Below are 113016 nucleotides of genomic sequence, written 5' to 3'. Positions count from 1 at the left end.
CCCTTCACCGTCACCGACCGAAAGCGACGCCTTCCCCCCGTTGAAGCGGGCGGACGGCTCGACCGTCCCGCCGAAGCAGACACCCAGCGACAGCGGACCCGATAGGACGGAGACGGGGACCGTCACCGCCGGCAGCTCGGTGTCCGTGCCCGCGACCGGCGAACACCCGGCTGGGACCGGAGTGCTGATCCAGTTCAAGGTGGTGCAGAGCGACAACACCACGACAGTCCGCAGCGCACTGCGCGTCGTACGGGAGAACAACCAGTGGCTGGTCGACCAGGCCGAGGACATCGACGAAGCGGACGACGCACACGGCAATCCGGTCCATGACGCGCTGATGCGCAACTGAGCGAGTCTGGACACTGCCCGAGCGACCAAGGGCCTGCCGGTTCAACAGTAATTGCATTGGCCGCCACCGCCCCCTAGCGATGGGCGGTGCCAGCCGGTGATCCGGCGTCCGTCGCCGAGGCACCAGGGCGAGGTGGCCGCGATAGTCAGGTGACGCCCCCGACGGGGCATGGCTGGAGTCTCCCCAGCGGCGACCCGCTCTCTCCCGTGCGCATTGCGCCAGAATGCAGGCCGGTTTCAGTGGGCGGGGTACGGAGGTGCTGCGCCCGGCACCCCGTGCCAAGGACGCGACGGGGGCGTTCCGCTGATCAGCCGCGCGGGATCACGGTCCCCGACCTGGCGAATCGGGCGAGCCATCCGTTCGGGGCGACAAAGGCTGAGTCCGTTCCCGCGTCGCCGGGGGCCATCTCGACCAGGTTCTGGCGCTCGAGTTCGACCGCGAACCGCTTGATTTCCGCAGGGCTGGAAAATCCGAAAAGGTTGTGGTCCTCGAAATCGCAGAGCCCTTCGTTGTCAATCATGTCGTCCAGGAGTCTCCAGCCGGTTGAAGAGACGCCCGGGTTGTTTGAATATTCGTCCGAGAGGAGCGTCAGCCAATATTCCAGCTTATTGACATTTTCCGTTTCGTCTCCCTCCAAGAGCCCTTCGTCATGCAGCCAGAAGCTGAAATCCTCGCACTTCTGGAGCGTGTTTCTGAGGTTGCATCTCAGAACCTCGTACAGGTACTGGAATCCTGTGACCCCGACCGGAGGCACGCCGCCGGTCGAGAACTCGTCGATTCGAGCCTCAAGCGCACTGATCGCATCGTCCATGGGCAGGGCTTCAACCGCTAGGGGATGACACAGGCGGCCTTGAAGTCGGGGCGATGCCGCCGCCGTGCGCACCACCCCTCTTGCCCCGCAGATCACCCACCGCAGGCCAGGTTCGGCGAGGACAGTGTCGCGGATTTCCTCGAGTGCCTGCCGGGCCGAGGCCGAGGTGACCAGAAGTTCCAGGTTGTCCAGAACGCAGACGAAATAGCCGCAGCCCGGAGGGTTGAAGCACTTACTTAGCCATGCCCGAACCGTGTTGGCGAGGCCAGATTCTGCGAACGCACTCGAAGCGTTCACGGAGCTGCTCCTGGCGGCCGACAGGCTAACTCCTGCGATGGAGGCTCCCGCGGACATCGACTTGATTATGGGGGAGTTCATCCACTTATTGATGTCTGCTACCTTCGGCGTGGTGTAGCCCCATCCTCGCAGGTCGTCCCGATATCGGATGAATGTTTCCGCGATGGCGCGATAAACCGATGCCTCAAGCAGCTTCACGTTTTCCTGAGTAGTGATCTGAAAAGTTTTGTCGACGGGGAGTAGCAAGGGCAGTCTGGCCTTGTCACTATTCCTCTTCATTCGGTAATTGGCGATGGTTATCAGACTGGTCTTGCCGACCCCGGCATCTCCTTCGATCGTCACGTGGCTCGATGTTGAGGAAAGTCGGTTGACCAGGCGCCGAATGTGTCTCTCCCGCCCGACCAGCAGCCTTTCCCCGATTGCCGTCGGTGGGAGAGATTTGGTGTCATAGGGGCTTTGAGTGAAGCCCAAGTCAGCCCACATGGTCATGACGCACCATCTTGCGAGTCGTTGAAACGTCGACAGCGTCCAGCTGAACTCAATTTCTCCACTGTCACGGTACGAGAGGCCGCCGAAAGCCTCAACCTGCGCTCACCCGCCGACGCGTCCTATGCGAGCGGGTCGACTTCACAACTGCGCCGAGACCCGAAGGTCCGCGCCCCGGCGACCGCCTGGCGCCTTCGGATGCCGGACCGAGCACGCCAGGGGGGCGCCCGCGCGCGGAGCAACGAGCGCCGGCCCCAAGCCCGCTGCTTGCCTGACTAGGGCATGTCCGACGGGTCACTTGGAGGTGCCATCGCGACTGAGCTGCCAGTGCGGACTCGCCCCGGGCTGCCTCGGGAGGGTTCAATGCCGGGGTGGTGGACTGGGCACAGATGCGTGACTGCTGGTTCGAGGTTGATCGTGTTCCGGATCTCTTGGAGCGGGTCGAGCGCGATGACGACGCAGACGCTTGGAAGGAACTGGGATGGCGGCTCGTCCTTGAGCATGACCTGGTATCCCCGGCTAGTTTCGCTGCCCTGCCGCGTTTGGTACACCTCGCGCCGCGCAGCGCGGAAGCGCGGGGCCTGGCGGGGGAGATCCTGGAACGTGCGGCAGGGCACCATGGCTGCGACGATCTGCTGGCGGACTGCGCTGGCGCCATCGCAGAGTTCCGCAAGGTGCTGGAACGGCACCTTCGGTCGTGGCCGGCGGACTATCTCGTGTCCTTTCGGGCCCTGCTCTCGGTCGAGGAGGAATACCACTGGGCGGCGGTCCTGGGCGACTTCAAGGATGACTTCTATCCGCTGGCCTGTCCTCATTGTGGCGTAGAGGTCACGATCGCCATTGGCGACTACGGGCGGTACTCCGCGATCCGGAACTGGGACCTGGGTGATGTGGAGCGACGGGACCTGCGGCCGGTGGCCGCCGAGGAACTCACCGGAACCGGGAGGTGGATGCATGGGACGGCTGCCCGCGATGGGCAGGAGGCGCTCGCTGACGGAATTGCGTACCTGTTCGGTAACGCGGAATGTCCGGGCTGCGCCAGCGTCTTCAACGTTGCAGACGAGTACACCTCCGCCAACCGTCCGGTCATGCAGTAAGCCACGACGTATCCGAGCGCTCTGGCTGCTCCCTACGGGCGAAGCCAGAGCCGGATCGCGGCGACGGTGACCGTGCCGTAGAAGACATACGCCATCTTGTCGCAGCGGGTTGCCACGACTCGAAAGCTCTTGAGACGTATTGCGCCTTACACCGCTTAGCCTGCCGTGCTCCATGGTCGGGCCAAATCCCAACCGGGGCACCCGACCACCGAGGCTCGCCCATCCCTCAGCGCAGGAGACGCTCGTGCTGTTCGCCAAACCCGCTCACCCCTACGACGACCCCACCCAACCCGCCCAGTGGGCCTGGCGCTACGGGTACTTCGAACTGCTCTACACCCCCGGCATCAGCACCCTGTCCTTGTCGCGCGGCCCCAAGTACTCGGTTCGCAGCGGCAGGTGCTGCCGCGGTGCCACGGCAGTGGGTACCTCCCGTGGTGGGAGCGCACCACCCCCGACGGCGCCGCCGCCCCCGCCGTCCGTTGCCCGACACGCCCCGCCTACCGCCCCCTGTTCGAGCACCTGCCCCTCTGGCCGCGCCGCTCCCTCGACCGACTGCGCCACCGGCTCAGCGCGGATCGCCGCGCCGCCGACCGGCCGCCCCTGACTTCTGACAAGCCGGACCCCGGATGGGTAGACGGCTACAGCGACGAACCGCCGTTCTGACGACCCTCGGAAGTTGCCAGCGCGGCCCGCGACAAGGGCACGCCGCCCCGGCCCCGCACGCGCGTGTGGGGCCGGTCAGGCACGTCTCGCGGCCATGCCCACTGCCGAGACAGCCCCCGCCGCTTCGGCGCCCGGTTCAGGCTGGTCCGACAAGCCTGTCCCGCACCCCGCCCAGCTCAAGTCCACGCACGAGCCTTCTGCTCCTTGACTGTGTGCCACGTGACAGTCGGTCCGCCCTGCTTTCCGGTCCGAGCTCCGCGCCACCGTGTCCCGTCCCTGCTCCCTGGTTCAGTACCTCGGCCGGACCCCGCCACATGCGGGCTCGTCGTGCCCGCAGCCGTCAGGAAGCCCGGATCGCCGAGCTCATCGAGGCAACCCGCCGCGGAACGCATACGGCCCCCGACGGATCGGTGCTGCAGACGGTGGCGGCCCACCGAGACGCCTCTGGCCACCTCCTCGATCCTCATACAGCAGCAGTCGAGGTTCTGAACGTCATCCGCCCGACCGTGGCGGTCACCTGGTTCCTGACCTTCGCCGCGCACGCCCTCCACCGGTGGCCCGAACACCGCAAACAGCTCGCCGACGGTGACGCCTCCTACGCTCGCGCCTTCGCCCACGAGGTCCGCCGGTTCTACCCGTTCGCGCCGTTCGTCGGCGGCCTCGCCGCAACTGATCTGCACTGGGACGGTCGGGACATCCCCGCGGGCAGCATGGTCCTGCTCGACCTGTACGGACAAAACCACGACCCGCGTCTATGGCCCGACCCGTACACCTTCGACCCCACCCGCTTCCTGGACCGCGAGCCCGACCGCGACACCCTGGTGCCGCAAGGAGGGGGCGACCCCGCGGCCCACCACCGCTGCCACGGCGAGGACGTCACCCTGACCGTCCTCGAAACCCTCGCCCCCCGCCTGGCCACACTGCGCTACGACGTCCCCGACCAGGACCTCAGCATCCCCCTGGCATCCCCACAGCACCGCGCAGTGGGTTCATCATGACCTCCGTGCAGTAGAGCGCGGTCGGCACGGCGGCCGCCGGCCGTTTGGGGTTACCTGGCCGGCGGGGGACAGGTGGTCGGTCGCGGGGGCATGCCAGCGAGACCGTGCCGCCGCGGGCGCGTGAGGGGCGCGGTTGCCGCTCTCCGGATCCGTGATCAGCTGTAGGGGTGTCCGTGCTTATGCCCAGGCACAGGGCTTCGACGATCGCTTCCTGATCGGTGCAGGTCGTGGCTGGTGGGTCTGCGCCCAGGTGATGACAGCTTCGGCGACCCTGTGCAGTTTGGTGTGGGAGAGCTGGGAGGCCGTGCGCAGCGCAGCACGGTGAATCCGGTGTCGGGTTGAGCTGGTGGAGGCGGATCAGGAAGCGCCGCGGGGGTTCTCAGGCGGTGGACCGGTTTTCGGCGGCTACTTCCTGCCCGCCCCTGGGGAGACGGAACACCCGCGCCACGCCCGTAGTTGCTGCAAGCGGCTCTGAGTCGGCTTTCGCTGACGCGGCACCGCGCCCGCCGGTTGTGTCAGGCGGTGAGGGCGTCGGTGAGGCTGGGGTAGCAAGGGATGACGCTGTCGACGCCGACGAGCTCCAGGGTGCGCATGACGGAGTTCTGCGCGCCGGCCAGGCGCAGCCAGCCTGCGGGAGTGAGGTCGCGGTGGGCGGTGAGCAGGACGTTGATGCCGCTGGAGTCCATGAAGGTCACGTCTCGCATGTCGATGACTACGCGGGGCGGCGAGCCGAGTTCGCCGAGGTCCAAGGCCTGGATCAGGGGGCCGGCGCTGTTGTGGTCGATCTCGCCGGACACGGCCACGACGGTGGTGCCGTCGGCCGTGGTGGAGGTGACCGTCAGCGGTTCCGGCTGGTACACGTTCTCGGTCTCCACGACAAAGTCCTCAGCATTCTCGACAACACTACGACCTGGCATTTTGCCCGAAGCGACGCCCGGCATAGTACGAGAGGATGCTGCTGTGTGGCATACGCAACAGTACGTTTCACGGCTGGATTGCCCGAGCCGATCACGGGTATCCGTGCGTGGATATACACGGCAGTAGAGGCGGCAACGGATGGAACGAGTCTTGTTGGGCGAGGAGAGCATGACGCCCCACTCACATGAGGCCCCTCTGGGCGCCGCGGCGGCTCTGGACGGGCAGGGCGCCTGCATCGCCGAGGCCCGCCACCTGGCCGCCGGCTTCCTGAACCGTATGCGCGCCGAGCACGAGATCGCCGTTTCCGAGCGCGCGGTGGAGGTGACGCAGCTGGTGGTGAGCGAGCTGGTCACCAACGCGCAGAAGTACGCCGCCGGCCCGATCCTGCTGGACCTGCGGATCACCGGGGACCTGGTGGAGGTCCAGGTCTGGGACTCCGACCCGGTCCTGCCGGTAGCGCGCGCCGCCGACGCGGGGCGGGTGGGTCAGCACGGCCTGGAGATCGTCATGGCTCTCTGCCAGGGTTTCGAAGCCATGCGGGAGCCGGTCGGCAAACGCCTCACCGCCCGCCTGGCCCTGACAGACGACCCGTTCCGCGACGGCATCCGGTAGGTGTCCGCGTCGCCCGCAAGGGCGTCGAGTCATCGCAACGGCTCGGGCGGCGCCGGTGGGTGATCGAGAGGCCGATGTCCTGGCTGACCCGCTACCGTTGCGGGCCGCCACGCAGTTGCCTTCCGGTCGAAGCGCCCGGACGGCCGTGGACGGTGTGCTCTCGTCCTATGCCTGGTGAGTCAACAGGACCGTGTCCCGAATGATGATGTGAGCGAGCGCCTTCCGGCGGGTGGGTCCGTTCAGCTCAATGGCCGGCGCTCTGGCCACCGTCGACGTGGAGGATCTCGCCGGTGACGAACGGGGCGTTCTCGAGGTAGATCACCGCGTCGACGACGTCTCTCACCTCGCCCATGCGGCCGACCGGGTGCAGGCTGGCGAGCGTCTCGTAGTAGCCCTCGGTCATCGGTGTCTTGACGGTGCCCAGAGCCAGGGCGTTGCTACGGATGCCGCGGGTCGCGTACTCGATGGCGAGCGCCTTGGTGGCGGACTGCAGGCCACCCTTGGTCAGGGAGGCGAGCACGGAGAGCGCGTTTGAGTTCGCATATTCGGCCAGGGTGCTGGTGATTTGCACGACGTGACCACCGCCCTGGGCCAGCATCTGTTGGATCGCGAGCTGGGTGATCCGGAAGAAGCCGGTCAGGTTCACGGCCACCATGGCGTTGTACTCGTCCTCGGTGTAGTCGGTGAACGCGTTCCCGATGTAGATCCCGGCGTTGTTGACCAGGGTGTCAATGCGGCCGAACCGCTCGGCGCCTGCGGTGATGACGCGCTCAGCTGTGGCACGATTGGCGATGTCACCCTGGACGGTGAGGACGTCCGCATCCTGCGACTCGGCGATGGTGCGCGAGGTGGCGACGACGGCGTAGCCGAGTTCGCGATACGCGGTGACGAGCCCCGCTCCGATGCCCTGCGAAGCACCGGTGATGACCGCGACCTTCTGACTCTGACTGCTCATGATGACCCACTCCGAAGGAGGCGGGATGGCTGACCGATCACTAGCCACCAGTCATCGGCGTTTCCCGGCGGGTAGTTGCGAATAGCTGGATCAGTGCCTGTCTGGGCATTCTCTCATTTCGTCGACGAGCGGGCATCTTGCCGAGGATGGTGCGGAAACGCGGGCTGAGTTCCGTCACCTTCTCGATGCCCGTGGGGCCTCAACTCGCGCTGTCCGCAGTTGACATGGGCCTGCGGCAGCCTGCCCCGACGGGCCGCCCCGCCGGATCCGGCGAGCTGGCCCATCATTCGTGCACGGTTCGCAGCCGGACTCGAGATCCCGTGGCAACCATCGCCTTTGAGGACCAAGCACCCATTGACACCTGACCGTCTGATGTGGTGTCAGCGGCCAGGGGCTCGCTGTCTGACCTCCTGAAGGACCCATACATTGCCGTCCGGGTCGCTGAAGGTGGCGTAGGAGCCGTAGTCGGCACGGTCGGGGTGGGGGCCTGCCAGCCGGCCGCTGCCCTCGATGTCGTGGACGACCCCCGTGGTGTCGTGACCGTGGAAGAACAGTCCTCCGGCGTCGTGGAACACCTCGCCCACTTCGATGCCGCGGCCGACGAGATCCGCACGGGACGCTTCGATGTCGGCGACGACGAGGTAGAGGCCCTGAAGCGAGCCCGGCGCTGCGGATGTCATGCCTTTGCCGAAAATGATCGAGCACTCGGAGTCCGGTGGCGTGAACTGTACGCCTCGGAAATCCTCACCTGCGGAAACATCGATGTCCAATCGGAACCCCACTTTCTCGTAGAATTGCTTTGCTCGATCCACGTCGGATACGGACAGTATGACGACTTCGAGTTTCAGACCCATGAGTGTTTCCTTCCTCTGTCACCGATTACGAATTTCTCGCATTGTGAAGTGTGGCGTCGCAAAATCGATGCTTTTCGCTAATCCGCAGTCTGCATACCCATTCGACTAGAAGCCCACCGACTTGCTGTCTGTTGGCTCCGACTCGCCGGTCGTTCTCTGCATGGGCGTCCATGTGGAACGACACGCACACAACTCGGGCCCAATGCACTGCCTCATGGGTGGACGCTGTTGATGGAAGACGCGGTGTGGCGAGGTCAGGGTGTTGCGCCTGCTGTGAGGAATCGCCGTGTTGGTCGACTCGGGAGGAGGCGGCGCGCGACGGACGCGCAGAGGCGTCACGGAGTGATGCGCCTATCGCTTGTCAACTTACCGGGTCATGCGTTTTGGCGCGCGGTGTGCCTCTCCTGTCCGCCACCGGCTGAGCGGCCCGAGAAGCTCCCTATTCTCATAGGACGGCGGCCTTGGCCTCTCTCGCAGTCTGGATCTCGGTGATGGCCGCAGCCTGGGAGTGGGCACCAGCCCTCGCACCGCGTGGTCGCACCGTAACTGTCCCTAGCAAAACCGTTGGACGTGGCGGTGAATGATCAGGCAGACGGCGAGTCCGAGGAAGGCTTCGCGGAGGCCGTCGCGTCGTTCCCTGCGGATGCGCAGGCGGCGGAAGCCGTGGAGCCAGGCGATCGTGCGCTAGACGACGTAGCGGAAGGTGCCCGGGCCGGTGTCGTGGGGCTCGCCCCGCTTCGCGATCACGCGGCGGATCCCGCGTTGCCAGAGCAGGCGACGGTATTTGTCGTGGTCGTAGCGGCGGTCGGCCGGCAGTGCGTCGGGTCGTCGGCGCGGTCTGCCGACCCGGCCCGCGATGGCCGGGATCTTGTCGAGCAGGGGCAGGAGCTGGGTGACGTCATTGCGGTTGCCGCCGGTCAGCGACACCGCGAGCGGGATGCCCTGTCCGTCGACGATGACGTGGTGCTTACTGCTCGGACGTGCTCGGTCGACCGGGCTGGGCCCGCTTTTTGGCCCTGGCAGGCCGTGCGGACGTGCGTCGATCACCGTCCGGGACCAGTCCAGCTGGTTCTTCGACCGCAGCTTCTCCAGTACCAGCACGTGCAGCTGGTCCCAGACGCCGACCTCGTTCCAGGCCGCCAGTCGCCGCCAGCAGGTCATCCCCGAAGCCCGGGTCAACGGATGGGGCAGCGGTGGTATGCAGCGCGTTCCGCAGGTGCGCAGTGAAGGCGGCCCCGCGTGCGATGGGGGGCGGGAAGAAGCCGGTCACAGAGGACGTCGGACCCAGGCTGCACTGTCAAGCCCCGACTTCCCGGGCCATGACCCCCGCCCCGGGCACAGGGCGTAATGGTGACACGGACGGCGGCACGAACGCGGACGCACCGACTGCCTCATCCGAACCCCACTCCCAGCCCTAAGGAACCCTTCTCATGGCCATCATCAACACCCGACGCCTCGCCCCCCTGCTGATCGTCACCACACTCGCAACTGGCGGCATCTCCCTCACCACTACCTCCGCCTTCGCCGCCACTACCGCCACCGCCACCGGCGTCACTACCGACACCGACGGCCCTGGCTCCAGCATCCTCAATGCCTACAGCAAGCACAGGGACCACCAAAAGATCGGCGAACCCCCTGCCTCCAGCGGCGGTGTCGTGGCACCGGGGATGGATGGTGAGCCCAACTCCGATGAGGTGAGCATGGGCCCCCTCGTGGTCGCCGAGAGTCGAACCGGACACGCGCGCCCTGGCCCCATCATCACCGACAAGACGGTCAATGGTGGCAACGGTAACTCTGATGAGGCCAGGGGCGGTGACACCCAGACCGGTGGCAACGGTAACTCTGATGAGGCCAGGGGCGGTGACACCCAGACCGGCGGCAACGGTAACTCTGATGAGGCCAGGGGCGGTGACACCCAGACCGGCGGCAACGGCAACTCCGATGAGGCCAGGGGCGGTGACACCCAGCCTCCCACCGGCCAGGCCGGTGACAGCAACGCTGCCAACAGCAACCTCGGGCCCGGCCAGGACATCGACTACGCCATCTGGACCAATCCCAACCCCGGCCCGGTCGTCAACTGACGCCCGGGCCCGAGGCCGGAAAACTAGGGATGTTTGTACATGCCTAGCCGGTCCGCAGCGGCACGTCGATGTAGGTGCGGCTCACCCAGCCCCAGTGGCCCTCGTGCGCGCCGTAGTAGGGCTTCATGTAGCCGCAGTTGCCCTTGTAGTTCGGCGTCGTCGAGGAGGGTTGCTGCCGTCAGCCGTCGGCTGCCTCCGCCAGTACGCCACCAACTGGACGCCTACACCTGGGCCGGCGGTTTCACGCTTGGAGCAGCTGGGCGCGCGGCCAAGGAGGCCGTGCGCCCAGCCGGTGGCAGCCAGTTGCCCCCGGCAAGGGCCAGGGCCCAGCTGGGGATGGCGCCGTGGTGGCGGTCGACCTGGCGGTGAGCGCCCTCGCGGTTGGGAAGGGGCGGTGAGCCATGGTCAAGGCATCCTGGGGTCATCACCGCGGAGGCGACCACCACCGCCCGGTGGCGTGTCCTGGCGGCCGACGTTCCCAGGCCCATGATTTCACGGCGGCCAGGACTGACAGACCGTCAACCCGGTCCATCAGCCGCCTAGATGGTCGTTGTATGCGAGTGTCACAAAGATCTGTTGACCATGGTGCACCTGGTGAGGGACGAACACGTCCCGGAAACCGACCAACGTATGCTCCATCCGGCGCATGAAAGTCGTGCTCAACCGTCACCTGGAAGCAGAACTCGCCCTGCTGCGCAGCCTGGAAGCCCGTAACCGTACGCATGGGCGCACGAAGGCGGCCCACAGGCCCGGCAGAGCGCTGGCATTCTTCGCGACGCGCTGGCCGCCGATGCGACCGACTGGCTCGATCACCGCCTGCGGAACACGTCAGCTGCCGGTACGGAACTGATCGCGGGTAGTTACGTCCCAGGCGAGGGAGCCCCTGACACGCTTGCAGCACCGCCCTCTGAGCCGGTACCGGCACACGCAGGGCGTCCGGACTGGGTGCCGGACAAGCGGTACGCGCGCCTGAACCATGCCTCGTTTGCCGCGGCCCGCCTAGGCCGTATATCGAGGCTGTTCGCGGTGCTCATCGGCGCCTGCGGGCGGCGCTGGATGCACGAGCCTCAAGCGCAGATTTGAACACGTTCAACAAACCTGACAAGGTGCCTCTCCATGGCCCGCTCCAATCAGCTGGCCGAGACGGGCTGAGGGTGGGAGGTCCTGGTGGCGGGCAGGCTGCGTGCGTGGGGGGCGGCTCTCGGTGGCCTGATGGTGTTTTTGGCTGCTCTGACTGCGTGCGCCGGCCCCTATCAGTACTACGAGGGAACAGGGGTTCACGACGCCACGACGACCGAAGTCGCCGGGGGTTGGGAGAACGTCGAGGGGACCCGCGTGGTGCTTCGCAAAGACGGAACGGCTCTCGTTGAAAAGCTCGACGGGCAGGACTTCGACTTTGAGGACGGCTGGCGCCTCTCCGGCACGGGAACGTGGCAACTGACCGACGGGGGCGGCGGACAGGTCGTCCGACTCGCGCTGAAGTCCCGGACCCGAGTGGAGAGCCGTTCCTCCGCGACGGCCACTGGCGCCTCGGTTCCTGAACCCCCACCGACATACGCATGGTCCTTCTATGTGGACCGCGATCAGCGCGACGAGTTGAGGCTGTTCTTCTTCTACGGCGATCCCGACATCGGGAACACATACGTGATGACGCGTGAAACAGGGTCATAGCCATTTGTTGCTCGCTGTGACCAGTACAGCCACCTCGTGGACCGAGAGCCTGTCGTAGCTCCCCGAGTTTGAGTCTCATCGGGTCCGCCGCCCGCCGCCCGCGCCGCGCATGCTCGCCCTGCCCCGGTCGCCGTGTCTGTGAGGGGGACCACGGGCGGGCTGGTGGCGTACGAGACGGGGGAGGGGCTATGGTCGAGGTAGAACGACCGGTCTTTCTGCTCGAGGTGGATGTGCCGGACGTGCTGTGTGCAGTCGAGAAATGAGGACCAGCGTGTGTCAGGTGACAACGCGCCCAGGAGACGGGTGGGCGCTGCGTTTAGGCGGGGGGTTTCAGCCGCCGGTGCGGATCAGTCGGACCGCGTCCAGCAAGGTTTGGTGGGCCGCGGTCGAGTCGTCCAGGTAGCCGGCTGCCATCGCGCCGTCGAACAGCATCAGCAGTGCGCCGGCTGCCGAGTCCGGATCGGCGTGCCCGAGCCGGGCGAGCAGGTCCCGGAAGAGCGTGCGGGCCCATGTGCGGTGGGACGCCACCAGGGCGCGCACCGGATGGTCCGCGTCCGGGTATTCGGCGGCCGCGTTCGTGAACGGCGATCCGCGGAAACCGCGCTCGCGGGCGTGTTCGGCGATCGCGTCGAAGATCAGGTCGATCGCCTCGGCGGGCGGGTGGGCGGCGGCCAGAGGTTCGGCCAGAGCCCGGTAGTAGGCGTCCTTCGTCTGCAGGTAGGCCACGACCAGGTCGTCCTTGGAGGCGAAGTGCCGGTAGAAGGTCGCCTTGGTCACGCCGGCCTCTGCGATCAGCCGCTCGACGCCGATCGCCCGGACTCCCTCGTAATAGAACAGCCGTGACGCGGCCCGGACCAGGCGCTCACGGGGCGGTAGCTGCCCGGCGGCCTTGGCCTGGCCAGGGGTGCCGTCGGTGGTCTTCTGCCCAGTGATGCTCATTCTCCCCATTGTGCCCGCGGCCGGGCCGGGAACGGCCGCCGCCCCCCATTGGCCCGCCTGAGCAGGGCGGACCACATCCACGCGGACCGCGATCGGCGGTCCCTCCACCGAAAGGCAGTACCCCTATGACTCGTCGTCTCGAAGGAACCGTCGCCCTGGTCACCGGAGCGTCCAGCGGCATCGGCCACGCCACCGCCCTGGAACTCGCCCGCGAAGGAGCCTCCGTGGCCCTGGTCGGCCGGCGAGAGGACCGCCTCACCGCGCTCGCCGCAGAGATCACCGGCGCCGGCGGAAAGGCCCTCGCCGTGCCCGTCGACATCACCGACGCCCAGGCCGCCTCGGAAGCGGTCGAGCGGACCGTCGAGGGCCTGGGACGCCTGGACACCCTGGTCAACAATGCCGGCCTCATGCTGCTCGGGCCGGCCCTCGGCGCGGACCTGGACGACTGGCGCCGCATGATCGACATCAACCTCATGGGTCTGATGTACACCTCCCACGCAGCCACCCCCCACCTGGTCAAGTCGGCAACCGACACACCACGCAGGGTCGCCGACATCGTCAACATCGGCTCCCTCGCCGGCCGCAGCGCCTTCGCCATGTCCGCCGTGTACTGCGCCACCAAATTCGGCGTCGGCGCCTTCAGCGAGGCCTTGCGCCAGGAACTGGCCCCCAGCCACGTCCGTGTGTCCGTCGTCGAACCGGGCAGCGTCGACACCGAGCTGCGCACCCACAACTCCGCCCCCGTCCAGCAGCAGCTCGAGGCCCATTTCGGCGACATCGAGCGGCTGCAGAGCCAGGACATCGCCGACGCCGTCGGCTACATCGTCACCCGCCCCCGCCACGTGGCCGTCGCCGAACTGCTCATACGCCCCACCGAGCAGGTCTGACCGGACGACGAGGCCCCTTGCGCTGCGACGCCAGGGGCCTTGTCGCACCTCGTTGCGTCCCCCGTGACGCCTCGGCCGTCGGCCGAGCCGATCGCCCTCACTCTTGCCCCGCGCCTCTGCCCAGTCGGCCAAGCGATGCGCTTCGTTCACGGTCAGCAGTGGATCGGCCAGGACCACATCGCGCGCGCCGTGGATGAGCGTCGACGCCGTCGGGACCACATTCGCCGCTCCTCGCCCGCTGGGAGATCATCGGACACCGCCGGCTTGGACGCAGCCACGTCCAGGGAGTAGGCGAGTCCCGGGTATCGGGGCCGTCGTGTGCACCGTCATGCTTTGCGCCCCCGGCTCCGCCCCGTACGAGGTGCAGCCGGGGGTGCCGTCTGAGCTGCTCTAGCCGGCCCTCCCACCCTCCGAGAGATCGGGAGGACAGACTCCCCGGGGCCGGGGCCGGGGCCGCGGCCGCGGCCGCGTACGCCGCGCGCGACGGCATGTACATCCAAAGGTGGATGTTCCTCGCCGTGCCCGCGACCGCGCTCGCGGCGGGCATGCTGTGGTTCTTCCGCGACCCCGAGCGCGAGATCGCCACGGGCCGGGTCATCTCCCCCCCCCGACGGTGTGGTGCAGAGCATCATGCCGTGGAAGGACGGGCGCACCCGCGTCGCGATCTTCATGAGCCCGCTCAACGTCCACGTCAGCCGCGCGCCCCTCGCGGGCACGGAGCCGTTTTCAACCTGCCGCCGATGCCGACGTTCCCTGCTGATCTTCGGACGTTGTCGGACGAAGCCCTCGCTCGGATTGCCGCCGACGATGAGGTCCTCGCATGGTGCTGACTGGGCTGGATGCGCTGATGCGCGCCGCTGGCTCGCCATGATCAATGGCCTCCGAGTGGTGCTCAGCCCGTCCCCGGCGCCGATGAACGTACCCAAGCTTGACTTGTGACGCAGCCGGATCTTGCGCCGCTCTACAGTGGCCCGGTGCCTGAAAACCCGTGGTTCGAGATCGATGGCCCTGTTGGCGAGTTGGAGATCGACGAGGCTGAGCGCGCCTTCGTGGCACGGCTCCAAGCCCTCGCGGGGTGCTGGGACGTGCCCTTCGCGTCCAGCTGGGTGGGGAGGCCGGAAGACGACTCATCGCTCTTGGCGGTTGTCACGTTGGGGACGTCACAGCTCTCGCTGGCTGACTTCGGAGTCCACATCACCGGTTCGACGATGCGCGGCGACCGGCTGCACAATCAGTTGTACTTTCTGCCGGAGCGGCCGACTTCTTTTTCGATGGAGGTCACCGGCGCCCCTGAGGAGCTGGCCGAGCGGGCCGCCGAGTGGTTCGAGACGATCCTTCGCAAGCCTGTTGTGCGGTACGAGTGGGAGCACAACGGCCAGATCTACGCTGAGCTGTACCTGTTTGCGGATACCAGGGAGGGCATGGCTCAGGGGTACAACAGCACGCTTTCTCCACCTGGGCAGGAACAAGAACTCATGGCTGCCGGCCAAGTGGTCGGCCTGAACTGGATCCAGACTTCAGGTCTTGGCCGGCCCGATCGAATCGTCCACGTCAGAGGGACAGTAGACGACGGGGCTAACTCCAAACGTCGACGTTTGAGCTTGCGAGGTCTGCTGGGAAGGCCCTGATCAAGAGGTTTGCCGAGCCCGGGGCAGCTCTTCCTGAGGTTGCGAACCGATGACGGGGTGGGCCGCTGCGCGTCCGGAAGGCATCCAGTGAGCCGTTTCCAACCTCAGAGTGACGCTGCCAGGTGAAGGGCGAGGATGGCCTTGACCAGGCCGGTGATGCGGTCGGTCGAGCACCGGAGCTTGCGCAGGAGCCGCCAGGATTGTTGGCCTGCGTCGCAGCGGGCACCGCTGCCGCCGCACCGCTGTCCCCGGCCGTCTGGGTGCCCTTCGCGGGCACCACGGCCGTGTTCGGATCCCTTCTGCTCATCAGGCATCTCCGGAAGAGTCAGCACACCAACGCCCTCTGACACTCGACGGCCAAACACCCGCCATCTGCGTCGCCAACCTCGGGGACCCGTCGCCTGCCGGCCTCCGCAGCTCCCCGCCCGAGGCCGCCAGGCCGTCTTCTCCGAAGGCCCCGCCCGCGTGGACGGCCTCCACGCCCGCGGCGACCACCCGCGGTGTCTGCCTTCTCGCAGGCGCTGCTTGACCTTGTCGCTGGCGGCAAGGTTGGACGATCATTGGCATGAACAGCACCGCACCGCGTACCAGCAGGATCGTCGCCGTCACCGGAGCCGGCACCGGGATCGGCCGGGCAACTGCCCGTGCCTTCGCGGCCGAGGGCGCCCACGTAGTCGCGATCGGGCGGCGAGTCGAACCGCTCGAAGAGACCGCTGCCGGGGACGCCAGGATCACACCGCTGGCCGCCGATATCACCGCCGAGGGCGAGCCCTGTCGCATTGTCGAGGCCGTACTGGCGATGCACGGTCGGCTGGACGCGCTCGTCAACAACGCCGGCATAGTGCGCAGTGGCGCTCTGGGCACGCTGACGCCCGAGATGATCGAGGCTCAGCTCGCCACCAACCTCGTCGCCCCCATACTGCTGGCTCAGGCCGCGCTGCCGCTCCTGGAGGCGTCGCGCGGGATGATCATCAATGTCAGTACATCGGTGGGACAGCGGGCCTGGCCGGGCAGCTCGGTCTATGCGGCGACGAAAACCGCTCTGGAGCTGCTGACGCGCAGCTGGGCGGTTGAGCTGGCACCCCGCGGGGTCCGGGTGGTGGCAGTCGCGCCCGGCGCGATCGACACTCCTATCGGGGAGCACCAGGGTCTGACGCCGGAACGGATGGCCGCGGTGCGGGAGTGGCAGCTGGCGCACACCCCGCTGGCCCGGATTGGCCGCCCCGAGGAGGTGGCCTGGGCGATCGCCCAGCTTGCCGCCCCGGCCGCCTCCTTCGTCACCGGAGTGGTACTCCCGGTCGACGGCGGCGCGGTCGTGGCGTGATAGGAGTGGCCCGGGAGGTGGGACGGGTGCGGATCGGTGAGCTGGCCAAGGCAACCGGGACGACCGCTCGTGCGCTGCGGCACTACGAGCAGGCCGGACTGATCTCCTCCGAACGGGCCTCCAACGGTTACCGCGTCTACGACGAGCGGGCCGTGGTGCGAGTCGGCAACATCCGCTACCTACTGGCCGCCGGGCTCACCCTGGACGACGTGCGGGTGTTCCTGCCGTGCCTGGACGGTGATGTGGCTGCGGCACCGCCCTCGGACAGGGGCCTGCGGGTCGCGCTGCAACGTCTGGCAGTCCTCAACCAACGGATCGCCGCACAGACCGAGGCCCGCGACCGGCTGGAAACCGCGCTGCAGCAGGCAGTCGGTGGCCGAGTCCGCCCGGTAGCCTGACCGACCGCCTCATCGGATCGACCGCAGAACCCCGGCGTCACTACGACCCCACCGGAGACTCGCAGTGACAACAAGCCTGCCGCGGTGACACCTACCGTGCCACGGCTCACCAGCGGCGGGTCGGTCGCCTGGTGCAGGAGGGGGAACAGCTCGAATTCGAGGTCGATCACGTCGGTGAGTTCGACTTCGAGGCCGTGGGCGCGGCGGCCGTTGTCGCGGAAGTAGATCTCGCCGAGGGTTTCGGCGGCTCGTCGGCGGAGCTGCGTCGGCCGGCGGGCGAGGTCGGCGACGTGGTCGTCACCGGCGAGCTGTCCGAGGACGTTGGCGCCCCACAGCACGCTCTGGGTGGCCTTGTGCTTGACCAGCCCGGGGCTGACGCCGACCCGGAAGGAGCCGGGCACGGTCTTGCCGTCGGTGTCGTAGGGCGGGACGTCAAGCGGGCCGGGTCCGTTGGCGGCGTACACGGCGCAGTGCGAGAGGACCGCGACGGGGCCCTGCCCGGTGGCCGCGGCGAGCGCGACCATCTTGCGGTGCATGTTGACCCGGGCCGGGGAGATCACGGCGGCACGGATGTCGGGCCGCCAGGTGGGGCGGGGGAGGACGGGCCAGGGCTGTCCCGGCTTCCAGCCGGCCCACGCCGGTAGGACGACCGGCCGACCCCTCCTCAACTGCTCGAATCTGGTGCATCTGGTTCCCCGATTGCCGGGGAAGTCGGATTGGGTGCATCGGGTGGATGGGGAGGTGGCTGTGGCCGGGGATGTCGGCTTGGGCCTGGATGAGGTGTTGGGTGCGGCGGAGGATGCCGCGCCGGTGGAATCGGTGGACGTGGTCGCCCGGAATCTGGAGAAGCGGTTCTCGGCGAGCGAGGTGTCGTTCTGGTTCGTCGACATGCTCGGGCGCGAGGCCGTTCGCCTGCCCAGGGCCGGCACGGCCGGGCAGGCGCGGGGCGAGGCGCGGCGGATCGAACTGGCTGGCAGCGTCTACGAGCACGTGCTGCGCTCCCAGCGGCTGCACCAGGCGGACGTCGAGGACGGGTGTCGGCTGGTGGCGCCGGTGACGAACCGTGGTGACTGCATCGGTGTACTGGAACTGATAGTGCCGTATGCGGACGACGCGGTGCGCGAGGCGGTGGAACAGGCGGCGCACGCGCTGGCCTACATCGTGGTCACCGACCGCCGCTTCACCGATCTGTATCACTGGGGCCGGCGCACCACCACGATGAGTCTGGCCGCGGAGATCCAGCACCAGCTGCTGCCCTCGGCGTCCTGCTGCGAGGGAGCGCACTTCACCCTGGCCGGCGGCCTCGCCCCGGCCGACGACATCGGCGGCGACACCTACGACTACGCCCTCGACCAGGACACCCTCCACCTGTCGATCACCGACGCGATGGGCCACGACACCACTTCCGCGCTGCTGGCCACGCTCACCGTGAACGCCCTGCGCGGAGCCCGCCGCGCCGGCCGCGGCATCCTTGACCAGGCCCAGGCCGCACACCAGGCACTCACCCGCCACGCCCGCGGCATGACCACCGGCCAGCTGCTGCGAGTTCAGCTGGACACCGGAGCCTGCGAGCTGGTCAACGCCGGCCACCCCTGGCCCCTGCGGCTGCGCGAAGGCCGGGTGGAGGAACTGCCCCTCAAGGTCAATCTGCCGTTCGGGGTGCCCGCCCCCGTCACCTACGAGGTGCAGCGGCTGCGTCTGGAGCCGGGCGACCGACTGGTGCTGCTCACCGACGGCATGCGGGAACGCGGCGCGGCCGCGGTCGACCTGCGGGCTCTCATCGGCAACACTCGCGATGAGCATCCGCGGGAAGTAGTACGTGCCCTGACGGCAGCGGTCCTCACCGCGTGTCGGGGATCCTTGGCGGACGATGCCACCACGCTGGTGCTGGACTGGCACGGCAGCCGCTCCGGGCAGCGCCGCAGCAACGGCGGATCCAACGCCTGATCTTGCTGTACGGATCACCCGCCCCTTGGCGGTGGCAGCCGCCGACGGGTGGGGGGCGGTGAACAGCGGGAATCCGATCATGCTGCCCACGCCCGGGTCGCGGGCTTGGGGTGCGCAGGCCGGCCACCGGGGCTCTTCGTGGGTGACGGTCGGCGATGCGGAACACCCGCTCGCCTCCCCGGGTGCGGGCCGCGTCGAAGCGAGGGCCTTCGGTCCGTTGCTCTGGCGGGCGAGATGCAGGGCGATGCGCTGTTACGTCTCAACCGCGCCGGTTTTCCGACGTCCTCGATCGCGGTGCTCACCTTTGGCGGCTCGTGGCAGGGCGTTGAGAACGGCGCGGGGAAGCTGACCACTTTCTGGGCCCCGCACGCCGCCGGCTGACCCACCCGACACCTGACGCGGCTGTCTTTCAGGGGGCCGGGCTCGTGTCCGTCTGCGGTTGGCGTCGGGCCAGCAGGCCGGAGGTGGTCACTGCCGTCGCACGTCGGATCAGGTTGGTGAAGTCCAGACGCATGGAGGCCAGTTCAGGATCGGAGGCGTAGACCGCGAGCATCGCGTCCGAGGGGCGGCTGCACTGCCAGGCGGTCATGGCCATGAGCAGGGTCGTTTCCACCAGTGCGGCGGCGTCCTCGGGCCCGAGCTCGGGGAGGTGTCGCAGGACGAGCTGGACCAGGCTCTGCAGTGATTCGCGGGCGGCATGCTTGTGGCGGATGCCGACCTCGGTAGAGATGTTGTGCTCCAGCACGGCGCCCTGCGCGCTGAGCAGGTCGCACATGACGGGCCGCTGCGTCATCGAGGTGGCGAGCAGGTCGGCCAGCCCGTCTCCGCGTTCTCGCGTCGTGCCCTGGCCGTCCGTCCGTGCTCGCCCCAGCTCGGTGATCCAGTCCTGGATTTCGGTGTCGAGCAGGTCGAGCAGCACCGCTTCGCGTGATTCGAAGTAGCGGAGCACGTTCGCCTTGGCCAGGCCGACGCGGCGGCTCAGTTCGTTCAGGCTCAGCTTCGCGACCGGCATCTCGGTCAGCATCACGGCCGCGGTGTCCAGGATCTGGCGCCGCCGCTGGCTGCGCTGTTCGTCGGTGCGGGCACGTTGGAAGGTCACGCCCCAATGTTACAGACCAGCGGTATTTTGATTAGATACCGGTGGTACGTTACCGTGGAACGGAACAAGAGACCGGCAGTCCGTAATGGAGTTTCGACATGTATCAGGTTCCTGACCAGCAGGGAAAGCTCGCCGTGGTGACCGGCGCGAACAGCGGCACCGGCAAGGAGGCCGCCAAACGACTGGCCGGCGCCGGAGCCCATGTCGTGCTCGCGGTGCGCACGCCGGCCAAGGGCGAGCAGGCCCGCGACGAGATCCTCGCCGCGCACCCCGGCGCCCGGGCGGAGGTCCGCCGCCTGGACCTGGCCGACCTCTCATCGGTCCGCGAGTTCACCGACGGCCTGGCCGCTGACGGCAGGCCGCTGGACCTGCTGCTGAACAACGCCGGCGTGATGAACGTGCCTCAGCGCACGGAGACCGTCGACGGCTTCGAGCTGCAGTTGGGCAGCAACTTTCTCGGCCCGTTCGCCCTCACCGTCCAGCTTCTGCCCCTGCTCCTGGCCGCCCCTGCCTCACGGGTGGCCACGATGAGCAGCGGCACCGCCAACCGGGCCCGCATCTACTTCGACGACCTGCAGTCGACGCGCGACTACAGCCCCACCCGGGCCTACGCCCAGTCCAAGCTCGCCGACATGCTGATGATGACCCACCTCGCCGAGCTCGCCGCGCAGCACAACTGGCCCCTGCTGTCGGCCGGCGCTCACCCCGGCTACACCCGCACCAACCTGATGACCTCCGGCCCCACCCTGAACGGCGGCCGACCCGGCCTGCTGGAATCGCTCCTGTACAAGATCGTTCCGTCCCAGGGGCCGGAGCAGGGTGCAGAACCGCTGCTGTACGCGGCCACCAGCCCCGACGCCACGGCCGCAGGCTATTACGGACCGCGCTGGGCGATGGTCGGCCCGACCAAGGCCACCCCCCTCCCGCGCAGCGCCCAGGACAAGGCCATCGCGGCACGCCTGTGGACCGAGGCCGAACGTCTTACCGCAGTGTCCGTCCCGGCCCGGCGCCCCTGATCCACATATCCCGATCAGCGGTCGCCGAGACCGGGGCCGTGGCGACCTGTCTACGCCCGCGGACCACCGTGATCCGGCAGGCACTCGCCACCGGACGGGGAGAACCAGGCGTCTGACGCTCGGCGGCAGCCGTCGCAGCCGCGGCCGGCCCAGGAAGCAAAGCGCGCCGCTATGCGGCCCATCTCATTTCCGCACGCAGTGCCTCGTCGAGTGCTTCCGAAACCGCCAGGCCAGGTGCCTTCCGACGTGGTGGACATCTGCTGTCCGCTCTGGTGGACAAAGCCACGAGCAGGAAGCGCTGTGATGAGCGAGCAGGACTCCCGCGCCGACGACGCCCCAAGGTGGCTGGCCGGACACGGCGCGGACGCCTACGCCTTGGTCTGGGGCGGTGAGGACAACGACCCCCTCCGTTGGATGACCGGCCGGGCGCCCGCTGTCGGCAGGTCGGGTGCCGACCGGTCAAGCGGTCTGCGTCCTGGCCTTCCTTGCGGCGCCGGGCCTATTCGGCAGCCGCCTCCAGGGTGGCGCGCCGGCCGAGCAGCGCGCGGCGGGCGGTGTCGTCGCGGCCGGCGTCGTGGATGTTCCGGTCGGTGCCGACGTAGGCGGAGTACAGAGGCGCGCGCCGCGCCACATCGTCGGACCGGCCGCATGCGCACGGCTCCAGCCGACAGCACCTGGCAGCCAAGGACGCGCAGGCTACTAGTGCTGGTCGCTGCCTTTTCCGCCGCCTGTCTGGCCGCTCCCGCCATCTGCCCGGCCGGTCTCGGCCGTGGTGCGCGTGTCACCGGGATGGGAAGCGGAACCTCGATTGCCGGACGTGGCACTGCCGGGTGCGTCAGTGTTCCCTGCTGCGGGTTCGGTGGCGCGCTGGCCCGGCTTGCCCCTGCTGCTCGCGCCAGCCAATGGGGCCGTCGTGTGCGGCAGCTGCGCGGAGCAGTATGCGGCGACTTTGTTCTTTCCGCCCGCGGCGACGACGAGTTGCTGCCAGGCCGTCGAGTCGAGCGCATGGCCGTGTTTGCCGATCTCCTGGTAGGCGCGGCAGTGGGCTTCGGTGTCCTGCGCGGGGGAGGGGCGGGTCGTTGTCCCGGGATTGCCTGGGGACGTCGCTGTCGCGGTACCGCCCGGCTGGTCGGGAGCGACCACGGAGGGGTGGGAGGAGACCGGGCCGGAAGGGGCACCGTCCTGGTGCGAGCCGGTGGAGCCGATGGCCGCGACTGCGACGCCGCCCAGAGTGAGGCTGGCGAACACCACGCCGAACGTTATCCGTCCCGGGTGGCGGACACGCCGCTCCTCGGATGGCCGCCAGTCGTCCCGTCGCCGGGTACGCGCCCGGCGCGCGCTTGCGCTGTGGGCGGCTGCTCGGAAGGCGGTCAGTGCACGTTGTTCGTCCTCGGGATCGAGGTGGCCCGTGCGAAGGGCGGCGGCCAGCAGGGTTTCCAGCATGGCGCCATCGTGTCCGCTCGGATGGTCGGGAGCGCTGCCGTCAGGGTGCCCGTGCCGCTGACGGACTGGAACTCCGTCGCCGCTCAGCCGTCTGCCCATGCCTGCTTCCGTTCCTGTCCGGCCGTTTCGATTCCCCGAGGTGCCGTGCACGGCTCTTTCCGGCCGCGTGCTCTCACCTGCGTCGTTCATGTCCACTCCCCCAGCGTCCGGGAAGTCTCACCCGTCACATCCTCATGTGATTCGCCAACGCCCAGCTGCCGGGCGAGACGTTTCAGGCCCCGGTGGGCGGCCGTGCGCACCGCGCCCGGCCGCTTGCCGAGCACGCGGGCGGAGCCGGGGCCGTCCAGACCCACGACCACCCGCAGGAGCACGGCCTCGGCCTGGTCCTGCGGTAGTCCGCGGATCAGTGCGAGAGCCTGCGCCGTGCTGAGGGATTCCAGGGCCTGGTCGTGGGTGTTGTGCGGAGCCGACAGATGCAGCAGGTCCTGCTCGGTCCCTCCATTCCGCGGCCGCGCACGCTGGCGGCGTAGATGGTCCAGCGCCCGATGGCGGGCGATGGTCGCGGTCCACCCGCGAAAACCCGCCCCGTCGCCCTTGAAGCGTCCGAGGTCGCGGGCTATCTCCAGCCAGGCATCGGAGGCCACGTCCTCGGCGTCATCACCAACCAGTCCGCGCAGATAGCCGAGCAGGCTGGGCTGCACGAGCCGGTAGGCCACCGTGAAGGCGGCCTCGTCGCCGTCCTGGGCCTGTGCGACCGCAGCGCCCAATTCCCCATCGCGCGTATGCGTGCGCCGGGATTGCCGTACCTGGCCCAAGACCGTCCTCGTTCGCGCCGGGGTCATACCGATTCCGTGCCGTCCCCGCGCTCTGGTCGCATCGACGGCCCCATGGTGCATAGCGCCTGGCGTCACCGAAGTGTCACTATGCACCAAGGGCCCCATGGGCTCGCTGGAGCCCGGTCCTCTGGTGCGTTCAGCTCATCCTGACATCGGTGCGGCGACGGAACTCGGGCGGACCCCAGGCGCGCCGTGGTCAGTGACGCTTCGCACCGATCATGCGCTGACCCAGTACCGGGATCGGTACCGCACCACCGGAAAGCACCGGTCGGCTGCCGGTACCGCCGGCCCCCTTCGTGCTGCCGCATACTCCCCCCGCGAGCGGCGCGGAGAGGACGGGGCGGCCAGGAACCCGCCCACTGCACGGGTTCCGGCCGTCCCCTACATCGGACCGGCGGCCGGCGGCCTACAAGGCGGACCCGGGATCGAGTGCCCGTCGACACGCGAGATCCAGCCCCGCCCTCGCCGGCTCGGCCCTCGACCTGGCATCCGCGACAACCCCCTGCGCAGCCGCACGGACCTGCGTCACGGCGCGATTGCGGTAACGCGGTGATGAAGCGGCTGCAAACCGCCGGCGTTGCGAAATGGGGGGCCGGCTCGGGAGGCCCAGGTGTAACACTTCCGGCCTCGTTCGCTCTGTTCATGCGGGCGACCGCGTGGGTCGTCCAGGACAAAAGGACACAACTCGTGCGGTGGACAGACGAAAGCGGAGCCGTGTACGGCGAGGATCGCTACCCAGGCGGGTACCCGTACGCCTACACCCACGAGTACGACGGGAACGTCGCCACCGACACCGCCACACCGCCCTGGGACGGACCACAGACCGCCCCCTGGCCCTACCCGGCCCAGCACGCCGCGACGCCGTGGCAGTCCCCGCACGGCGACGTCATCACGGCGCAGCTCCCGGCCTACGAGCCCGCGGGCCCAGGGGCCCCAGAGGCCGATGCACCGGCAAGTGAGTCCGAAGGGCCCGTCTTCGTCGACTCCTCGGGGCGGCGACAGCGTCGCGTGGCCCGCGCGGCCCGGCTCCTGGTGATCCCCGCCGGCGGCTACGTCGCCCTGCTGATCAGCGCGGTCCTGGGCGGCCCCACCATCGCCTCTCCGTTCGTCCCCCAGGCAGGCTCGCCCTCCTCGGCCACGCCCGCGGCCACAGCCCCCGACTCGGCGCGCCCGGCGAAGAGCACCAAAGCCACCGCTGAAGACACGAAATCCAGCACAGCTGGGCCCCAGGAGACCAGCCCCGCCGGCCGGTCGGCCGCTCCCCACACCCCCGCGGCCGGTTACGCGTCCACGGCTGCGCCCGCTACGACAGCCGCCCCGGCCCGGACCGCCGCCCCGACCACGACCGCCGCCCCCGCCCCGTCCTCCAGAGGACGCGCCCTCGGCTCGTCCCACAGACCCGCGAAGTGACCCAAGACCCGACGTGACCCACAGCCGACACCACAACGCTCCCGCCCGCCGCCGAGGCCGCGCCCGCCAGATCACCCCCCGCACCCACTGGCTCCTGCTCAGCGTGCTCACGGTGACCCTGTCGGCAGCGCTTGTGCTGCAGGGCTACACCCATCACATGTTCGGGATCACCTCGGACGCGGCCACAGACGCCCGTGGCCGCAGCGAGGCGGTGCCCAGCCAGGTCGTCCACGGCGGCCCCGTGATCGCGAACGCCGCCACCTCAGCGCACACCGCCCAGGTCCAGGCACGCACCATCGCTCTCACCTTCGACGACGGCCCCGACCTCCGCTGGACGCCGCGCATCCTGGACGTACTGCGCCGCAACCACGTGCATGCGACGTTCTTCGTCGTCGGCACCCAGGTCGTGGACCACCCCGAGCTGGTCCGCCGGATCGTCGCCGAGGGCCACCAGCTCGGCATCCACACCTTCACCCATGCCGACCTGGCCCGCCTCCCCGCCTGGCAGCGCTCCCTGGAACTGCGCGAGACACAGCTGGCCGTGGCGGGCGCGGCCGGGGTCACCACCGCACTGCTCAGGCCGCCCTACTCCTCGGCGAACAGCGCGCTGGACGACGCCGACTGGTCCGTCCTGCGGCAGGCCGACACGGCGGGCTACGTCACGGTGCTCTCCACCCAGGACGCCGAGGACTGGCAGCGCCCCGGCACGGACCGCATCACCGCCAACTCCACCCCCCACGGCCACGCCGGGCAGATCCTGCTGATGCACGACGCAGGCGGCGACCGGTCCCAGACCGTCGCCGCACTGAACACCCTGATCCCGCGACTCAAGACACAAGGCTTCCGGTTCGCCACGGTCGGCGCCGCGGTCGGTATGGCCGGGCCCGTCCAGCGCGCCGGTATCGGCGACCACTTGCAGGGCATGGCCTTGATCAAGCTGCTTCAGGCGGGTGACTGGGTGGTATGGCTGCTGGGCGTACTCATGTACGCAGCCGGCGCTGTCAGTGTGCTGCGCGCGGCGGTCGTACTGGTCGCGGCCCGCCGGCACCGGCGCCAGCGCTCCCGGCGACGAGGCCGGTCCTGGGGACCGCCGGTGACCGAACCGGTCAGCATCATCGTCCCCGCCTACAACGAGAGCGCCGGGATCGAAGCGGCCGTTCGTTCGCTGGCCGCCTCGGACCACCCCGTGGAGATCATCGTGGTGGACGACGGATCCACCGACGGCACCGCAGACTTGGTGGAGTCGCTCCGCCTGCCGCGGGTGTGGGTGATCCGGCAGGCGAATGCGGGCAAGCCCGCGGCGCTCAACACGGGCCTCGCCGCGGCCGGCTGTGAACTGGTGGTCATGGTCGACGGCGACACGGTCTTCGAACCCGACGCCGTCCGCAAGATCGTGCAGCCCTTCGCCGAGCCCTGCGTCGGCGCCGTCTCGGGCAACGCCAAGGTCGTCAACCGCGGCGGTCTGCTGGGCCGCTGGCAGCACATCGAGTACGTGGTCGGCTTCAACCTCGACCGACGCCTGTTCGACCTCGCCGAATGCATGCCGACCGTCCCCGGAGCGGTCGGCGCGTTCCGTCGCCGTGCGCTCCTCGACCTCGGCGGCGTCAGTGACGTCACCCTCGCCGAGGACACCGACCTCACCATGGCGCTGTGCCGCGCCGGCTGGCGCGTCGTCTACGAGGAGAGCGCGATTGCCTGGACCGAAGCACCCGCGACACTGAACGCCCTGTGGCGGCAGAGATACCGCTGGTGCTACGGCACCCTGCAGGCGATGTGGAAACACCGCGGCGCGCTGGTGCAGAGCGGCTCCGCCGGCAAACTCGGCCGCCGCGGCCTGATCTATCTGCTGCTCTTCCAGGTGCTCCTGCCGCTCCTCGCCCCCGTGGTCGACATTTTCGCCGTGTACGGGCTGCTCTTCCTCGACCCGGTACGGATCACCGGACTCTGGCTGGCCTTCCTGCTCCTGCAACTCCTGATGGGCCTGTACGCGTTCCGCCTGGACGGGGAACGCCCCGGCCCACTGTGGAGCCTGCCGCTGCAGCAGTTCGTCTACCGGCAGCTGATGTACCTGGTGGTGATCCAATCCGTGTTCACCGCAGTCTCAGGCTCCCGACTGCGCTGGCAGCGCATGGAGCGGTACGGCAGTCTCCAGTCTCCGCCGAGCGAAGGCCACGCTCCCTACACGTCTGCCAAGGCCTGACACCACCGCCTGGACCCGGGCTCCTTCGGGCTCCGCTGCGCCATGCCAAGCGTGTGCGGCGGGGCCGCGACACCCAACTCGGCCATGGTGGTGACGTAGGCGTCGCGGAGCCGCCGGTACCAGCCGGCCAGGTACCGGCGGCTGTCGCGGCGCACCCACGCTGAGGGCTCTGTTGCCGAGGCACTTCACACCGTGGCGGCCGGCTGCCCGGACGCCGTCGTCGAGTACCGGCTGACAGACCCTGCGCGTCCGGTAGCGCGGGCCGTCCGATGGGGGAAGTGGCCGGGGGGCTACTTGGATTCGACTCGTCCTATGGGGTTGGGGCCGGTCGTCAGTACCTCGCACGCGGCCCGCCAGACGGGGGCGCCGGGGTGAAGCTGGGTGTGGAGATAGGCCGCGGTGAGCCGGGCGAGGGCGGCGACTCGCTCGGGGTCCTCGTCAGTGGTCTCGGCGGCGTCGTATCCGGCGATCCCGCCAAGTCCGTGTTCCGCGTCGAACAGCGTGAGCAGGGTCTTGGGTCCGGGGGCGAGGTTGTAGGGGTCGGCGTGCCAGTCCGGTCCCATGTCCGTGAAGTGCCGGGAGTCGTCCTTGTCACCGGCGACGATCAGCGCCGGTGCGGTCATGGTGGAGAAGTCGACGGCGCCGATAATCGGCCACTGCTCGGCCATGGGCCCGTTGAAGGCGTCGCCGCCCCTGCCGGGCGCGGCGAGCAGCACGCCGGCCTTGATCCGGGGCTCGACGAGGTGCACCACGTTCCCAGTGTCGGGGTCGTCGAGGCCGGCACCCAGCAGGAGGGCGGCGGTGAAGCCGCCGAGCGAGTGTCCGACGAGGGCGACCTTGGTGGGGTCGATCCGTCCCGCGAGCTGCGGCACGGTGCACTCGATCATGTCGAGCCGGTCGAGGATGTGGGTCATGTCTTCAGCGCGGGATCGCCAGAAGTCGGGTGCGCCGGGTGCGTCGGCGACCAGGTGGCTCAGTGTCCTTGAGGTGAGGTGGGTGGGCTGTACGACGACGAATCCGTGAGCGGCCCAGAAGTTGGCGAGCGGCGCATAGCCATTGAGCGAGGAGAGGTTGTTCGAGGGACCGTGGCCGTGGGAGAGGAGGATGACGGGGAGGCCGGTTCCGGTCGCGGGTGCGGAGACGCGCACCTGGAGGTCTACAGGACGCCCGGGTACGGGGAGGACTACGGGGCTGAAGGACAGGACCGGGGCGGGCGTGGCCAAGGCGTCGGCGTGGGGGAGGGGGGATGTGCTCACGATGTGGGTTCCCTTTCGGTGGCACCTGCCGCCCGCTGGTCTGCTGCGACCGTCGGAGGGCAGGGCGGTCAGGGCATCCCGCTTCGGCTAAGCTGAAGCGGAGCGCTGTTCCCCTTAGTATCCGGAGCGTCGCTCCGCTTTGTCAATCGGCGTGGAGGAGTACGCGATGCCCACCGACAGCCCTGCAGGGCAGCCGCCGTCCCGAAGCAAGCGGGCCGACGCCCAGCGCAACCGGCAGACGGTGCTTGCCGCCGCCGCCGAGGTGTTCGTCACCTCCGGCGTGGACGCGCCGATCCGTCAGATCGCGGCCCGGGCGGGCGTCGGAATGGCCACGATCTACCGTCACTTCCCGACCCGGGCGGACCTCGTCACCGCCGTCTACCGTCACCAGATCGAGGCATGCGCCGAAGCCGGCCCGAACCTGCTGGCCAGTGCCGACTCCCCGCTCGACGCATTGCGTCAGTGGATCGACCTCTTCGTCGACTTCCTCGTCACCAAGCACGGACTCGCCGACGCCCTGCAGTCCGACAACGACCGCTTCGCCGCGCTGCACGCCTACTTCCTCGACCGTCTGCTGCCCGTCTGCGCCCAACTGCTCGACGCCGCAGTCGAAGCCGGCGAGATCAGGCCCGGTACGCAGCCGTACGAGCTGATGCGCGGCATCGGCAACCTCTGCATCGGACGAGACAACGACCCCCGCTACAACCCCCGACACCTGATCGCTCTCCTCCTCCAGGGGTTGCAGCGACCTCACACTGCCTGATGTCGACGAGCGGCATCGCGCCCTGGTGCCTCCGCGCTCCACACGCGATCTCAGCACTCGCCTCTTAGCAGCCGGTGACGCCGACTAGTGGGAACGCCACACTCCAACCGGGCATCAACGACACCGCAGGTGTCTGCTCCCAGGACAACAGGGGAAGCCCGACCGTGCAGGCGAGCGTCACGCGTCAGCCTTGCCGGGCAGCCGGCCCTGAGCAACGGCTCCGTCATCAGCGTGCGTTGCGCTCAAGACGAGGGCGGCAGGGCGGCCGCAGGACTCTCCTCCAGCCACAGCATCAGCACATGGGGCAGGCGAGGTGTCCCCGCTCCTTGATCGAGCGCGCCTCGATACGTCCGATCGGTCACTGCCGATCACCTCGCTGAGCACATCCACCCGGCGGAGCCCAACGCCGGGCGACGTGGGCCCTCGTACGCACGCGTGGGCATCCGGGCCTCGGGAGCGTGGGCCGACGCGGCGGAGGCCGACGGGATCGACACCGGTGGCTCCGATCGCGTCCTCACCATGGTGGGCTGGGCCGTTGCCGTGGGCGCTCCGTTCTTCGCCCCCGTGGCACGGGCCGTCGACCGCATGGACGAGCCCGAGGTGGGGAGGCTCGTAGCTCCGCTGACCGAATGCCCGGAGCGGGCGGAACCCGTCGAGCGCGCGCTGAGCGATGCCGAGGAAGTGCGATTGATCACGGAGACGGGAGCACCGCCGGTGCGGGGCGACACCGCCCGCGCCCGAACACATTCCCTCTGAGCGGTGGGCGGTCGCATCACCGATGTCGTGTCCGACCTGCCGCCGCATCGCAGGCCCACAGAATTCCCACAAAGCCGCCCCCTAACTTCTCGCGCCACAGGTGGCGGATCAACTCCGCCCTGTCACGTGACAGCTGCACTGAAAGAGGGGAGTCTTCGCCATGCTGACCGAGCCGACACCGGCCCCCACCGCGCACGAGGCCCTGGTATTGCGCCTGCTGCGCGAGCACGGCCCGCTGACCCGAGGAGAGTTAGGGCCCCTGAGCGGCCTGTCCCGCACCACGCTCTACGACGCTGTCGGAGCGCTCATGGACAACGGCACCGTCCTCGCCTCGGTGCCGGAGGTGGCCCGGCGCAGGCGGGGCCGGCCGGCGGAGGTGCTGACCCTGAACCCCGGGGCAGGCCGGCTGCTCGGTATCGAGTTCGCGCGCCGGGCGGTGCGGGTGGCCGCGACGGACGCGACGCAGGCGATAGTCGGCACGACCGGCGAACCGCACGGTCCCGACACCCCGTGGCAGACCCGCATCGACCTCGCGTGGCGGTTGGCGGACCGGCTGACGGGTGGAACGCTGCGGCCGGGTGCCCTGAACGGCATCGGCATCGGCGTGATCGGGCCGGTCGGACCGCCGGGGCACGGGCCGCTGTGGTCTCCTCGGCACGACGTCGTGGTGGCGCGCGTGCGCGAACGCTTCGGCGCACCGGCGCTGATCGACGACAACACCCGGCTGGCCACCCTGGCCGAGACGGTCTGGGGAGCCGCCGCGGGCGAACGGAACGTGCTGTATCTGCGGTTGTCGCACGGCGTCGGCGGCGGACTGGTGATGGCCGGCGCCCTGCACCGCGGCGCCGACGGCCGCTCCGGAATGTTCGGCCACATCAGCGTGGACCCCGACGGCGCGCCCTGCGAGTGCGGCGCGGTCGGATGCCTGGAGACCGTGGCGTCGGTCGAGGCGGTACTCGACGCCTGCCGAACGGCGGGATGCGCGGTGGCGGACGTGCCGGAGCTGGTGACCGCGCTGGAGTCAGGTGACGAGATGGCGCATGCGGTGTTGTCGCGAGTGGGCGCGCAGGTCGGGCGGGTGTTGGCCGATGTGAGCCATGCCGTCGGACCGGACGTGATCGTCATCGGCGGTGAGTTGGTCGACGCCGGTCGGGCCCTGATGGCGCCGATCGAGCGTGTGCTCGACGCGCGTATCGCCCGCGGCTCGTACGGGGTGCCTCGTGTGATTCCGGCCGGACTCGGCGACCCCGGCACCGCCCTCGGCGCCATCGCCCTGCTCCGGCGGCACACGGAAGGTGAAACGCCCGGGCTGCGGGGGACAGCCCGGGCGCTCATGCCGTGAACCGGGTGGCTAGTGCAGGACCTTCTGCCGGACGACAATGTGACCGGCGTCGGGGTCGAGGCTCCCGCCGAGCCTGCGGAAGGCGCCGTCGGTCAGGTCCAGGCACTTGGGTTCCTGCTTCGTGTGCTTGAACGTGCCACGGTCGTTGATGCGTACGACCAGGGACTTGCCGTTCGCCACGTTGGTGACCTTCACTCGGGTGCCGAAGGGCAGCTGGTGCTTGCGGGTCAGCGAAGTCGCCGCGGTGTTCTTGCTGTTGTCGAAGACGTCGCCGTTCGACGTGGTGCTGCCGGGAGGTACCGGGCCGTAGTGCGTCGCCCAGCACTTCGGCCCGTGGGCCCGCGCGGAGTCGGTCGCGGCGGAACTCGCCGGAGCGAGGGCGACGACCACGGTCAGTGCGGCTGTTCCGGCCGCGAGGCAGGCGTGCAGGATCCGCTTGCTCATGACGTGAGCCTCGTTTCTCTTCTCTTGTTGTCGGATCGAAAGGGCGCAGAGGGCCTTTTCAGCCCGCCGCCCGATATGCGGCGCCCACCCGGTTGGCCTTCGCACCGCGGTACAGGCCGGTGCCGTCGCCGCGGTTCGTGGAGAGGGTGAACCACGCGTAGCGCCGGACGTAGGACAGGTGCTGGAGCATGCCCGTGGACTTCTTCACGAAGGCGGCCTGTTGCTCCTTGGTCGGATAGCGCGGGGTGCCGGACGAGAAGTCGGTCAGGGCGTACTCGGTGAGCCAGATCGGCTTCTTGTAGCGCTTGTGCACGGCCTCGATGTAACCGTGCAACTGCCCTGTCGCCCGTCGGGAGTTGAAGTCAGCGCCGTACCAGTGCAGGGGAATGAAGTCGACCCGGTAGTGGCGGGCGGCGGCGCCCTTCATGAACCGGTCCAGCCAGCCGCCGGCGACATCGCCGCCGGTGGCCACGGCGGGAGCGCCGAGGCGCAGACCGGTCGACTGGAGCCGGGGCCACAGGTCGAGTGCCTGGTCGACGGTCATGTCCGCCTGGTCCGGCCTGTCGGGTTCGTTGAAGCCGAGCAGGGTACTGCCCTGCTTCTTCGCCTGGCCGAGCTCCTTCTCGGTCACCGAGCCCTTGTCGTGGATCATGGGCACGAACTCGACGCCCCGCGGTGGCCTGATGCCGCCCTTGCCCGAGGACCAGGTGTAGAACCACCCGACGTTCGAGTTCGCGAGCGCCTTGGTGACGCCGTCGAACTTCCAGGCGCTGATGCCCTTCTTCTTCGCCGCGGAGGCGGCGGAGGCGGGGGCGGAATGGCCGCCCGCCGCGAACGTGGTGGCCGTTGTGCCCTGGCTGCCGGCCACGAGTACGGCCGAGAGCAGTAACGGCAGGGCGAGGACACGTATGTGCGGCATGACGTCCCCTGCCGTCAGCAGCTGAGGTGCCGGCCGGTGCCGACGTGGAGCATCTCGGTGAACTTCTTGTACTTCGCGATCCGGTCCCGCATCTCGGCCGTGTTGCTGCCATTGCATTCGAGGCTGCCGTTGATGCTGCGGATGGTCTCGCCGAAGCCGCCGCTCCCCACCATCGCGTGGTGGGGCGTCATGGTGCCGGGGCCGGACTGGGTCATCCAGTACCAGAGCGCGAGCTTCCAGGTCACCACGGAGTTCTTCGCCGCGAGGTTCGGGTGGTGCAGCAGGTCGACGTGGAACTTGTCACCGGCCGCCTTGTAGTTGTAGTTCCAGCTGATCTGGAGCGGGCCGCGGCCGTGGTAGGCGGACTGGCCGGCGGGACAGCCGTACGGCTCCGGCTGGCAGTACGTCGGCCAGTTGGCCTCGTTCTGCTCGTTGATGTAGATCAGACCGCTGGTCTCGTGGCTGACGTTCGCGAGGAACGCGGCGGCCTCACGCTTCCTTGTCCCGGCGTCGCCGGTGTGCGCGAAGGCCGGGAACGCCTTCATCGCCTTGACCAGGCCCTCGTAGGTATAGAGCTTCTTGTGGTGCGGGAACATCTTGTTGTACTGAGCCTTGCTGACGACGAATCCGCCCCGCTGTTCTGCGGCGGACGCCGTGTTGACGCTGAGACCGATCGCGGCACTCGTGATCAGTACGGCCGTGAGAACGGCCTGGACGGTGCGTGGCTTGCGCATGCGGCAACTCCTTGCGGGGTAGGTCGGTTCAGAACTGGGTCAGCGTCAGGTACATGTGCTGGGGCCTCGAGTCCTCGATGTACGAGGCCCAGTCGGCCACGTCGTCGAATGCGAAGCCGTAGGCCTTGCCATTGGTGGTCGCGGCGTGGATGGCCTTGGCGTAGTGGTTGGTGACGGCGGTGCCGTAGAAGGCCGAGGCGTGGGTGGTGGGCTGCTTGTGATGGCTCAGCAGCGTCGAGCGGTTGAATCCGGCGCCGAGGGCGGCGGCGACGGGGCCGGTGGCCCCGTCGTTGGGGGCGGCGAGCGCCCCGTCGCAGAAGAGCACGTCACGGGTGGAGGGCTTGGCGAAGGACACCTGCGCCGGGCCGGAGAAGGTGAGCCGCTGGTCCCTGACCCGGCCGGTGAAGACGCCCGAGTTCGTCCTGACGACGAGGTCCTTGTCGCGGTAGGTCTGCCAGACCTTGTCGATGTAGTGGTCGAAGTAGTGCTGGGGGAACAGACCGGCGTCGAGGCCGTGGCTCGGGGCGATGATGCGCCGGTTCCCGATGACGAGCCGCGAGAAGTCCGGGTGGTTCCGCAGGGCGCGGAAGACCTGGGCGCGGCCGCCGGCGCGCAGCCGGCCGGTGCTGTGGTTCTTCGCTCCGTTCAGCCCGATCATCATCGGAACGCTGAACATGTCCACCATCGTGGTGTTGCAGTGCATGCCGGCCGCGTCGTGGGTGAACTCCACGAAGTCGTGCAGCACCGGGTAGTTGGGGTCGGACTCCACCCAGCCGGCTGGCTGCTGCAGGCCGATCCTGCCGTCGGCGCCCCTGACCGCCTTGAACTTCAGCCTGTGGCCCACTGCCACGTAGATACGTCCGGACATGCGCGGCAGCCGCAGCCTGGTCGCGCCGCGGGCGGCCAGCGGGATGGCGTAGTCGGTGAAGCCGCCCGCGTGGTTGTCGGAGAGCTTGACGGGGGCCAGGGTGCCGCGCCGGGTGACCCGCACCTGCCGGTCTCCCCTGCTGCCCACGATGTACAGGTGAATCGCGTGGTTGGCGAACTTGCCGCTGCTGTTGACGACCGTGAGCGGCAGCCCGCCGCGCGCCGCCTCGGCGGCCGGCTCGGCACTGTCGGAGTCGGCGAAGGCGCGCGGGGCGCCGGACAGGAGCGCGGATCCGGCGACGGCGGCCCCTGCGATCGAGGCAAGCGCCCTTCGGCGGCTGGGTGGTTGGGCATCGGACGAGAACATGCGAAAGAACCTCTTTCCGGTGCTGTGCATGACGGGAAACGGGCCGGAGGGGGTGAACAGGTTTGTGTACGGGACCTGTTGGCTCGCGGGCTACGGGTGTCCGGCGCTCCAGCAGCCGTCGCCCTGGCAGTTCTTCAGCCGGGTCAGCGCGGTGTGCAGCTTCGCGAGGCGGGCCCGGCTCAGCCGTCCGGCGATGTTGTGCAGCTCGTCGGGGTCGGTGCGCAGGTTGTAGTACTCCTTGGCGCCGCTGTCGTACTCGACGTAGGTGTAGGAATTGGTGTGCATGGCGTGGTAGTTGGGCGGGCTGATGCTCTCGGTGCCGTGGTTGTCGGGGTCGTCGGGCGCCTGCTGGGCGTGGCGGTGCTCGATCAGGTTGGCCGTGCGCCAGCCCGCGGCCGATCCGCCGTCCAGGAGCGGGAGCATGCTGTGCCCGTCCACCCGGGACGACACGGCGGCACCGCCGATCTTCTCGAAGGTGGGCGCGAGGTCGATGTTCGACACCTGGGCGTGGCTCGTCCGGCCGGCCGCGACACCGGGGCCGGCGATCACCAGCGGCACGCGCACGTCGGTGTCGAAGGCCGTCTGCTTCCCGGCCTTGAGGCGGTACTCACCGAGGTGGAAGCCGTTGTCGGAGCCGAAGACGACGTAGGTCTTGTCGGCGACGTGTGCCCCGATCAGGGTCTGGCGGAGCTTGCCGAGCATCTGGTCGACGGCCTGGAGCGACTGTGCGCGCTTGCGGAACTTCTTGTCGATCGTGTTCTTCTCGCTCCGGGTCAGCGGATTCTGCCGGGCCAGCCACGGCGGCGCGTCGGTGGGGAGCTTGTCGAAGGCGGGCCCTTGCGGCGCCGTCAGCCCGGGGAAGTCCTTCTTGTCCCGGCGGGCCGGCCTGGACGGGCCGTGCGGCGTGAAGAGGGCGACCTCCAGCATGAACGGCTTGTTCGCCGCCGCGGACTCCTTGATGAACGACTGCCCCTTCTTGCTGAGGACGTCGGTCAGATAGTCCTTGTTCTTCTTCCCGTGCGGTTCGATCGTGTGGTTGTGGGCGAGCTTGTACTTGTACTCCGGGTAGCCGTTGCCGACGACGTCCCACTGGCTCCAGCCCTGCGGCACGTACGGCTGCTGGCCGTCGACGGTGGACCTGGGGTCGTAACCGTTGAGGTACTTGCCCATCATCGCGGTGCGGTAGCCCTTGGCCTTCAGCGCCGCGGCGAAGGTGTCCTTCTCCAGCCCGTTGTCGTGGAAGGCGTTGAAGCCGCCGTTCGGTCCCTCGTTGCTGAGGACGCCGGTGTTGTGCGGGTACTCGCCGGTGAAGATGGACGAACGGGACGGGCAGCAGAGCGAGTTGCTGACCACGAAATCGCTGAACGACGTGCCCTGCGACTGGAGCTTCTGCACCTGGGGCATGTACGGCAGCAGATTCGAGGACATGTCGTCGGTGAGGACGAAGACGATGTTCGGTTTGGTCGCGGCCGCCGCAGCGGATGCGGAAGCGGACAGGGCCGGCTGCGTGACGGGCCGGGTGGGGACGGCGGCTGTCGCCGCCCCGCTCACTCCGCTCTGGACGGAGAAAGCCACTGCCACCAACCCGACCGCCATTGTCAGTAATTGACGAGTACGAATCATGCTCGGAGCGTTTCAGCGCGATTCCGGACCGGTCAATATTTGTCCGCCTCTCCTTGAATTATTCCGAACCGGGGTCAATTAATCCGCGACCAAGGAAATTAATCCGCGAAGGTGGCAACCCGCGGGCACCATTCCGTCCGAGGCTGTCGCATCATGTGATTTGATCGGTCTTCTTCCGGCGGATTCGTTCAACGCGGTGAAACCGAGGTGTGCATGGCAGGCAGGACCGGGCGGGTACTGGTGATCGACGACGACGCGGCGATACGACGGTCGCTGGCACGGGGTCTGCGGCTGAGCGGATTCACCGTGGACGTCGCGGACGGCGGTCGTACCGGTCTCGCGGAGGCCCGCGCCGGCCACCCCGACATCATCGTCCTGGACATCTCCATGCCCGACCTCAACGGCATCGACGTGTGCCAGGCCCTGCGCGACGACGGCGACGACGTACCCGTGCTGATGCTCTCCGCACTGGACGAGACGGCCGACCGGGTGGCGGGTCTGCAGGTGGGCGGGGACGACTACCTCGTCAAGCCGTTCGCGCTCCAGGAGTTGGTCCTGCGGCTGCACGCCCTGCTGCGGCGCCGCCCACCGGCAGCCGCCACCGCCACCGTCCGCATCGGCGGCCTCCTGCTCGACTCTGCCTCTCACCAGGCCGTTCTGGACGACCGGCCCCTGCAGCTGACCCGGCGCGAGTTCGCGCTGCTGGAGGTCCTGGCCCGCAACGCCGGCATCGTCCTGAGCCGCGAGCAACTGCTGGACCTCGTATGGGGATACGACTTCCAGGTCCGCAGCGACGCCGTCGACACCTTCGTGAGCTATCTGCGCCGCAAACTGGAGGCGGGTGACCGGCCCAGGATCCTGCACACCGTGCGTGGGGTCGGCTTCGTCCTGCGCACGGACCGCCGGCCGCCGCACAGCGAGGGCACGCCGTGAAACTTTCCACCCGGATCGCGCTCGCGGTCGGCGTGAGCGTGCCCGTGCTGGTCCTCGCCTCCGGCTGGCTGCTGCTGCACCTGGTCGGCAACGACCTGCGCACCCACCAGGACGACCAACTGCGCGCCCGCGCAACAATCGTGGCCAAGAACGCCAAGGCGTACCTGGACGTGGCCGGCAGTGACCACCCGCTCCTGGAGCGGGTCCGCCGAGGCCGGCTGGTCAACTCCGCGCGGGACGTGGGCATCCGTCTGACCGGGCCGCAGGGCACGATTTCGGCGGGCCCGCAGCCCGATCCCTACCCCACACTGCCCCGCAACGCCCCGGACCCCGTCGGCGTGACCTCCGGCGGCAAGGACTGGCTCGTCCTGTCGCTGCGCGTCGGTGCCGCGAAAGAGGGCACCACGCCGAACCTGTGGCTGCTGTCACCGGACACCGCCGAGGACGAACTGGCTCTGGTGCGCGGGCGGTTGCTGACCGGAGCACTGCTGGCCGCGGCACTCGCCGGAGCCGCCGCCTGGGCCATCGCCGCCAGAGCGGTGCTTCCGCTACGACGGCTGCAGCGGCGGACCAGCGGTCTCGACCCGCGGACCAGCAGCGTACGTCTGGAACACACACCGACCCGGATCGCCGAGGTGGACGACCTCGCGCACACGGTGCAGATCGTGCTGGCCCGCTACGACGAGCAGGTGGCGCGCACCGGGGACGCGCTGGCCACCGCCCGTGCATTCGCCGCCACCGCCTCCCACGAACTGCGTACCCCGTTGATGAGCATGCGGACCAACCTCGACATCCTCACCGACCACCCCGGACTTGACCCCGAGGACCGGACGGAGGTCCTTGGGGAACTGGGGCGCGAGCACGACCGACTGCTGGGTCTGCTGGTGATGCTGAAGGCGCTCGCGCAGGGCGACCTGATCGAGGCGGACGCGTTCACGTCGCTGGACCTCGCAGAGCTCGTGGAGGCGTCGGTCGCCGACCTGCGGCGCACCCGTCCCGACGCCGAAGTGTCCGTACGCGCGACCGCCGGAGTGCGCGTCCACGGCTGGGAGCAGGGGCTGCGCTCGGCGGTGGACAACCTGCTGGCCAACGCCTGGACCCACGGCCGTGCCGCCGACGGCGTCGCCCGTATCGAGGTGACCCTGCGTCCGCCGGGGGGTGGGCATCGGGCGACTGCCGTACTCGCCGTGGACGACCATGGCCCCGGCATTGCCCCGGAGTGCCGCGAGGACATCTTCGAGCGCTTCCGCAGGGGCCCGGACAGCCCGGGCTCCGGCCTCGGCCTGACTCTGGTCGCCCAGCAGGTCGCCCTGCACCAGGGCCGGATCATCGTGTCGGACCGCCCTGACGGACGGCCCGGCACCCGCTTCGCGGTCAGCCTGCCGGCCACGGGCATCCAGGACGTGGAGCACACCCTGCCGCTGCTGCCCCGCGACTGGCTTACGGGCACGCCCGAGACGCTTTGGAATCGCCCGCCTCCAGGTCCGTCGGGCGGCGTGCGAGGATAGTTCCGCGAGGGTGGATGTCCGCTCCTTGCTGTCTCCGGTGTCCCCGGCATCGTCACGCACGGGACTCAGTGGCTCTGTCCACCACCAGGCGACGGCGGGGATCGGAGGTGCGCTGGACCGGCCGTTGCAAGGACCAGGTTGCCCCGGATGAGACGGTCCAGTTGACTCAGGTGGCGGCGCTGGCCCACATGTCCACGGCGTACTACGAGAGCCTCGAACAGGCACGTGGCCCGCAGCAGTCGGCCTCGGTACTCGCGAGCCTCGTGACCGCCCAGCGCCTGTCACCCGACGAACGGCACCACGTGTACCAGCTGGCTGGGCGGGCGCCGCCGACGCCCGCCGAAGCCCCGGACCACTTCGACCTACGCGGCCGAGCTGAGGGCCATCCCCGCCCGGCGCGGCCACGACCCCGCCGCCGTGACATTCCGGGCGCGCCGACCACGGACCGTTTGAACCGCCTCCGGCGGTTGATCGAGGAGGTCAGCCGAAGAGGAGGCCCCGCAGTATCCGCGTGAGGTGTTCGGTGAGTTGGTCGGACGGCATCGAAGCGAGAGGCTCGGTCCGTGCGATGTACCGGCTGAACGCCACCCCGATCATCTGCGCCCCCACGAGCGCCACGCGGGTGTCCAGGTCGTCGCCGGGGGCGGCGGTCTCACCGGGTGACAGGACGGACCGGTAGACGGCGGTGCTGTGCTCCTGCATCGCGGACAGGAGCTCCGACGCGGCACGCTGGTCGGACGCGGCACTGCGCAGCAGGGCGATCAGCGGATCGTTGACGGCGTCCGTCTCCAGCCGCCGTACGAAGGCACGGGCGATCCGGTCGGGCAGCGTGGCGGGGTCACCGGCCGCGACGTCCTCCAGGTCGCGATTGCCCGGCATCGCTGCGAGGAACAGCCTTTCCTTGGAGGCGAAGTGACGGGTAATCAGGCCATGTGTGACACCTGCCCGGCCGGCGATCTCACGGAGTGTCGTACGGGCGTATCCGCGCTCGGCGAAGGCTTGGCGGGCCGCCTCGATGATGGCCGCCCGGTGTCCCTCGGGATCCCTCCGGCGCCTGCGTGGCTGCTCGGAGACCGGTTCTGCGTCGTTCACGGCACCTCCTTCATGTGATCACTCTACGGCGGCGCGACACCTCGCCCGTCGCCACTGCTAGGTTAGTATCCACTTGGATATCAACGAGCGGATGGATCACATCATGAGTGTGGAGACACCCGAAGGCGGTGCGGCGGTCGCCGAGACCCGCCTGCTGCACAAGATGCACAGAGCCGCGACGTCCCTGTTGGCGGAGGCGGCACAGCGGGACACCGCCCCCGCCACGGCCCTGGAAGAGTTGCGTGACTTTCTCGTCGCGGCGCTGCGGCACCACCACGAGAGCGAGGACGACGTGCTCTGGCCGCTACTGACCGCCGCGGACCCCGCGGCGGCGGCCGGGCCGACGGACCTGGCGGCCGAACACGACGCGCTGGACGCGGCACTGGACGCGCTGGCGGCCACTCCCGTGCGGGATGCCGACGAGCGGACGGAGCTCGCCGACGCGGCGGTGGCGGTGCGCGACCTGGTACACGCGCATCTGGAGCACGAGGAGCCGGTGCTGTTTGCCGCACTGACGGCACACATGTCCGACGAGGCCTGGGCGGAGTTCTCCCGCGCGGTCATCGCCTCGGCCCCGCCCGTGGGTGCCCACCTCAACATCGGCTTCTTCGAGCAGGTCGGTACTCCCGGCGAACTCGCGGTCGTCACCGCCAACCTGCCGGAAGCCGCCCTGGACCTCGTCCCGGCCATGCGCGAGCAGGCCGAAGCCACCCTCAGCAGCCTCCAGGCCGCCGAACCCGGAAGGACCTTCACAGCATGACCAGCACACTCATCGTCGGCGGCAGCGGCGGACTGGGCGGCGTCATCGCGGAGCACTTCGCCGGCTGCGGCGACGACGTCATCGTCACCGCCAGGGACAAGGCGCGGGCCGAGGCCGTAGCGGCGCGCATCGGCGGCGGTACCCGTGGGCTCGCACTCGACCTCGGCCGCCCCGAGACCATCGACGCCGCACTCGCGGATGTCACCCAGATCGACCATCTGGTGATCACCGCCGTGGGCCAAGCGGCAAACACACTTGCGGAGTTCAACATCACGGACGCGGTCTCCGCCGTGACCATGAAGCTCGTCGGCTACGCGGAGACCGTCCGCGTGTTGCGCGACCGGTTCACCCCGCAGGCGTCGGTCGTGCTCTTCGGGGGACTGGCCAAGGAACGCCCGTACCCTGGCTCGACGATCGTCAGCACCTTCAACGCCGGGATCACCGGCCTGGTCAGGACGCTCGCGGTGGAGATCGCGCCGCACCGGGTCAACGCCCTGCACCCCGGTCTGATCGGCGACAGCCCCAAGTGGCGCGACGTCCCCAACCCACCGCACTCCGACAAGACTCCGATCGGACGGTTGGTGACCATGGCCGAGATCGCCGACGCCACCCACTTCCTGCTCCGCAACACCGGTGTCAACGCCCATGACCTGCACATGGACGGCGGCCTGCTCGCCACCTGACGGCCCGGTGCCCCCCGACATCCTGACGGCAACGACACGAACGTACGGACGGATGCGCGACATACAGCAGCCCCTCGTCCCAGCAGCCGCACCTACGCCCGGCCGTGGACAACACGCAGACCGGGTACTGCGGTTGCTGCGTGAGTCGGGGCCCATGACGCGAGGTGAGCTCGGCGCACGTTGCGGGCTGTCGCGGACGACGCTGTACGAGGTCACCGGCAGGCTCGTGGACAGTGGACTGGTGATCGCCACGGTCGCGGACACCGGACGACGGCGGCCGGGACGCCCGGCGGAGAAGCTCGCTGTCAATCCCGCGGTCGGCCGCCTGCTGGGCATCGACTTCGGCCGACGCCACGTGCGGCTGGCCGCGATCACCGCGGCAGGCGACGAGATCAGCACGGTCGGCGGGACACACTCTCCCGCCGCTCCGTGGTCCGAGCGCATCGCCGTCGCACGACGGCTGGCCGCGGGACTGACCGGCAGCGTCCCTCGCCTCGGCCCCCTCGGCGATGTGGGCGTCGCGGTGGCAGACCCCGCCACCGTCTCCCTCGCCGCCGACGGTGATCGGGCGTTGGCCGACATGCTCGGCCGCAGCCTCGGCGCCCGAGTACGGCTCGGCAACGGCCCACGGCTGGCGGCGCTGGCCGAGACGGTGTGGGGCGCGGCCAAGGGCCTGACAGACGTCCTGTACCTGGAGTTGTCGGACCAGGTCGGCGGGGGCCTGGTGACCGGCGGCGCGCTGCACCGCGGCGCTCACGGCCGGTCGGGCGGGTTCGGGCACATCCTCGCCGAGGTCGCGGGTGCGCCTTGTTCCTGCGGTGGCCGGGGCTGTCTGCAGACGGTGGCGTCGACCACGGCGGTGCTCGACGCTTACCGGGCCGCGCCGGATCTGCCACAGCTGGCGGCCGCGCTGAGTGCGGGAGAGAAAGCCGCGCACGCGGTGGTACGGCGGGCCGCGATCCACACGGGCAGAGTTCTGGCCGGGCTGGTCAAGGCGCTCGGGCCGAGCATGGTCGTGGTGGGCGGCGAGCTCGTCACGCTCGGACCACCCCTGATGAAACCGCTGGAGAACGAGGTGCGGGCGAACGCCGTGACCTACCGTTCACCACCGGAGACGCCCGTCCGGCGGGCAGAGTTGGGCGACTTCGCCGCAGCGGTCGGCGCCGCCTCGCTGCTGCGATCGCCCAGTGACGCGGCTTCAATCCCGTCCGCTTGAGCCTGAACAGCTGAAGCCGTTCTCCAGGCAGGCACTTTGTGTCCTCTGCCAGAGGGCATCGGTCTGTCGGGGAGCGCCGTCAGCGACGACGCGTTCCAACAGGGCGGGATAAGCCGGGATGTCGGGGTGGCACAGCACAAACCGGACGTCGCCGAACGCCCGCGCGATACCTCTGTCGACGAGGGTTGCACCGATCACCTGCTCCATGGCCCATCGCCGGCGGCGTACGGCTCCGGGCACCTTGGCGTTGTTCGTCGCGTCGAGTCGTGCGGCGTCGCCTCCGGCCGACACCGTACGATGCGGCCACCTCACATCGGCGACGGATTCAGCCACACCGCCCACCCGCTCGGCACTCAAGAAGGGTCGAGCAGGCTCTCCAATTCACGGGCGCCCAGGTCAGGAGCCCTTCGCAGCACGAGCCGCGGGCCGTGCATCGTCAGACGGGTACTTCTGTCCATACGGCCGCACCTCGCTGACACCAGCCATGCCTGGTGTCAGCGATGCCGGCGGCGGGCTGAGGCTCTGCCCGCCGCCGGCAGCCGCTCCTGGACGGGGACCGTGACCGTCCCGAGCACGGCTATCTGCAATCGGAGATTGATGTTCACGGGCACGCTGTCCACCCACGTACGTACGCGTACCGAGCCATCCGCAGGAGTGATCTGCTGCACAGTGACGTGAGCGTCTTCGAAAAGCGGGCTGCTGAACGTACTGTCCATTTCGGTTGCCGAGGCCAGAACGAGGGAGCCCTTTCGAATACGGCCATCCGGGATGAACCCCATAATGTTTTCCATGGGAAATCTCCTGTCGGGGGCGGGACTGCCGGACAGCGGTCCCGCGGATTCACGGATTCGGATAAGCTGCTGCGGTTGGGTCGGCGCCGCCGGACATTGAATCGTCGGCGACTCACGCGAAGGCGGCCCAGCCGAGCGCGGGCGCAGCCTGTGACTGATATCGGGACGGTCGGTCGGAGCCCGGACCAGCCAACCGGTGCCTCGACTCGTGCCGGGGCAGTGCATCGCCCGATCCCCGCCCACATCGGCACACTCAAGTAGGGAACCGCCCAGCTGCTCACGGGCCTCAACGGTCGGGCTGTCGGTGCCCAGGAGGCCGCCCCTTGCGCACGGCCACTGCGGCGGCCCAGATATTTCGCAGAGGTCGTCCGCATGCTCATGACAGGTGGCCTACGCCATCAGGCCATCGAACGCAGTCGGTCCAGCTCGCTGCCAATCGCATCGCGCAGCCCATCGTGCTGTGGGCCGAGCTTGAACCGCGCGTCATTCCATCGGTCACTCGGATACCGCCACACTGGCTTGCTGAGCAGCTCAGTCGGTTCCCACTCGAACCGCGGCCAGACATGCGCATGCAAGAACGGGTCCGTGTTGCCGAGGATCTCCAGGTTGATCCGGCGGAAATCGGGGTCCAGCCGCCGGCAGGCCCGCTCGACCGCTTCTGCGAGCTGGTCCATGCCGGACAGAAACGACAACCTCTTGGCCCTCGGCAAGTGTGTTCCCCTGCTTATCCTGCGCCGCCCCGGCTGGGTGGCCCTTCGCCGACCTGGACGCCCCGTTCTTCCTCCTGCGGTCCGTGGACGCTCCCGAGCCTCCGTGCCCCGCCCGCATCGACGTCGTCGTCACCAGGGACAGCGGAGGGGCGGCCACCACCCCGCAACTGACCGCCGCGCGAGAGGCCGGGCTGCCCGTCATCGTCGTGATCCAGGCTTTCGGAGTGTCCAAGGAGGCGTTAAGCGTCCGGTTCTCCTATTGGGCGTGACTCTCGTCGCACTCAGTGAATGAGGCGTGCAGGCTCAAACAGTGAGTCTTTGTGAGCGCTGGTCACCGTCCGGCGAGTAGCGTCGGAACTCCCCCTGGAATTCGGCTTGCCGGGTTTATTCGCCGAACCGGCTGCGATACTCTGTAGAACATGATGGAGGTGAGTCGAGGCAGAGTCGCTTTCTCCGGCGCGGGTCGTCATCGGGTAGTGGCGTCGCCATGATCTGGGAAATACTGGTCCTGGGCTTTGTGCTCAGTCTCGACAATTTTCGAGTATCGATCGCGCTTGGCACGGTCCCATTCGGCTTGAAGCGCGCGGTGCAGGTCGCGCTGACCTTTGGACTGTGGGACGCCGTGATGCCCCTGGTCGGGCTGTTGATCGGTCGCCAGATCGGGGAATCCGTAGGGGACGTCGCCGATATGGTGGGTGCGGCCGCGCTCGGCGGGTACGGTCTCTACCTCGTCATCTCGTCCCTTCGGAACCCGGAGCCGGAGGAGTTGGACCACCCGTGGGCGTTGTTCGGCATTCCGTTGACGCTGAGCCTGGACAATTTGTTCGCCGGGGCGAGCCTGGGAGTTCTTGGCCTCTCGCCGTGGTTCTCGGCCGCCACCTTCGGCATGATGACAGCAGTGTTGTCGCTGGTCGGTCTGCAGCTCGGGCGGGCCGCGGCGCGCCTCATCCGGATCCGCTCGGACCTGCTGAGCGGGGTCACCTTGATCATCGCCGCTGCGGCGCTGCCGCTGTGGTTCGGCAACTGACCCGCTCCGCCCGGAGGCGGCCGCCCTGCGGGAAGGGGCAACGGAAGGTCGCCGACCGCGAGTCAGCGTTGGCGCCCTTGATCGCCTTGCCGACCATGTGAACGGGTGACAGGTGACAGACCGGGCCGGTGCGGGCGGGGAATCAGCGGAGGATCGTCGGCCCGCGAGTCGGCATTGGCGGCCTCGACCGCCCGGACGACGAGGTCGTGGTCGGGTGACAGGTAGCAGACCGGGTCGGTGCGGGCGGCGTCACCGGTGAGCAGGAACGCCTGGCAGCGGCACCCACCGAAGTCCAACTCCCGCCGGTAGCAGCTCCGGCAGGGCTCCGGCATCCAGTCGGTCCCCCGGAACGCGGTCATTATCGGGGACTCGGCCCAGATCCGCTCCAGTGGGTCATCCCGCACGCTGGCCCGCGGCAGCGGCAGGGGCTGGGCGGCCGGACAGGGCAGGACGTCGCCGTTCGGCGTTACGGTCAGTTGCCGGGAGGCCCAGCCGCCCATGCAGGGCTTGGGGAAGCGACTGTAGTAGTCGGGGATGACGTAGATGACGTCCATGCGGTCCCGCAGCCGCTCGCGTGCCGCCCGCACGACGACTTCGGCCGCCTCGAGCTGGGCCCTGCTCGGCAGCAACGCGTCACGGTTTCGCCAGGCCCATCCGTAATACTGGGTGTTGGCCAGCTCCAGCCGGTCGGCGCCCACCTCCTCGGCCAGTCGGAGCACGTCGGCGACGCGGTCGATGTTGTGCCGGTGCAGCACCACGTTCATGGTGAGCGGCCAGCCCAGTTCCTTGACGATGCCCATCGCCTCGATCTTGCGTTGGAAGGAGGGGGTGCCGGCGATCCGGTCGGACACGGTCGGCTCGTCGGCCTGGATGCTGATCTGCACATGGTCCAGGCCGGCGGCCCGTAGCTCCTCGGCCCTCGATCGCGTGAGCCCGAGGGCGCTGGTAATGAGGTTGGTGTAGAGGCCGAGGTCGTGGGCGTGCGCCACGATCTCCACCAGGTCGCGCCGCAGCAGTGGCTCCCCTCCCGACAGGTGGCACTGGAGAACGCCCAGGTCGCTTGCCTCGGCCAGCACGCGCCGCCACTCCTCGGTGGTCAGCTCGTCCTGGTAGCCGGCCATGTTCAGCGGGTTGGAGCAGTACGGGCAGGCCAGTGGGCACCGGTAGGTGAGCTCGGCGAGCAATCCGAACGGGCTATCCATCGGTGAGCTCCAGCCAGCGCCGGGCGACGAGCCGGGTCAAGAACTGTCGCACCTCGTCCTCGGAGACGGCCTGATAGTGCGCGCCCAGCTCGGTAACGATCTCGGCCACGGTGTGCCGCCCGTCGCACAACTCGATGACAGCCGCGCCGCTGCCGTTCAGGACCACCACCGTCTCGGGGTGCAGCAGAATCCGGCGCCTCCTGGTCCGGCAGAAGGTCAGCCGGACGTGGCGCGCCAACCGGGGCCGGTCAACCGCCGATACTCCGACGGCGGGTCGGCTACCGGTACCGGTCCGGGTCGTTCCGGTGTGGGTCGGGTCCATGGTCACTCCGGATAGGCCTGGTCGATGGCGTCCATCAGGCTCCACAGGACGTCGCACTTGAACGACAGCGCGTCGACGGCACGCGCCCGGGACTCGGCGGAGAGGCAGTGCGCGGTGACCACCTCGAGGGCGTGTTCGCAGTCGCGGGGGGCCTGCTCCAGGCGGGAGCGGAAGTAGGCAAGGCCCTCGGGGTCGATCCACGGGTACCAGCGTTCGAATGCCTGCAGCCTCGCCGCCATCAGGTCGGGCGCGAACAGCTCCGTGAGCGAGGACGCTACTGCCTCCACCCACGGGCGGGTCCGGGTGAAGTTCACGTAGGCGTCGACGGCGAACCGCGCGGCGGGTACCAGGTGCCGGTGGTCGCGGACCTCCTCGCGGGTCAGCCCCGTGGCTTCGCCGAGTCGGAGCCATGCCTCGATGCCGCCCTCGCCGTCGGCGGTACCGTCGTGGTCGATGATGCGTCGGATCCAGCGGCGGCGGACATCGAGGTCGGGGCAGTTGGAGAGGATCGCGGCGTCCTTGCGGGGGATGTTCTCCTGGTAGTAGAAGCGGTTGGCGACCCAGCCACGGATCTGCCGGCGGCTGAGCCTGCCGGCGTTCATCCGGACGTGGAACGGGTGCTGGTCGTGGTATTGCCGCGAGTGGGCCCGCAGCGTCTCGACGAAGTCGTCGGCGCCCGTTCTCGTGGTTGTTGTCGTCACGGCTCTACACCTCGACCTCGAGGCCGTCCATGGCCACTTCCATGCCGCTCTCCTCCACGGTACGCCGTTCGGGTGTGTCCTCCAGGAGGATGGGGTTGGTGTTGTTCATGTGCACGAAAATCGTCCGACCCGCACCCAGCGAGGGCAGTTGCGCCAGACTGCCGTCCGGGCCGTCGATGGGCAGGTGGCCCATCTCCCGGGACGTCTTGCCGGACAGGCCGAGTTGGACGAGTTCGTCGTCGCGCCAGCAGGTCCCGTCGATCAACAGGCATGCGCAGTCCTCGATCTCCACGCGCAGCGCCGGCGTCAGCGATTGCACCCCGGGCAGGTACACCATCGTTCCCCCGCTGCTCTGGTCGGTCAGCCGGTAGCCCACGACGCGACCATGGTCGACCCCGGCGCCGAACCGGGCGCGTTTGGTGGTGGGTACGTCGAAAACCCGGCAGGACATCCCGTCCGCCAAGGCGAGGTCGGCGCCGGGGGTCGCTGCACGCCACTCGACCGGGCAGTAGCGCTCGAGCGTGCGCAGAATTCCCGAGCCGTCACACAGCGTCTTGCGCGTGGCCGGTGTGGTGTACAGCCGCAGGGCGCGGGCCTCGCGCAACAGAAGCAGGCCGAGCGTGTGGTCCAGCTCGGCGTCGGTGAGCAGCGCCGCCTCCAGCGGCGTCGTCCGGTCGCCGCGCGGGTGCAGGGCGGGGAAGGCCTCGATCTGGGTGCGGACGTCGGGCGAGGCGTTGATGAGGAACCACCGGCGGCGGTCGGCGCTGACCGCGACCGACGACTGGGTGCGCGCGAGGCCGGCCCGGGAGCGGACCGCGGCGCACACCGGGCAGCCGCAGTTCCACTGCGGGGAGCCGCCCCCCGCCGCCGAGCCCAGCACGCGCAGCAACACGCCAGCACTCCGTTCGCCGAAGATCCGGGTCCGTCCTCGGCACGGCCGGGCCCGGCCGTCCCGTCCGAGGGCGCCGGACCAGGTCCGGCGCCGCCCCGGATCCGCTACTCCTCCAACCGATCGAGGTACATGGTCACCTCGGCCGCGACGGCGATCTCGTCGAACTCGGGCGTCTCCCACGCGGCGAGCTGAGATTCCGTCTCGGGGGTCTCCCACACGGTGAGCTGAGATTCCATGGATTCACCTCCTCTCTGCCCGGACAGCGGCAGGCTCCGGTCGTGCGCTACGACGATTCAGGGAGGGCGAAGACGATCAGGGCGCTTCCGTGCCCCGCGCCGAGCATGCCGGGGAGGAATCCCTCGGCCCAGCCGCCCCAACCGACCGGCACGGCGATGTACTGCCTGTCGTCGACCATGTAGGTGCTCGGGCTGCTGTGGTGGCCGCTTCCGCACTGGAACTGCCACAACAGCTCGCCGGTGCGGGCGTCGAGCGCGTTGAACTCCCCGGAGGCTTCACCGGCGAACACCACGTCGCCGCCGGTGGCCAGCACCGAGGCGCACATCGGGAGTTCGTTGCGCCAGCGCCACTTCTCCTCACCGCCTGCGTCGAACGCGCTGATGGACCCTGCCATGTCCTCGATGTCCACCTGAACGCCCGCACCCCAGTACGGAATGCTCTCCTTGAACTCCCGGCGTCGCCGCGTGGCCGTGGCGCCGGTGTCTTGGACCGGGACGTAGAAGAGCTGGGTCCTCGGGCTGTAGGCCGCGTGGGTCCATTCCTTGGCGCCGGCCGGACCGGGGTAGAAGTGGACCGGCTCTCCCTCCTTGTCCGGGTATATCTTGGCCGTCACCTGGCCGTCCCTCGTGATCGCCCCCCAGGTGATCCGGTCCACGAACGGGGTGATCTGTACTCTCTCGCCGTTCGTCCGATCGAGTACGAAGAAGTAGCCGTTCTTGTCGAAGTGCCCGAGCAGTTTGCGCCCGTCGTGCTCGAACAGGATGCACTCGGCGATGCTGTCGTAGTCCCACAAGTCGTGCGGAGTGCACTGGTAGTGCCAGCGGATCTGACCGCTGTCCACGTCGACGGCGATGATGCTGTCCGTGAAGAGGTTGTCGCCCTCGCGGACACCTCCGTCGAAGTCGGGCGCCGGGTTGCCGGTGCCGACGTACAGGAGGTTCGTCTCCGGGTCGAAGGTGCCGGTGACCCAGCAGTTCGCCCCGCCCCGCGCCCAGGCCTCGCCGTCGGCGGGCCAGGTCTCCGAGCCGGGTTCCCCGGGCTTCGGCACGGTGTAGCAGCGCCACTGGTGCTCGCCGGTCTCGAGGTCGAACGCGTCGAGGTGGCCGCGCACGCCGAACTCACCGCCGGAACTTCCCACGATGACCATGTTCTTCACGATCAGCGGGGCGACCGTGGCGCTCTCCCCGGCTCGGACGTCTCCGTAGGTCTTGTCCCAGACCCGCTTGCCGGTGGTGGCGTCGAGCGCGAGCACACGGGCGTTCGCCGTGACGAAGAAGGCCTTCCCCTGAGCCACGGCGACCCCGCGGTTCACGTTCCCGCAGCACAAGGACACGTCGAAGGGGACCGCATGCTTGTACCGCCAGATCTCCACACCCGTCTTCGCGTCAAGGGCCCAGACCCAGCCGTCCCAGCCGGAGAGGAACATGACCCCGTCGACGACGATCGGGGTCGCCTCGAACGAATAGGTCGACGCGCCCGCGATCAGGCCGGTCGTGCCGGCCTGGAAGACCCAGGCGGGCACCATGCGCTTGACGTTCTCCGTGTTGATCTGATCCAGCGGGCTGTACCGCTGCCCGTTGTAGGCGCCGTAGTAGGTCAGCCAGTTATGGGGTTCCTCGCGGGCGTTGAGTAGGCGTTCGTAGTCGACGCCGGCCACTACCGGCGGCGCGACCTCCCCGCCCGCGACCTTGCCGCTCAGGGCTCCCTGATCGACAGCCTCACCCGCGTCGACGTAGTCGGCGTAGTCGACGGTCATTTCCTCCACCTCCTACTTGTTCCTACGGCCGCGGCTGTTCGGGACGGTCGAGGCGAGCCTCTGGCGGAGCGTCCCCCAGGACGACGATGGCCCCGGTCAGCCCCCGCCCCTCGTCGTTGCCTGTGGGCGAGGCGTACCAGTAGTAGCCCGGCCCGTCGAGGTTGAGGTGCGCGTGTCCGTGCGAATGGTTCACCAACCAGATGAACTTCCGGTCGCCATTGCTCGGCAGGAGCGCGCAGTGTGTGTTCTGGTCGTCGTTGACGAGCTCCAGCTCGATATCGCCGCCGTGAGGCATCACCAGAATGGAGGGATCAAAGGTCAGCTCATCCGGGTGGATGCGAATTGTGGCCTCCATATGGCCATCCGATTTCTCGGTGGCCTGCCCAATGCTTCCGGTTCCCAGCACTTGCCCCAGCGCTGCTTTGTTCTGTGCGGCCAACCCGATCTTGTCCAGCAGGTCGGCTCGCTCCTGCGTGGTCGTCATAGGGGCTTCACTCCCCTCATCCCGAATCTCTGCGTCCAATTCGCATAGGTCGCGCTGACGGAGACACCTCGCTGACCGGGCGTAATCACTCGGCAGGAATATTCTCTCGAATTGCAAGCCCGCTACGCCGAATGAATCGGACCGAGAGGGGTGAGAATTTTGTACTCAAAAGGCACGCTACGCCGGATGAATCACACCGACAAGGGTGAGCGCCAGTTCGGGCGACTCATGCCGCTCGTCCGCGACCAGCTACCGTTCGCGCCCGAATAGCCGCCGTTGGGAGGAGTCGGCTCACACTGCACCGCGTCGCGCGGGGACCGGCCGTAGACTCACGCGACCGTCGCCGATCAACACTCGCTGACCGGTCTCCAAGCCTCTCCTGGCGTCTCGACCTCGATGGAGGATCATACGAGGTCGTACCGATCAAGGTTCATGACCTTGTCCCACGCGGCGATGAAGTCCCGCACGAACTTCTCCCGTGCATCGTCGCTCGCATAGACCTCCGCGACGGCGCGCAGCTCGGAATTCGACCCGAAGACGAGGTCGACCCGGCTACCGGTCCACTTGACCTCGCCGGTGGCGCGGTCGCGACCCTCGAAGGTTTCCCCGGTCGCGGATGTCGGCTGCCATTCCGTGTCCGTGTCGAGCAGATTCACGAAGAAGTCGTTGGTGAGCGACCCGGGCACAGAGGTGAAGACACCCAGCGGGGACCCCTGATAGTTGGCGCCCAGCACCCGCAGGCCACCCACAAGGACGGTCATCTCGGGCACGCTCAGGTTCAGCAGGTCCGCGCGGTCGACCAGCTGGTGCTCCGGGGGCAGCCGGTTGCCCTTGCCGCGGTAGTTGCGGAACCCGTCCGCTTTCGGCTCGAGCGGGGCGAAGGAGTCCGCATCGGTCCACTCCTGCGTGGCGTCCGTGCGTCCCGGAGTGAACGGGACCTGAACGTCGTAGCCGGCGGCCTTGGCTGCCTGTTCCACGGCGGCGGCTCCGCCGAGCACGATGAGGTCGGCCAGCGAGACCTTCTTGTCCCCGGTCCGGGAGCTGTTGAAGGACTCCTGAATCCCGTCCAGGGTGCGCAGCACCTGTGCCAGCGTGTCGGGGTCATTGACCTCCCAGCCCCGCTGCGGCTCGAGGCGGATACGCGCGCCGTTCACCCCGCCACGCTTGTCGCTGACGCGGAACGTCGAGGCGGACGCCCACGCGGTCGAAACGAGCTGGGAGACCGACAGCCCGGAGGCGAGTATGCGGCTCTTGAGCGCGGCGATGTCCGCCGCCCCGACGAGCTCGTGGTCGACCACGGGGACCGGGTCCTGCCAGCGCAGCTTCTCCCGGGGGACCAGCGGTCCGAGGTAGCGCTGGATCGGGCCCATGTCGAGGTGCGTCAGCTTGAACCACACCCGGGCGAACGCATCCGCGAGCTGCTCCGGGTTCTCCAGGAACCGCCGAGAGATCGGCTCGTAGACCGGGTCCGATCGCAGCGCGAGGTCCGTCGTCAGAATCGTCGGGGCGTGTGCCGTCGACGGGTCGTGGGCGTCCGGCACGGTGCCGGCCCCGCCGCCGTCCCTCGGGATCCACTGCCACAGACCGGCTGGGCTCAGCTCCAGGTCCCACTCATAGCCGAACAGGGTTTCGAAGAAGCTGTTGTCCCATCTCGTCGGGGTGGGTGTCCACGTACCCTCAAGCCCGCTGGAGATGGCGTCCCTGCCCTTTCCGGTGCCATAGCTGCTCTTCCAGCCCAGGCCCTGCTGCTCAAGGGGGGCGCTCTCGGGTTCGGGGCCGAGGTAGGCGTCCGGGGCGGCCGCGCCATGGGTCTTGCCGAACGTATGGCCGCCCGCGATCAGCGCGACGGTCTCCTCGTCGTTCATCCCCATGCGCCGGAACGTCTCACGGATGTCCCGGGCCGCGGTGAGCGGGTCCGGGACGGTGTTCGGTCCCTCCGGGTTGACGTAGATGAGGCCCATCTGGACCGCGGCGAGAGGGTTCTCCAGCTCCCGGACGCCGCCGTGGCGTTCGTCTCCGAGCCAGGCGCGCTCGGGACCCCAGAAGACCCCCTCGTCGGGCCCCCAGACCTCCGCCCGGCCACCGGCGAAGCCGAAGGTCCTGAAGCCCATCGTCTCCAGGGCACGGTTGCCCGCGAAGACCATCAGGTCAGCCCACGAAATCTTGCGGCCGTACTTCTTCTTTATCGGCCAGAGCAGCCGGCGCGCCTTGTCGAGGTTGCGGTTGTCCGGCCAGCTGTTCAGCGGCGCGAAACGCTGCATGCCGGTGCTCGCGCCACCGCGGCCGTCGTCGATGCGGTAGGTCCCGGCGCAGTGCCACACCATGCGGATCACGAGCGGCCCGTAGTGGCCGAAGTCGGCCGGCCACCACCCCTGCGACGTCGTCAGCGCCTCGTCGACGTCCCGCGCCAGGGCGTCGAGGTCGAGCGTCCGGAACTCCGCGGCGTAATCGAAGTCCTCGCCCATGGGGTCGGCGATGGCGGGGTGTTTTTGGAGGATCGTCAGGTTGAGCTGGTTCGGCCACCAGTCGCGGTTGCTCGCACCCCCGATCGGACGACCGCGGTGTTCGGCCGAGGCAGAGAGGCCGAGGCCGCCCGCGCTCCCAGGGTTCATCTCGCCGCTCACAGCGTCCGGACTGTCAGACACGGGAACCTCCTTCCGGGCCCCTAGATCGTGCCGGCCTACTCAGATGTCCAGCGCGCGACGCACGGCCGGCGCGTTCCGCCGGGAGACCGGTACCCTCTCGTTCGCCCGGCCGTCCATGATCAGAATCAGGTCTCCCTTGAGCCCCCGCTCGATCTCCCGGACGCGGCTGAGGTTGACCACATACCGGCGGTGCACCCGCAGGAAGCCGAAATCCGCCAGCTCGTTGTCGAGTTTGTCCAGGCTCAGTGAGGCGGCCCGCAGTCGCCCCTGTTCGGTGGAGAGCCACACGTCGTTTCCCATCGATTCGGCGAAGGAGACTTCCGGCAGCCGCAACAGCACCATCCGGTTGCCGCGTGTCGCGACCAGTCGACGCGGCTGCACCGACGGGTGCGCGGGACCCTCCGCCTGGGGCAACTGTGCCCCGTCGGAGGCACCGAACGAGACCAGGTTCCCGATCAGGTGTCCGGACGAGAAGACGGGTCGGAAACTGATCGATGTCGGCTCGTCGGCGAGATGGGCGAATATCTGCGTCGAGCCGACCCAGTCAGGGTTGTGAGCCGCCTGGCCGGCGGCATACCGGGCGGCCGCGATCAATTCTGGCAGCCCGGGGTTCCATCGCAGGGTGGGGTCGACCGCCGGGGTACATGCCGGGACGCCCAGGAGCACGCTTGCCATGTCGTCGGCGATCACCACCCTGCCCCCGGTGTCCAGCGCGGCGAGCGCCGCACTGGAGCGTCCCCTGGCCTGGGTGTAGGCAGCGACCAGCTCGGAGCCGCTGTCCCTGGCCCGCCTCTTCAGCGGGTGCTGGGTCATGGTGACCGCCTTCGCCAGCCAGCTCTCCGCGGACGCGGGAAGCTCGCTGCGCCAGCAGCAGATGCTCAGGACCGCGATCGGTTCCGTGGTCACGACGTCACGCACCGCGATGCCTGCGCAGAACCAATCGTGGAACGCCCGGCACCAGTGCTCCGCGCCCCGGATCGGTACCGGGCCGTGCGCCTCGAGCGCCGTACCCATGCCGTTCGTACCGACCGCGCACTCGGACCAGCAGAACCAGGGCGCCAGATTGCAGCCGCCGGCTCTGGCGAGCGTGGCTTGATCACCCCACTCGGCCAGTATTCGGCCGGCGGCATCAGTGACGGTGACGACGCAACCGAGGTTGCCCACTTCATGCGCCACGGAGGCGGCACGGAAACCCAGCTCAGCGAACACGACATCGTGCTCGGGGGTATGGTCGAACTCCGGGACGGCTACCGGTGCCTCTGTGAGGTGAGGATCGACCCGGTACTGCTCTCGGCAGCGGTGCCAGGAGATCGCCACCAGAGGCCGGACACCAGGGATGTGATCCTCGCCCTGCACGAACCGCTCCCACGCCGCGAGCACGCTGCCGCCGCCGGGCTCCGCCGACGTGGGCTCAAGCCGTTGTACGTTCCTCATGGTTCAGAACCGCCCTCTGGTCCATCCCCAACGCCCGACGACGTGCGCGCGGTCCGCGCCGGTCTCCGCTGTCGGGCCTCCGGCTGACCGGGCGCTGCGTCGAGCGCCCTACTGCTTCGTCACTCGTTCCAGGCTGTGTCACAGACCTGCACCTCCCACCCTAGGTACGGTTGTCGGGCTGCGCACGTCCCCTCCGAGACGCGTGTGCGCACTCAACCCCGTGCGAGCTGGAGGTCGTGCGCCCCGGCCGGCCTCTCGGGGCCTGCTCGTCTCGCGGAGCCCGTGCGGCGACACTCGTCCGGCGGGAATTGGGCAGGGTGCCGTGCACAGGATGCTGTCGGACGGGCCCCGGCCCGGTGCACCGAGAGGTGAGGTCGGAGTTGCGCCGAGCTGGGGTCCTCGGAAGGTAGCCGGGCTCAGCGGCGGCGGAGCACCCAGCGCGCTGTTCCACGCTTGTGGTTCCATCACGGGACTGACCATCGGTTTTCGCCCTGCTCGGCGGTCTCCCGCGACCGTGGATGGCGGGTGCGGCCGGGCTGCGGATCACGGCAGGACATGCCGGACCGCCCCCCTGCGCGCGGGTGCGGGCCTGACGAACAAGGGCACCCGCACAAGCGTCGCCATAGCGGCGAATCAGGTGGGGGGCGGCGCACAAGAGGTGCCGGGGTGGCCCCGCGCAGCATCCGGCCGACGGAGCCACGCCGGCGGGCGGGAACCTGAGTCGTCGCGCGCGTGAAGGAGGGCTGCCGGCCGGGTACTCGGCCGGTACAGCCCAGTGGGCACCCGCTCTCCACCTGAGGGAGGCGTCATGACTCAGCATGTGCGGGACATCATGACCAGCCGGCTGGTGACGGTGGAGCCGCAGGCATCGGTGACAGCGGTGGCACAGAAGATGCGCGACGAGGACATCGGCATCGTGCTGGTCACCGAGGGCGACGATCTGCGGGGTCTGGTCAGTGACCGCGACCTCGTGGTGCGCGCGCTCGCCGAGGGCGGCGACCCGAATGAAAGGACCGTGGCCTCCGCCTGCAGCGGCGACCTGGTCACCATCACCCCGGACGAGGACCTCGACCACGCGGTCGAGCTGATGCGCGAGCATTCCGTCCGCCGCCTTCCGGTCGTCGAGGAGGGCCACGCCGTAGGCATCGTCTCCATCGGCGACCTGGCGATCGAACGCGATGCACGCTCGGCACTCGGCGACATCAGCGCCGCCGAGCCCAACCAGTAGGACACCCCGTACAGCGCGGGGAACGCCGGTAGCTGCCCGGCGGCGCACTTCCCGCGCGTGAAGTCAGGGCCCGGTCCAGCGACCGGGCCTGACTGCGCGAGCGGTGGCTGTCCGGCAAGGCTGTGCCGAAGTGGTCCGCGGCGGCCCCCGCGAACAGCCCGAGCCCCCGGCCCGCGGCCAACCTCAATTCCTGGGGGCGTCCGCCGACTGCGCGCGTCTGTCCGTGGTGTGGGCCGTCCCCGTTGGTCGGGCAACGGCTGGGTGAGCTACGCGACGACCGCGCCGGCGAGAGCGGCCGGACCTTGCCCCACCACGGCAGCAGATCCGGCTACCACTTGCCGACCTGCCTCGTCAGGAGCACGGTGTGGCCTGTGCGCGCGGGTCGGCGCGCCGGCATGTTTGCTGCCGGGGCCAAGGGGGATTCGGAGATCGCGCTTCGGCCCGGAGGCGTGCGCCCAGCGGGACAACCTGGCTGCCGGCCCCCCTTCGGCAGACCGGACGGCGCCCGTGCGGTGGTCCCTGTTCCAGCCCTGAGCCAGGCCCGGCACCCCGGGCCGGCCCGCCGTCGTACGGGAGCGATGCGCATGCCGGCCGACACCTCGACAAGCCCCTTCGACGGCCCTGCCGGCGCCGCACGCGCGCCCACACCACGCGGCCATGACGACGCACCTGACACCGCCGCGCTCTTCCTTCGTCTGGCGGCGCTGGCCAATGGCGCCGAACGGGACGCCGTACGCGCTGAGCTGGTGACCGCGTGGCTGCCCATGGCCCACCGGATCGCCGACCGCTTCCGCGATCGCGGCGAGTTGGTCGAGGATCTGCATCAGGTTGCCGCGCTCGGTCTGATCCGGGCCGTCGACGGATTCGACCCCTCCCGGGGGGCCTTCGAATGCTACGCCGTGCCCACCATCACCGGTGAGGTCAAGCGGCACTTCCGGGACCGTACGTGGGCCATGCACGTGCCCCGCCGGGTACAGAACCTGCGCAACAAAGTGCGCCTCGCCCGCATCCACCTGATGCAGGTCCCCGGCAGTCGCGAACCCACCACCGCCGACATCGCCGCTCGCACCCTCCTGACCGAGGAGGAGGTCACCGCGGGCCTGGAGGCGCTCGACTGCTACAGCACCCTCTCCCTGGACATGGCGCTCTCCAAGGCCGACGACAGCCCCGCCTTCGCCGACACCCTGGCCGCAGCAGATCGCTCCTACGACGTCATCATCGACCGTGAGGCCGTCAAGGACGGGCTGCGTCGTCTTCCCGCTCGGGCGCGGGCCATCCTGTACATGCGCTCCTTCGAGGACATGACGCAAGCCCGCATAGCCGAGAGCCTCGGCATCTCCCAGATGCACGTCTCCCGGATCATCAGCCGCAGCTGCGCCCGCATCCGCGACGAGGCGCTGAACTGCCCTCCTCCTGAGCTCCCTCCGCGCGGTGACATCCGGGTAGATGCCCGCGCCTGCTTCCTTCCTGCAGGCGGGCCGCCTCGAAGCGGGGCGATACGCGGAAGTTCGGAAGGGTGACCTCATGCCCGAGCACCCCCCACCAGGGCGTCGGCCTATGCCGCGCGGTGGGCCTTGTGGTGGGAGACGCGCAGGCGGGTCTCGGCACTGAGGTCGTCACGGCCGGTGGACCGGCGGGCGTGATCCAGGGGGCCTTCGCCCAGGGCCTCGAGAGCGGTGTCGGGTGCTGTGGTTGGCGAGAGGGTGAGAGTGATGTCGGCCCGGGGATGGGCCGGGCGGCCGACGAGGCGGACTTTCGCGCTGTCGATGCCCGGCAGGGCTTCGGCTTCCGCCTCGATCGCGTCGCTGAGCGCACCGTGGCCGAGTTGGATGCCCTGCTGGGCGTGGTCTGTGCCGACAGGCACCCGGGAGGGGCGGCGCCGGCGGAGCTGGGCGAGCAGCCACCACAGGGCGAGCAACGCGGTGACGGTGAGCGCGGCGATGACGGCGGGCCACCACCACCAGCCCTGGCTGCTCCAGCGGGCCCGGTCGCCGGAGCCGAGGAGGACGTCGTCGGAGGCGGTCAGTGGCCAGCCGGCGGGCGGTGTCAGGTCATGTCGCCGGTACAGGTCGAGTCCGGCAGCGATGATCAGCAGCCCGCCGCCGAGCAGGATCAGACCGGCGACGGCCAACAGGACGCGGTTGAGAACGGGTTGCGGCGTCATGGCACGCTCCGCTGCTGAGTGCTCATCAGGTGGTCCGCCGGCGGACCACGACGACAATCCGCGGGGGATGGGAGAGAGTGAGCCGGTCGCGTTCGCCATCGAGGACTGCGGCCACGTCGGTCTTCACCTGCCGTGGGTCGCGGAAGTGGACATCGGCGCGTGCCAGGATGCGGTGCCGGCGCACACGGATGCGCGCCGTGCGCACGCCGGGCACCTGCAGCGCGGCATCACGCAGGAGGACGGCGGCGCCGTCCCGGTCCAGCTGGGCCCGCTGCTTTGCCGGGGAGCGCATCGGCATCAGATGCCGCAGGCCCGGGGTGAGGGCCAGAACGAGCAGCCACAGGCCGATGGCGGCCGCGACGGCGGCTCCGGTGAGCATCCACGCGTCGTCCACGGGACGGGTCGCCAGGGCGTCGGCCAGCTCCTGTCGCCAGGCTGCCGCCCGGCGCCCCGCTCGCACGGCGACGACATCGATCAGTGCCGCACCTGCCGCAACCAAGATCACACATGCGGCCGCGGCTGCCGGGAGCCGGCGCGCCGACCAAGGGCGGCGGGTAGTGGGCCAGCTGTCCGGACCGGTCGGTGGTCTCTCGGGCGGCGCCGCGTGGCCTGCCGGCCCGGTCGGACCTGGGTCGTGGTTCATGCGGTCCTCCTCCGCCGGGGGCGTGCCGGGTGGCCGAGCGCGGTCGTTCACCGCACCCGCCTGCGGCCGGAACCGGGGGCCGTCACCAGCCGCCGGATGGTGAGGGCGACCTCGTCGACGCGCATCCCGGTCAGCTGGGCCACGCGGTCGGCGACGTCGCGCTGTATCTGCTCGCAGACGCGTGCGAGGTCGGTGGGGTAGGGCAGGTCCACGGCCAGGCGCAGGCGCACCGCTCCCGCATGGCTGGCGACGGAGGCGCTGGGTGCCGCCCCGGGGTCCCTGTCGGGCGGCATGGCCGCGCGGCGCCGCTGCGCCACACGGCCGGCCTCGGTGGCGATCCGGCCTACGACCTTGTCCGGAATGATCGTCGCCCCCCGCTCCGCCGGTGGCGGCAGAGCGGAAGCGCGTGGGGGGCCGGCCCGGTCTCCCGGGGAGAGGACGGGTTCGGGCAGGGCGTTCACCGTTGCCTCCGCGTTCGGAGGTCCAGATCGCCCTGCAGGACCAGGCCGGCGATCAGGCCGGCCGCTCCCAGGACGAGGACCAGCAGGAAAGCCCAGAAGCCGCCGAAGTATCCGGCGAAGCCCAGCGCCATGCCGGCGACGAGGCCCGTGGTGGCTGTGTTCATGACTCACTCATCCGTCTCCGGCGCGTAGCTGTCGCCGCTGAGCCATCGCCCGCACCAGGGGAGCGGGCGATCACCCAGGCGTGTCACCTCACGCGCCCCTCCTGGTCGTCGGTCTCCTCTTCCTCGTCGGGCAGGTGGACGTCGTCGACGGCGATGTTCACCTCGACGACCTCCAGCCCGGTCATCCGCTCCACCGCGGTGATCACGTCGGTACGCACGTCGCCGGCGACGTCGACGATGGAGACGCCGTACTCGACGACGACGTCGAGGTCCAACGCGGCCTGCCTCTCGCCGACCTCGACCTTCACTCCCTGGGTGACACCGCTGCCCGTGCCCGGGACCCGCTCGCGCACCGCGCCGAGCGCCCGGGCCATCCCGCCTCCGAGCTTGTGGATGCCCGGAACCTCGCGGGCAGCCAAACCGGCGATCTTCGCCACCACGCTGTCCGCGATGGTGGTCCTGCCCCGTGTCTCCGCCGGTGCTCCCGCTCCGGTCCTGCCCTGCAACGCGCTTTCACTCCCACCGGCTTGGCTGTTCCGGCCGGTGGCGCTGCTGTCGTCCGTCATGGCGGATCGCCTCGATCGGTCGTCGTGCCTCCGCGCGAGGCCCGTCAAGAGGGTTGGACGACCCGGTCGGCACACTCCTCACATCCACTCGGTGTGATGTGCGTCACATAGCAACGAGTGGGTAGGCGACAGTCCCGGAAGCCGTGAACCGAGGCGGCATGAACGAGCGGACTGGACCCGCACCGCTGGAGAGCGGCCTGCCGGACGGTGTGCTGACCGTGCGGGCCGCCGAAGGGGACGAGGACGCTTTCGCCGCCCTCGTCCGCCGGCACAGCCGACCGCTTCTCACCCTGGCGTACTACATGCTGGGTAACGCCCAGGACGCCGAAGACGCCGTCCAGGACGCCTTCGTCAGCGCCTGGCGGCGCCTGCCCGACTACCACCACCGGGCAGAGTTCCACACCTGGATGTACCGGATCACCGTCAACCGCTGCCTCACCGTGCGTCGCCGCCGACGACCCACCTTCCCGCTGGACGCCGCCACCGAGCCGGCGCCGGACAACGAGTGGAATTCTCCCGCCCGGGCGGCCGAACAGGACGCGGCCGCAGCCGCCCTGGCCTGCGCACTCGGTGAACTCGAGGCCGGCCAGCGGCTGTGCTGGATCCTTCGAGAACTCCAGGGCCTGTCGTACGAGGAGATCGCCCATGTGACACGTAGCAGTGAGCCCACGGTGCGCGGCAGACTGTTCAGGGCGCGCCAACTGCTGAAGGAGGCGATGGCCCCATGGCGGTAGACGACCCCCTCGCGAGAGACGAGGAACTGACCTGCGGCCGACTGCTCAGCCAGGTCTGGGACCAGGCGCTCCAACCGTCACCCGCGCCGGACCCGCACACGATGACGTGCCCCTTCTGCCGCGAGGCCGCCGCGTCACTGGCCACGCTCAAGGCGGCGACACGGGCCCTGAAAGGCCGAGCACCCGCCCATCTGCAGGCACTCACCGACCGCGTCATGACCATCGTCAGCGCCGAGGGCCGACTCGGACGGCTGCTGCCCCTGGCCGACCCGGACCGGGACCTGCGCATAGCCGAAAGCGCCGCGGCAAAAGTGCTGCGCCAGGCCGCCGACAGTGTCCCCGGCGTCAAGGCTGCGGCCTGCCGACTGACCCCCGCAGACGACGTTGACGGAACCAAGCGTGTGGCTGTGACGCTGACCGTCGTTGCGGGCCTGGACCGCCCGCTGCCGCACCGCATCGACGAAGTACGCCGATCGGTCCTGCACGCCGCCGAGCACACTATTGGTCTGCAGGTCACCACCGTCGACATCACCGTGGCCGACCTCCTGGAGTCCGCCCCGTCCCCCGGCCTCACCGAGACCGGGCGGCACACTCTCGGCGGCCCGTGATGGCCGACGCCCGTACGGCTGCTCTTCTCACGGCAGTGGCCGAGGCGACGCTTGGGGTCCCCGACGTGGCCGGCCTGCAGCCCCGCCTCGCCCACCGCCTCACCGAGGCCGTCTCGCCCGTGCTGCCCCAGACGCTCACCGAGCACACACCATCCCAAGCCGGCGTACGCGCCGTGCATGCGCCAGACGGCTCGGGATGGCGCATCGACGTGCGTTGCGTGGTGGCCGAAGAGAGCCGCGTCCTGGACGCTGCCCGCAATGTCCACGAGCAGGTTCGATCCGCTGTCCTGACCCATCTCGCCGAGCACGGCGCCCTGGAAGCGGTGGCCGTGTCCGTCACCGTGACCCGTATCGCGGCCCACCCCGTACCCGGCGTGCAGTGACAACCCCATGGGGATGCTCGCTCGACTGAGGACGAAGCGAGCCGTCAGAACTGGTGCACGTGCGCGTCGATGGCGGCGTGGCGGTCGGGGTAGAGGGAGAAGACCTGGTTGATGCCGGTGATGTCGAGCATCCGCTGGACCTGGGTGCTGGGAGCGATCAGGGCCACTTCCCCGCCTGTGTGGCTGACTGCCTGCCTCACCTTGAGCAAACTGGTCAGGCCGGTTGAGTCGACGAGGGACAGGCCGGACAGGTCCAGCAGCACAAGCGCGACCCGGTGAGGTCCCTGCAGTTGGGCGTCCACGCTCTGGGTGAGTCGCTTGCTGGTGTGGTGGTCGAGCTCGCCGGTCAGGACGAGCACGACCGTGTGAGCTGACGGGATCTCGGCGTGCACGCCGAGCTGCTCCGCGGAGTGCGGCGGATCGTTGCGGGGGTCGGGCATGTCCTCCTCCTGTCCTGCCTGCGGCGGGGCCTGAGAGCCCGCGGTGCTGCGAGCGGCGCGTGCGGCGTCACGGGGTGAGGTCGTCCTGGTCGGGGTCACGCCACTCGGCAAGCAGGACGGAGGCGTCATCGTCGAGGTGTCCGTCGTGGTGGTCGAGGACGGCGTGGGTGAGCCGGCGCAGTGTCTCGTGGACGGTGAGGTGGTCGGCGTGATGGCGTACGAGGAAGTCGGTGAACCGCTTCAGCCCGAACTCGTTGCCGCTGCGGTCACGGGCTTCGACGACACCGTCGGTGTACAGGATGAGCCGGTCAGCGGCCTGCAACTGCTCGTGGCAGACGGTCACCGGCAGATTCAGGGCCACGCCCATCGGGCCGGCCGGGGGGCACTGCAGCTCGCGGGGCCAGCGTCCTGCCCGCAGGAGAACGGGCAGGGGGTGGCCGCGGTTGATCCAGGTCAGCCGCCCGGTGTTGATGTCCAGGTCGGCGAGGATGCCGGTGACGTACCGGCTGGTGTCGAATTGCTCGATCAAGGCGTCCTCGACCGCCTGTGAGGTCTGCACGAGATCAGCGCCTTGGCGGCGTGCGTTGCGGCAGGTGGCCACCGCCATGTTGGCGGTGAGTCCCGCCCGGGCGTCATGGCCCATGGCATCGAACATGGACAGATGCAGCACGTCATCGGAGACGGCGTAGTCGAAGGCGTCGCCACCCACCTCATAGGCCGGCTCGGAGACCGCGGCGATCGTGGTGCGGCGGCCCGCGAAGGCCGACGGTGGAGTGAGGTGCCACTGCATCTCGGCGGCCACGCTCATGGGCGCGGACCGGATCAGGCGCGCATAGGAATCACTGAAGTCCCGCTTGCTCAGCAGCAACAAGGCGACCATCGACGCCACGGCGCGCAACGCGTCACGGGTGGCGTCGTCGTCCCCGTCGGCGACCGTGCGCAGCACGCCCAGACGCTCCACCCCGTCCGTGATCGGCACCCACCATCTGCGGCCCTCGCGCTCCATCGAGGGTGTAGGTTCGGCGATCAGCTCCACGCGCTGGAAGGCCCGTCCCGCCACCGTTGCGTCGACAGCGAGGGTCTCGCCTCCCTCACCGGCGTCGATACCCTGGCCGGTGACCTCACGCAGCACTGTGCCCTGGAGATCCACGATGAAGAAGGCGACGTCGTGCACGCCCACCGGCTCAAGCCGCGCGGCCACCATGCGCGGTAGCTCATCGAACGCTGCCACGTGGCTGGCCAGCATCAGATGGCTCAGCGTGCTGCTCACCTTGACGGGATCGATCACAAAGCAGCCCTTCCTCCGGTTGCACCGTCGTGCGACGCGCTCCACCGGCCGTCGACCTACCGACTACCCCAAGCACGTACAACGGATCGGCCGGCGAGCTGCCACACGAGGCGCCTGGCAACCTCCCGACCTCTCCAGAGCCGGGCAGCGCCCCTGATGCGGGTCCCTCACGCGTTCTGGACGACGAGCAAGAGTGCCGGCCGCCATGGGCGGGGCGGCGGTCAGGTGTCGGCACCGCAGGAGGCGTGCCGGCCTCCGGTGTGGGGGCCGTGCCAGTCCAGGCACAGGACGGTGGCGTCGTCGGCCAGGCGTCCGTGGCAGGCGTCGCTGTCGGCTGCGGTGAGGACGCGGACGACTTCACGGGGGTGTTCGCCGGCGGTGGCGTGGATCAGGCCGGGCAGGTCGACCGTCCGGGCCCGGCGTTCCTGCATGCCGTCGGTGTAGAAGACGAAGCGGTCGCCGGGCCGGCAGTCGAGGTTCTGCACGTAGTACGGCCCGGGCGGAGCGACGCCGAAGGGCAGGTTCACCACCAGGGCGACTTCGTGGACGGCGCCGTTACGCAGGCGCAGGGGCCAGGGGTGGCCGGCGTTGACGAGCTGGGCACCGCTGCCGTCCAGGGCGACGCGCACGAGCTGGCCGGTGACGAAGGCCTGACGGCTGCGGTCCAGGAGGGCCCGGTCGACCTGGCGGGCCTGTTCGCCGAGGTCGGTGCCGGCGCGGCGGGCGCCGCGGGAGGCGTTGACGGCCAGGGTGGCCAGAAGGGCGGAGTCGGTGTCATGACCCATGGCGTCAGTGAGCGACAGGTGCAGCGTGTCGTGGTCGAGGGTGTAGTCGTAGGTGTCACCCGCCACGGTGTCGGCCGGCACCAGGGCGCAGGCGAGGGTGAACTCGGCCGCCTCGCAGGAGGGGGCGGTGGGCAGCAGCTGGCGCTGGATCTCGGCGGCCAGGCTGACGGGGGTGGTGCGCTGACCCCAGTGGTACAGGTCGGTGAAGCGGCGGTCGGTGACGACGATGTACGCCAGCGCGTGCGCGGCCTCCTCCACCTGCTCCAGCACCTCGTCGGTGATCTGGGGGAGGAACAGCTCCAGCAGACCGATGGCGTCGCCCCGGTTGGTGACCGGGGCCAGGACCCGCTGCCCCCGGCCGCCGTCGGCGGCCCGGACGAGCTGTTGGGTGCGCAGCACCTCGTCGTAGACGCTGCCGGCCAGCGGGATCCGGTCGGCCCGGCGGCCCTGCTGGGTGTCGGCTTCCTCGGTGACCCGCACCACCTTGCGGCCCACCATGTCCATGAACAGGAAGGAGACGTACCGCGCGCCGAACCGCTCCCGCAGGTTGCGCGCCACCACGTCAAGGGACGCCACGGGTGATGCGTCCTCCGCGGCGGCCAGTACTTCGGCCAGCCCGAGTCGGTCACCCGCCACCGTGGCCACCTCCTCTGTCCCCAAAGCCTTTCTCCGCATGACGACTGCATCTCAATGGTCCGCCTCTCACACGCCGCCGGGGTGATCAGACGTCGCGGGCAAGAGCCATCCGTGCGGGCTGCCGCTGGATTGCGGGGCACACCCTCCGGAGGAAAACGGGGTGGGATGTTCATGGTGCGAATGCTGTGCTCAACGATGCCTGCGGGCGGGGGCGACGTGGTGGGTTCGGTCGGCCGTGGGTGTGGGTTACTCGGCGCGCGGTGGCAGGTGGCGGATACGTGGCGGCGCGGCAGCGATGACCGTGTCGCCGCGTGCGTGTGAGGCAGGGACCCGGCCTGTGAAACCCGGTGCCGTCGAAGACGGTCAGAGGTCCGGCGTTTCCGGGTTGCCTGCGTGGAGGCGGAGTGCTTCGTCGAGTGCTTCCTTAAGGGCCGGACCGCCATTCCTGCGCGCAACAGTGTGAGCCTGATGCACAAAGGGCACTCACATTACCGTCGCAATAGCGGCGAATCAGGTGAGAATAGGCGGCATGCAGTGACGGCGACCGTGCCGCCGCTTGTATTCCGGCCCCAAAAAATGCTGGGGGTTGGGGACTGCCGGCCGTACATGCCGCGTATGCCTGGTGGCAGGCAAGCAAATGGCCCCGGGCATGAGCGGGACGTGGCGGCCGCCGGCGCCTGAGGCACTGCCGGCCATTCCACGGGAGCGCCTGCCAGTGACTGCGTACGCGGCCCGGCAGGAGGCCGATCGCGCGGCCCGTGTGGTGTTCGCGTTGCTGGGCGCGTACCTGGCGGGTGAAGTGCTGTTGTGCCGTGCCCGAGAACTGTTCACGAGCCGCCCGCCCAGCTGTGCCGCGGTCACCTGCGCAGCGCTGCCAGGGCACCCGTGAGGGTGGCCGCGAGGGTCAGGGTCCCTGCGAAGGTGAGTGCGGCGCGCTTGACGGCGGCGGGGTAGGAGGCCCTCTCCATGCGCGCGAGCTTGGCCGCGGCAGCGGCGGCCAGAGACGCCACGATCACCACGAGCGCGACTGCGAACAGAACGGCGGCGAGGTAGGGCATGGCCAACTCCTTGGAGTGGATGGGTCGGTGAGGAGACCCAACGTCTCGGAAAGTCCGTTCTGCGGTGTTCAGCTGGTCCACAATGAACACCGTTGAACATCAGGGGGGAGACGAGGATGCAGGAGGAGGCCGAGCGGGCGCTGACGGAGCTACGCAGGAGGTTGAACGACGCGGCTGCCAACTCCCGGAAGACCCGAAGGGGGCTCGCGAAGAAGGCGGAGATGAGCCCTACCACCATGTGGAAGGCCCTCAGGGAGGGAGGACCGGTTCCCAGCGACACGGCGGTCGCCGCCCTGGCGCGGGCATTGGACCTCAAGCAGGCAGAGCGGCAGGAGCTGCTGGATCTACGGCGAATCGCTGACGGGAAGGGCGACGCCCGCCCCACGGACGAGCAGGGGTGGGCAGTGCCGAACGCCCGGCGGGAGGGCGAAGGGGCCGGGGTCGTGTGCCGGGTGCTGGGGAATGTCCCGTTCGAGGCGGACTGCTACGTCGAGCGGCCGGAACTGCGTGCACGCTTGGAAACCGCCGCCACGTGCGGGACCGCGACGCTCAGCCACGTGCTGACCGGCATGGGCGGGGTCGGCAAGACCCAACTGGCCGCCCATTACGCCGGCGTGGCCGGCCGTACCGGCCACGTGGACCTGGTGCTGTGGGTGACCGCAGCGTCCCGTGATGCGGTGACAGGCGCCTACGCCGACGCCGCGCATCGGCTACTGGACGTCGGCCGGGAGGACCCACAGACCGCGTCCACGTTGTTCCTGAACTGGCTCAACCTTGCCCCAGGAACGAATGACGGCGGACCCCGGCCCGGCGTGCGCTGGCTTGTCGTGCTGGACGACGTCCCGTACACGGGTGCGCTCCAGGGGCTCTGGCCCCCGCACGTCCCGCACGGGCAGACACTGGTCACTACCCGGTTCCGGGACGTCTCGCTGCTCCGGTCGGGCAGCCGACTGGTTGAAGTCGACCGGTTCACCCCCGAGGAAGCGGTCCATTACCTGACCACCAAGCTCGCGGCCATCGGCCGGGAGGACGACCCTGCGCAGATCGCGCACCTGGCGGAAGATCTCGGACGGCTGCCGCTCGCACTGTCCCAGGCGGTCCCGTTCATGCACTCCCTGCACCTGGACTGTGCGAGCTACCGCGAGCGCCTCGCAAGCGAGGCGAACACCCTCGCCCGGGTGCTGCCGACCCACGTCGGACTTCCCGACGATCAGAGCAGGACGGTGGCGGCAGCCTGGGACATGTCCATCGAACTGGCAGACACGCAACCACCCCGGGGACTGGCGCGACCCCTGCTCCACGTGCTGTCCCACTTGGAGCCCAACGGCATTCCCGCCGCGGTGCTCGACTCCCCGCCCGTAAGGGCCTACCTGGCCGGCCATCGCACCGATTCGTCGGGCACCCTCACCGATGCGGGCCGAGCGGGAGACGACGGCGACGAGCTCCGGGACATCCGCGAAGTGCTGTGCAGCCTGGAGCAGTTCAGCCTCATCGACCACGACCCGGACTCGCCTCACCGGGCCGTTCGCATGCACCAGCTCGTCCAGCGTGCCGTCCGCGAGCGGCTTACCCCCGGCGAAGGACACCACGTCGCCCGCGCAACGGCGGACGCCCTGATGGCCGCCTGGCCCCACATCGAACGGGACACCGACCTGACTGCCGCCCTCAGGGCCAACACCGCCGTCCTCGCCAGGCAGACGAAGGACGCCCTGTACCAGCCGGTCGCGCACCCCGTGCTCGACCGCAGCGGCGCCAGCCTCGGCACATCGGGGCAGGCCGGCGCGGCCCGTGACTACTACCAGCACCTCGCAGAGCAAGCCGACACCCATCTCGGCGGACACCACCGCGACACCCTTGTCTTCCGCCAGCAGGCGGCGCGTTGGCAGGGAGAAGCGGGGGAGCTGGACGAAGCCGCGGCTGCCCTGACCCACGTACTGGCGGAACAGCGCCGACAGCTGGACCCCGATCTCCCCGAGCTGCTGGTCACCCGGAACAGCCTCGCCTACACCAAGGCCCTCGCAGGGGACCTGACCGAAGCCGTAGACGAATTCGCCGCCCTGCTTGTCGACATGCGGCGGGTGCTGGGCAGCGAGGACCGCGACACCCTCCTGTTGCGCAACAACCTGGCTCGCTTTCGAGGCGAGGCCGGGGATCACGACACCTCGGTGCGTGAGTTCAATGAGCTGCTCGCGGACCAGACGAGGTTGCTGGGTCGAGAAGACCCCGACACCCTCATGACCCTCGGAAACCTGGCCTTCCAGCTGGCGAAGCTGGAGGACACCGCCGCAGCCGCCACCGCCTTCGCCGAACAACTCAAGGTGCGTACACGGGTGCTGGGCTTCGACCACCCGGACACTCTCGACACGCGGAACAACGTCGCCTATCTGCAGGCCTGGTCAGGGGATGTGGCTGGAGCCGCGGCAGCGTTCTCTCAGCTGGTCGAGGACAGCCGTCGTCGGCGGGGCGAGGGCCATCCTGCCACGCTCAGGGCGCGTGGCAGTCTCGCCCTGATGTGGGGACGGGCGGGTGACGCCGTACGGGCCACCACGGCCCTCGCAGACATCGTGCAGGACTGCGTGCGCTGGCTCGGCAGTGACCATCCCGACACTCTCAAGACCTGGGGCTTTCTCGCCGAATGGCAGGGAAGGGCGGGGGACACCGCCGGGTCGGCGGCCACCTACGCCGAGCTACTGGCCCTGCAGACCCGGGTACTGGGCGAACAGCATGCGGACACCGGGAAAACCCGCAAGGCACTCGAAGACCTCGATGACACGGCGCACGGCTGAGGACCGTCAGTTGGATCATGCCGGATCAGGGAGCGGGGTCTGGTGCAGTGCAACGTAAGGCGGAGGGGGAGTGTTCCGGTGGATGCGCTCCTAAAACTCCAGTGGGATCGCGTGCGAGTAGCCCATCCCGTCCGGCATGGCCAAGTGGTGCCAGTGGAGCACCCCGAGCTGGGCCCGGGGGGGGCACGGCCGGGCAGGCGGCCTCGGCACCGTCGCCGGCCGACGCGAAATCGGCGAGACGCTGAGACATCTGGGCGGGCGCCGAGGATCCATATCCGCAAGCGGCCGACCGCGGCAGTACCGAAGTAGAACGGCTGCCGAGCGGCTGCGAGTTGCACGGGCGCCCGCCGGGTTCACCGCTCTCTTACCCCCGATGGGCACCACCCGATGGCTCACGCAGCCGACCACGCGGCCAGCACCTCCCGGGCGACCTGGCGCGGGCCGCGGGCTGCGAGGCGTGCCGGGGATGGGGAACGGTCGTCACCGACGACGGGCGGCATGAGTTGTGCCCGGTCTGCCAGAGAGGCGGAAGCTCAGCCGATTCCGCCCGGCCCCAGACCCCGGGAGTAGTAGGGCACGGCGTCGGCGCTGGTCACACGGTGGTCCGGGGCCCCGCAGCGCGGCGCAGCCGGTTGGCGATCGCCAGTCCCAGCCCCTCCTCCGGCGGCAGTGACGCGACGATGAGGTCGCATCCTTGTTGGTCGAGTTCGCGCAGGAACCCGTACAGCCCGCGTGCGTAGGCGGCCATCGAATCGGGGACCGCCACCACCGCGTGCGCCTTCACAGCAGCGTCGGCGAAGGCGGCGGGAAGAAGGACGCCGACCCGGCGCCCCAGTTCCTGCGCCAGCTCCGCCTCGCCGACGATCTTCGCCGGCTCGACCAGGACGACCCGTGCTCGCGGCGCGTAGTGCGACGGATGTTGGCCCGGCACCCGGATGCGACTGCTCGCAGGGACCGCGAGCGGGGACCCCAGCACGGCTTCGAGATCCTCACGCGTCACCCCGCCCGGCCGCAGAATGGTCGGGATCTCGCCGGTGGCGTCGACGATGGTCGACTCGACACCGACCTCGCAGGGGCCGCCGTCCAGCACGAAGTCGACGGCGTCACCGAGCTCGGCACGGACGTCGTCCGCGGTCGTGGGGCTCACTGAGCCGAAGCGGTTGGCGGACGGAGCCGTGACACCGCCACCGAAGGCTGACAGCAGCGCGAGTGCGACGGGGTGGTCAGGCACACGCACGGCCACCGTCTCCAAGCCACCGGTCGCTTCCGGGGGCACCCGGCGACCGCGCCGCAGGACCAGCGTAAGGGGCCCCGGCCAGAAGCGTTCGGCCAGCAGGCGGGCCGTCGCGGGTACCTTCTGGACCCAGTCATCCAGGTGTTCCGCGCCGCCGATGTGGACGATCAGCGGATGTGAGGGCGGGCGCCCCTTGACCTGGAAGATGCGCGAGATGGCGGCGGGATCCTCAGCATTGGCGCCCAGTCCGTAGACGGTCTCGGTCGGGAGGGCCACCAGGCCGCCGGCGCGCAGCACACCGACCGCCTTCTCAATGTCACTAGCTCGTGCCGTCACCCTCGCAATCCTATCTGCGTCAAGGACCGGCGACGGTCATGATCAGTCTGAGCGCCAGCCGCCGCTGCGCGCCGCCCACAACCCCTTGATCGCCTGGACACGCACCAGCGAGCCATCCCCACTCCAAGATCATCCCATGGCCTCTTCGGGGCTCACCTCGGCGATACCCCTAGACCCCTGCGAGTGGGCGAACTCTGAAAGGGCTTCAGGGGAAACCCAGAGGTCTGTTGGGCCGATATCGGAGGTTTCACCCGTGGGTTCGCGGTGAAGTGGCGTGGCCGACCCGCTCGCCGAGGACGGCCAACTCCTCCCCGGTCAGGCGCAGGTTTCCGGCGGCGATGTTCTCTGCCAGGTGTACCGGGTTCGCGGTGCCGGGAATGGCCAGCACGTGCGGACCGCGGTGGAGGGTCCAGGCGAGCCGTATCTGGGCCGGCGTCGCATCGTGGGCGCGGGCAACGGACTGGACGCGCGCGTCCTGTTCCTGGCCTGCGGCTGCCTCACGCCGCAGGCCGGAGACCGTGAAGAACGGGACGAAGGCGATGCCCTGATCCCCGCACAGGTCCACCAGCCCACTCTCGTCGGCGCGGCGCCAGTCCAGGCCGTAGGAGTTCTGCACGCAGACCACGGGCGCGATCGTTTGAGCCTCTGCCACATGCTCGGGCAGGACAGCGGAGAGCCCAAGGTGCCGGATCAGGCCGGCCTCGCGCAGTTCCGCGAGGGCGCCGAAGTGCTCGGCGATCGAAGCTGTGCGGGGGCCGCCGGCGCGCAGGTTCACTACGTCCAGATGGTCCCGGCCGAGCTGGCGCAGGTTCTCCTCGACCTGGCCACGCAACTGGTCGGGGCGGACCGTGTCGAGCCACTGGCCGGAGAGATCGCGCGCGGGGCCGACCTTGGTCACTACGATCACGTCGCCCGACCAGGATGAGAGGGCCCGGTTGATGAGCTCGTTCGCCGACCGCAACGGCGAGAAGTAGAAGGCGGCTGTGTCGATGTGGTTGATGCCCTGCTCGAACGCGTAGTGCAGCAGGCCGACGGCGGCATCGCGGTCGATCGGTGTGCCGTCGGAGTTCCCCATCATGCCGTTGCCCGTCAGCCGCATCGCGCCGTAGCCGATGCGATTCACCTCCAGGTCTCCGAGCTTCCAGGTACCTGCTGCCGTCGCTGCGCTCACCGTGCTCCTTCGCCTGTCGGTTTGTCAGGTCCTGGAGTATGGGGCCGTCACGGTGTGCTGCGACAGGTCAACGGGCTGGGCGAAACGTCACGTTCCTACCGGGAACCAACCACCGCCGCAGAGTCGTTGGACCTGTCGAGAGGGCGTCAGTCACGGCGACGTTTCCAACCCTGTGCTGCCGTCCTGGTGACGCGGCGGACGACGGTGGCTGCGTTCAGCGCGGCCGGGCACGTCGATCGCGACCCCACCAGTCCGATGCGGCTCAGACCAGCGAGAGGGAACGCGGCTTGTCCTCGAGCACAGAGTGGGGAATCGAGACGAGCAGGCCTGGGCCGTGCCTGAGTACAGTGTGGGAACTTCACGACGACGAGGGCGGCGGCGAGCAAGACGATGGCGATGTGAATCACGGCGATCCCCCCGTACCGGCTGAGGTGTTGACGTGTCATAAGTTCGCAGAATCGGTGTTCGCCGCGGATCGGCCAGACGAAGATGAACATCGTTGAACACGCCTGGGCTGGGGCTGGGAGTGCACGTGAGCCGGCGACTTGATGACTGGGAAGCGGCTCTCACAGAGCTGCGCCAGCGGCTGGAAGACGCTCTGGCGCGCAAGGGGCTGACGAAAACGCAGCTGGCTGCGCGGACCGGAATGTCGCGTACAACCGTTCAGACAGCGTTCCAGCGCGGCGGGCCGGTGCCGTCTGCTGTGACGGTCGCGGTACTGGCAGACAAGCTCGGCCTGCCGACCGAGCAGCTGCTGAAGCTACGGCGAACCGCAACAGACGAGGCCGGTCGTGAGCAGGTACGGGATGAGGAGCTCGGCAAACTGATCGGGCAGTGGGACCCCCACGATTTGGAGGTCCACCCCGCCAGCGATGTAGCTTCCACCGGAGCACCGGCGCGAGGGACGCTGCCCGGCTATGTACGTCGCGCCCATGACGAGGACCTGGCCAAGGCGGTGCGCGAGGCCGCGGGCGGCGGCAGCCGGATGCTGGTCCTGGTCGGATCGTCGTCGACCGGCAAGACACGGGCGTGCTGGGAAGCCGTCCAGCCCCTCGCCGCCCAGGGATGGCGGCTGTGGCACCCATACGACCCGACCCGAGTCGAGGCCGCCCTGGAGGACCTGCGACGTGTCCAGCCGCGCACGGTGGTGTGGCTGAACGAGGCTCAGCACTATCTCGGTGACCGCGCGGCCGGTGAGCGGATCGCGGCGGCGGTCCACCGTCTGCTGATCAGCCCGGATCGTGGGCCCGTCCTGGTGCTGGGCACGCTGTGGCCCGCATATGCCCACCAGTACACGGCCCTGCCATACCCGGGTGGGGGAGATCCACACAGCCGAGTACGGGAACTGCTCTCCCATCGCACTGTGACCATCCCGGACTTCTTCGACGCGCCGGCCCTGGCTGCGGCGGCCGCCCTCGCCGAGGACGGTGACGGACTGCTGGCCGACGCCCTCACCCGCACCCACAGCGACGGGCGGGTCACCCAGGACCTGGCCGGCGCACCCGAACTTCTGAACCGCTACCAACGGGCCACCCCGGCCGCCAAGGCGCTGCTGGAAGCGGCGATGGACGCACGCCGCCTCGGCGCCGGCCTCCATCTCCCGCAGACCTTCCTCACCGACGCCGCCACCGACTACCTCAGCCAGACCGACTACGACCAGCTCACCGACAACTGGGCCGAAGCCGCCTTCGCCGAACTCGCCGAACCCGTACACGGCAAACAAGCCCCCCTGCGCCGCACCACTCCTCGGCCCCCAGGACGCCCACCCACCCCCTCCACAGCCGCAGCCCCACCATCTTCGTCGTTGGTGGTGCCGGTGTTCCGGCTCACCGACCACCTCGAACAACACGGCCGTACCACCCGCACACACCTGTGCCCGCCCTCCTCCTTCTGGCACGCCGCCCACGCCCACCTCACCCACCCCGACGATCTGGACAACCTCGCCCAGGCAGCAGACGCCCGGCACCGCCTGCAATGGGCCCGCCACCTCCAATACCGCGCCGCCCGGCACGGCAGCACCAGCGCCCTGAGTTTCCTGGCCGAGATGCGGGAGATGGCCGGGGACCACGAAGGCGCCGATACCGCGGCCCGGCAGGCCGCCCACCACGGCAGCACCTACGCCCTGGTCCGCCTGGCCGAGATCCGTGAGATGGCCGGGGACTCGGATGGTGCGGAAACCCTGGCCCGCCAGGCCGCCGACCAGGGCAACATTGATGCCCTGCACCGCCTGGCCGACATCCGCGGAAGGGTGGGGAATCAACGGGGCGTCGCGACCCTCTACCAGCACGCTGCCGACCACGGCAGCACCGACGCCATATACCGCCTGGCCGTTCTGCGAGAGAAGGCCGGCGACCGCAAAGGCGCGGAAACCCTCCTCCGGCAGGCCGCCGACCACGGCGACACTGATGCCCTGCACCTCGCGGCCATGCTGCGGACGGCGATCGGGGACCCGCAGGGCGCCGAATTCCTCTATGGGCAGGCCGCCGACCACGGCGACAACAACGCGCTGGTCCGCCTGGCCGAGATCCGTGAGAGCGTCGGGGACCGGCGCGGCGCGGAGATCCTCTACCGGCAGGCTGCCGACCAAGGCAACACCCAGGTAATGATCCGCCTGGGCGTGCAATGTGAGCAGGCTGAGGACCAACAGGGCGCCGAAGCCTTCTATCGGCAAGCCGCCGACCACGGTAGCGCCCACGCCTTGTACCTCCTGGCCGTGTTGCGGGAGAAGGCGGGGGACCTGGAAGGCGGGGAAATCCTCCACGGGCAGGCTGCCGACCAGGGCAACACCTACGCACTGGTCCGCCTGGCCGAGATCCGTGAGGAGGCTGGGGACAGGGAAAGCGCTGAAGCCCTGGCCCGGCAGGCCGCCGGCCACGGCAACTCCGCCGCACTGGTCCGCCTGGCCGAGATTCGTGAGATGGCCGGGCACCGTCAGTGCGCCGAGATTCTGGCCCGGCAGGCCGCCGACCACGGTGACCCCCGAGCCCTGGCCCGCCTCGCGGAGATTCGGGAGGAGGCCGGGGATCCGGAAGGCGCTGGAGCCTTGGCCCGACAGGCCGCCGACCATGGCGACATCCACTCCTTGTACCGCCTGGCGGTGCGGCGAGGGGAGGTTGGAGACCGCGAAGGTGCTGAAACCCTGGCCCGGGAGGCCGCCGGCCACGGCAGCACCGCCGCCCTGGTCCGCCTGGCCGAGATCCGTGAGGAGGCCGGGGATCCGGAAGGCGCTGGAGCCTTGGCCCGACAGGCCGCCGACCACGGCGACACCGAGGCCCTGTACCGCCTGGCGGTGCGGCGAGGGGAGGTTGGAGACCGTGAAGGTGCTGAAACCCTGGCCCGGGAGGCCGCCGACCACGGCAGCACCCGCGCCCTGTACCACCTGGCCGAGATCCGTGAGAAGGCCGGGGACCCGAGAGACGCCGAAACCCTCTACCTGCAGGCTGCCGACCACCGCGATCCCCGCGCCGTTGCCCGGATCGTAGAGATTCGCGAGAAGGCCGGGGACCGGGAAGGTGCTGAAGTCTTGGCCCGGCAGGCCGCCGACCGCGGCCGGCCTGACGCCCAGATCCGTCAGGTCGAGTGGGAGTTGACGTTGCAACGGCTGTGGCCGCATGGCCTGGACCCGGACGGTACGCCAACGCCCCCATGGCAATGAGCCACGCGCTACCGCCCAGGAGGGCCGTGTTCGCCGTCCGTCACCCTCGCCGCCGATCGACAATCCCGAACTCGCGCTGGTCCGAGTGGCCCGTGTGCCGGTCCGGCACGGGCCTCGATCAGCGGGTTGCCGGTCGCCGGCACCTGTTGGAGCTTCCCGTTGAGCACTGCTGCGTCCTGCGTAATGAGGCGCTGGTCAGCACGTTCAGCGGGCGTGACCACGGACTGGTGCCGTGGACCAAAGCCGCGCCGACGCTGCCGAGTGTCGCGGTGCCGGCCGGAACGTTGGGCAGGGCGACCCGCAGCACCACCGCCCGGCGCCGGGCCGGGCGGGCCGGGACCGGATTGAGGGCGCCCATCGTCCGCTCAGCATGCTCGTCTCGGCCCCCGGAGAGCGGCCGGTGATACGCGCAGCGAGCCCTTTCACTTTCCGGCGGACCTTCTCGCCCTGACGCTTCGGCTGCGCAGCACCAGCGGCCATGGCCGCTTCAGCCCAGGTGGGGTGACCCCGGGGTGTCGAGCAGCACCTGTCGCACCGGATGCCGCGAGCGCCGCGCGGTGGGTGCGCGAAAGCCTCATGACCCCCGCTCCCGGAATCCGCTCCCGACCGGCCGCCCCGACCGTCGGCCGCGGCATCTCCTGGCGCCGCATCCGCACCTCGATGACCCGCAAGGAATGGGCCAGCGCCGGCGGTATGGCCGCCTTCATCGTGGCCCTGCACACCATCGGCTGGTTCACGCCGGTGGCGATCGTCGCTCCCGAGCACCACAGCCTGGCCACCGAGACCTTCGGCATCGGCACCGGGCGTCACCGCCTACACCCTCGGCATGCGGCACGCCTTCGACGGCGACCGCATCGCCCCCGTAGGGTCCGGCAGAAGGGACCGCGCAACGCGGCCAGTCCTGGCTGGTGGCATGTAGATCATGGCCATCGGGGGGACGGCGTACCGTCCGGGTCCAGGCCATACGGCCACAGCCTTTGAAACACTCTCGTCATTTCGGTTGGGTATACGCCGTCGGCATTACCGTGGTTGGCGGCTTGCCGGTAGAGGCTTTCGGCGGCTTCCCGGTCCCCGCCGTTCTCGCGCCGCTCGGCGAGGTGGACCAGTGCGCGGGTGTTGCCGTGGTCGGCGGCTTGCCGGGCAAGGGCTTCGGCGCCTCCTGGGTCCCCGACCCTCTCCCGCTCCCTGGCTAGGTAGACCAGGGCATCGGTGTTGCCGTGGTCGGCGGCCTGTCGAGCCAGGGTTTCGGCCCCTTCCCGGTCTCCGGCCTCCTCCCTCCGCATGGCGAGGTGGACCAGTGCGCGGGTGTTGCCGTGGTCGGCGGCTTGCCGGGCCAGGGTTTCCGCGCCTCCCCGGTCGCCGCCCTTCTCCCGGAGTACGGCGAGGTTGACCAGGGCGCGGGTGTCGCCCAGGTCGGCGGCTTGCCGGGCAAGGGTTTCGGCGCCTTCGCGGTCCCTGCCCCAGTCCCGCCGCTCGGCAAGGTGGGCTAGGGCATCGGTGTTCCCCTGCTCGGCGGCGTGTCGAGCCAGGGTTTCGGCCCCTTCCCGGTCCTCGGCCTCTTCCCGCCGGTCGACGAGGTGGACCAGGGCGCGGGTGTTGCCGTGGCTGGCGGCCTGCCGGAGGAGACTCTCGGCGGCTTCCCGGTCCCCGCCGTTCTCGCGCCGCTCGGCGAGGTGGACCAGTGCGCGGGTGTTGCCGTGGTCGGCGGCTTGCCGGAGGAGGGCTTCGGCGCCTTCCTGGTCCCCGGCCTCCTCCCGCCACTGGGCCAGGTAGACCAGGACATCGGTGCTGCCGTGGTCGGCGGCTTGCCGGTAGAGGGTTTCGGCGCCTTGCCGATCCCCTGCCTCCTCCCGCAATCGGGCCAGGTGGGTCAGGGCATCGATGTGCCCAGCGTGGGCTGCTTGTTGCAGGAGGGACTCGGTGCCTTCCCGGTCCCTGGCCTTCAACCGCAACTGGGCCAGGTGGGTCAGGGCTTCAACGTGGCCGTGGTCAGCGGCTTGTCGCAGTAGGGCCTCGGCGCCGTCGCGGTCACCGGCCTTCTCCCGCGTCCGGGCCAGCAGCAACAGGGGATCGCAGTTGCCGGTCTCGGCAGCTCGCCGGCTGAGGTGGTGCGCCCACTGCAGGCGGTGTCTGCGGCGGGCTGCGTCGGCGAGACGGCCGAGGTCGTCGCCGCTGGTGAGGTGGGTGTGCGCGGCGTGCCAGAAGGATGCGGGCGGGCAATGGGGCCGTCGGAGCGTACGGCCGTGCTGTTCCAGGTAGTCGGCAAGCCGGAAGAGCCGCCCTGCTGGAGGCGTCATTGGCGCGGTGGTCGGCGGCTGCGGTGCGGGCGGGCGGTGCTGTGGGCGGGGACGGATACGGCTGAGAGGGGCTTGTTTGCCGTGGACGGGTTGGGTCAGTTCGGCGTAGGCAGCCTCTGCCCAGTCCTCGCTGAGCTGCTGGTAGTCGGAATCAGTCAGATAGTCGAGCGCGGCATGGGAGAGGAACGCCTGGGGCAGATGCAGTCCGACTCTCAGGCGGCGGGCATCCATGGCCGCATCCAGGATCGCTCTGGCACCACAGGAGCCGTCTTCGTACCGACGCAGAAGCTCAGGGGCGCCGGCCAGATCCTGGGCCACACGGCCGTGACCGTCGGCCCGGGACAGGGTATCGGCCCACAGAGCGTCGCCCGCCCTGGCCAGCGCCCGCGCAGAGGCCAGTGCCTTCTGGTCGAAGGTGTCCGGGACCCGGATACGCCTGCCGCTGAGCAGTTCGCGGGCACGACTGTGAGGATCAGACTCAGAAGGGCCAGGTTCAGGAAGGGCGGCGTAGACGTCGGCGTACTCCGGCCACAACGTACCCAGCACCAGGACCGGGGCCCGCTCCTTGGCACTGAGCAGATGGTGCACGGCGGCCGCGATACGCTCACCGAAGGCGGGATCACCGAGGTAGTGCTGGGCCTCGTTCAGCCAGACCACCGTGCACGGCTGGACCCGATGCAGATCCTCCAGGGCGGCTTCCGCCCGGGTTGGATCGAAGGGGTGCCACAACCGCCACCCCCGCGCGGCAAGCGGCTGCACAGCCTCCCAGCACGCCCGGGTCTTGCCCGTGGAGGACGTGCCGACCAGCACCACCATCCCACTGCGGCCCGCGGCCGCCTCCTGCACGGCGTCAGCCAGCATTCCATCGTGCTGGCGCGGCACGTACTTCGGAAGCACCCGCCGCTCCCGTACGTTCCTGCAGTCCTCTCCTACTACGGCGCTGACGGGGTGCACCTCCAAATCGTGTGGATCCCACGCGGACAGCGGTCGGCCAGGCGTGGCCGAGTGCTCCGCTGCTGCCGGACGCGCGGGCGTGGCAGCGCAGCTCCGCAGTTCCAGAAGGTCGTCCACAGACAGCTTCAGTGCCTTCCCCAGCGCGGCTACAGTCTCCGCTGCCGGCACCGGACCACCCTGCCGCAGCGCCTCGTACACCGTGGTCCGCGAGACCTCCGCCCTCTTGGCCAGCTGAGTCTTGGTCAGCCGAGCGACGGCCCGGCTGACCTCCAGCTGGCGCCGCAGCTGCGATAGAGCGTCCTGGGCCGCCTCTTGCTCGCCTTGCACCATTCCTCCCGACGTGAGTGTCCGCCGGTGTTCATCATCGTTCGGCGCGGACCCCGGCGTACGCCAAATCCGGGACAACGGGACAGCAACCACCCGCCTTCTCGAAGGGATTTACCGTGACCGTCGCCGTCGTTCTCCTTGCCGTAGCACTCGTGGTCGTCGTCGCGCTGCTGGCTGCCGCGGGCGCGTGCAAGCTCGCCCGCCTCGATGGCGCCACCTACCCCGCCGCGCTCACCCGCGCGGCCGTAACCTTCGCTGCCGTCATCACCCTTGCCACCGCCGTGGCCGGCGCCCTTGCAACCCTGCTGGCTTGAGCGACTCCCGGTGAGCAGGACCGATCGTCCCGGGGCGGCTGCCGCGCCCGGTCGGCATGCGAACAGATGCCAGCAGCAGTGCGGTTCCAGAAGCGCCCGATCCGCTGCGAGAGCGTCAGGGCTCGGGCGCAGTGCCCAAAGAGGTGTTGCGGAAGGTCTGGTGAGGACGGCTCTGAGTGATGCTGCAACTCGCTGCCTCACCGTGCCATGGCGAGGTTGCACATGATGGCGACTGCCTGAACGGCCTGACGGAGGCCGTCGCCCGGGGTGGCGGCAGTCGCGGAGCATCTTCCAGTTCTTCATCCGGGCGAGGGTGTGCCTGGCTTCGTTCACTTCTTGCGACAGCGTTTGTTGACGAGTTCTGACGTCGTCGCCCGGCCGAGGACTCCGCGGATCGTCATGAGTTGTGAAGGCACCTGCTGAGGCAGCCGAGTCGTGTCGCGGCTCGCAACAGGGCTGCCACAAGCTTCCAAGATCGCTTGACCTTTCCCCAGCAGGAAGGACAACAGTGTCTCCATAGATCACATGAGCGGGCGGTGTGCGCTCGCCAGCCGGCCGGACGAAGAGGGGGAGCTCGAGTGACGGCGACCTGCGTCATTCTTGATATCGGTGGCGTGCTGGAGATCACGCCGGAAACAGGATCGGTGCAGCGGTGGGAAGAGCGGCTGGTGCTGCCGCCGGGCACTGTGCACGAGCGGATGCGCGACGTGTGGCAGGCCGGGAGTGTCGGGAGCATCAGCGAACGCGAGGTTCACGAGCAGGTGGCAGCACGCCTGGAGCTCGATGCGTCCCAGGTGGAAGCCTTCATGGCGGATCTTTGGGCGGAATACCTGGGGACGCCTAACGAGGAACTCATCGCTTATGTGCGAGGGCTGCGGGGAAGCTGCAGGCTGGGCATCCTGAGCAACAGCTTCGTCGGTGCCCGGGAGCGGGAGACGGCGCTGTACCGTTTCGACGAACTGGTCGAAAAGATCGTGTACTCGCACGAGATCGGCATCGAGAAGCCGGACCCACGTGCTTTCGAGGCCGCATGCGCCGGCCTGGAGGTGCGGCCGGAGAGCTGCCTCTTCATCGACGATCTCGCCGTAAACGTTGAGGCGGCCCGGGCGGCGGGCATGCAGGCGCATCTGTTCGAAGACAACGCCAGGACGATCACGTGGATCGCAGCTCATCTGGACGCTGGCCCCCGGTAGCAGGGCCTGTCCCGCTCGGATGACGTCGGCCTGGCCGGCCCTCAGCGGTTGCCGGCCAGGCGGTGAAGCGGTGGTCAGCCCGCTTCTGCGTGTTCGGCTCGGGCTCGGGTGCTGGCCGGACGGTAGGAGTCGGTGCCGGTCTCGATGATGGTGCCGTTGAAAGCGAGCCCTTCTTGATCCACTCACAGCTGGCCAGCGTGTTCACGGTGGCCGGTGGTTTTGATCGCGCGTGGGCAGTCGCGATTGACCTCTGCCTCGATGTCGTCGGCGACGTCCTGGAGACGGGTCGCCTGACGCCGGATGACGCCGGATGACGCCGAGCAGGCCGTCCATCGCCGGGACTTTCGCGCGGCCGTCACCCGGCGCTGTCGACGGGCGCGAGGGCAACCGGGGTTCAGTCCGCCGGGGGAGCGACCGTGACGAGCAGGGTGTGTGTCACCTCCTCGTGCAGGGCGCCGTCCAGGCCGAGGGACACGGACCCGTCCGCCGTGATCGCGAACTCCAGCCGCACCGAGCCCTCCTGGAGGTGGAAGGGATCGTCCCCGGTCCGCGCCGACGCCGTCACGCGGCGGATCATCGCGATCGCGTCGACCAGGACGGCGTCCACCGTGCTGTCCCGCAGCTCGTGCTGTTGCGCCAGATCGGGAGGTACGAGGGTCATCTCGATGACATGGGTGTCCCGGCGGGACACCGTGCGCCCGATCCTGAGTTTCATGCCGATGAACGGGAGCCGGAAGTTCAGGGAACCGCCGGCCGTCGCAGTGGCGAGGGCGTGCAGGGTGAGCCGCACCGAGGTGACACGCAGATCCCGCCCGGCCGCCGTTGCCGACATGTTCGACTCCGTGACCGCCCGCTTGACGGCGGTCACCAGGTCCTCGACGGGCACGCCGTCGTCGGTCACGTTCACGCTTCCTCGCATCGGACGGTGGTGGGGACGCCTCGGGTGGGACTGAAGACGGCAGGGGCAGCGGCGGGGACGGTGGCGGAGACCATCGCGGCGGGATCGCCGTAGACCGTGTACGCCAGCCAGGTGGGGTCGGTCTCGTCGTGCCCGGCGTGGGAGCGGGCCCGGTGCACCGCCGTGCCCAGCGGCTCACCCGCCGAGAGGGAGGCGTAGAAGGCTTCCGCGAACCGCTGGGCGCTGTCGCTGCGCACCGCCCACAGCGTGCCCACGAAGGCGCCGGCGCCCGCGCCCATGAACTGCTGCGCCCAGCCGAGCATCCGGGTGTACTGCGGGACGGCTCCGGCTGCCCGGCAGGCGTTGATGAAGATGAGCGGGCGGCCGCCCTGCAGGGAGCGGCAGGCGACGGCGCTGTTCAGGAGAGCGGGGACGAAGGGGCCGTCCGCGAGAAGGATCGACGAACCGCCGCCCGGTTCGAAGGTGTTGTGGCAGGCGAAGTGGAGAGGGCCCGTCGTGCCCGCGTCGATGACGGTGAGGACGCCGTCCAGCGTGTCGACGACGGTTCCGGTGCCGAGGATCCGGCGGATCGACTCGATCTCGCTGTCGCCGTTGACCGGAGCCCGCGCGGAGACGATGTAGTGCGGCTCACCGATCGGCAGCGCGGACGAGCGGGGCTGGCCCAGGCTGTTGCGCAGGACCGGGAACTGTTGGACCAGGAACCCCTCGTCACGGCCCGGCGCGACAGGGTAGAGAAGCTCCCACGGGAGGACGTCGTGCTCGGACGCGACGCTGAACGCCGTGATGTGGTCGCGTAATTGCCAGTACTGCTCCTTGATCGGGTCCGGCACCATCTCCGTCCACAGTCCCACCCCCGTCTCCTTCATCCAGCGTCGGGCGTGGGCGCCGGAGTACTCCCCGCGGCCCGCCGCCAGTCTCTGCAGCATGGCGTACGCGCGCTCCGCGGCCGCTTCCGGGGCGGCGGTGAGGGCCTGCGCGAGGACGGCGCCGTAGATGCACCGGTCGGAGAGGAGACGGAACGTGTACTGGTCGCCGACCCGGTCCACGAGCAGCGTGACCTCACCGGGGTGGGCGCGCATCTCGCCCAGGTCGGCGGCGCTGGGCGGCTCCACCGCGTAGGGGCCGTCGCGCTCCACCGACACCTCCAGGCCGATCTCGGTGAGGAACGTCCCCCCGGCCCAGGCGCTGACCCGGACGCGGTGCAGGCCCGGTTCCCGGGTCAGGAACGCGAACCGCACCGGCGCGGGGGCACCGAAGGGCGGCACCAGCAGGGTGTGCTCCAGTGGGCCCTGGGGGTCCAGTCCGGCGGGCGCCCGCACGATGAGTGTCAACGGGGAGCCGTCGCGCGCCGGCCGGAACCCGGCCAGCGGGGCCGAGACCCCGCCATCGTCGTGATCCGCCCCGAACGGCACCCGCACGACCAGGCTGACGGGTTCGGACAGCCCCGCGTGGGAGGGCATCTGGGCCGACAGGTGGTGCGTGGCCGTCGCGGGATCGGTGTCGGGTTCTCGTACGGTCCCGGCCGGGGTCTCCTCGAAATCGGCGTCCGCGGGCGAGGCGTCGGCCACCGCGCCGTCCCGCGAGGCGCTGACCGGACCGCCGCGAGTCGTCACCGTGTCCGGAGTGCCGCCAAGGGCGTGCTGCGCGAGAGCACCGCCCCAGCGGCGCCGATCGTCCGCGGCGTCAGCGCGCGTCCACAGTCGCACGGCCTCGGCCGTCCTGCCGCTCCGCGCGAGACGACCCGCCAGCACCCGCGTCGCCGTCACGTCGTCGGTGGCGGCCATCTCCCGCAACTGCCACTCCACACCGGCGTCCGGGGCCCCGGACGCCGTAGCCGGCCGGGCGGCCAGGCGCGCGGCGGGGGAGGAGAGGACGCCGTCGTCGAACGCGTCCGCCGCCGCCCACCAGCGGACGGCCTCCTCCTGGACACCGAGACGGGCGAGGACGGCCGCGACCCGGCGGATGTGATTCACGGCCCTGTTCCGAGCGGGCCCGTCCAGCTCCCGTCGGGACACCTGCGCACGCGTGTTCTCGGGGGCGCGCCGCACCAGCGTCGCCACGGCCTCGACGTCATGGCGGTCGGCCAGCCGCCGCAGCCACGCCTCGGCCTCGTCCGCGCGCCCGGCGCGGTCGAGGACGGCGACGAGGTCCCACTCCCATTGCTTACCGGCTGCGACGCCCCGGGTCAGCCAGACGACCGCTTCGTCGAGCCGCTCGGCGTCGTCGCCCGCGCGCAGCCGTCCGACGAGGTCCTGCAGGGCATGGAGATCACCGGCTGCGGCCATGTGCCGGAGCCGGTCCTCCGCCTCGGCCGGCCGTCCGGCGCTGTCGAGGGCCGCGACGAGTTCCCGCTCCAGGTTGGCACCCGCGTGCACGGCGAGCGTCAGCCAGTGGACGGCTTCGGCGAGCCGTTGGCCGCCGCTGTTGCGCACGAGGCGTTTCGCCAGGTTGCCCATGGCGGTCACGTCACCGCTCTCGGCCTGCCGGCGCAGCTGCCGTTCCAGTCTCCTGGCGCCCACGTGGTCCGCGAGTTGGTGCAGCGCGGTCTCGTCTCCGGCCGCGATCGCCTTCTCCCACCAGGCGACGGCCTCGTCATGACGTCCGTCCTCGGCCAGCGCGGTGGCCAGCACCCGCATGGCGAAGGCGTCGCCCGCCGCGGCCAGCCGCCAGCGCCAGTCCTGTCCCTCTTGACCGGCCTTGCCGACCGACACCCACCCTCACCCCGCGCCGCATCGTCCCAACGGTTGACGGGACATCACAGTAGGGCGGCCCGGGGCGAAGCGCCGCCGATTCCCCCGGAAGGGCTTCGATCACCGGCGCATTGCGGTATCCGAGGGGACGGGTCGGGAAGGCGCGGCGGCCACGCAACCACGCGAACCGGCCACACGTCGACCATGCGGCTGCTGAAGGTGAACGGGTGGGTGGCAGCCCGCTTCTGCTCGCTGCCGCTGAGCCTGGCCCCACTGCGGCGGTCGTGGACTCGCAGTCCATGAAGGCGGAGCCACCGTCACCCACGCCTCAAGGGGATACGACGCGGGCGCCAGGTGACACCGGCCGGACTGTGCTTGCGTTCGCGCTGCCCCTGAAGTGGAGGCGCCCCATGGCCGCGGCTCCCGCCAGTGTCGGGAGGCCGCCGTGGTGAAGGCGGCTAAAACCCGGGCCCCGGGTCGCCGCCGCTCTTGAGACATTCGTTCGCGGCATCGAGCCAGTCACCTGCCGGGTCGATGGCCTCCTCGCGCTCGATGCCTGAGTCCACCTTCCCGTCAGCCGGACGGGCTTCGTCGGCGATGTCGCGGGCCCGCTGGCACGGATCTGCTGACGGGCCGGACAGCTCGGCGACAGCGCCGCCGACGCCGAACGCCAGTGCGGCGGCTGCCGCCCCGGCCATCATCAGGCCCGCGCTCCGGTCTTGCAGGAGACGCGGCAAGTGGCGCTGCCAGCGGAAGTATGGGATGCGGTTCCGGCTGTTCACGGTGCTCCCTTGCGGGTGGCAGGTGACGAAGGCGTGGAGACGGCCGAAACTGCCTGCCGGATCCACGCTGCCAGCGTTGCACGGATAGTGACGACTTTTCACGTCGTTGTTCACGGCCTTCGGTGACGGCGTCGCCTGCGGTCCAACACGCGCCCCGAGACGGTGAGGTGAGGCCGGCACGGACGGCTCACCGCGAGGCGTCGCCCGAGGAAGCGGGTTCGGGCGCGAAGTGGCTCCTCGCGGCGCCGCAACTCGACCCCTACATCAGCCGTGCGGCCGTCCAGCACGGTCACGGCCACGGCCTCGCCGGTGCGGCGCCCCGAGGCGACCTGCCGAGCCGGTCGGACCGTCGTCGGACGGTACATCGTCCGGGACGGCGGCTGACGGCCGCCGCCCGGCAGCTCGGCCAGGCAAGTCGCCCTCGTGGGTCCCGCCGGGCGCTGCTTCGACGGGTCGTCGCCGGACATCGGGTTCCCCTCGTCGTAGCTGGAGCCGGCCGACCACCCGGGACTGGTCGTGCTGAGTCGTGGAGCGTCGTGCGTCTGGGTACGCCGCCCTTGTGGCGGGGCGAGGCGCGGTGCTGCGGCGGTCCGCGATGCGGGTGTGACGGTCGAACCCGGCTCCGTGGGGTGTTCCCCCTTCGCGGCTCACGGCTCGAGGACGACCTTTCCGGCAACGGTGCCGGACTCGGCGAGCCGCAGGGCTTCGGCGACGCGGGTGAGCGGGAGTTGCGCGGCTATCTGGGCGGTGACCTCTCCGCGTCGGAGGGCGTCGAAGACCTCGGTGAGGTCCGCGCGGAGTTGTGCGCGGAACCGGTTCTTGGACAGAGCCCGGCCGGCCCAGACGTTGAAGAAGTAGGCGCTGCGGCGATTGGGCAGCGCGTTCCACAGCCACACCCGCAGGAGCAGCTTGAGGACGGGCCACTGCTTGGACCCCTCGTCGTCACGGGTGGAGGCGCTGCCGTAGGAGACGAGTGTGCCGCCGGGGGCGAGGAGGCTCCAGGAGTCGACGATGCCCCGGCCGCCCACGTGGTCGAAGACGGCGTCCACGCCGCCGGGGGCGAGTGCCCGGATCCGTGCGGCGACGTCGTCGCAGCGGTAGTCGACGGGGAGAACACCCCGTTCGCGCAGCGCGTCGTGGTGGCGTGCGGACGCCGTGCCGATCACGCGCGCTCCGGCCGCCCGGGCGAGCTGGACCAGGACCGAGCCGACGCCACCGTTGGCGCCGTGCACCACGACGGTGTGCCCTGCGCGGACGCGGGCCTTGCGGTGCAGCATCTGCCAGGCGGTGATGCCGTTGACGACGAGGGTCTCCGCCTCCGCGGCACCGATCCCGAAGGGCACCGGCACCGCGTCCGCCGCGTCCACGAGCACGTGGCTGGCCCAGCCGCCGACCTTGACCAGTGCGGCGACCCGGGTGCCGGCCAGGCCCGGATCGACTCCCTCGCCGGTCGCCAGCACCGTGCCGACGAGGTCGTACCCGGGCACGAAGGGGAAGGGCGGCTGGTCGTAGTAGCGGCCGCGCCGCATCTGCTGTTCGGCGAAGGAGACGCCGGTGGCCTCCACCCGGACGACGACCTGGCCCGGGCCCGCGGCGGGTACCGCTCCGTGCCGGATCTCCAGTCCCTCGGGCTCGACCTTGCCCGGCAGTACGACCTCGACGAGTCCTTCGGTGTTCATGGTGACCTCCGCACGTTCGTTCCCGGATCAGTTACTTGTCTTCGCGTTCGTTAGAAGTTGTAACGCACTTGCGGGCGGAGAGTCAATAGCTTCAGTGATAGCCTCTAACTAAGCTTGCGGGTGCTGCCGCAACGGAGTGGAAGGTGGCTGGGCAGTGGCGGAACACGACACGAAGACCCCCCGCGAGCGCTACCGGGCCCAGGTGCGTGCGGAGATCAAAGAACGCGCGTGGGAGCAGATCGCCACCGCGGGCGCGTCCGCGCTCTCCCTCAATGCGATCGCCAAGCAGATGGGCATGAGCGGACCTGCGCTGTACCGGTACTTCGCAGGCCGCGACGAGCTGATCACCGAGCTGGTCAGGGACGCCTATCTGAGCCTCGCCGGCACCTTCCGCGCGGCCGCGGAGGCCGGCCCCGACGTGCGCGCGCTGTCACACGCCCTGCGCGGGTGGGCACTGGAGGACCCGCAGCGCTACTTCCTCATCTACGGCACGCCGGTCCCCGGCTACCACGCCCCGGACGACCTCACCGCGATCGCGTCCGAGATCATGACGACCCTCCTGGACGCCTGTGCCGCACTGCCGTCGGACGGCCCGGCGACGCCGCTCCACGCGCACCTCGAGGAGCACCGGGACTGGGCGGACGGACATCCCGCCACGCCCGCGGTCCTGCACCGGGCCCTGGCCTTCTGGACCCGGCTGCACGGAGCGCTGTCCCTGGAACTCGCCGGGCACTTCGCGGGGATGGGCTTCGACCCCGAGAGGTTCTTCGCCGCCGAGGTGGACGCCCTGGCCGGCTCGCCGACGGGCTGAGCGCCCGGCCCTCCCGACCGCGGAACCCGGCGCGTTCGTGCATGGCCGAACCGCCGAAGTACCCTCCATCAGGCCCAGGTTCCCGTTGGCCCTCACCACCCTCCGCGCCTCGCTCTGCGGACGTCGCCTGCCGGTAACGCGCAAGGTGGGACCCCGCCGCGGCCTCTGACAAGGCAATGACGGAGGTCGTTGCAGCGGCCGGGAGGAGGCAAGCCATGACCAGCAGGTGGGAGCACGCTGCTGGAGGGCTCCCCTGCTACCCCCGCCCAGGTCACCGAGAAGACTTGGGCATGCCGCCTGCCGTGCTGATCAGCACTGGTGTGGATGCCCCGCGCGGGCAGTGCCCCCTGTCGAAAGACCCGTGAAGTTGCGCAGCACGGCGACCGGGATCGGCAGGCTTGTCGCACAGCTGCAGGGCGTCAGTTGTCCAGGCGGGCGCAGAGGGTGGTCACCTTGTCCTGTGCCGCCACTGCCCCGGGGCCCTTCACGGTGAGGGTCTGCAGGCGGCTGGTGACGTCCTGGAAGGCCTTGTCCAGGGCGTCGTAACGGCGGTCGAGCTGAGCCGCGGACTGGGCAAGCGCGGCAGCACCACCGACCCGGGCGAAGTAGGCCCTGGAGGTCTTGTCGTTGGTGTAGATCTTGCTCAACGCCGGCACTCGACTCCAGGCCTGGCACGCGCCCGCCGCATCCGCCGCCGCGTTGTCCGGGCCGGTTCCGGACGCCGCGTTGTCCGAACCGGCCCACAGGAGCCAGCCGATGCCGATGCCCGCACCGGCGGCGACGACCGCGGCCACGCACAGCGCGATCCACCGGGAGGGAGCACGACGTTCGGCGGCAGACGGCGGCAGGGTGGGGGGAGGAGGCGGTATCGGAGCGGAGGCAGTCATCGAAAGGGCTTCCTTCGGTAGACAGGGAGGCAACACCGACACGGTAACCGGCAGCAAGTGAACCACTTTTGTGGCTGACCGTGCTGCCGGAACCTGCCAGTACGAGGGGACTTCAAGAAGCCGACTGCCGTGCGGTTCAGCGGCGCGCGGCCGGCTCACATACCGTGCGCAGCCCGACGGGATCGGCGTAGGGCATCAGCGAGCGCTCGTCGACGAAGGGAACGAGGACTGGCCACGTGCACTCGGCGACGGGGGACAGGTCGCCTGTGTGGCGTCACGGACGCGGCCGCCCCGGCCAGCAGGTCAGCTGGACAGACGGCCGGGGCTGAAGCCGTGGCCGACGCCTGCGACGTCGACGCCCGGTCGCCCCGCCCGCGAGGCTTGCCCGACCCTTCCGGCGTGCGGTCGCGTGCCAATGAGGCAGGTCGAGATGAAGCCAGGACGATCCGTGACGGTCGGCGGCTGCCAGTGCCCTGTCGGGGGCAGGCCTGCACTCCCTGAAAGACCGATTCCTCGGCGTCCCTCGCTCTCGAGGGGACCTTGGGCAGCCCGGCTCCGAACGAAGTGGCCTGCCGCGGGCCGAAGCCTGGGAGGCGGATGTGGCTGGCGGGCGGCTTCTCGCCCGCCAGGCCGCCCCCTACACTGCGACCGCTCCGAGACCTGGCGATCTTCTGGAGGGTGTGCAGGATGAACCGAGCTCTCATGACCGCATTGGCGGCGACAGCGTTGGTCGTGAGCGGGGGCAGCACCACCGCCTCCGCTTCCGATGCCCCGCCGCGCACCACGCACGGTCCTTGCCAGTACACCCAGACCCCGGACGAGCCGGCGGCGCGGCCGGTTCCCCTGCCGCCCGATCCGCGACGCACCCCCAGCCACGGCACGGTCGATGTGGCTGTCCGGACCGGCCAGGGCCCGCTCCCGCTACGTCTGGACCGGGCGAAGGCGCCGTGCACGGCCCAGAGCTTCGTGCACCTGGCGCGGCACCGGTTCTACGACCGTACGGTGTGCCATCGGCTGACGGCGTATCCGACGCTGAAGGTCCTGCAGTGTGGCGACCCGACCAGCACCGGCGAAGGTGGGCCGGGGTACAAGTACAAGGACGAATTGCCGGTCGACCTGCCGCCGGCACCGAGCGATCCGACCGGAGTCCGTCGCCTATACGGGCGCGGCCTGCTGGCCATGGCCAACGCCGGCCCGGACACGAACGGTTCGCAGTTCTTCGTCGTCTACGGCGACTCCGCGCTGCGACCGAACTACACGGTGTTCGGCACGGTCGGTACCGCCGGCCTGAAGACGCTCGACAAGATCGCCGCCGGCGGCATCGAACCGACTGCGCAGGACCCGGCGCCCGTCGACGGCACACCCGCGCTGCGGACCGAGCTGCTCACCGTCCGGCCGACCTGCCGACCCTGACGCATTGTGGCGCGGCCAGCGCAGTCCACCTACGCGACTGGCCGCGCCGTCGTCCCGCTGCCGACAGTCGCGAAGGATCTTGCAGTCATTGTCAGTGGCGGCTGCTTCGATGACGCCATGAGCACTGTGCGCGAGACCGCCGCCCTCCTGCCCGACCCCGCCCGGCTCCGGGCCCATCTGCGTGCACTGGCCGCCCTGGACATGGCGATCGGCGACGATCCGCGGTTCTGCCAGTACACCTTCGATGCCGACTGGAGCCCCGGTGTCGAGGCCGCTCTGATGGAGAACGGCTCTGGAGACGACTTCGCCGTCCTGTTCACTCCGGCCGGTGTGCTCATACGCGGCTTCGACCACGAGTCGCAGATGAGTCCGTACGGCACGCACGACGAGCAGGTCTGGCCCGGTGTCATCGACGACGTGCCCGCGGCGCTGCGCCCGCTTTTGGACGAGCCCGCCTTCCACGACGAGGGGATCGACGCCCCTCGGGTCACCGTTTGCCTGTGGCAGGCGACCGGCGACACCGTCTGGCGCACCGGCTCGGCCATCGACTTTCCGGCGGGCAGTGAGGACCCGGACGGTTCCGGCTTCCTCTTCCACCTCCTCACGGACCGCTCGCCCGAGGCCGTCCAGGCGTGGTTCGAGGACTACTACGAACGCCCCGTCCCCCTCGACGCAGTCCGCCACGTCCTCGCCGGACACGCCCTCACCCCCGCGATCGCCAGGGCCCTCAACCCGGCCGCCCTCTCGGACAGCGCACTGCTCCGAAGGATCGCCGCGCACCCCGAGGTCGCCTCCTACCTCTCCTGCGGCGGCGAGTTCGATCTTGCCCGCACCGACCCGATCGAAACGATCGCCCTGCCCAACGCTCTCCCGGCGGAGCCCGTCGCCGGCTGCAACGCGGGCGGCACTCACTACCTCTGCGGACCGGCCGTCCCCGACGGCCCCCGCCCCGTTCTCTACACCGACTCCGAGGGCCGGGCGTCCCTCATCGCCGAGTCTCTCGCCGAGGCCCTGACCCTCGCCATCGTCCTGCCGTCCTGGCACGACGCCCTGGCCGGCTTCCGGCCCCCGGCCCTCAACTCCGACTACCTCCACGACCACCCGGACCACCCCGCCGTCCGCGACCGCCTCCTCGCCGCACTGCGACTTCCCCCGGCCACCGACCAGGAAGTCCTGGACCGCCTGCTCAGTACCGCCGCCCGCACCGTCCGCGACGGATTCCTCCCTCACGTTCCCGACGACGAGGATGCCGCCTTCGAGCCGATGCTCGAACCGTCCGCCTAGAACGGGGTCCTCCGGCTCCCTCGATGGCCTGCCCGCTCGGCAGCTGCTCGATGGTGTGTGTTGACCGGCGGATGCCATCGCCCCGCCTTCACGCCCAGGCCCGACGGCAAGCCGGGGAAGAAGCCATCCTGATGATCGGTGAACTTCCGCCAGTGGGCGAGCCGTTCACGGCCGGCGTGCGGAGCCTGGTCGCGGGCGCGTTCGGCGCACGCGTACTGCTGGTAGCTGCCGACGGGAGTGGGGCGGGCTGCCGGCTGGCTGTGGTGTTCCGGTAGGCGGCGGCAATGTCGGTGGTGGGGATGGTGGCTGACAGGAGACCGGTGTCGAGGTGGTCGCAGCCGACGAAGACTGTGGCCGATTCGTCGCGGGTGATGGCGCCCATGACGATCAGCGATCCGGTGACGGAGTCCGGCCGGACCGTCTCGTGCAAGTGAGCGCGGACTTCGTCCCGTGAAGCGAGGGGGCCGTCGTCGACCCGGTTGGGGCGGACGCAGCTGGGCGCAAACAGCTCGGATCGCCGGGCGGCTGTCGGCGAGTTCCGGGAGCCGCTCAGGCCGTGCCCCGGTCGCTTCCGTCGCCGAGCAGTCTGTCGACGAGGAGTTCGGGGTAGCCGTCGGCCGGCGGGTCGATGCCGAAGATCGCCCGGATGTAGAACGGCGCGATGAGCTGGTCGAGGATCTGCTCCAGGGGTGGTGGGTTCTCACCCCGGGCCGTCGCCCGCTCGCGGATCTGCTCGATGGAGTGCATCCGGCGCTGGAACTGCTGTGCTCGTCCGGTCTGGGCCTGGGCGCTGTTCGGCATGGACAGGACGACAGCGCGCACGAGCGCGCGTCCTTCGGGTGTGCGGATGCTCGCGACGCTGGCTTCCGCCCAGGCGAGGAGGTCGCCGCGCAGGGTGCCGGTGTCGTTCAGAGGTGAGTCGCGTTCGAGGCGGGTGGTGACCATGTCGGCCAGAAGTGAGTCGAGGCTGCCCCAGCGGCGGTAGACGCTGGTGTGGTTGACGCCGGCGCGCTGCGCGATCGCGGGGATGTTGAGGTCTTCGCCCTCTGGGTCGCAGAGCAGGTCGATGGCCGCTTGATGGACGGCCGCACGGACCTGTTCGGGGCTCTTGCGGGTGCGTGTGGACGCTTGCTTCTGAGTCACGCCTCCATCGTAAGCACAGATATTTGCTTTTGAGGCCTCGGAGGGTCTACAGTCCTTGGTAAGCACAAATCTGTGCTTACCAAGGAGGGTGTGCGATGAAGCAGCTGCTGTTCCCCAACAACATCCAGTTCTGGTACGAGACCCTGCGGTCGATGAGCCACATCGCTTACGGCGGCGCGGACTTCGGCGAGGTCGTCTCCACCGGCGAACGCATCACCGAGGGCGACTACGACAGCTGGTACGTCGAGTGGCTGGCGACCGCGGACCGTGTGTCCGGGGAGGCTGAGAAGGCGCTGGCGGCCGGTCACCGAGTGAGTGCCAGGGACGGGTTCCTGCGGGCGTCGAACTACTACCGGTCGGCGGAGTTCTTCCTGCACGGTCACCCCAGCGACCCGCGTCACGACCACGCCTACGACCGCTCCGTGGCCTGCTTCAGAGCGGCGGCGGCGCTGTTCACGCCGGTCATCGAGCCGGTCGAGATCCCCTATGAGGACACCACTCTGCCCGGCTACCTCTACCGGGTCGACGACTCGGGGACACCCCGGCCGACGCTGATCATGCACAACGGTTTCGACGGCACCGCGGAGGAGTTGCACTTCTTCGGCGCGATGGCGGGCATCGAGCGCGGCTACAACGTGCTGACCTTCGACGGTCCCGGCATGCCCGGCCCGCGCCACCACCAGGGCCTCGTCTTCCGCCCGGACTGGGAGAACGTCATCACCCCCGTCGTGGACTTCGCCGAGACTCTCCCCGAGGTCGACAACAGCCGTGTCGCGCTCCTCGGTCTCAGCATGGGCGGCATCCTCGCCCCCCGGGCCGCCGCGTTCGAACACCGCCTGGCCGCGCTGATCGCCGTCGACGGTCTCTACGACCTCGGCCAGACCTCTGTCCGCAACATCCCCGGCACCCGCGAGGAGGCCGAACGGCTCCTGCGCGCGCAGGCCGCCCCGGAACTCGACGCCGCCCTCGAGCAGATCATGACCAGGGACCCGATCGCCCGCTGGGCGATCAACCACGGCATGTACGTCATGGGCGTCGACACCCCCCGCGCCTTCAACGCCTCCTACCTCGACTACACCCTCCAAGGCGGCATAGCCGAACAGATCCAGTGCCCCACCCTTGTCTGCGACGCCGAAGAGGACATGTTCTTCAAGGGCCAGCCCGAGCAGCTCTACGACCACCTGACCTGCCCCAAGACCCTCATGGCGTTCACCGCGGAGGAAGGCGCCGGCGCCCACTGCCACCCCGGAGCCATGCGCCTGTCCATCGCCCGCATCTACGACTGGCTCGACGACACCCTCGCCGCCGCAGCCTGAGCACGCCGTGGCTCGATTACGCGCCGGGCCCTGACAGCGAGCAATCCACTGAACTGACCGTCGAGGGAACAGAGTTACGTGACGGCCATCCTCCTGTCAGGGAGCGGCAGGCACCAGCCGGAGCGGGCCTCAGGCACTCATTAGGGCACCACGACCACGGAGAGGCAGTCGTCGAACTTTTGCTGCGGCACCACGCTTCTCGTCGACTACGTCAAAGGGAGTCAGCCGGATGGATGAGGCGGTGTTCGTAGGCGAAGATCACTGCCTGTATCCGGTCGCGGAGTTCGAGCTTTTACAGGATTCGCCCCAGATGGGACTTCACGGTCGCCTCCGCGAGGTACAAGGTGGCCGCGATCTCGGTGTTGGACAGGCCGCTGCCCACCTGGATGAGCACCTCGCGTTCGCGGGCGCTGAGCCGGTTCAGTCGCTCGTCGCGGATGGCGCTGCTGCCGTCGGGGATGTGCGGGCGGAAGTTCTCCAGCAGGCGGCGGGTGATCCTCGGGGAGACCACCGCGTCACCCGCGGCCACGCTGCGTATCGCGGTCAGCAACTCCTCGGGCCTGGTGTTCTTCAGCAGGAAGCCCGAGGCTCCGGCGTTGAGTCCGGCGAACGCGTATTCATCCAGGTCGAAGGTGGTGAGGATCAGCACCCTGCTCTGCGGGGAGATCCGGGTGACCTGCCGGGTCGCCTCGATCCCGTCGGTCCCGGGCATGCGGACGTCCATGAGGACGACATCGGGGCGCAGCTCCCGGGCGAGGCGGATGGCCTGGGTGCCGTCCGCGGCTTCGCCGACCGGTGCCATGTCGGGCTGGGCCTCCAGGACTGTGCTGAAGGCCATACGGAGTAGCGCTTCGTCGTCGGCGATCAGGATGCGGATCGTCATGCGGACGCCGCTCCGCCGCTGCCGAGGAAGAGGCGTGTATGCACTCCCCAGCCGCCGCCCGGAAGCGGTGCGGCCTGCAGCTTCCCCCCGTAGGCGGCCGAGCGCTCGCGCATGCCGGGGATGCCATGACCGGATGGTGTGGCGCGAGGAAGTGGCGGGCAGGGGCCGCTGTCGGTGACGTCCACGGTGACGGCCTCGGTTGAGCACTGTATCCGGACCTTGGCGTGTGTGCCGGTGGGTGTGTGTTTGAGGCTGTTGGTCAAGGCTTCCTGTACCAGGCGGTAGACGGTGAGTTGTGCGGTGGCTGGTATGTGGGTGTGGCCGCCCTGGACCTCCATGCGGGTCGGCAGCCCGGCGGCGCACATCTGGTCGGCAAGGTTGTCCAGTTGTGCGATGCCGGGCAGCGGGTGGCGTTCCGCGTCCGGTTCGTCGGTCCGCAGGATGCCCAACGACCGCCGCATGTCGGTCAGGGCCTGACGCCCCGTCTCGGAGATCTGGAGCATCGCGGTGGTGGCCTTGTCGGGCGACCGGTGCTGCGCGTAGACGGCGGCGTCGGTGAGCGCAACCATGACGGACAGGTTGTGGGTGACGATGTCGTGCATCTCCCGGGTGATACGTGTCCTCTCCTCGGCGACGGCCAGGCGCGCCTGCTGGTCCTGTTGTTGCTCCAGGCGGGCGGCCCGTTCCTCCAGGGCCGCGAGGTAGGCGCGCGTGGTCCGCACATTTACGCCCAGGACGGCGGCAGTGACGACCATCGCGGTCACCGCGACGAAGAGGGTCAGGAATGCGCCTTCCGCCGCCCAGCGCAGGCAGGCCAGCAGCGCCCCGCCCTCCACGACGGCACCGGTGACAAGCGTGCCGCGCCGGCCCGAGTTCGCCGCGGCCGTGTAGAGGGCCACCAGCATGGCGATGTCCGCCGGCAGTTGGACGTCCATCAGCCACTGGACGAAGGCCACGACTGCCACGGCGCCGAACACCGTGAGCGGGGCCCGGCGCCGCCACAGCAGGGGCAGCGCAAGGGCGGCGGTGAGGGTCATGGTCACCGGCAGCTCCTGCGGCGCTCGCGTGGTCATGATGTTGAGCAGGAGCAGCGCCGACCACAGCGAGTCCCACACCATGGGCGGCACCAGGAGGCCCCGGCGCCGGGCGGCTCTCACCAGTCGCGCTGCTCGCACGGAGGCCAGGTCGGCGTACCCCCTCGGCCGTACGGCTGTCCCCGTCCGCCGCCCGCGGGCCCGGTGGTCCACCGGGTGGGCATTGCCCCGCTCTGCGCCCGCCTCGGGCATCACACGTCCCTGTTTATTCAGCATCATGGTGGCCCCGGCCGGGGCCACCAACTACAGCCGGAGCCGGGCCGGGTGCTGGGAACGCACGCCCCGAGCTCCTCGGCGTGTCCGGCGGCCCTGTCACGGTAGGCCGCGGGCCCCACGAAACACATGAGTCCACCGTCTGATGGCACCGCGCCGACGTACGACCGCAGGAGGAGTCCCGCGACCTACCACGGTCGCAAAGCGGCCGTTCAGCCGGCGCGCTCGATTGCGACTCCGGTTGCATGTGACGGCGACCCGGGATCGATGTGGCGTCGCGTGCCCCGCCCTGAGGATGGCCGGGTGACCGAGATCATCACGGGGCTGCACATGTCCCCCCTGGAACTCCTTGCCCTGGTAGGTGCCGTCGCGCTGGTCGTGGCGCGCTGGCTTCCCCCCTCCGCCCGTAAACGCGTCACGATTGCGGCGGGAGCGGTTCTCGTGCCGTCTGCGGTCGCGCTGGGTGCGGTGGAGATCCGCTGGCAGATGCTGCCGGTACTGACAGCACCTGCCATTGCGTTGCCGTTCGCTCTCTCACCCCTGCTGAGACGCCGTACCGGCCGGCCGGCGTGGCGGGCCCGATGGTGGCTGGCATTGCCCGGGTCGGTGGCCTGCGTCGGCCTGATTGCCACGGGCCCGGTGGCCGCCTGGGCCTTTCCTGTACCGGTGTTCCCCGAGCCGTCGGGCCGTTTCGCGGTAGGCACTCGCGTGGTGCAGTGGACCGACCCACGCCGCCCCGAGACCTTCACCGCCGATCCGCACGACCGGCGCACGGTCGTGGTCCAGCTCTGGTACCCCGCGCAGAAGAGCCCCGTCGGCACGCCACGGGCCCAGTACCTCGGGCGCACGGAGGACGAGGCGCGCACCGTTTCCGACGCCCTCGCCCGCGAGGTCGGCCTGCCTGGCTTCCTGGTCGACGGCGTCCCACATGCCCACACGCATTCGGTCTTCAACGCCCCGGTGGCCGACAGAGGCGGACGGTTCCCGGTCGTGCTGTTCTCTCCCGGATCGGGTGGAGTACGCACCCAGAACACCGCCTGGGCGGAAGAACTGGCCAGTCACGGCTATGTGGTCGCCGCGCTCGACCACCCGTACGACTCCGCAGCAGTCGTCCTCACCAACGGTCGAACGCTTCACGCCAAGACCGCCTCCACTGGCGACCGGGACCAAGATGACAAGCTGGCGGTTGGCTGGACGGCAGTACGGGCCGCCGACCTCAGATTCGTCCTCACCCGGCTGGACCGTCCGGGCCGAGGCGAGACTGCCGGTTCGCTGACCGGACGCCTGGACACCAGCCGCGTCGCGGTCACCGGCCACTCCATGGGTGGTGCCGCCGCCCTTCAGGCAGCCCGGCAGGACCACCGGTTCGACGCCGTCATCGATCTCGACGGCTACCCCCACGGCCCCACCGCCCCCTCCCTCCACCAGCCAACGCTGGCGCTCACCCAGGCCATCACCCCCGGAACCGACCCGCACTACATACCCCGCCTCACCAAGGCCCTCAAGCGCAACACCACCACGAGCTACCGGCTCACCATCCCCGGCGCCGCCCACCTCACCTTCATGGACGCCCCCCTGTACCTGCCGCCTGTGCCCTCGATAGTCGGCTCCCTCGGCCGCACCGAGAGCCCACACGTCGTCGCCGCAACCACGCTCGCCTTACTGGACACCGCCCTGCGCCACAAACCCGGCGACCTGGCCGACATCCTGTCGGCCTACGGCGACCTCACCAGTGAACGCGCTGAAGCCGGAGGGTGGCACGCCTGATGGGCAGCGGGTCTTCGGCGGTCATACCTTGGTCGGTGACGTGACCGTGCGCGGGAGCCTGCGCCCCGGAACGACCAGCGGAAATGACAAATTGCCCGTCCTCTTAGGACGCATTCGACGGCAGGCTGCTCAGGTCCAGGACGTCGGCCGCCGCCGGGGGCTGGATGTCCAAGCGGTCGTTGAAACCGCTGAACCTCCTGACAGTGCGATGGTGAGAATCTCGGTAGCCGATCCGCAGCAGGTACGGTTTGCCCTCGGCGGCTATGTAGAAGGTGTAGACGCCACCTTCGGCCACCTCCTCAGTCACGTTCACAGAAATAACGGGCTTGCCGTCGAGTTCGGTCACGTCGCCCGTCGTGGCCTTGCCCTCGGCGAACGACGAGAACGGCCACGCGCAGTCGACGAGGTTGTCCGCTCCCTTTGCCGCGCTCGCGGGGCTCTTCAGCCAGGGCTTGTGCCGCATCGCGGGGACCGTCGTCCGCCCCCACAACTCGAGGTAGGCGTCGTTGGGGTGGATGTAGTCCGTCTCACCGATCCGGATCTGCTCCATCGTGGCGCCCTGGGACCAGGCCGCCTTCATTCTGCACCTGTGCGCAAGATCGGTCGTCACGCGGCTCGAATAGCGTCTGCTGCCGTCAGTGGAGGAGACGTCCGTGGTGAAGGTTACCGATGTGAGCGCCTTCATGGTGCGGTCGGTCTCGTTGAGCAACTGGTCGGCGGTGCGTGTCTCGGCGGTGCGTGTGTGCGCGGTCCTGCCGGTGTCCTTACAGCCGACCGCGATTGCACCTACGAACAGACACAGCGCAGCAGTGCTCGCTTTCGTTCCCACAATCCCCCCTCGGGCGTCGAGCGGCACACGGTACTGCAATGACGATCACTTCCCACCCCCCCCATGTCCCCGCTGACACGTTGCCGGCGCCTGCACGGCCAATACGAGCGAAAGCCCGAGCACTTCCCCACCCGGACCTGTATCGCCGCCATCCTCATCGCTCGCCGGCGTCTATGACCCCGCAAGCGGCTATGGATCGACGCGCTGAGGACGGGCGTCTGACCGTCCGAACGCCAGCACCGGCCACCCACCCGCCGACAACCAACTGCCGCGTCACCGAAGGGGCAGCGGCGCCTACGTCATCCGAGATTCCGCAGTGCCTCGGCGGTGTTGGCCCGGTACGTCCGCAGCGCCTGCAGCCCGGCGGCGTAACGGTGGCGGTGCCGCGTGATGTCCGCAGCCTGCTTCTGCGCCCGTACGGAGTGCCAGAGCTCCGCTGTGTGGTGGCGGCGCTTGCACGTGACGTCCGCGACGGCGGTGGCCCGCTCCTGCTGAGTGTGTCGGGTGTTGCCGTCGCTGCCCCGCTGCCAGGCGCCGTCCGTGTACGCCGCGATGGGGTCGCGATAGCGGGTGAATCCTTGTTCTGCCACACAGCGGGACCATTCGTCCCAGGCCGCGCGGAGGCGCGGGTCGCGCTTCACCGCCTTGTCGACCTCGATCGCCCGTGTGCTGGCGTAGAGCCAGTCCCGCTTGACGTCGACCCCACGCATCAGCCGCCGGCTCGCCTCGGCGTTGCAGGCGGGAAGGTCCGCATACTCAGCGTTGGTCATCCGGCGGCCTTTCGGCCGGGGGACCAGGGGCTTCGCCGGGTCCCAGCCGTAGCCCCAGCGGCGAGCGGCGGCGAGATCCAGGGCGCCGTAGTCGGTGCTGACCGCGGTGGCGACGACGGGGTCGTTGGGGTAGCGGGGGTCGAGTGGGAAGTCCTGATGGCCGCGTTCCGCCATGCACCGCCGGGTCAGCAACGCCGACGCCCGCTGCGATCGCTGGTAGTCCTGCGGCGTGAAGTCGTATGGGTCGGCCGGGAGGGGGACCAGGTCCGATGCAGAGTCGATGTTCTCCGGGCGTTCCGGACCGGAGGCGCAGATCGCCGCCAGCACCGCCACCGCTGCCACGGCACCCCGCCGCCACCCCCGTCTCGTCATACGACGGAATGCTAGCGGGCGGCGTGCGGCGGTCGACCGGGGCCCTGTGGCTCATCGACGCACGCCGCAAGTCCCAGGGAACTCCCCACTCTTTGTGCCGGCTCAAGCCAACTCATGGCAATGGAGGGCTTGTTCGGCGGTGAGCCGTCGGGGCTCGCTGTCCCGCGGGTAGCGGGGCCGACGTGAGATCGGGGCGCGGACAGCACGGCTCCTGTCCTGAACCCCTGAGGTCTGCCGACAGTGGCCATTCGGCCACTCCAGGCGGGCCGGACCGGCCTTGCTCGCGCAGCAGGCCCGCGTAGGTGGAATACAAGCCGGTGTACGCGGCGAGCAGGGAGGTGACGACTGTGATGATCTTCGTCCGCGATGAACGGCGACCTCACCAAGATCGAGGACATCGTGCCGTGGTCAGGCACCTGCTGACCGATGGCTGGTGGGCGAACGGCCAGCCCCTCTTCCTCAACGGTGGCTACACCACCCGCTGACGGGAAGGGGGGGCAGAGCGGTCGTGGCGCGCGATCTGTCACCGACGTCATCAAGCTCGTCGCCCAGGAGTATCCCGATGCCGACGGCACCATCACTGGGTTCTGCCGCGGGCTCGCCCAGAGGCTCCCAGGCCGCGCCTTACCTTTCCTGCCTGGGCACGTCTGCGATGGTCCCTTCATGGGCCACTTCTGGGGCAGACGGTGAGGACGCGGGGAACAGGTGGTCTTCGAAGGCTTCCAGGCCGAACAGCATGAGCAGGACTGCTACCGGTAGGAGCAGGGCTATGACGACCATGACGCCTCCCGAAGCTTGATGATCACGGGCAGGTGACGGCAGGCTCTTCAATCCAGAGTGGGCCGAACGGGGGAATACCGCACGTCCGACCGACGGTTCGTAGGCCGTTCGGGTGACATGACGGCGCAGGCCGCGACGCGTCGGGCTCGTGTCAGTGGAACCGAGGTCCGACGGCGGTTTGCGGGGGTCTTCGCTATCGCCGTGGGGCGGATCGCCAGTCGGGGATGTCCTCGAGGTGGACGTCGTAGCGGTCCTGCACGGGGAGGAGCGAGGTGAACTCCGCGTCGCCGAGGCTGATGGCTGCCAGTTGCTCGACATACTCGAAGCGTTCGATGCCGGTGCTGAGGCCCGCTGGTATGACGACAAGTCCGCCCTTCTTCACGGTGGTGAGCGTGTCGCCGAGGCGGAAGACCATCGTCCCGTCCGGGACGTAGAAGGCTTCGTGGGACAGCTTGTGGTGGTGCGGGGTGCCCCGTCGGCGCCGGTTGCGAGGGTGAGCCGGCCGGCGCTGACCGCGCCTCCGTCGGTGAGGAGCTCGAAGGCGCCGTCCGTGAGCGACGCCGTGGCCGCTTGGCCGGGGTGCACGATCAGCGCGGCGGGGGTGTCTTCCCCGGTGACTCTCTCGATCGGGCAGAGCGCCTTCGAAGTCAAGGACGGCTTGTGGCGGCCCTGACTCGCATCGATCTGCAAGGCATCCACCGGCTATGGTCCGGCGGACCAGCAGTCACGGCCAGGCCACCGGCGGACCTGGACATATTCGAACTGGTAATCGATGTAGACATCGAGTACGGCATCCTGCGTCCGTGATCTTCAACGGTTCCCGGGTGCCGTGCAGCCGCACCTGTCCTCACCTGAGCGCTTCGGGCCGCAGGAACAGGAACTGCGGCGCCGGCCGAGCCACCAAGTCCCCGCCGCGAGCACGGCGAGGACGACGGCGACGCCGGGCAGCCAGCCCACCACCGCCCCCGCGCCCGCCCCGACGATGCCCGCCGCGATCAGGACCGGCAACGCGCAGCACGCAACGCAGGCCAGAGCGGCCAAGCCGCCCAGGGCTTTCGGCGCCCGGTGCGGGCGAAGGTCAGCAGCAGGGTCCGGCATGACGGTTCTCCTCGGCGAGGTCGGTGAAGGGGATGGGACAGCAGGCACTGCCGGCGCAGACAGTCAGGTCGTCGCAGCCTGCTTCGACGGCCGCAGCCAGGGCGGCGCGGATGGTGGTGAGGTCGGCGATCTTCGCGTCGACCTCGGCGATCTTCGCCTGCGCACGCTCCTGGAGCCCCGCGACGGGACGGCCGTGCCGGTGACGGCCCGCCTCCAGCAGCTCGGAGACCTCCTCCAGCGTGAACCCGAGCCGCTGCGCCGCCTTGATCACCCGCAGCGCCGTCACCGCCTCCTCGCCGTAGAGGCGGTGGCCCCCGGTGCTGCGTTCCGGCTCGGCCAGCAGGCCGCGCCGCTCGTAGTAGCGCAGGGTCTGGATGTTCACCCCGGCCGCCTCGGCGACCTGCCCGCTGCGCAGCCCCGCGCTCACCGCTGCTCTCCGGCGGCGGTTCGCACAGCCAGGGCCTGAAGGACCGCGACGTACTCCTGGTCCACCGCGATGTCCAGGCCGACCAGGTTGTCTCCCGAGGTGACGGTGAAGGCGAAGAAGGAGCAGCAGCCGCCCTCCCGCTGCGCCAGACCCCGCACCCGCTCCTCGATGCCGGGTCCGCCCGCCAGGTCCAGGTGCAGCCGTAGCGGTCCGGGCCGCGACAGCGAGGTCAGCCGCTCGACGAACAGTTCGTCCCACTCCGCGACCCTCAGGGGCCGTTCCTCGGTGGGCAGCGTGCAGGACTGCGGCACCCACGGCAGATCGCTCATCGTGCTCACTCCCGTCGTCATGTCCCCAGGAGGGGAACGCCTCCGACGGTAAACCTGTACCTGGGTACCGATTGCAAGTCCCGGTCGAACGGAGAACGCCGAGGACCTCGTCACCGGCAGGCCCGCTGTCGGCAAACGATCGAAAGGTGGCAGATGACAGACGGGAGGACGGAGTGCTTCCCGCGGCACAGGGACGGCTGGTCCTCACCAGAAGCGAGTTCCTGCCCCTCCCTTGAAGGGCCCCTGCACCTCACCCGTGATCCAGCCACCGTAGAAGTCGCCTTCCTGAGCCCGCACCGCTTCCCCTGCGACCGTGCACGAGTCGACGCGGCTCGGATAGAACGCGAAACGCCCCCTGAGGACGCCGTACGGGGCACGGGGCTGCGGGTAACTCCACACCGCCCGAGCACGGACCTGGCCCTCCAGAACGAGATCCCAGTACACGGCCGTGCCCTTCCATTCGCACAGGGTCCGGCCGGAAGCAGCCTTCAGCAGATCCGTACGCACATCAGCGGCGGGTATGTAGAAGACGGGCGGATGGCTGGTCTCCAGCACCCGCACCGCTCGACCGGTGTCAGCCACCCTCTCGCCCCAGCACTCGACGGTGACACGTCGGTCGTCCTCCTGGATCGCGGGCGGGCGCGGGTAGTCCCAGACGGACTCGGAGGGCCGCGAACACGGACTGGACATCTTGCCACCTCGGCATCGTGGAGGCAGGCGCCCACCGCACGAATATCCCCACGGTCGACGGCGGCGACGGGCCGGCCAGCTGTTGCATCCATTTCCGACGGTGGCGGGACGACGGTTGCACGGCCGCGAAAAGAAGGCGGCGCACGGCGCACGACACCAGGGCGGTGACCAGCACGACTGGGCCCCTTCTCCGCTGGAGATGCGACTACAGGTTGGCTCTCGCGGCTCGCAGTCGGCGCAGCATGCGCGGGTCCTCGAAGCCGACCGCACGGGCGGCAGCGGTCACCGTCGCGCCGTGACTGATGAGGTGCTCGGCACGCTCGAGACGGAGGGCCTGCTGATAGCGCAGGGGAGTGAGGCCGCCGGTGGCACGGGTGAAGAGCCGGGTGAGGGTCCGTTCGCTCACGCCGACGGCCACCGCCAGAGCAGGCAGCCGCAACGGCTGGTCGAAGTGGGCGTCGAGAAGGTCCTGGACGCGGTGCACCGTGTCGTCGAGGTGGGACCGGTACCGCAGCATGGCGCTGGCCTGCGGTTCGTGGCCGTTGCGCCGCGCGTAGACGACCATGTCCCGGGCCACCTTGGCGGCGACCGCGGGACCGTGCCAGGTGGCGATCAGGTGGAGCGCCAGGTCGATGCCGCTGGCGATGCCGGCCGAGGTGACCACCCGGTCGTCAGCGGTGTACAGGACATCGCGGATGACCATCGCCCTGGGGTAGCGGCGGGCGAGTTCGTCCTGCACGTCGTGGTGGGTGGTGCAGCGTCGGCCGTCGAGCAGGCCGGCGCGGCCGAGCGCTTCGGCTCCCGCGCAGACGCTGGCAACGGTCCCGCCCCGCGCATGGTGGTCCCGGAGCAACTGCAGGGCGGCCGCCCCGATGACAGGACTGTCGGCCAGGGCGAGCGCCCGCCAGCCCGGCACCACGATCAGGTCCTCAGGGCCGAGGTCGGGCCAGTCGACCCGGGCCACCAGAGGCAGGCCCTGAGCCGTGGGGATCAGCGGCTGCTCGGCGACGTAGCTGATGGTGTGGGGGTGCCCGAAGTCGGCGGCCGTGGAGAAGGCCTGCGCGGGGCCTGCCAGGTCCAGCAGGTGGACTCCGGGCACCAGAAGAAAGGCAATGTGGCTCACGATCCGGTCATCATGCCCGAAGCTCGCTCGCCGCCTCCAGCTGCCCGACGGTGGCGATGGTGGCAAAGCGACCGGCAAGGGCGTACTCGGTGCGCCTGATGATCTCCTCGGCGCTGAGGGTGCGGGGGTCCGACAGCAGTTCGGCGACGCTCTGATCGGCGGCGGCATCAGGGTGCGCAAGGGGATTGGTCGCGGTGGCATCGATGACGAAGGTGACCTGGTAGCCGAGATCGCTTGCCACGCGGGTCGTGGTCTCCACACACTGTTCGGTGCGGATCCCGCAGACGGTGAGCTCGCGGATGCCACGCGCGGTGAGAAGTTGCTGCAGGTTGGTGGTGGTGAAGGCGTTGTGCGAGGTCTTGTGGATCAACGGTTCCGTGTCCCGGCGCTCCAGCTCTTCCATCAGCCGGACGTGGCCCAGGGCAGGGTCGAAGACGTCGCCGCTGCCGGGCTCGGAATGCAGCACCCACACGATCAGGTCCCCGGCCTCGCGAGCGAGCCGGACCAGTCGGTTCACCTGGTCGGCGATCTTCGGGTTGGAGATGGTCTCCCACAGCGGGCGGGCACGGAAGGAGTCCTGGACATCGATGACGATCAGTGCTCGGCTCATGCCCTCAAGCCTGACCGGCACAGCCGCAGCGGCAACAGGCCTCATCGGGTCCGAGAGCGGACCGATCCGGTCACCGCTGGAACGGGCGCCACACCATGCAGGTCGCCTCGGCGGCACTCCAGCCCTTCCCCGTCGGGCGCAGGGGTGCGACCGCAGGTACTCAGGGCGGCTCGGGAGGGGGCAGTGAGGAAGGCGGTTCCCATCTCCGCAGGAACCAAGGCAGGGCTGGGGTCTGTTCGAAACTCGGCTCCCGAGGCGGCCGGCCGCCGGAGTTCGACAAGACTGACCACCGCGAGCGGCATGCCGTCGAGTGCGGGATCAATCGCTGCAAGCGCCACCGGGCCGTGGCCACGAGGTACGACAAGCACGCCGTCCGCTACGAGGCGACCGTGCTGGTCACAGTCCTCAAAGAATGGCTGTGACCAGCACTTCCCAGTCAGAACCTAGGAACGGATGTGCGTGCGGGCTTGCTCGATCCACCCCGACACGGCCTTGGCACCGCAGCTCTCGGCGACCGACTGCGCCTCGTCAAGGTGTTGGAACGCCGCCGCTGGGTCGCCGGTTTCGGCCGCGAGGTAGGCCAGTGCCACCAGGCCGGCTGCTTCCCCGGGCCTGAAGCCGATCTCACGGCGCAGCGCCACCGATTCGGTCAACTGCTCGCGGGCCTGCTCGAAGCGGCCTGCATCCTTGTCTGCGAAGCCGAGATGCCGAATCGCATAGGACATCGTCATTCGGTCGTCGACGGATTTCGCCAGCGCGTACGACCGCTCGAAGTACGGCCTGCCGGCGACGCCGTCGCCCTTGACCACCTGGTGCCAGCAGCCGACCCAGAACAACGCGTCCGCCTCACCCGACGCATCCCCCAGACGCTCGTACAACTCGGCCGCGCGCTCGAACAGCACCAGTTCCTCGGGGTTCTCCACGCGGTCGTTCAAGAAGCGGACGTGCAGCACCTTGCCCCGCGCCATGGCAAGCGGCGCCTCGACCGAGTCCAGCACCTCATCGGACCGGTCCAGCGCAGACGTGTCCCCGCCGAACATCGCCGCTTCGAACAGCTCTCCCGCACGTTCGATCCAGTCCTGCCCTTGCATACCCCTACCCCTCCCCTTCGGACGATGACAGCGCCGAGGCTATCTCCGCAGTTCCGGCAGAACGCGGGAATTTTGCGACGGCGGCTCTCGAACACCCCGGTCGCCCGCGAGCTGGGAGTGCCAGCAGACCGACCCTGGCTCGTCAGCTCCTCCAAGAAAGCCTGGCCTGGGTGGTCGAGTCCCGGCGCCTACGGCTTTCGCAACAGGCCTAGGGCCCCGGACCGCAAGTGTGGCCGGGGCCCTCGTGGTTTCCTTCGTCAGGCGGTGCTGCCTGTCAGAGCCAGACGGGTGGCCGGTTGATTACGACGGGTATGGGCCGCTGACCGCCTCGGAGTTGCCGCACTGGCACACACCACGTGATCATGCCGGGGCCGTCGCCATGCCCGGAGGGCGAATCGCATCCGCCACGCGTCCCGGATGGCCGGGCACTCCGACACGCTTTCAGAGGAAGACGCGCGCCAACTCCAGCCACTTCTGCGCATCCTCGCCGGTCGCCGTCATGTCGGTCTCGGACCAGGGGCGACGCCGGGTGACGCACAGACAGAAGTCGTTGGCACCGCCCTGTATCCGGTGCGCGGCATCCTCGGGGCCCCATACCCAGGTCCCTCCGTCAGGTGCTGTCAGCTCGACGCGGAAGGGGTCCGCCGGCTCAGGCAGACCGACGGCGGCGAAGGACAGCGCCCGTCCCAACACTCCCAGCGACGCCACGTGCTGCAGTCGATCTGTCGGGCGGTGCGCCACGCCCACAGCATCGAAGACGTCCTGCCCGTGTGCCCAGGTTTCCATCAGGCGAAGAGGCGTCATCAGGGCCGGGGTCACCTTCGACATGTACCAGGGGAATGCGTGGTCCCATGGCGTCTCGCGCAGTGCTGCCGCCAGTTCCGCTCGACCGGTCCGCCACTCGTCCAGGAGTACCGACCGCGGTGTGGCCGCTCCCGCGGCGGCGGCCTTGTCTGCGTAGCCGCCGCCTTCGGCTTCGGCCCGCTTGAGCTCGGCGCCGAACGCGTCCGGCGTGCGTAAGGCGCTGAGTGCGTTCGCGTCCGACCACGCGAGGTGGGCTATCTGGTGGGCGATCGTCCAGCCCGGTGCCGGTGTCGGTACGGACCAATCGTCCACGGCCCTGACCAGGGCGTCGAGTTCGTCGCCCTCAGCCACCAGCGCGGACAGGACACCAGCGTCATCTACATCGGGGACGGCGAGGTTGTAGTTCAACATGGGCGCCATGGTGCCACTCCTTCCTGACCGCCGGCGGAGACGAAGTGCGCGGGCAGACGCCGATGTCGCCGACCGACAGGCTTTCAGCCAGGTGGTGCTCACTGCCAGTTTCCGGTGGGTTGTTGGGCGGGCGGGGGAGTGCCGCGGTCCTGCGAACCGTCGAAGGCCGGCGGTGGAGGGGAAGGGCAAGCGCGCCGCTCACCATCCACGCCCCGCCCTGTAGTCGCTCCACCGGTCGAGAACTGGGCTGGATCACAGCCGGGTGGCCAGCCATATGTTCACGGCCGCGGCAACGGTGAGCCCGGCGTTGAGTGCGATCCGGCGGTCTTTGCCGATCAGATGGACGGTGATAGCGCCGGCCTGCAGAAGCACGAAGCCGACGGCTGCGGCGGGCGCCAGCAGGGGAGCGATGCCGGTCAGCGGCGGCAGGATCAGGCCGGTCGCACCGAGTATCTCGACCGTCCCCAGCGCCCTGACGGCAGGCAGGGGTATGTGGTCGACCCAGGCCATCATCGGTCGGAGTTGATCGCGGCTGCGGATCACCTTCAGCGTGCCTGCGTAGAGGTAGAAGAGGGCGAGCAGCCCGGCGACGATCCAGTAGGCGATGTTCATCGTTCCCGTTCATGGGCCACCGGTTCGCGGGGACCCGTGTCGATGGCGTCTGATAGTCGATTGGCAGATGAGCCCTGGTGGGTGGGCGGAAGAGCCGCCGTGCCGTGGCGTGCCGTCGGCTTCAGGCGGGGTCGGTGGCGGGCTCGGTCGCGTAGCGGCTCATCGCGGCGATGTTGGCCTGCGGCGTCAGCGGCCGGCCGCCGGCGAGTACTTCCTGGAGGTCCCGGAAGTACTGCACGTACAGGTCAGGGGTGAAGGTGCTGAGCATGACGGCGGGTTGATCGGTCAAGTTGGCGAAGGTGTGCGGGGCACCAGGCGGAACCATGACCAGCGTGCCCGTGCCGGCGTCGTACTCCTCTTCCCCGACGGTGAACCGCACGGTGCCGGAGACGACGTAGAAGCCCTCGTCGTGTCGGCCGTGGCGATGCTGCGGCGGTCCCTGGGTGTGCGGGGCGAGGACGGACTCGGCGATCGCGAGGCGGTGCCCGGTGTGGCTGCCGTCCTCCAGAACCCGCATGCGTGTGGCACCGAGAACGATCATCTCGCCGTCGCCGGGACCCACCACCACTACGGCGGGGTCGGCCTGCGACTCGCTGGTCTTCGCTTCTTCGGTCATGCTCACGAGTTCACCGCCAGGTCCCCGGGACTGTCCAAGACCTGTCTCGCAGCGCCGATACCTCATGGGTATCGTTGCAGCGTGGAGCTACGGACCTTGCGCTACTTCGTGACGGTCGCCGAGGAACTCCACTTCGGCCGGGCCGCCACGCGACTGCATATGAGTCAGCCGCCGCTGAGCCGGGCGATCAAGCAGCTGGAGGCCGACGTCGGGGCCCTGCTCCTCGCTCGCTCGCCCACTGGCGTCACGCTCACTCCGGTGGGCTCGGTGTTGCTCGACGAGGCGCGGGCCCTCCTCGACCATGCCGACCGCGTCCGCGTGCGTGTGAGCGCGGCGGCCGGCGTCGCGACTCTCACCGTCGGCATCCTGGGTGACGGTACCGACCGGGGAGTGGCCAGGCTGGCCGCCGCCTACCGCCGAAACCACCCCGGCGTCGACATCCGCATCCGCGACACCGATCTGACCGATCCGACGTGCGGGCTGCGTGCCGGACTGGTCGACGTCGCCCTGACCAGGGCGCCGTTCGACGAGACTGCCCTGACGGTGCGTGTGCTGCGGACCGACCCGGTCGGCGTGGTCCTGCGCGCCGACGATCCGCTGGCGCGCCGCGACGAGCTGCGGCTGGCCGAGCTGAGCGACCGCCGCTGGTTCCAGTTCCCGCAGGGCACCGACCCCATCTGGCAGTCGTACTGGAACGGTGGGAGGCCGCGCGAGGGCCCAGTGGTGCGCGCCGTTCAGGAATGCCTGCAGGCCGTGCTGTGGAACGGCACGGTCGGCCTGGCCCCGCTCGGACACGACCTGCCCGCAGAGCTGACCGTGGTGCCGCTGATCGACATGCCGCCGAGCCGAGTGGTGGCGGTGTGGAACGAGGGTGACACGAACCCCGTGATCCGATCCTTCATCGAGAGCGCGACAACCGCGTACCGTCACTGAGTACCGGACGTTGCCAACGATCCGCGCTGCCAGGCCTGTGAATCGAACGCGGCGGTTCCCGGAACCGCCTCCCAAAGCGGTAACAGCTGCTGTTTCTTCTCGGGCTCTGGCCCAACTTCGGTGAAGCGGCCGCGTTGAGTGACCGACGGGGTTTGCAGCGTGCAGTCGCTGCGGCCTGTGCCTCGAAGACCGAAACTACGCGGAGATCATCTTTTGGCCACGGCTTGGCCGACTCCCCGCTAGCCTGCTCCAACTGATCTCAGTGAGAGCAGCATGCATCTGACCGCCGACAAAGGGAGTGCCACCGGATGTCCTACACGCCTGCAGGCCGGTACACGCATGTCGCAGTGCCCGCCGACATCCTGGCCACGGCTTTGTACGCGCTCGGCCGTCACGAGGCGGCCGAGATCGAGAGCAGAGCGGACGGACTCCGTCCCGGCGCCGCCGTGTGCGCGGCAGTGGCGTGGCTGTGGGAGAACGGGCAGTACGACCAGGTTGCCAACCTGGTCGGCACGCTCTGTGCTGGTCTGCGTGGGCAGCGAATACCCGGGGGCGTCGGACAGATCACGCATGACGCGGTGATTACGGCGTTCGGTGCGGAGCTCGCTCAACTCGCCCTTACACCCGAGGGTGGCTGGGCGCCCCTTGCCGCGTTTCTCCATGAGGAGGTACCGCGCGGCTTCTGACTCTGACTGCGGATGGCCGGTGCCGTGGTGGGCGTCGAGGAGGTCGGTGCGGCTTCTTGTCGGAGTCTTGGGGCTGATATCCGTCCATGACCAACTAGTGGGTCGGGGTGAGGGTTTGGCGGCGTGCAGGTTGAGGATTCCTGCGGCGTCGCGGTCTTCGACGAGCGCGCCCGCCAGAACGACAGCCTCATGGTCGAACACCTCGCTGGCCCTGAAGCCCGACACGCTCCGGACCATCCCGCGCTGCTCGGTGGCATGTTGTGCCGAGGTTCGGGTTCTTGGCCGCTCTCTTACGGAGGTCGACGGAGGGTAGGCTTCCGGCTCGTCGGGGAGGGACAGGGGACGGGCGTGCGTGGATTTGAGGAATGCCGGCGCAGGGCTGTGGTGGCCGTCGTGGTGCTGGCCACCGCTTTCTCGGCGGCCGGGTGCGGCACGGGCTCCGAGCCGGACGGTTCTCGGAGCACCGGCATGGGCGGCACCCGCCTCCCGTCGGGGGCCCATCAGGGCGATCTCACTTGGGAGTTCGCGCACATCGCGGACTTCGACGGTGACCTCACCGATGTCGCCGCCCTGGCCGAGGACGACATCTGGGCCGTGGGTTTCGAGAGGAACAACGCGGCCGACCCGCAACTGCTGCACTACGACGGGAAGCGGTGGAAACGCGAGCCCCTTCCCGATGCTCTCGGCCCCACCGACTACGCACCCATGATCGACGAGGTCGGCGAGGACGTCCTGTGGATGCGCCCGCGCACCGACCGAATCGGCACCGGTGTGAACCGCTGGGCACAGTGGGACGGCACCCGCTGGTCCGCGGTGCCGAACCCTCCGCCGGGCAAGCCAGGGCCTCTTGACGCAGCGGACCCGGACAACATCTGGGCCCTCGTCGACGAGCAGACCGCGCTGCATGGGGACGGATCCCGCTGGACGACGACCCGGCTGCCATACCACGCGTCCGACCTCGCGGTGGCCGGGCCGGACGACGTCTGGGCGGTCGGCGGCCGATCCACCGGGCCGGGAACCCGGCTGAACTACGGCGAACGGTACGGCCAGCCCGCCTCGATGCACTGGGACGGCACTTCTTGGAAGCCGGTCAACACCCCACAGGTGCGGTTCGAGGACCCTGTACCGCCGGAGCCGAGCGCTGGACTGGGCCAGGTCTTCGTCCTCGACAGCGGTGAGGTGCGCGCCTACGGCGTCAACAGCTTCAACCACGGCGAGGTCGACCCCGAACCCGTGGACGAACCCATCCGGCTGCGCTGGAACGGCTCGAAGTGGGTGGATCAGGAGCCTGCCCACGGCGGCTGCGCTCTACGCACCCCGGTGGGCCAGGACGACAAGGGCCTGTTCCTCAACGGCAACTGGTACCTGACCGACGACGGCCGGTGCCTCAAGATCAAACGCCACCGCCTGCCCCTGTCGACCGGTGCGGGCAAGGGTTCGCACCAGTCGCTGTGGTTGACGGAGATCCACCGGATACCAGGCACCGACGAGTGGCTGGGCGCCGGTCAGGTCGAGGTCAACCAGAGCGGAAACCCCTTCGACGCCCCCGTGGTCGTACGTCTGAAGCGCGGCGGGTGACGGCTCTTTCCTCACGGTAGCAAGGCGAGTTCCACTCCGTTCCAACGCCAGCGCCTACGCCGACTACGGGGAGGTGGGCGTGCTTACCGATCCTCATCGCAAGGATCGGCGGAACATGCCCAGCACACGGCTGGAGGGGTAGCCGACGGGACGAGGGCCGCGGGCGTGCGGCCCGGCACGGGGTGCGGCCCCGCCTGCCCAGCACTCCGGCGCGACTTCGTGATTCAGCTATGCGTCGAGGTAGTGGCAATCCCCATCGGGGAGGCCGATCACCAGGCCGCCGTTGTGGACTCTCCACTCGCTCATGCTGTCGACGTCATGGCTGACCAGAAGCAGGCCCGGGGCCACTCGTCGTACTCGTTATCCTGGTAGGAGGCCGGGAGTTGGGCAACCTGACGCAGCCTCTCCTCGAACCAGCAGCCCCCGCCGAAGGTACGTTCCGGATCGTCAGCTTCCACGATCCCCTTGATCTGGGCCAGTTGTTCGTCGGCACACTGCGGTCAGCCCCTGACCGAGATCATGGTTAGCGCCGGGCTGCGGACACTTGGGGTAGTTGGACGTCTGATCAGTCCCGATTGGCCAGATTGTGAATCCAGTCCCACACTCCCCATTTCTCGAACTTCTCGTCGAGCATGCCACCGAGCTCATGACCGATCCAAGCGCCGCTCGTGGCGCCGGCGGGGACACAGATATCCGTCAGCGGACCACATGCGAGACCGGCTTCAGCGCCCATCGTCGTGCCTGTGGTGAGGAATCCAGTCGTGACCACTGTCTTCGCCCCCGCGGTGAGCACATCGTCACCCGTGAGCAGGAGTCCGGCGGCAGAACGGAGTACGCGGCCTGGACACGGGCCACCGGAGGCGGAGCGGACCAGCCTGACGCAGTCGGGGCCAGCTTCCTGACGGAAGCAGGCCCCGACGCAATCATCCGCTATGGGGCAACTCTTGCGCTCAAGGGTCCATGAGCATTTCGAGGACTCTTATCCGACGGAAACCCCGGGTTCGGGCCCCGGAAAGTTCGGAGGGAGCCCATGCGGTTCGGCCGTCCCGGAGCACAACCAGGCGAGATAGCTCGAGAGGCTGCCCTCGTAGTGGAACCAGTCGTCGTTCCGCCCAGCCACAACGACTGTCCATTCGTTGGGCTGCCCTTCCGTACGCCAGTAGAACTCGTCCCCGTCTATCGAGCTGCCCCACGGCAGCAAACCTCCGGATTCCGAAAACGCACGGTAGCCACCGAGCATTTCCTTCTGTGCCATATCCTCGGCAGCGACGAGATCCTCTTTCGCCCCCTCGACGAATCCCGCTTCGCCTCCTGGGGCCGGCGACGTCACAGAGAGGAACTGCCCGATCTTCAACCGAGGGTAGGACTCCGCCAAAGCGATGTAGTCGTCCGGCAGCCCAGTCCGCAACCCGTCGAAGAGCACCTGCCAGTCGATGCGCCGTGGAACCTCGAGCCGCTGCGCAACCAACCCCGGCAGCGCGGCCTCCAGGGATTCGATACTCAACAGCCGCCTCCAATTGCGTTCTTGCTTTCTATCCGCACACTGAACACGGGGGCGAACCTGCACGACAGCCAGGCCCTGATCCCGCTGGAGAAGGGCATACCGATCCGCTCCCGACGCGGGCCCCGGCGGCGCAGACCGGGAAACCTCCACGCCGACAAGGGATACGACGGCCACCACCTGAGGCGCTGGCGACGCGGACGCGGCATCATCCACCGCATCGCCCGCAAGGGCATCGAATCCTCCACCCGCCTGGGCCGCCACCGCTGGACCGTCGAACGCACGAAGTCCTGGCTCGCCGGATGCCGCCGACTACACCGTCGCTACGAGCGCAAAGCCGAACACGTCCTTCCTTCACCAGCATCGCCTGCGCCCTCATGTGCCACCGCAGACTCACCAAATGAGATGACTTCTACTGATCTTTTCGTAAGTTCGGTGGATGTGGTGGCCTGGTGGGTGGGAGTCTGTCGGGATGGCTTATCGACCTTCGTCCTCTGTGGCCGAGTCTCCCGTTCCGCCTTTGTCGCGGCCGCAGTTGGCAGAGGCGCGTCGTGTGCGTGCGGTCGAGTTGTTCGTGGAGGGTGTGTCGAACGTGGAGATCGCGCGGGCGGTGGGGGTGTGTGCCGAGAGCGTGCGGCGGTGGCGGCGTGTGTGGGAGGAAGGTGGTGCTTCGGCTCTGCGTCGGCGTGCGGCCACCGGTCGTCCGCCCAAGCTGGATGATGCGCAGGTCGAGCCGGTCCGGACCGCGTTGGAGCGGGGTGCCCAGGCGCATGGGTTCGAGGCCGACCTGTGGACCTTGGAACGGGTCGGCGTGGTGATCGAGCGAGTGACGGGGGTGTCGCTGTCGCGGGCGTCGGTGTGGCGCCTGCTGACCGGCCGGCTGGGGTGGAGTTTGCAACGGCCCGAGCGGCGGGCGGTCGAGCGGGACGAGTCGGAGATCGCCCGCTGGATCGCGCACGAGTGGCCGCGTATGAGGGTGTTCACTTCCTTGTGTAAGAGGTGATCTTGCTGGGTGCTGGTCGGGTCCTGGCTGACACCAGGAATGTGACGCACAGTGAGTGACGTGA

105 protein-coding genes and 12 pseudogenes (1 of these 117 only partly in view) are annotated in these 113016 nt (G+C 69.4%); 50 read left to right on the top strand and 67 right to left on the bottom strand.

The features are described from left to right. On the top strand, positions 1 to 349 hold the 3' portion of the coding sequence (locus ACF08B_RS36615) for a hypothetical protein (protein ID WP_392321355.1). It extends 266 nt beyond the left edge of the window; only the last 349 of its 615 coding nucleotides appear in the window; the start codon falls outside the window, past its left edge; the stop codon is at positions 347 to 349. Positions 350 to 656: 307 nt separating this feature from the next. On the opposite strand, the gene ACF08B_RS36610 is transcribed toward ACF08B_RS36615, so the two are convergent. Continuing rightward, positions 657 to 1799 (bottom strand): hypothetical protein, encoded by a 1143-nt coding sequence (locus ACF08B_RS36610; RefSeq protein WP_392321354.1) that lies wholly within the window; start codon positions 1797 to 1799, stop codon positions 657 to 659. 515 nt (positions 1800 to 2314) lie between these two features. Between ACF08B_RS36610 and ACF08B_RS36605 the strand changes: the two genes are divergently transcribed. Further along, the gene (locus ACF08B_RS36605) at positions 2315 to 3040 is read left to right on the top strand and encodes a hypothetical protein (protein WP_392321353.1); all 726 of its coding nucleotides are present in this window, start codon (positions 2315 to 2317) and stop codon (positions 3038 to 3040) included. A 32-nt stretch (positions 3041 to 3072) separates the two neighbouring features. Here ACF08B_RS36605 and ACF08B_RS36600 read toward each other — a convergent pair. Beyond that, positions 3073 to 3177 (bottom strand): annotated as a pseudogene (locus ACF08B_RS36600) (IS5/IS1182 family transposase); the annotation flags it as partial. A gap of 822 nt (positions 3178 to 3999) precedes the next feature. On the opposite strand from ACF08B_RS36600, the pseudogene ACF08B_RS36595 reads away from it, so the two are divergent. Next, positions 4000 to 4715 (top strand): annotated as a pseudogene (locus tag ACF08B_RS36595) (cytochrome P450); the annotation flags it as partial. Positions 4716 to 5216: 501 nt separating this feature from the next. On the opposite strand, the gene ACF08B_RS36590 reads toward ACF08B_RS36595, so the two are convergent. Next, entirely contained in the window at positions 5217 to 5576 is a 360-nt protein-coding gene (locus ACF08B_RS36590) for an STAS domain-containing protein (RefSeq protein ID WP_392321352.1), read from the bottom strand. A 211-nt stretch (positions 5577 to 5787) separates the two neighbouring features. Here ACF08B_RS36590 and ACF08B_RS36585 point away from each other — a divergent pair, with 211 nt between their 5' ends. Both ACF08B_RS36585 and ACF08B_RS36580 read left to right on the top strand, forming a co-directional pair. Then, positions 5788 to 6231: an ATP-binding protein gene (locus tag ACF08B_RS36585; protein ID WP_392321351.1), complete on the top strand. Its 444-nt coding sequence runs from the start codon at positions 5788 to 5790 to the stop codon at positions 6229 to 6231. Between the two features lie 5 nt (positions 6232 to 6236). Beyond that, positions 6237 to 6329, top strand: a pseudogene (locus ACF08B_RS36580) (IS5/IS1182 family transposase); the annotation flags it as partial. A 146-nt stretch (positions 6330 to 6475) separates the two neighbouring features. On the opposite strand, the gene ACF08B_RS36575 reads toward ACF08B_RS36580, so the two are convergent. The 3 genes from ACF08B_RS36575 to ACF08B_RS36565 form a co-directional block, all read right to left on the bottom strand. Continuing rightward, a complete protein-coding gene (locus ACF08B_RS36575) occupies positions 6476 to 7186 on the bottom strand; it encodes an SDR family NAD(P)-dependent oxidoreductase (RefSeq protein WP_392321350.1) in 711 nt (236 codons plus the stop codon). A 380-nt stretch (positions 7187 to 7566) separates the two neighbouring features. Further along, on the bottom strand, positions 7567 to 8040 hold the full coding sequence (locus tag ACF08B_RS36570) for a VOC family protein (RefSeq protein ID WP_392321349.1): 474 nt from the start codon (positions 8038 to 8040) through the stop codon (positions 7567 to 7569). A 684-nt stretch (positions 8041 to 8724) separates the two neighbouring features. Continuing rightward, complete coding sequence (locus ACF08B_RS36565) at positions 8725 to 9201, bottom strand: transposase (protein WP_392321348.1); 477 nt, start codon at positions 9199 to 9201, stop codon at positions 8725 to 8727. A gap of 269 nt (positions 9202 to 9470) precedes the next feature. Between ACF08B_RS36565 and ACF08B_RS36560 the strand changes: the two genes are divergently transcribed. The 3 genes from ACF08B_RS36560 (at position 9471) to ACF08B_RS36550 (ending at position 11792) form a co-directional block, all read left to right on the top strand. Continuing rightward, a complete protein-coding gene (locus tag ACF08B_RS36560; protein ID WP_392321347.1) occupies positions 9471 to 10121 on the top strand; it encodes a hypothetical protein in 651 nt (216 codons plus the stop codon). A gap of 646 nt (positions 10122 to 10767) precedes the next feature. Then, entirely contained in the window at positions 10768 to 10971 is a 204-nt protein-coding gene (locus ACF08B_RS36555; protein ID WP_392321346.1) for a hypothetical protein, read from the top strand. Between the two features lie 317 nt (positions 10972 to 11288). After that, positions 11289 to 11792 (top strand): hypothetical protein, encoded by a 504-nt coding sequence (locus ACF08B_RS36550; RefSeq protein WP_392321345.1) that lies wholly within the window; start codon positions 11289 to 11291, stop codon positions 11790 to 11792. A 330-nt stretch (positions 11793 to 12122) separates the two neighbouring features. Here the strand turns inward: ACF08B_RS36550 and ACF08B_RS36545 are convergent, their stop codons facing one another. Beyond that, positions 12123 to 12731, bottom strand: coding sequence for a TetR/AcrR family transcriptional regulator (locus ACF08B_RS36545; RefSeq protein ID WP_392321344.1), 609 nt, complete (start codon positions 12729 to 12731; stop codon positions 12123 to 12125). Between the two features lie 125 nt (positions 12732 to 12856). Between ACF08B_RS36545 and ACF08B_RS36540 the strand changes: the two genes are divergently transcribed. The 3 genes and pseudogenes from ACF08B_RS36540 to ACF08B_RS36530 all read left to right on the top strand — a co-directional run bounded on the left by ACF08B_RS36540 (position 12857) and on the right by ACF08B_RS36530 (position 15246). After that, a complete protein-coding gene (locus tag ACF08B_RS36540) occupies positions 12857 to 13618 on the top strand; it encodes an SDR family NAD(P)-dependent oxidoreductase (protein WP_392321343.1) in 762 nt (253 codons plus the stop codon). 509 nt (positions 13619 to 14127) lie between these two features. Then, a pseudogene (locus ACF08B_RS36535) lies at positions 14128 to 14335 on the top strand (phosphatidylserine decarboxylase); the annotation flags it as partial. 257 nt (positions 14336 to 14592) lie between these two features. Continuing rightward, positions 14593 to 15246: a hypothetical protein gene (locus ACF08B_RS36530; protein WP_392321342.1), complete on the top strand. Its 654-nt coding sequence runs from the start codon at positions 14593 to 14595 to the stop codon at positions 15244 to 15246. A gap of 104 nt (positions 15247 to 15350) precedes the next feature. On the opposite strand, the pseudogene ACF08B_RS36525 reads toward ACF08B_RS36530, so the two are convergent. After that, positions 15351 to 15449, bottom strand: a pseudogene (locus ACF08B_RS36525) (IS5/IS1182 family transposase); the annotation flags it as partial. A 362-nt stretch (positions 15450 to 15811) separates the two neighbouring features. Here ACF08B_RS36525 and ACF08B_RS36520 point away from each other — a divergent pair. Together ACF08B_RS36520 and ACF08B_RS36515 are read left to right on the top strand one after the other, a co-directional pair. Beyond that, positions 15812 to 16570: an SDR family NAD(P)-dependent oxidoreductase gene (locus ACF08B_RS36520; protein ID WP_392321341.1), complete on the top strand. Its 759-nt coding sequence runs from the start codon at positions 15812 to 15814 to the stop codon at positions 16568 to 16570. Between the two features lie 26 nt (positions 16571 to 16596). Then, a complete protein-coding gene (locus ACF08B_RS36515) occupies positions 16597 to 16968 on the top strand; it encodes a MerR family transcriptional regulator (RefSeq protein ID WP_392321359.1) in 372 nt (123 codons plus the stop codon). 317 nt (positions 16969 to 17285) lie between these two features. On the opposite strand, the pseudogene ACF08B_RS36510 reads toward ACF08B_RS36515, so the two are convergent. Beyond that, positions 17286 to 17597 (bottom strand): annotated as a pseudogene (locus ACF08B_RS36510) (transcriptional regulator); the annotation flags it as partial. Between the two features lie 118 nt (positions 17598 to 17715). On the opposite strand from ACF08B_RS36510, the gene ACF08B_RS36505 reads away from it, so the two are divergent. Both ACF08B_RS36505 and ACF08B_RS36500 read left to right on the top strand, forming a co-directional pair. Next, the gene (locus tag ACF08B_RS36505) at positions 17716 to 18915 is read left to right on the top strand and encodes a PP2C family protein-serine/threonine phosphatase (RefSeq protein ID WP_392321340.1); all 1200 of its coding nucleotides are present in this window, start codon (positions 17716 to 17718) and stop codon (positions 18913 to 18915) included. A 234-nt stretch (positions 18916 to 19149) separates the two neighbouring features. Continuing rightward, the gene (locus ACF08B_RS36500) at positions 19150 to 19296 is read left to right on the top strand and encodes a hypothetical protein (protein ID WP_392321339.1); all 147 of its coding nucleotides are present in this window, start codon (positions 19150 to 19152) and stop codon (positions 19294 to 19296) included. Between the two features lie 28 nt (positions 19297 to 19324). On the opposite strand, the gene ACF08B_RS36495 is transcribed toward ACF08B_RS36500, so the two are convergent. Further along, complete coding sequence (locus ACF08B_RS36495; RefSeq protein ID WP_392321338.1) at positions 19325 to 20014, bottom strand: TetR family transcriptional regulator; 690 nt, start codon at positions 20012 to 20014, stop codon at positions 19325 to 19327. Between the two features lie 98 nt (positions 20015 to 20112). On the opposite strand from ACF08B_RS36495, the gene ACF08B_RS36490 reads away from it, so the two are divergent. Next, positions 20113 to 21030, top strand: a complete 918-nt coding sequence (locus tag ACF08B_RS36490; protein ID WP_392321337.1) for an SDR family oxidoreductase — start codon at positions 20113 to 20115, stop codon at positions 21028 to 21030. A 499-nt stretch (positions 21031 to 21529) separates the two neighbouring features. Here the strand turns inward: ACF08B_RS36490 and ACF08B_RS36485 are convergent, their stop codons facing one another. The 3 genes from ACF08B_RS36485 to ACF08B_RS36475 all read right to left on the bottom strand — a co-directional run bounded on the left by ACF08B_RS36485 (position 21530) and on the right by ACF08B_RS36475 (position 23315). Then, complete coding sequence (locus tag ACF08B_RS36485; RefSeq protein WP_392321336.1) at positions 21530 to 21661, bottom strand: hypothetical protein; 132 nt, start codon at positions 21659 to 21661, stop codon at positions 21530 to 21532. A gap of 68 nt (positions 21662 to 21729) precedes the next feature. Continuing rightward, positions 21730 to 22473 (bottom strand): hypothetical protein, encoded by a 744-nt coding sequence (locus tag ACF08B_RS36480; RefSeq protein WP_392321335.1) that lies wholly within the window; start codon positions 22471 to 22473, stop codon positions 21730 to 21732. A 185-nt stretch (positions 22474 to 22658) separates the two neighbouring features. Then, positions 22659 to 23315 (bottom strand): RNA polymerase sigma factor, encoded by a 657-nt coding sequence (locus tag ACF08B_RS36475; RefSeq protein ID WP_392321334.1) that lies wholly within the window; start codon positions 23313 to 23315, stop codon positions 22659 to 22661. Between the two features lie 681 nt (positions 23316 to 23996). Here ACF08B_RS36475 and ACF08B_RS36470 point away from each other — a divergent pair. Together ACF08B_RS36470 and ACF08B_RS36465 are read left to right on the top strand one after the other, a co-directional pair. Beyond that, entirely contained in the window at positions 23997 to 24719 is a 723-nt protein-coding gene (locus ACF08B_RS36470; protein ID WP_392321333.1) for a hypothetical protein, read from the top strand. 13 nt (positions 24720 to 24732) lie between these two features. Then, positions 24733 to 26919, top strand: a complete 2187-nt coding sequence (locus ACF08B_RS36465; RefSeq protein WP_392321332.1) for a bifunctional polysaccharide deacetylase/glycosyltransferase family 2 protein — start codon at positions 24733 to 24735, stop codon at positions 26917 to 26919. 290 nt (positions 26920 to 27209) lie between these two features. On the opposite strand, the gene ACF08B_RS36460 is transcribed toward ACF08B_RS36465, so the two are convergent. After that, positions 27210 to 28175, bottom strand: coding sequence for an alpha/beta hydrolase family protein (locus ACF08B_RS36460; RefSeq protein WP_392321331.1), 966 nt, complete (start codon positions 28173 to 28175; stop codon positions 27210 to 27212). A 166-nt stretch (positions 28176 to 28341) separates the two neighbouring features. Here ACF08B_RS36460 and ACF08B_RS36455 point away from each other — a divergent pair, with 166 nt between their 5' ends. From ACF08B_RS36455 to ACF08B_RS36445, 3 genes are all read left to right on the top strand, one after another. Further along, entirely contained in the window at positions 28342 to 28938 is a 597-nt protein-coding gene (locus tag ACF08B_RS36455; RefSeq protein ID WP_392321330.1) for a TetR/AcrR family transcriptional regulator, read from the top strand. Positions 28939 to 29373: 435 nt separating this feature from the next. Further along, positions 29374 to 29694 carry a hypothetical protein gene (locus tag ACF08B_RS36450; protein WP_392321329.1) on the top strand — a complete coding sequence of 107 codons (321 nt, stop codon included), beginning with the start codon at positions 29374 to 29376 and terminating at the stop codon, positions 29692 to 29694. 160 nt (positions 29695 to 29854) lie between these two features. Further along, on the top strand, positions 29855 to 31036 hold the full coding sequence (locus ACF08B_RS36445; RefSeq protein ID WP_392321328.1) for an ROK family protein: 1182 nt from the start codon (positions 29855 to 29857) through the stop codon (positions 31034 to 31036). A gap of 9 nt (positions 31037 to 31045) precedes the next feature. Here ACF08B_RS36445 and ACF08B_RS36440 read toward each other — a convergent pair whose 3' ends face one another. From ACF08B_RS36440 to ACF08B_RS36420, 5 genes are all read right to left on the bottom strand, one after another. After that, entirely contained in the window at positions 31046 to 31480 is a 435-nt protein-coding gene (locus tag ACF08B_RS36440) for a septal ring lytic transglycosylase RlpA family protein (RefSeq protein WP_392321327.1), read from the bottom strand. 58 nt (positions 31481 to 31538) lie between these two features. Next, entirely contained in the window at positions 31539 to 32399 is an 861-nt protein-coding gene (locus ACF08B_RS36435; RefSeq protein ID WP_392321326.1) for a glycoside hydrolase family protein, read from the bottom strand. 14 nt (positions 32400 to 32413) lie between these two features. Further along, the gene (locus ACF08B_RS36430; protein WP_392321325.1) at positions 32414 to 33133 is read right to left on the bottom strand and encodes a chitinase; all 720 of its coding nucleotides are present in this window, start codon (positions 33131 to 33133) and stop codon (positions 32414 to 32416) included. A gap of 28 nt (positions 33134 to 33161) precedes the next feature. Then, positions 33162 to 34367, bottom strand: a complete 1206-nt coding sequence (locus ACF08B_RS36425) for a beta-1,3-glucanase family protein (protein WP_392321324.1) — start codon at positions 34365 to 34367, stop codon at positions 33162 to 33164. 90 nt (positions 34368 to 34457) lie between these two features. After that, positions 34458 to 35948: a sulfatase gene (locus tag ACF08B_RS36420; RefSeq protein ID WP_392321323.1), complete on the bottom strand. Its 1491-nt coding sequence runs from the start codon at positions 35946 to 35948 to the stop codon at positions 34458 to 34460. 255 nt (positions 35949 to 36203) lie between these two features. Between ACF08B_RS36420 and ACF08B_RS36415 the strand changes: the two genes are divergently transcribed. Together ACF08B_RS36415 and ACF08B_RS36410 are read left to right on the top strand one after the other, a co-directional pair. Continuing rightward, the gene (locus ACF08B_RS36415; RefSeq protein WP_392321322.1) at positions 36204 to 36923 is read left to right on the top strand and encodes a response regulator transcription factor; all 720 of its coding nucleotides are present in this window, start codon (positions 36204 to 36206) and stop codon (positions 36921 to 36923) included. Beyond that, a complete protein-coding gene (locus tag ACF08B_RS36410; protein ID WP_392321321.1) occupies positions 36920 to 38431 on the top strand; it encodes a sensor histidine kinase in 1512 nt (503 codons plus the stop codon). Before ACF08B_RS36415 ends, ACF08B_RS36410 begins: the two co-directional genes overlap by 4 nt. Before the next feature lie 480 nt (positions 38432 to 38911). On the opposite strand, the gene ACF08B_RS36405 is transcribed toward ACF08B_RS36410, so the two are convergent. Beyond that, positions 38912 to 39523, bottom strand: a complete 612-nt coding sequence (locus tag ACF08B_RS36405; protein ID WP_392321320.1) for a TetR family transcriptional regulator — start codon at positions 39521 to 39523, stop codon at positions 38912 to 38914. Between the two features lie 103 nt (positions 39524 to 39626). Between ACF08B_RS36405 and ACF08B_RS36400 the strand changes: the two genes are divergently transcribed. From ACF08B_RS36400 to ACF08B_RS36390, 3 genes are read left to right on the top strand one after another with little or no spacing between them, the layout of a single operon-like run. Then, the gene (locus ACF08B_RS36400) at positions 39627 to 40283 is read left to right on the top strand and encodes a hemerythrin domain-containing protein (RefSeq protein WP_392321319.1); all 657 of its coding nucleotides are present in this window, start codon (positions 39627 to 39629) and stop codon (positions 40281 to 40283) included. After that, on the top strand, positions 40280 to 40966 hold the full coding sequence (locus ACF08B_RS36395; protein ID WP_392321318.1) for an SDR family oxidoreductase: 687 nt from the start codon (positions 40280 to 40282) through the stop codon (positions 40964 to 40966). Before ACF08B_RS36400 ends, ACF08B_RS36395 begins: the two co-directional genes overlap by 4 nt. A gap of 52 nt (positions 40967 to 41018) precedes the next feature. After that, on the top strand, positions 41019 to 42182 hold the full coding sequence (locus ACF08B_RS36390) for an ROK family protein (protein WP_392321317.1): 1164 nt from the start codon (positions 41019 to 41021) through the stop codon (positions 42180 to 42182). Here ACF08B_RS36390 and ACF08B_RS36385 read toward each other — a convergent pair. From ACF08B_RS36385 to ACF08B_RS36375, 3 genes and pseudogenes are all read right to left on the bottom strand, one after another. After that, positions 42165 to 42515, bottom strand: coding sequence for a hypothetical protein (locus ACF08B_RS36385; protein ID WP_392321316.1), 351 nt, complete (start codon positions 42513 to 42515; stop codon positions 42165 to 42167). The genes ACF08B_RS36390 and ACF08B_RS36385 overlap by 18 nt on opposite strands. A 161-nt stretch (positions 42516 to 42676) precedes the next feature. After that, entirely contained in the window at positions 42677 to 42973 is a 297-nt protein-coding gene (locus tag ACF08B_RS36380; RefSeq protein ID WP_392321315.1) for a hypothetical protein, read from the bottom strand. 398 nt (positions 42974 to 43371) lie between these two features. Further along, positions 43372 to 43686 (bottom strand): annotated as a pseudogene (locus ACF08B_RS36375) (diadenosine tetraphosphate hydrolase); the annotation flags it as partial. 41 nt (positions 43687 to 43727) lie between these two features. Between ACF08B_RS36375 and ACF08B_RS36370 the strand changes: the two are divergent. Both ACF08B_RS36370 and ACF08B_RS36365 read left to right on the top strand, forming a co-directional pair. Next, positions 43728 to 43892, top strand: a pseudogene (locus ACF08B_RS36370) (precorrin-6A/cobalt-precorrin-6A reductase); the annotation flags it as partial. Between the two features lie 278 nt (positions 43893 to 44170). Further along, positions 44171 to 44710, top strand: a complete 540-nt coding sequence (locus tag ACF08B_RS36365; protein ID WP_392321314.1) for a manganese efflux pump MntP family protein — start codon at positions 44171 to 44173, stop codon at positions 44708 to 44710. A 62-nt stretch (positions 44711 to 44772) separates the two neighbouring features. On the opposite strand, the gene pqqE is transcribed toward ACF08B_RS36365, so the two are convergent. The 9 genes from pqqE to ACF08B_RS36320 form a co-directional block, all read right to left on the bottom strand. After that, on the bottom strand, positions 44773 to 45912 hold the full coding sequence (gene pqqE / locus ACF08B_RS36360; RefSeq protein ID WP_392321313.1) for a pyrroloquinoline quinone biosynthesis protein PqqE: 1140 nt from the start codon (positions 45910 to 45912) through the stop codon (positions 44773 to 44775). Beyond that, positions 45905 to 46150, bottom strand: a complete 246-nt coding sequence (gene pqqD / locus ACF08B_RS36355) for a pyrroloquinoline quinone biosynthesis peptide chaperone PqqD (protein ID WP_392321312.1) — start codon at positions 46148 to 46150, stop codon at positions 45905 to 45907. The genes pqqE and pqqD overlap by 8 nt, the downstream gene beginning before the upstream one ends. Before the next feature lie 86 nt (positions 46151 to 46236). Continuing rightward, entirely contained in the window at positions 46237 to 46935 is a 699-nt protein-coding gene (gene pqqC, locus ACF08B_RS36350; RefSeq protein ID WP_392321311.1) for a pyrroloquinoline-quinone synthase PqqC, read from the bottom strand. Between the two features lie 4 nt (positions 46936 to 46939). Next, the gene (gene pqqB, locus ACF08B_RS36345) at positions 46940 to 47827 is read right to left on the bottom strand and encodes a pyrroloquinoline quinone biosynthesis protein PqqB (RefSeq protein WP_392321310.1); all 888 of its coding nucleotides are present in this window, start codon (positions 47825 to 47827) and stop codon (positions 46940 to 46942) included. 104 nt (positions 47828 to 47931) lie between these two features. Beyond that, a complete protein-coding gene (pqqA, locus tag ACF08B_RS36340; RefSeq protein ID WP_392321309.1) occupies positions 47932 to 48063 on the bottom strand; it encodes a pyrroloquinoline quinone precursor peptide PqqA in 132 nt (43 codons plus the stop codon). Between the two features lie 47 nt (positions 48064 to 48110). Beyond that, a complete protein-coding gene (locus tag ACF08B_RS36335) occupies positions 48111 to 49820 on the bottom strand; it encodes a PQQ-dependent dehydrogenase, methanol/ethanol family (RefSeq protein WP_392321308.1) in 1710 nt (569 codons plus the stop codon). 22 nt (positions 49821 to 49842) lie between these two features. Beyond that, entirely contained in the window at positions 49843 to 50304 is a 462-nt protein-coding gene (locus tag ACF08B_RS36330) for an MSMEG_3727 family PQQ-associated protein (protein WP_392321307.1), read from the bottom strand. 404 nt (positions 50305 to 50708) lie between these two features. Further along, complete coding sequence (gene katG, locus ACF08B_RS36325; RefSeq protein WP_392321358.1) at positions 50709 to 52853, bottom strand: catalase/peroxidase HPI; 2145 nt, start codon at positions 52851 to 52853, stop codon at positions 50709 to 50711. A gap of 135 nt (positions 52854 to 52988) precedes the next feature. After that, entirely contained in the window at positions 52989 to 54305 is a 1317-nt protein-coding gene (locus tag ACF08B_RS36320; protein WP_392321306.1) for a LytTR family transcriptional regulator DNA-binding domain-containing protein, read from the bottom strand. Positions 54306 to 55191: 886 nt separating this feature from the next. Between ACF08B_RS36320 and ACF08B_RS36315 the strand changes: the two genes are divergently transcribed. Continuing rightward, a complete protein-coding gene (locus ACF08B_RS36315; RefSeq protein ID WP_392321305.1) occupies positions 55192 to 55611 on the top strand; it encodes a CBS domain-containing protein in 420 nt (139 codons plus the stop codon). 584 nt (positions 55612 to 56195) lie between these two features. After that, positions 56196 to 57131, top strand: a complete 936-nt coding sequence (locus tag ACF08B_RS36310) for a SigB/SigF/SigG family RNA polymerase sigma factor (RefSeq protein WP_392321304.1) — start codon at positions 56196 to 56198, stop codon at positions 57129 to 57131. Between the two features lie 35 nt (positions 57132 to 57166). Here ACF08B_RS36310 and amaP read toward each other — a convergent pair whose 3' ends face one another. The 5 genes from amaP to ACF08B_RS36285 form a co-directional block, all read right to left on the bottom strand. Continuing rightward, entirely contained in the window at positions 57167 to 57775 is a 609-nt protein-coding gene (gene amaP, locus ACF08B_RS36305; protein WP_392321303.1) for an alkaline shock response membrane anchor protein AmaP, read from the bottom strand. A gap of 25 nt (positions 57776 to 57800) precedes the next feature. Further along, positions 57801 to 58280, bottom strand: a complete 480-nt coding sequence (locus ACF08B_RS36300) for a DUF6286 domain-containing protein (protein WP_392321302.1) — start codon at positions 58278 to 58280, stop codon at positions 57801 to 57803. 185 nt (positions 58281 to 58465) lie between these two features. Then, the gene (locus ACF08B_RS36295) at positions 58466 to 58879 is read right to left on the bottom strand and encodes an Asp23/Gls24 family envelope stress response protein (protein ID WP_392321301.1); all 414 of its coding nucleotides are present in this window, start codon (positions 58877 to 58879) and stop codon (positions 58466 to 58468) included. Further along, positions 58876 to 59043: a hypothetical protein gene (locus tag ACF08B_RS36290; protein WP_392321300.1), complete on the bottom strand. Its 168-nt coding sequence runs from the start codon at positions 59041 to 59043 to the stop codon at positions 58876 to 58878. Before ACF08B_RS36290 ends, ACF08B_RS36295 begins: the two co-directional genes overlap by 4 nt. An 83-nt stretch (positions 59044 to 59126) precedes the next feature. Continuing rightward, the gene (locus ACF08B_RS36285; protein ID WP_392321299.1) at positions 59127 to 59609 is read right to left on the bottom strand and encodes an Asp23/Gls24 family envelope stress response protein; all 483 of its coding nucleotides are present in this window, start codon (positions 59607 to 59609) and stop codon (positions 59127 to 59129) included. Positions 59610 to 59767: 158 nt separating this feature from the next. Between ACF08B_RS36285 and ACF08B_RS36280 the strand changes: the two genes are divergently transcribed. The 3 genes from ACF08B_RS36280 to ACF08B_RS36270 are packed head-to-tail and all read left to right on the top strand — an operon-like array spanning position 59768 to position 61334. Continuing rightward, positions 59768 to 60343, top strand: a complete 576-nt coding sequence (locus ACF08B_RS36280; RefSeq protein ID WP_392321298.1) for an RNA polymerase sigma factor — start codon at positions 59768 to 59770, stop codon at positions 60341 to 60343. After that, a complete protein-coding gene (locus ACF08B_RS36275; protein WP_392321297.1) occupies positions 60334 to 60951 on the top strand; it encodes a hypothetical protein in 618 nt (205 codons plus the stop codon). Before ACF08B_RS36280 ends, ACF08B_RS36275 begins: the two co-directional genes overlap by 10 nt. Beyond that, a complete protein-coding gene (locus tag ACF08B_RS36270) occupies positions 60951 to 61334 on the top strand; it encodes a hypothetical protein (RefSeq protein WP_392321296.1) in 384 nt (127 codons plus the stop codon). Before ACF08B_RS36275 ends, ACF08B_RS36270 begins: the two co-directional genes overlap by 1 nt. 44 nt (positions 61335 to 61378) lie before the next feature. Here the strand turns inward: ACF08B_RS36270 and ACF08B_RS36265 are convergent, their stop codons facing one another. The 4 genes from ACF08B_RS36265 to ACF08B_RS36250 form a co-directional block, all read right to left on the bottom strand. After that, positions 61379 to 61774, bottom strand: coding sequence for an STAS domain-containing protein (locus ACF08B_RS36265; RefSeq protein WP_392321295.1), 396 nt, complete (start codon positions 61772 to 61774; stop codon positions 61379 to 61381). Between the two features lie 67 nt (positions 61775 to 61841). Next, complete coding sequence (locus tag ACF08B_RS36260; protein ID WP_392321294.1) at positions 61842 to 63062, bottom strand: PP2C family protein-serine/threonine phosphatase; 1221 nt, start codon at positions 63060 to 63062, stop codon at positions 61842 to 61844. Positions 63063 to 63283: 221 nt separating this feature from the next. Next, positions 63284 to 64483: a PP2C family protein-serine/threonine phosphatase gene (locus tag ACF08B_RS36255; protein ID WP_392321293.1), complete on the bottom strand. Its 1200-nt coding sequence runs from the start codon at positions 64481 to 64483 to the stop codon at positions 63284 to 63286. Positions 64484 to 65340: 857 nt separating this feature from the next. Next, complete coding sequence (locus ACF08B_RS36250; RefSeq protein WP_392321292.1) at positions 65341 to 65541, bottom strand: hypothetical protein; 201 nt, start codon at positions 65539 to 65541, stop codon at positions 65341 to 65343. Between the two features lie 116 nt (positions 65542 to 65657). On the opposite strand from ACF08B_RS36250, the gene fxsT reads away from it, so the two are divergent. After that, a complete protein-coding gene (gene fxsT, locus ACF08B_RS36245) occupies positions 65658 to 68327 on the top strand; it encodes an FxSxx-COOH system tetratricopeptide repeat protein (protein WP_392321291.1) in 2670 nt (889 codons plus the stop codon). Positions 68328 to 68919: 592 nt separating this feature from the next. Here fxsT and ACF08B_RS36240 read toward each other — a convergent pair. Continuing rightward, positions 68920 to 69897, bottom strand: a complete 978-nt coding sequence (locus ACF08B_RS36240) for an L-threonylcarbamoyladenylate synthase (RefSeq protein ID WP_392321290.1) — start codon at positions 69895 to 69897, stop codon at positions 68920 to 68922. Between the two features lie 247 nt (positions 69898 to 70144). Further along, the gene (locus tag ACF08B_RS36235; protein ID WP_392321289.1) at positions 70145 to 71068 is read right to left on the bottom strand and encodes an oxidoreductase; all 924 of its coding nucleotides are present in this window, start codon (positions 71066 to 71068) and stop codon (positions 70145 to 70147) included. 532 nt (positions 71069 to 71600) lie between these two features. Between ACF08B_RS36235 and ACF08B_RS36230 the strand changes: the two genes are divergently transcribed. Continuing rightward, a complete protein-coding gene (locus ACF08B_RS36230; protein WP_392321288.1) occupies positions 71601 to 74723 on the top strand; it encodes a helix-turn-helix domain-containing protein in 3123 nt (1040 codons plus the stop codon). A 920-nt stretch (positions 74724 to 75643) separates the two neighbouring features. On the opposite strand, the gene ACF08B_RS36225 is transcribed toward ACF08B_RS36230, so the two are convergent. Then, positions 75644 to 77917 carry a hypothetical protein gene (locus ACF08B_RS36225; protein ID WP_392321287.1) on the bottom strand — a complete coding sequence of 758 codons (2274 nt, stop codon included), beginning with the start codon at positions 77915 to 77917 and terminating at the stop codon, positions 75644 to 75646. Positions 77918 to 78417: 500 nt separating this feature from the next. Here ACF08B_RS36225 and ACF08B_RS36220 point away from each other — a divergent pair, with 500 nt between their 5' ends. After that, positions 78418 to 78615, top strand: a complete 198-nt coding sequence (locus ACF08B_RS36220; RefSeq protein WP_392321286.1) for a hypothetical protein — start codon at positions 78418 to 78420, stop codon at positions 78613 to 78615. 578 nt (positions 78616 to 79193) lie between these two features. Then, complete coding sequence (locus tag ACF08B_RS36215; protein WP_392321285.1) at positions 79194 to 79808, top strand: HAD family hydrolase; 615 nt, start codon at positions 79194 to 79196, stop codon at positions 79806 to 79808. Positions 79809 to 79882: 74 nt separating this feature from the next. On the opposite strand, the pseudogene ACF08B_RS36210 reads toward ACF08B_RS36215, so the two are convergent. After that, a pseudogene (locus ACF08B_RS36210) lies at positions 79883 to 79975 on the bottom strand (AAA family ATPase); the annotation flags it as partial. A 6-nt stretch (positions 79976 to 79981) separates the two neighbouring features. Between ACF08B_RS36210 and ACF08B_RS36205 the strand changes: the two are divergent. Continuing rightward, positions 79982 to 80122, top strand: a complete 141-nt coding sequence (locus ACF08B_RS36205; RefSeq protein WP_392321360.1) for a hypothetical protein — start codon at positions 79982 to 79984, stop codon at positions 80120 to 80122. 80 nt (positions 80123 to 80202) lie between these two features. Here ACF08B_RS36205 and ACF08B_RS36200 read toward each other — a convergent pair whose 3' ends face one another. The 4 genes from ACF08B_RS36200 to ACF08B_RS36185 form a co-directional block, all read right to left on the bottom strand. Then, positions 80203 to 80715 carry a trypco2 family protein gene (locus tag ACF08B_RS36200; protein ID WP_392321284.1) on the bottom strand — a complete coding sequence of 171 codons (513 nt, stop codon included), beginning with the start codon at positions 80713 to 80715 and terminating at the stop codon, positions 80203 to 80205. Then, positions 80712 to 83438, bottom strand: a complete 2727-nt coding sequence (locus ACF08B_RS36195) for a CHAT domain-containing protein (RefSeq protein WP_392321283.1) — start codon at positions 83436 to 83438, stop codon at positions 80712 to 80714. The genes ACF08B_RS36200 and ACF08B_RS36195 overlap by 4 nt, the downstream gene beginning before the upstream one ends. Positions 83439 to 83875: 437 nt before the next feature. Continuing rightward, positions 83876 to 84313, bottom strand: coding sequence for a hypothetical protein (locus ACF08B_RS36190; RefSeq protein WP_392321282.1), 438 nt, complete (start codon positions 84311 to 84313; stop codon positions 83876 to 83878). 533 nt (positions 84314 to 84846) lie between these two features. Then, a complete protein-coding gene (locus ACF08B_RS36185) occupies positions 84847 to 85878 on the bottom strand; it encodes a medium chain dehydrogenase/reductase family protein (RefSeq protein ID WP_392321281.1) in 1032 nt (343 codons plus the stop codon). 154 nt (positions 85879 to 86032) lie between these two features. Between ACF08B_RS36185 and ACF08B_RS36180 the strand changes: the two genes are divergently transcribed. Further along, positions 86033 to 86689, top strand: a complete 657-nt coding sequence (locus ACF08B_RS36180; RefSeq protein WP_392321280.1) for a TetR/AcrR family transcriptional regulator — start codon at positions 86033 to 86035, stop codon at positions 86687 to 86689. Positions 86690 to 87108: 419 nt separating this feature from the next. On the opposite strand, the gene ACF08B_RS36175 is transcribed toward ACF08B_RS36180, so the two are convergent. Then, a complete protein-coding gene (locus ACF08B_RS36175) occupies positions 87109 to 87576 on the bottom strand; it encodes a hypothetical protein (RefSeq protein WP_392321279.1) in 468 nt (155 codons plus the stop codon). Positions 87577 to 88263: 687 nt separating this feature from the next. Between ACF08B_RS36175 and ACF08B_RS36170 the strand changes: the two genes are divergently transcribed. Together ACF08B_RS36170 and ACF08B_RS36165 are read left to right on the top strand one after the other, a co-directional pair. After that, positions 88264 to 88989: a peptidylprolyl isomerase gene (locus ACF08B_RS36170; protein WP_392321278.1), complete on the top strand. Its 726-nt coding sequence runs from the start codon at positions 88264 to 88266 to the stop codon at positions 88987 to 88989. A gap of 117 nt (positions 88990 to 89106) precedes the next feature. Further along, positions 89107 to 90273: a hypothetical protein gene (locus ACF08B_RS36165; RefSeq protein WP_392321277.1), complete on the top strand. Its 1167-nt coding sequence runs from the start codon at positions 89107 to 89109 to the stop codon at positions 90271 to 90273. Between the two features lie 549 nt (positions 90274 to 90822). Here ACF08B_RS36165 and ACF08B_RS36160 read toward each other — a convergent pair. Then, entirely contained in the window at positions 90823 to 91416 is a 594-nt protein-coding gene (locus ACF08B_RS36160) for a TetR/AcrR family transcriptional regulator C-terminal ligand-binding domain-containing protein (protein WP_392321276.1), read from the bottom strand. Between the two features lie 95 nt (positions 91417 to 91511). Here ACF08B_RS36160 and ACF08B_RS36155 point away from each other — a divergent pair, with 95 nt between their 5' ends. Next, positions 91512 to 92732: an alpha/beta hydrolase family protein gene (locus tag ACF08B_RS36155; RefSeq protein WP_392321275.1), complete on the top strand. Its 1221-nt coding sequence runs from the start codon at positions 91512 to 91514 to the stop codon at positions 92730 to 92732. Between the two features lie 211 nt (positions 92733 to 92943). Here ACF08B_RS36155 and ACF08B_RS36150 read toward each other — a convergent pair. After that, positions 92944 to 93615, bottom strand: a pseudogene (locus ACF08B_RS36150) (response regulator). After that, positions 93612 to 94733 carry a sensor histidine kinase gene (locus tag ACF08B_RS36145; RefSeq protein WP_392321357.1) on the bottom strand — a complete coding sequence of 374 codons (1122 nt, stop codon included), beginning with the start codon at positions 94731 to 94733 and terminating at the stop codon, positions 93612 to 93614. The pseudogene ACF08B_RS36150 and the gene ACF08B_RS36145 overlap by 4 nt, the downstream one beginning before the upstream one ends. A 456-nt stretch (positions 94734 to 95189) precedes the next feature. Between ACF08B_RS36145 and ACF08B_RS36140 the strand changes: the two genes are divergently transcribed. After that, on the top strand, positions 95190 to 96689 hold the full coding sequence (locus tag ACF08B_RS36140; protein ID WP_392321274.1) for an alpha/beta hydrolase family protein: 1500 nt from the start codon (positions 95190 to 95192) through the stop codon (positions 96687 to 96689). Between the two features lie 103 nt (positions 96690 to 96792). Here ACF08B_RS36140 and ACF08B_RS36135 read toward each other — a convergent pair whose 3' ends face one another. Beyond that, positions 96793 to 97545 (bottom strand): hypothetical protein, encoded by a 753-nt coding sequence (locus ACF08B_RS36135; RefSeq protein WP_392321273.1) that lies wholly within the window; start codon positions 97543 to 97545, stop codon positions 96793 to 96795. 36 nt (positions 97546 to 97581) lie between these two features. Here ACF08B_RS36135 and ACF08B_RS36130 point away from each other — a divergent pair. Continuing rightward, positions 97582 to 97695: pseudogene (locus tag ACF08B_RS36130) on the top strand (IS5/IS1182 family transposase); the annotation flags it as partial. 122 nt (positions 97696 to 97817) lie between these two features. On the opposite strand, the gene ACF08B_RS36125 reads toward ACF08B_RS36130, so the two are convergent. Then, positions 97818 to 98660 carry a hypothetical protein gene (locus ACF08B_RS36125; protein WP_392321272.1) on the bottom strand — a complete coding sequence of 281 codons (843 nt, stop codon included), beginning with the start codon at positions 98658 to 98660 and terminating at the stop codon, positions 97818 to 97820. A gap of 302 nt (positions 98661 to 98962) precedes the next feature. On the opposite strand from ACF08B_RS36125, the gene ACF08B_RS36120 reads away from it, so the two are divergent. Beyond that, on the top strand, positions 98963 to 99145 hold the full coding sequence (locus tag ACF08B_RS36120) for a hypothetical protein (RefSeq protein WP_392321271.1): 183 nt from the start codon (positions 98963 to 98965) through the stop codon (positions 99143 to 99145). 488 nt (positions 99146 to 99633) lie between these two features. Here ACF08B_RS36120 and ACF08B_RS36115 read toward each other — a convergent pair whose 3' ends face one another. The 10 genes from ACF08B_RS36115 to ACF08B_RS36070 all read right to left on the bottom strand — a co-directional run bounded on the left by ACF08B_RS36115 (position 99634) and on the right by ACF08B_RS36070 (position 107251). Then, positions 99634 to 99855, bottom strand: a complete 222-nt coding sequence (locus ACF08B_RS36115; protein WP_392321270.1) for a hypothetical protein — start codon at positions 99853 to 99855, stop codon at positions 99634 to 99636. Positions 99856 to 100518: 663 nt separating this feature from the next. Then, entirely contained in the window at positions 100519 to 100965 is a 447-nt protein-coding gene (locus tag ACF08B_RS36110; protein ID WP_392321269.1) for a MerR family transcriptional regulator, read from the bottom strand. Continuing rightward, positions 100962 to 101294, bottom strand: coding sequence for a hypothetical protein (locus tag ACF08B_RS36105; protein WP_392321268.1), 333 nt, complete (start codon positions 101292 to 101294; stop codon positions 100962 to 100964). Before ACF08B_RS36105 ends, ACF08B_RS36110 begins: the two co-directional genes overlap by 4 nt. A gap of 204 nt (positions 101295 to 101498) precedes the next feature. Next, entirely contained in the window at positions 101499 to 101984 is a 486-nt protein-coding gene (locus tag ACF08B_RS36100) for a DUF427 domain-containing protein (RefSeq protein WP_392321267.1), read from the bottom strand. A gap of 205 nt (positions 101985 to 102189) precedes the next feature. Beyond that, complete coding sequence (locus ACF08B_RS36095) at positions 102190 to 103107, bottom strand: GlxA family transcriptional regulator (RefSeq protein WP_392321266.1); 918 nt, start codon at positions 103105 to 103107, stop codon at positions 102190 to 102192. A gap of 10 nt (positions 103108 to 103117) precedes the next feature. After that, positions 103118 to 103717 (bottom strand): isochorismatase family protein, encoded by a 600-nt coding sequence (locus tag ACF08B_RS36090; protein WP_392321265.1) that lies wholly within the window; start codon positions 103715 to 103717, stop codon positions 103118 to 103120. A gap of 443 nt (positions 103718 to 104160) precedes the next feature. Beyond that, on the bottom strand, positions 104161 to 104808 hold the full coding sequence (locus ACF08B_RS36085; protein WP_392321264.1) for a tetratricopeptide repeat protein: 648 nt from the start codon (positions 104806 to 104808) through the stop codon (positions 104161 to 104163). A 441-nt stretch (positions 104809 to 105249) separates the two neighbouring features. Then, positions 105250 to 106023 (bottom strand): TIGR03084 family metal-binding protein, encoded by a 774-nt coding sequence (locus tag ACF08B_RS36080; protein ID WP_392321263.1) that lies wholly within the window; start codon positions 106021 to 106023, stop codon positions 105250 to 105252. A 252-nt stretch (positions 106024 to 106275) separates the two neighbouring features. Further along, complete coding sequence (locus ACF08B_RS36075) at positions 106276 to 106635, bottom strand: DoxX family protein (RefSeq protein ID WP_392321262.1); 360 nt, start codon at positions 106633 to 106635, stop codon at positions 106276 to 106278. A 121-nt stretch (positions 106636 to 106756) separates the two neighbouring features. Beyond that, positions 106757 to 107251: a cupin domain-containing protein gene (locus ACF08B_RS36070; protein ID WP_392321261.1), complete on the bottom strand. Its 495-nt coding sequence runs from the start codon at positions 107249 to 107251 to the stop codon at positions 106757 to 106759. Positions 107252 to 107332: 81 nt separating this feature from the next. Here ACF08B_RS36070 and ACF08B_RS36065 point away from each other — a divergent pair, with 81 nt between their 5' ends. The 3 genes from ACF08B_RS36065 (at position 107333) to ACF08B_RS36055 (ending at position 110448) form a co-directional block, all read left to right on the top strand. Beyond that, positions 107333 to 108184: a LysR family transcriptional regulator gene (locus ACF08B_RS36065; protein WP_392321260.1), complete on the top strand. Its 852-nt coding sequence runs from the start codon at positions 107333 to 107335 to the stop codon at positions 108182 to 108184. A gap of 308 nt (positions 108185 to 108492) precedes the next feature. Beyond that, on the top strand, positions 108493 to 108870 hold the full coding sequence (locus ACF08B_RS36060) for a hypothetical protein (RefSeq protein ID WP_392321259.1): 378 nt from the start codon (positions 108493 to 108495) through the stop codon (positions 108868 to 108870). Positions 108871 to 109218: 348 nt separating this feature from the next. Further along, positions 109219 to 110448 (top strand): hypothetical protein, encoded by a 1230-nt coding sequence (locus tag ACF08B_RS36055; protein WP_392321258.1) that lies wholly within the window; start codon positions 109219 to 109221, stop codon positions 110446 to 110448. 565 nt (positions 110449 to 111013) lie between these two features. On the opposite strand, the gene ACF08B_RS36050 is transcribed toward ACF08B_RS36055, so the two are convergent. Further along, a complete protein-coding gene (locus ACF08B_RS36050) occupies positions 111014 to 111241 on the bottom strand; it encodes a hypothetical protein (protein ID WP_392321257.1) in 228 nt (75 codons plus the stop codon). A 186-nt stretch (positions 111242 to 111427) separates the two neighbouring features. Then, complete coding sequence (locus tag ACF08B_RS36045) at positions 111428 to 111952, bottom strand: SMI1/KNR4 family protein (protein WP_392321256.1); 525 nt, start codon at positions 111950 to 111952, stop codon at positions 111428 to 111430. 45 nt (positions 111953 to 111997) lie between these two features. On the opposite strand from ACF08B_RS36045, the pseudogene ACF08B_RS36040 reads away from it, so the two are divergent. Next, positions 111998 to 112353 (top strand): annotated as a pseudogene (locus tag ACF08B_RS36040) (transposase); the annotation flags it as partial. 149 nt (positions 112354 to 112502) lie between these two features. Further along, positions 112503 to 112952 (top strand): winged helix-turn-helix domain-containing protein, encoded by a 450-nt coding sequence (locus ACF08B_RS36035; protein WP_392321255.1) that lies wholly within the window; start codon positions 112503 to 112505, stop codon positions 112950 to 112952. The last annotated feature ends 64 nt before the right edge of the window (positions 112953 to 113016 follow it).

The organism is Streptomyces sp. NPDC015139 (assembly GCF_043079785.1).
In the GTDB taxonomy this organism is placed as follows: domain Bacteria; phylum Actinomycetota; class Actinomycetes; order Streptomycetales; family Streptomycetaceae; genus Streptomyces; species Streptomyces albidocamelliae.
The sequence above is the reverse complement of the archived record's forward strand: the minus strand, read 5'-3'. Positions and strand labels throughout refer to the sequence as shown.

Excerpts from the sequence above, each read along its gene's own strand:
- ACF08B_RS36585 (WP_392321351.1), top strand. The coding sequence starts at position 5,788 with ATGACGCCCCACTCACATGAGGCCCCTCTGGGCGCCGCGGCGGCTCTG.
- ACF08B_RS36575 (WP_392321350.1), bottom strand. The coding sequence starts at position 7,186 with ATGAGCAGTCAGAGTCAGAAGGTCGCGGTCATCACCGGTGCTTCGCAG.
- ACF08B_RS36570 (WP_392321349.1), bottom strand. The coding sequence starts at position 8,040 with ATGGGTCTGAAACTCGAAGTCGTCATACTGTCCGTATCCGACGTGGAT.
- ACF08B_RS36565 (WP_392321348.1), bottom strand. The coding sequence starts at position 9,201 with ATGACCTGCTGGCGGCGACTGGCGGCCTGGAACGAGGTCGGCGTCTGG.
- ACF08B_RS36560 (WP_392321347.1), top strand. The coding sequence starts at position 9,471 with ATGGCCATCATCAACACCCGACGCCTCGCCCCCCTGCTGATCGTCACC.
- ACF08B_RS36555 (WP_392321346.1), top strand. The coding sequence starts at position 10,768 with ATGAAAGTCGTGCTCAACCGTCACCTGGAAGCAGAACTCGCCCTGCTG.
- ACF08B_RS36545 (WP_392321344.1), bottom strand. The coding sequence starts at position 12,731 with ATGAGCATCACTGGGCAGAAGACCACCGACGGCACCCCTGGCCAGGCC.
- ACF08B_RS36540 (WP_392321343.1), top strand. The coding sequence starts at position 12,857 with ATGACTCGTCGTCTCGAAGGAACCGTCGCCCTGGTCACCGGAGCGTCC.
- ACF08B_RS36520 (WP_392321341.1), top strand. The coding sequence starts at position 15,812 with ATGAACAGCACCGCACCGCGTACCAGCAGGATCGTCGCCGTCACCGGA.
- ACF08B_RS36500 (WP_392321339.1), top strand. The coding sequence starts at position 19,150 with ATGCAGGGCGATGCGCTGTTACGTCTCAACCGCGCCGGTTTTCCGACG.
- ACF08B_RS36490 (WP_392321337.1), top strand. The coding sequence starts at position 20,113 with ATGTATCAGGTTCCTGACCAGCAGGGAAAGCTCGCCGTGGTGACCGGC.
- ACF08B_RS36480 (WP_392321335.1), bottom strand. The coding sequence starts at position 22,473 with ATGCTGGAAACCCTGCTGGCCGCCGCCCTTCGCACGGGCCACCTCGAT.
- ACF08B_RS36475 (WP_392321334.1), bottom strand. The coding sequence starts at position 23,315 with ATGACCCCGGCGCGAACGAGGACGGTCTTGGGCCAGGTACGGCAATCC.
- ACF08B_RS36455 (WP_392321330.1), top strand. The coding sequence starts at position 28,342 with ATGCCCACCGACAGCCCTGCAGGGCAGCCGCCGTCCCGAAGCAAGCGG.
- ACF08B_RS36445 (WP_392321328.1), top strand. The coding sequence starts at position 29,855 with ATGCTGACCGAGCCGACACCGGCCCCCACCGCGCACGAGGCCCTGGTA.
- ACF08B_RS36440 (WP_392321327.1), bottom strand. The coding sequence starts at position 31,480 with ATGAGCAAGCGGATCCTGCACGCCTGCCTCGCGGCCGGAACAGCCGCA.
- ACF08B_RS36435 (WP_392321326.1), bottom strand. The coding sequence starts at position 32,399 with ATGCCGCACATACGTGTCCTCGCCCTGCCGTTACTGCTCTCGGCCGTA.
- ACF08B_RS36430 (WP_392321325.1), bottom strand. The coding sequence starts at position 33,133 with ATGCGCAAGCCACGCACCGTCCAGGCCGTTCTCACGGCCGTACTGATC.
- ACF08B_RS36425 (WP_392321324.1), bottom strand. The coding sequence starts at position 34,367 with ATGTTCTCGTCCGATGCCCAACCACCCAGCCGCCGAAGGGCGCTTGCC.
- ACF08B_RS36415 (WP_392321322.1), top strand. The coding sequence starts at position 36,204 with ATGGCAGGCAGGACCGGGCGGGTACTGGTGATCGACGACGACGCGGCG.
- ACF08B_RS36400 (WP_392321319.1), top strand. The coding sequence starts at position 39,627 with ATGAGTGTGGAGACACCCGAAGGCGGTGCGGCGGTCGCCGAGACCCGC.
- ACF08B_RS36395 (WP_392321318.1), top strand. The coding sequence starts at position 40,280 with ATGACCAGCACACTCATCGTCGGCGGCAGCGGCGGACTGGGCGGCGTC.
- ACF08B_RS36390 (WP_392321317.1), top strand. The coding sequence starts at position 41,019 with ATGCGCGACATACAGCAGCCCCTCGTCCCAGCAGCCGCACCTACGCCC.
- ACF08B_RS36380 (WP_392321315.1), bottom strand. The coding sequence starts at position 42,973 with ATGGAAAACATTATGGGGTTCATCCCGGATGGCCGTATTCGAAAGGGC.
- ACF08B_RS36365 (WP_392321314.1), top strand. The coding sequence starts at position 44,171 with ATGATCTGGGAAATACTGGTCCTGGGCTTTGTGCTCAGTCTCGACAAT.
- pqqE (WP_392321313.1), bottom strand. The coding sequence starts at position 45,912 with ATGGATAGCCCGTTCGGATTGCTCGCCGAGCTCACCTACCGGTGCCCA.
- pqqA (WP_392321309.1), bottom strand. The coding sequence starts at position 48,063 with ATGGAATCTCAGCTCACCGTGTGGGAGACCCCCGAGACGGAATCTCAG.
- ACF08B_RS36335 (WP_392321308.1), bottom strand. The coding sequence starts at position 49,820 with ATGACCGTCGACTACGCCGACTACGTCGACGCGGGTGAGGCTGTCGAT.
- ACF08B_RS36330 (WP_392321307.1), bottom strand. The coding sequence starts at position 50,304 with ATGACGACCACGCAGGAGCGAGCCGACCTGCTGGACAAGATCGGGTTG.
- ACF08B_RS36315 (WP_392321305.1), top strand. The coding sequence starts at position 55,192 with ATGACTCAGCATGTGCGGGACATCATGACCAGCCGGCTGGTGACGGTG.
- ACF08B_RS36310 (WP_392321304.1), top strand. The coding sequence starts at position 56,196 with ATGCCGGCCGACACCTCGACAAGCCCCTTCGACGGCCCTGCCGGCGCC.
- amaP (WP_392321303.1), bottom strand. The coding sequence starts at position 57,775 with ATGACGCCGCAACCCGTTCTCAACCGCGTCCTGTTGGCCGTCGCCGGT.
- ACF08B_RS36290 (WP_392321300.1), bottom strand. The coding sequence starts at position 59,043 with ATGAACACAGCCACCACGGGCCTCGTCGCCGGCATGGCGCTGGGCTTC.
- ACF08B_RS36285 (WP_392321299.1), bottom strand. The coding sequence starts at position 59,609 with ATGACGGACGACAGCAGCGCCACCGGCCGGAACAGCCAAGCCGGTGGG.
- ACF08B_RS36280 (WP_392321298.1), top strand. The coding sequence starts at position 59,768 with ATGAACGAGCGGACTGGACCCGCACCGCTGGAGAGCGGCCTGCCGGAC.
- ACF08B_RS36275 (WP_392321297.1), top strand. The coding sequence starts at position 60,334 with ATGGCGGTAGACGACCCCCTCGCGAGAGACGAGGAACTGACCTGCGGC.
- ACF08B_RS36270 (WP_392321296.1), top strand. The coding sequence starts at position 60,951 with ATGGCCGACGCCCGTACGGCTGCTCTTCTCACGGCAGTGGCCGAGGCG.
- ACF08B_RS36265 (WP_392321295.1), bottom strand. The coding sequence starts at position 61,774 with ATGCCCGACCCCCGCAACGATCCGCCGCACTCCGCGGAGCAGCTCGGC.
- ACF08B_RS36250 (WP_392321292.1), bottom strand. The coding sequence starts at position 65,541 with ATGCCCTACCTCGCCGCCGTTCTGTTCGCAGTCGCGCTCGTGGTGATC.
- fxsT (WP_392321291.1), top strand. The coding sequence starts at position 65,658 with ATGCAGGAGGAGGCCGAGCGGGCGCTGACGGAGCTACGCAGGAGGTTG.
- ACF08B_RS36185 (WP_392321281.1), bottom strand. The coding sequence starts at position 85,878 with ATGAACACCGAAGGACTCGTCGAGGTCGTACTGCCGGGCAAGGTCGAG.
- ACF08B_RS36175 (WP_392321279.1), bottom strand. The coding sequence starts at position 87,576 with ATGACTGCCTCCGCTCCGATACCGCCTCCTCCCCCCACCCTGCCGCCG.
- ACF08B_RS36170 (WP_392321278.1), top strand. The coding sequence starts at position 88,264 with ATGAACCGAGCTCTCATGACCGCATTGGCGGCGACAGCGTTGGTCGTG.
- ACF08B_RS36165 (WP_392321277.1), top strand. The coding sequence starts at position 89,107 with ATGAGCACTGTGCGCGAGACCGCCGCCCTCCTGCCCGACCCCGCCCGG.
- ACF08B_RS36155 (WP_392321275.1), top strand. The coding sequence starts at position 91,512 with ATGAAGCAGCTGCTGTTCCCCAACAACATCCAGTTCTGGTACGAGACC.
- ACF08B_RS36145 (WP_392321357.1), bottom strand. The coding sequence starts at position 94,733 with ATGGTGTGGGACTCGCTGTGGTCGGCGCTGCTCCTGCTCAACATCATG.
- ACF08B_RS36140 (WP_392321274.1), top strand. The coding sequence starts at position 95,190 with ATGTGGCGTCGCGTGCCCCGCCCTGAGGATGGCCGGGTGACCGAGATC.
- ACF08B_RS36125 (WP_392321272.1), bottom strand. The coding sequence starts at position 98,660 with ATGACGAGACGGGGGTGGCGGCGGGGTGCCGTGGCAGCGGTGGCGGTG.
- ACF08B_RS36115 (WP_392321270.1), bottom strand. The coding sequence starts at position 99,855 with ATGGTCTTCCGCCTCGGCGACACGCTCACCACCGTGAAGAAGGGCGGA.
- ACF08B_RS36105 (WP_392321268.1), bottom strand. The coding sequence starts at position 101,294 with ATGAGCGATCTGCCGTGGGTGCCGCAGTCCTGCACGCTGCCCACCGAG.
- ACF08B_RS36100 (WP_392321267.1), bottom strand. The coding sequence starts at position 101,984 with ATGTCCAGTCCGTGTTCGCGGCCCTCCGAGTCCGTCTGGGACTACCCG.
- ACF08B_RS36090 (WP_392321265.1), bottom strand. The coding sequence starts at position 103,717 with ATGAGCCGAGCACTGATCGTCATCGATGTCCAGGACTCCTTCCGTGCC.
- ACF08B_RS36085 (WP_392321264.1), bottom strand. The coding sequence starts at position 104,808 with ATGCAAGGGCAGGACTGGATCGAACGTGCGGGAGAGCTGTTCGAAGCG.
- ACF08B_RS36080 (WP_392321263.1), bottom strand. The coding sequence starts at position 106,023 with ATGTTGAACTACAACCTCGCCGTCCCCGATGTAGATGACGCTGGTGTC.
- ACF08B_RS36075 (WP_392321262.1), bottom strand. The coding sequence starts at position 106,635 with ATGAACATCGCCTACTGGATCGTCGCCGGGCTGCTCGCCCTCTTCTAC.
- ACF08B_RS36070 (WP_392321261.1), bottom strand. The coding sequence starts at position 107,251 with ATGACCGAAGAAGCGAAGACCAGCGAGTCGCAGGCCGACCCCGCCGTA.
- ACF08B_RS36060 (WP_392321259.1), top strand. The coding sequence starts at position 108,493 with ATGTCCTACACGCCTGCAGGCCGGTACACGCATGTCGCAGTGCCCGCC.